Here is a 112,299-nt window from a genome sequence, read left to right as displayed (position 1 = left end):
AGGCCGCAGCAGGAACTCTGCTGGCGGCCTTTTGATGCAGCTTAAAACGGGCTCTACTTCTTGGGCTCCGTTGCCGGCAGCTTCGTGTCGTCGGTCGACGATTCGGGCTTGTCGGTAGCGCTGGTCTTCTCCTCGTCCTTTTTCTCGGCGGGGCGCTCGGTCTTGGTCTGGCTGACCTTCACCGGCTCACCCTTGAGCTGGTGCAGTGCCTGCTGCAGCTGGAAGTCCTTGTCCGAGCCGAACTCGGGCGGGCGGCGCTCGGAGGCGGGCTTCTTGCTCTCTTCGTCCAGGCGCTTCAACGCCGCTTCACGGGCTTTCTCGCGGGCTTCGTCCTTGACTTCAGGGCCCTGGCCGCTGGACAGGTGCTTTTCCAGATCTGCTTCGCGGGTGCGCAGCGCGGCAAACAGGTCGCCTTCTGCCGACTCGTCGACCATGATGTCCGGCACGATGCCCTTGGCCTGGATCGACTTGCCACTCGGGGTGTAGTAGCGCGCCGTCGTCAGCTTGATGCCGGTGTCCGGGCCCAGGGGACGCACGGTCTGCACCGAGCCCTTGCCAAAGGTCTGCGCGCCCATGATCGTGGCGCGCTTGTGGTCCTGCAGCGCGCCCGAGACGATCTCGGAGGCCGATGCCGAGCCTTCATTGACCAGCACCACCAGCGGAATGTTCTTGATCGCCGCAGGCAGCGACTTGATCGGATCGCTGCCACGGCGCGCATAGAACTCGGGCGAGGCGCGGAAGATCGCCTTGCTCTCGGCCAGCTGGCCGTCGGTGGTCACCACGGTCACATTCGGCTGCAGGAAGGCTGCCGAGATCGCCACGGCGGCGTCCAGCAGGCCACCGGGGTCATTGCGCAGGTCCAGCACCAGGCCCTTGAGGTTCGGGTCCTGCTTGTACAGGTCTTCGACCTTGCGTACAAAGTCATCGACGGTGCGTTCCTGGAACTGGGAGACGCGCACCCAGCCGTAGCCCGGCTCGATCATCTTGGCCTTGACGGACTGGGTCTTGATCTCGGTGCGGGTGATCGTCACCGGGAAGCTGCGGCTCTCGTCCTTGCGCAGAATCGTCAGCACCACCTTGGTGTTGGGCTCGCCACGCATGCGTTTGACCGCATCGTTGAGCGACAGTCCCTTGACTGCCGTGTCGTCGATCTTGGTGATCAGGTCGTTGGTCTTGAGGCCGGCCAGGTCAGCAGGCGAGCCTTCGATCGGGGAGACGATGCGGATCAGGCCGTCTTCCTGGGTGATCTCGATGCCGACACCGACGAACTTGCCGCTGGTGCCTTCCTGAAATTCACGGAACGACTTCTTGTCGAAGTACTGCGAGTGGGGATCGAGCCCGGACACCATGCCGGAGATGGCATCGGTGATGAGTTTCTTGTCATCGGCCGGCTCGACATAGTCGGTCTTGATCAGGCCGAAAACGGCCGACAGCTGCTGGATCTCTTCCAGCGGCATCGGCGACATCACGCCCCTTGCGACCGTCTGCAAGGAGACGGTCGTGAGCGCGCCAGCCACCACGCCCAGTGAAACCCAGCCGGCAATCTTCAATTTTTGGCCCATATGCTCACAACTTTCTATAGCGTGCCAATATACACCCAAGCGCCTGCGCCGGTGCGGCGCAGCAGCGCTTTTCGGGTGTTAAGACAAGTATTTACTTTCGCTAGCCGCCTACTGGCACCGGCAAGCGGCTGGCGCTGACACCGCCAGTAGCGGTACGCCTTCGGGCGGTTCAACGCTGCCCAAGAGCCTGTAGGGATATGGCGCAGCGGCCTTGCCATGGGGCAGGCCGCTGTCATCGCCAGTGCGCAGCCGCCTGACTCGGATTACCGCTTGCAGCGCAGAGTTCCCCGCAGCCCGGCAGGCCCGCAGGTGGGCGGCGGGCCGCCCGGCGTTCAGGCCTTGCCTTGGGAGGCGACCGCAGCGGCGGCCTTGGCAGCGGCTTCGGCGTCACCCAGGTAGTAATGGCGCAGCGGCTTCAGGTTGGCATCCAGCTCATAGACCAGCGGAATGCCGTTGGGGATGTTCAGGTTCACGATGTCGCTGTCGGAGACGCCATCGAGGTACTTGACCAGCGCGCGGATGGAGTTGCCGTGGGCGGCAATCACCACACGCTCGCCCCGCTGGATGGCCGGTGCAATCGCTTCGTTCCAGAAAGGCACGACGCGCTCGACGGTGTCCTTGAGGCATTCAGTCAGTGGCACCTGGTCGGCAGCGCCGGCATAGCGGCGGTCGGCCTTTTCGCTGCGCGGATCGGCGGATTCCAGTGCCGGCGGGGGCGTGTCATAGCTGCGGCGCCAGACCAGCACTTGCTCGTCGCCAAACTTCTTCGCGGTTTCCGCCTTGTTCAAGCCCTGCAGCGCGCCGTAGTGGCGCTCATTGAGCTGCCAGCACTTTTGCACGGGCAGCCAGGTGCGGTCCATCTCGTCGAGGGTGTGCCACAAGGTGCGGATCGCGCGTTTGAGCACGCTGGTGTAGGCCACATCGAAGTCATAGCCTTCTGCCTTGAGCAGCTGGCCGGCTTGCTTGGCTTGCGCCACGCCGGTGTCGGTCAGGTCCACATCGGTCCAGCCGGTGAAGCGGTTTTCCAGGTTCCAGGTCGATTCACCATGGCGAATCAGGACAAGCTTGTACATGCAATCCTCGTGCAATAGTCAAAAAAGCGGTACGTGTCGCGGGCCGGTGGCGCTACAGGGCCTGGGGATCCCGCTGCATTCACAATGGCGCCGATTGTAGAGGCAGGCCTAAATCCCACGGCGCCTGCACAGCTTGGCGGCCCCGCATGGCCAGAAGCCGCATTCAGCGCGGCCAGAAATCTGCGCAGGCCTTCGGCGGTGACATTCCAGGGCATCAAAGGCTTTTATCGCGCAGCGGCATGGCCGCGCTTTTAGAATGCGAGGCTGTTTGAGCATTTTTGACAAGGGACTTGTGTGAACTTTCTGATCGACAACTGGTATCTGATCGTGCTGGTACTGGGCTCGGGCGCGATGCTGATGATGCCCGCCATGAAGAACATGGGCGGCGGCACGCTCAGCCCTGCCAACGCGGTGGCGCTGATCAACCGTGAGAAGGCCATCGTGGTCGACGTGTCGGATGCGCAGGAATTCAGCGCCGGCCACATCAGCAATGCCAAGAATGTACCGCTGGACCAGCTCGAAGCCCAGCTGCCCGCCGTCGTCAAGAACAAGGCCTTGCCGCTGATCCTGGTCTGCGCACAGGGCCAACGTTCGCAGCGGGCCGTGGCCGTGGCCAAGAAGCTGGGCTACACCAATGTGCAGGCGCTGGCCGGTGGCATGAAAGGCTGGCGCGCCGCCAGCATGCCGCTGAAGAAGGCTTGATTTCGCACATTTTGGCCCCATCTACGGTCTTTAGACACCATTGACGGGTCAGCGTCCTCCAGGGCGCGGGCTCCAGGACACTCTCATGCAAGCTGTAAAGATGTACACCACCGCCTACTGCCCTTATTGCACGCGTGCCAAGCAGGTGCTGCAAGCCAAGGGGGTCGCGCAGATTGAAGAGATCCGGATCGACAGCGATCCAGCGCAGCGTGCGGTGATGATGGAGACCACCGGCCGGCGCACCGTGCCGCAAATCTTCATTGGCGACACCCACGTGGGCGGCTGTGACGACCTGATAGCACTGGACCAGCGTGGTGGTCTCTTGCCACTGCTGCAATCCTGAGACCTTTCACTGCCTCGTGCATGCCCCTCCAAGCCGGAGCGGGCGCTTGCCGGCACTGTCAATTTGCCATTGCATAATGGCAGGCTGCATGCGAGGGGCGCACACAACGGGCGGCATCGCAGCTGCACTCCATTCCTTTTTCTAGCGAAAGACAGACAACCATGGCGGATCAAGAAAATCCCGTGTTCCAAATTCAACGCGTGTACCTGAAGGACGCGTCGCTGGAGCAGCCCAACTCGCCAGCCATTCTGCTGGAGCAGACCCAGCCCAGCGTGGACATCCAGCTGGGTGTGGAAGCCACCCCTGTGGCCGATGGCATTTTCGAAGTGGCCGTGACCGCCACCGTGCAGACCAAGATCGAAGACAAGACCGTATTCCTGGTGGAAGCCAAGCAAGCCGGTATCTTCGAGATCCGTGGCATTCCTGACGACCAGATGGGTGCTGTGATCGGTGTGGCCTGCCCGCAGATCGTCTACCCTTACCTGCGCGGCAACGTCGCAGACATCGTGACCCGCGCCGGCTTCCCGCCTGTGCATCTGGCGGAAATCAACTTCCAGGCCATGTACGAGCAGCAACAAGCCCAGGCCAATGGCGCTGGCGCAGGTGCCGCACTGGCCCAGTAATTGCCGCTGTGTTGACAACGCAAGGCCTTGCAGTCTAGGTTGCAAGGCCTTTGTTGTATCTGCCGGGGAGCCGGCCGCAGGCAGCGCCAGCATTTGAGTTGATGTAAGAGGGGGGTGGCTATGAAGATCTTGGTGATGGGCGCGGGTGCCTGGGGAACGGCGTTGGCCATGCATGCGGCCGCACGCCACAGCGTGCAGTTGTGGGCCCGCGACACTCAGCAGGCCCGCCAGCTGCAAACCAGCCGCGAGAACCAGCGCTATTTGCCAGGCATCCGCTTGCCCGATGCGCTGCATGTAACCAGCGGCGATCTGCAGCCTCTGGTCGCCCAGGCCGAGCTGATTGTGCTGGGCACGCCGATGGCGGCGTTGCGCGGCGGCCTGACGATGCTGCGCGATTGCCAGGTGCCGGTGGCCTGGCTCAGCAAGGGTTTTGAAGCCGTGCCCCCGGGCGCGCCCGCCGGCAGCCATGGCTTGCTGGGCAATGAGGTCTGCGCCCAGGTGGCACCCGCGCTGCATGCCGGCGTGCTGAGCGGCCCCAGCTTTGCGCAGGAGGTGGCCCAGCACCAGCCCACGGCCTTGGTGGCAGCCAGCCGCCATGCCGATGTGCGCGATGCGCTGGTCGCGGCCTTCCATGGCGACAACCTGCGCGTCTATGCCAATGAGGACATCAGCGGGGTCGAAGTCGGCGGCGCCGTCAAGAACGTGCTGGCGATTGCCACCGGCCTCTGTGATGGCCTGAATTTGGGTCTGAATGCCCGCGCCGCCCTGGTGACGCGCGGTTTGGCCGAGATGACGCGCCTGGGCGTGGCGCTGGGCGCGCACACCGATACCTTCATGGGTCTGTCGGGCCTGGGCGATCTGGTGCTGACGGCCACAGGGGATCTGTCGCGCAACCGCAAGATCGGCCTGTTGCTGGCCCAGGGCCAGAGCCTGGAGCAGGCGGTGCAGTCGCTCGGCCATGTGGCCGAAGGGGTATACAGCGCCCGCACAGTGCTGCAGCGCGCCCAGAAGCTGGGCGTGGAGATGCCGATCACGGCCGCCGTCGTCGCCTTGCTCGATGGCAGCCTGTCGGCCCCCGATGTGGTGCAGGCGCTGATGGGGCGCGAGCCCCGCGCCGAATAAAAACTCCCGGACTGCTCTTCAGGACTTGGCCAACAGTCCGATCAGCGCCGGCAGCATCGCATCGCCATGCCGGGCCTCGACCTGGTTCTGCAATGTCGTGGCGGCCGCATCGGCAATCAGGCTCGCGGCTTCTGCATCGTGGGCCATCGTCGCGTAGTAGCTCAAATCCTTGGCCGCGTTGGCGATCGAGAACGCAATGCCCGAGGGGTCGTCCGCCAGGATATAGGACTGCAGACGGTCCAACGCCACACCGGCGCCGCCCCCTGCGGCCAGCACGCTGTGGAAGGCCTGCATGTCCATGCCCTGCTTGCGCGCGCAGGCGGTGGCCTCGGCCAGCAGGCTCATCTGGCCCACCGAGACAAAGTTGTGCAGCAGCTTCATGCGGTGGCCGTCGCCCAGCGCACCCACATGGGTGACCTGGCTGGTGAAGGTGGCCAGCACCGGCTGCACCTGGGCCAGCACGGCGGCATCGCCGCCGACCAGCAGATTGAGCTGGCCGTCGTGCGCCTGCTTGGAGGTCTTGGTCATCGGCGCATCGATGAACTGGCCGCCCGCAGCCTGCACCGCCTGCGCCATGCGCACCGTCGATGCGGGCACGGCGGTCGAGCAATCGATCACGACGGTGCCGGGGCGCAAGGCCGACAGCAGGCCCTGCGCGCCGGTCAGCACGGCTTCGACCTGGGGCGAGCCGGTCACGCAGAGGATGACGACGTCGCAGTGGCCGGCCAGCTCGGCCGGAGTCTGGCAGGTGCGGGTGCCCAGGCTCAGCAGCTCCGTCAGCGGCTGGTTGCCGGGGTGCTCCAGCACATAGAGTTGAAAGCCTTTGGCCGCGACGTTGCGGGCAATGCCGTGGCCCATCAGGCCGACCCCAATCAGGCCGACGACCGGCTGGGCAGTTTGCGATGGCATGGAAATCTCCTGGCGATGTGCACAAGTAAGCGATGTCCCGAGCGTACCGCAAGGCCTTTGGGCCATGGCGGCCGCATGCGTGGCCGCAGTCAACTTGGCGACCGGCTGCCGCGTCCCTCTGTGCCAGACCAGACAGACACAAGCCTCGTACCACCTGCGGGGCAGTACGAGGCCTGGCGGCGGCGGGGTGGCCCGCTATCAGCGTTGTGGGCGGCCCCGCTGGCGCCTGCGGGCCTGGGTCCACACCAGCGCGATCGTCAGCGCCGACAGGATTGCCATCGCCCAGTTGCCAAGGGTGGGCACCTTTTCCGGGGTGGGCTGGGGCTCTGGATCCAGCGGGATGACTTCGGTGGTGATCTCGGCCTCTGCCGTGGCCGTGCAGCCCGTGCTGGCGTCGCAGATCGCACCCGGGCCGGGCTCGATGGTGGCGACGCTCGCCAGGCTGCCCGATGCGGCCACCGTGCCGGAGAGGCCAAATACCAACTCGCCGCCTGGAGGCAGGTCAAAGCTGAAAGGCGCATTGCCCAGATCGCCGGGGCAGACCGCACCGTTGGCGGCGCTGCAGGACCAGGCTGCTTCGCTCAGGGCCGTGGGCATCTCGTTGCTGAGCGTCACCAGGCTGGCATCGGAGGGGCCCGGGTTGCGCACGGTGATCGTGTAGTTCGCCGTCTGTCCTGGGGTGTAGCTGGGCTTGTCGATGGTCTTCTGAATGGTCAATGAGGTTTCGCACATCAGGCTGTCTGACTTCAGGTGCGCCAGCAAGCCCGATCCCCAGCCACCATCGACCACGGAGAAGATCAGCGTGTTGAGACCGGTGACCCACTGGCCGTTGAGCGGGGCCGTCCCGCCGGTGCCAGGGCATAGCTCCCGATGGGCAGCGGTTGAAAAACACCGTTGATGGACACACCGAGCATGCCGTCATCTGCGTAGTAGTCCATGCTCAGCTTCAGCGCGCTCGGCGGAATGCCGGCAGGCAAGTTGAACTGCATGCGGTAGTAGTTGGTGACCAGCGGGTTGAACGGATAGGGGCGAGGGCGGGTCGTGGCGTTGGCCAGCGGCGAGATCCAGTTGGTCTGGCCGCCCAGGGCGCTGCCCGACACCCAGTCGGCAGGTATCGCCGCAGTGTTGGGGACAGTGGTGGGTTTCCAAACCGCCGTGGGGCTGGGGCCGAGGGCACCCGTCGGATCCGACTGGCTGGATGACACCCACCACTGCAGGTCCTCGCCGCCGTTGGGGACCAGCGCCCCCGCTTCAAAGTCATAACCGGTGTTCAGAATGGCATTGCTCGATTGGCAGCTGAACGTCGGAATATAGGGAACAGGCTGCGCGCTCACCCATTGGCAGGCCAACAGCGTGGCGGCCGTAGCCATCCATCTTGCAAACATATGAACTCTTTCTATAGTCGAAGGGAGGGTTTGAGTTTATTTGTATTGCAAAAATGGATTCAATAAAAAATACCAATAATATTAAGAACTGTATTTGTATGTAAATCACCGCTCAGCTACGCAAGATGTTTACAACGTTGCTAGCCGATTGTTGTGGAATACAAGTGAATACCCGCTGATCCCTGCCCGCACGCCGGCAGGCACTGTGTCTGCATGCGAAGCCGTTTGTCTCCCCCGCTTCACCGCAGCGGCTTAACTTGCATCAAGCTGTATGTATTTCCGCACTATTTAGATGTGTGCATGGAAAGCGACTGTGTATTGCGGCGCGGAGCAAGCGGTGCCCCGCGGTCCACCGTCTCAGCGCTGGCGCAACTCGGCCAGCACTTCCAGCGCACGGTCGGTGCGCACATCGTGCTCGGCGGCGAGGCGCTTGGCGACCTGGTCAACCTCCTCACCGACAGCCCCTGCCACCAGCGCGATATTGCGCGCATGCAAAGCCATGTGGCCGCGCTGGATGCCTTCGGTGGCCAGCGCGCGCAAGGCGCCCAGATTCTGCGCCAGGCCCACGGCGGCAGCGATCTCGCCCAGCTCCTGGGCAGATTTGACGTCCATGATCCTCAGCGCCAGGCGGGCCAGCGGATGCGTCTTGGTGGCGCCACCGACCAGGCCCACCGGCATCGGCAGCTCAATGGTGCCGACCAGCGCGCCGGTTCCGTCTTTCTCCCAGGTGGTGAGCGAGGTGTAGCGCCCGTGGCGGCTGGCATAGGCATGGGCGCCGGCCTCCACCGCACGCCAGTCGTTGCCGGTGGCAACGATGACCGGGTCGATGCCGTTCATGATGCCCTTGTTGTGGGTCGCGGCGCGGTAGGGGTCGATGGCGGCAAAGGTATAGGCATCGAGCACGCCTTCGATGATTTCCTCGCCGCTGCGCTCGGCGGTCTTCAGGGTCTGGGGCGTCAGGCGCACGCGGGCGCGGGCCAGGCGCAGATCGGCCAGGTTGGACAGAATGCGCAGCCGCACCGAGCCGCCGGTGATCTGCTCGACCAGCGGCGAGACCGACTCGGCCATGGTGTTGACGGTGTTGGCGCCCATCGCATCGCGCACATCGACGATCAGGTGCATGACCACCATGGGGCCACGGGGTGAATCGGGGAACACATGGACCTCGATGTCCTTGCAGCCGCCGCCCAGGCCGATCAGCACCTTGTCGCGGCTGTTGGCCAGCTCCAGGATCCGGGCACGCGCCTGGTACAGCGCCAGCCGCACGCCATAGGGGTCCTGGATGCCGACGATCTGCACCTGGGCGCGCATCAGCGGCTGGGTGCTGGAGGTCTGAAACCCCCCGTCCTCGCGCGCCAGCTTGGCCATGTACGAGGCTGCGGCGATGATCGAGGGCTCTTCGACGGCCAGCGGCACCAGCACATCGCGGCCATTGACCTGGAAGTTGCCGGCCACGCCCAGCGGCAGCTCAAAGGTGCCGATCACGTTTTCGATCATGCCGTCGGCCACGCTGGAGGGCAGGGCACCGGGCTGGGTCAGCAGTGCGCGGTCTTCGTCGCTCAGCTGGCAGGCCTTGGCGATGACATCCCAGCGCTGGGCGGGGCTGAGGGCGCGGAACTGCGGCAGGCGTGAATCGGTGGCCATGGTGTCTCCTGGTAATTTTTGAGGGGGATGCGATAGGTCCAGCCCGCAATCTATCTAAACTGTACCGCTATAGACAGGTACAGTTTGCCGGGACAGTGCTGCTGCAATGCAGCATCGGGACCGGTTCTTCCGTTGGAGCACCTATGCCCACCCCCTCTGGCCGCAAGGCCTCAATTGCGGAAAACCTGGCCGCCATGCTAGGCCGGCAGATTGCGGGCGGCGTGCTGCGCGCCGGTGACAAGCTGCCCTCCTTGCGCGCGCTGGCGCAGCTGCATGGCTATGCGAAGAACACCGTGGTGGCGGCCTTTGAGTTGCTGGTATCGCGCGGCCTGGTTGAGGCGCGGCGCGGCTCGGGCTTTTATGTGCTGGACCAGCGGCCGGTGGTGGCCGTGCCTGCAAGCGATGACAGCGCGCCACTGCAGCGCGCGATGGATGTGGTCTGGCTGATGCGCGAGCAACTCAAGACCCAGCCCGACGCGCTGGCGCTGGGCGATGGTTTTCCGCCAATCGGCTGGCTGGCCGATATGCGCCTGGACCGCTACCACCAGAAGGTGGTGCGCACAGGGCTGGGTGCGCTGTTCCGCTACGGCAGCCGCATGGGCTATGCGCCCTTGCGCGACAGCCTGGTGCGCAAGCTGGGCATGTTCGGCCTGAGCGTGACCTCCCAGCAGCTGCTGCTGACCCAGGGCGCCAATGACGCGCTCGACCTGGTCATCCGCCACTGGGTGACACCCGGCACCACCGTGCTGGTGGACGACCCCGGCTACTACCTGCTGTTTGGCAAGCTCAAGCTCGCTGGCGCGCGGGTGCTGGGCGTGCCGCGCCAGCCCGATGGCCCCGATGTGCAGGCGCTCGAGCGCCTGCTGCAGACCGAGCGCCCGCGGCTGTTCTTCACCCAATCGCTGGCGCACAACCCGACGGGCTCGGACCTGAGTGCCGCCAAGGCCTACCGCATCCTGCAACTGGCGGGCCAGCAGCAGATGCTGATCGTTGAAAACGACCCGCTGGCCGATTTCAAACCGACCACGGCCACGCGCCTGTCGGTGCTGGACCAGCTGGCGCGCACGATCTACATCGGGAGCTTTTCCAAGTCATTCTCTGCGGCGCTGCGGGTGGGCTTCATCGCCTGCCACCCCGATCTGGCCAGCGACCTGGCCGATCTGCGCAGCCTCATCCATGTGAGCGGCTCGGAGTACTGCGAGCGCATGGTCGATGTGATGCTGCGCGAGGGCCAGTATGAGCGGCACCTGGTGCGCCTGCGCGGGCGCCTGGGCCAGGCCACGGCGCAGGCGCTGGACTGGATGGACCGCCAGGGTTGCGAGGTGTTTGCGCGCAGCGCGCAGTCGCTCTACCTGTGGGCGGCCTTCCCCGGTTGCGAGGATTCGGCCCAACTGGCCAGCGAGTTGCTGGCCCGGCAGGTGACGATGGCACCAGGCCGCGTGTTCAGCCTTGACAGCAGCCTGGTATCGCGCTGGTCACGCTGCAATGTTGGCGCCATGCAATCGCCGCGCCTGGACGCGGCGGTGGCGCAATGGCGGGCGGCGCCGCGCTGATCAGAGGCCGAGCTCCAGCGCCAGCAGTTCTTCGACGGTCTGGCGGCGGCGGATGAGACGCGCCTTGCCGTCTTCGACCAGCACCTCGGCGGCCAGCGGGCGGCTGTTGTAGTTGCTGGACATCGAGGCGCCGTAGGCACCGGTGTCGTGGATCACCAGCAGATCGCCCACCTGCGCATCACCGAGCGGACGGGGCAGCACCACGCCGGACTCGCCCTGGGTGAAGACATCACCGGATTCGCACAGCGGACCGGCGACGACGGCTTCGCCCTGCGCAGGCAGCACACCGACGCCACGGCGCTGCACATGCATGCCGTGGTAGCTGCCGTACATCGACGGGCGCATCAGCTCGTTGAAGCCGGTATCGACCAGCACAAAGTGGTTGCTGCCGGCATCCTTGGTGGCGCGCACCGTGCCCAGCAGTACGCCCGATTCGGCCACCAGGTAGCGGCCCGGCTCCAGCTCCAGCCCCAGGTGGTGGCCCACCAGCGCCTCGGCCTGCTTGCGCGCCGCATCCCAGAGGCCAAAGTAGTGCTGGGTGTCGATGGTGGCATCGCCCTCCTTGTAGGGGATGGACAGGCCGCCGCCGGCCGAGATGGCCTGCAGGCGGTGGCCGGCCGTGTGGGTGCGCTGCACCAGCTGCACCATCGCGCCGCAGACTTCCTGCAGGTGGCCGTAGTCCACGCCCGAGCCGATGTGCATGTGCAGACCCACCAGCTGCAGGCCGCGCTCGGCAATGACTGCCAGCGCCATCGTCAGGTCGCTGTGCCAGATGCCGTGCTTGCTGTGCTCGCCGCCGGTATTGGTCTTGTTGCTATGGCCATGGCCAAAACCGGGGTTGATGCGCAGCCAGACCGCATGGCCGGGCGATGCCTGGCCCAGCTGGTGCAGCATGTCGATGGAGCCGGCATTGACGGGGATTTTGTGCTCGACCACGGTGGCCAACGTGGCCTCGTCCATCACATCAGCGGTGAACACGATGTCGGACGGCTCGCCAAAACCGCCCTGGTAGCCGGCCGCCAGCGCGCGCAGCACTTCGCCGCGCGAGACCGCATCGACCTTGACGCCTTGCGCACGCATCAGCTGCAGCACATGGATGTTGGAGCAGGCCTTTTGGGCAAAGCGCACCGTATCAAAAGCCTGCAGCTGTGCGATGCGCTGGCGGATGGTGTGCGCGTCATACACCCACAGCGGGGTGTTGAAGTCATCGGCCAGCTGCCACAGCAGATCGGGGGTAAAGGGGTTGCTCATAGTCGGTGTGCCGGACGGCGTGGAATCAGGGAAACGGGGAATCAGGGGGATGGGAGAAATCAGCTGCCCAGTGTGCCCGGGGCGAGGTATTTGGTCTAATGCTTATTTATCGGCATGTCATTCATAATGGATATGTCTTTGTCGTCGTGCCGCCTCGCCATGCCCCGTTCGCCCAGCCCCGCTCCGTCCGCTTCCGATCCCTCCCAGGAGCCCAGCCCATCAGCGACCCGGCTGCAGCACCGCCATATCGAGGTGTTCCGCGCCGTCATGCTGGCGGGCGGGGTGACCGGCGCGGCAGGCCTGCTGTTCAGCTCCCAGCCCACGGTGAGCCGCGATCTGGCGCGCATGGAGCAGCTGCTCGGCTACCCGCTGTTTGAGAGGGTGCAAGGCAGGCTGCGGCCCAATGCACGCGCGTTGGCGCTGTGGGAAGAGGTGCAGCGCAGTTGGCAGGGGCTGGACCGGGTCATCGACCGGGCAGTAGCACTGTCGCGCCCGCAGGCGGCGCGCATCAGCGTGCTGAGCATGCCGGCACTCAGCCACGCGCTGCTGCCGGCGGCGCTGGCGCAGATGCAGCAGGCGCAGGGGCCGGTCGCAGTCAGCGTCGCCACGCAGGAGGCCCCGCTGTTGCAGCAGTGGATGGCCGCCCAGCGCTATGACCTGGGCCTGACCGAGCACGGCGAGGCACCGGCTGGCACGCGGGCCGTGGCCTTGCCGGCGCTGGACGAAGTCGCAGTCCTGCCCGCCGGCCACCCGCTGGCGCGCAAGCGCGCGTTGCAGCCCGCTGACTTTGCGGGCCAGGCCTTTATCAGCCTGGCCGAGGGTGACCCCTACCGCACCCAGATCGACCAGGTGTTTGCCGATGCCGGCGTGGGCCGGCAGATGCTGCTGGAGACGCACAGCGCCGTGGCGGTCTGCGCGATGGTGCAAAACGGGCTGGGCCTGGCCATCGTGAACCCGTTCACCGCGAAGGCCTGCATGGGCCAGGGCCTGGTGCAGCGGCCGCTGGCCTTTTCGATTCCATTCCGCACCCAGGTGCTGCTGCCGCTGCACCGGGCGGCGGTCCCGGAGGTCGATGCCTTGGTGACAGCGCTGGGCCAGGCGGCGGCCCAGCTGCCGACCTACAATGCGCAGCACGCCGGATCGCGCTGAGATACCGGTGGTCTGACCAGGAGAAATACCCCATGTCCCGTGCCCCGATCCGCTCTCTCGCCCGGCCGCTGTGCGCCAGCGCGCTGTTGCTGGCGCTGCTGTCCGGTTGTGCCAGCACCGGCAGTCAGCCGCCCAAGACGGCCGACGTGGCCCAGGCTGCGCCTCCGGTCCAGGTCAAGGTGTTTGTTGCGGCCATGTTCGAGATCGGTGCCAATACCGGCGACCGGGCCGGCGAGTTCCAGCACTGGTATGAGCGCTATTTCCGCGATGCCCAACCGATCCAGGTGCCGGGCGCGCTGGGGCCGGTGTTCTGCAACGCCGATGGCGTGTGCGGCAGCGTGCTGGGCATGGGCAAGGTCAATGCCTCGGCCTCGATCCAGGCCATCGTGCTGAACCCGCAGTTCAATTTTGACCAGGCCTACTATGTGATCAGCGGCGTAGCCGGCACCCCGCCATCGCGCGGCACCATTGGCGATGTGACCTGGGGCAGCTGGCTGGTCGATTACGACCTGGGCCACCGCTGGGCGCCGGAAGAGGGCCAGGCCGGCGCGCCGGTGTTCATGCCGCGCAAGGGCTATGAGGACTACCGCCGCTTTGCGCTGAATCCGGCCTTGACCCAGGCCGCCTATGCGATGACCCGCGCCGTGCCGCTGCAGGACAGCGAATCGGCCCAGCGCTACCGCATGCGCTACCCCGATGCCGCCGCCCGCCAGGCGCCCAGCGTGCATGTGGGCACGCATATGACCGGCGATACCTTCTTCCACGGCCCGGGCCTGTCCAGGGAGGCGCAGTACATCGCCAAGCTCTACGGCGCGGACGACTATGTCGCCACCGAGATGGAGGCCGCCGCCATTGCGCTGGTGCTCCAGCGCAGCCATGGGACGGACCGGATTCTGAGCCTGCGCGGCTCGGTCAATTTTGACCAGGGCAACCCGCAGGAAACGACCCAGGCCCACCTGGACCCCAAGCCCGGCGAAACCGCAGGCGGCTTTGCCGAAACGGTGGCCAATGTGGCAGCCGTGGGCGGCGTCTTTGTCGACACGGTCGTCAAGAACTGGCCGCAGTGGAAGGATGGCGTGCCGGCACAGCGCTGAGCTGAACCGCTACGCACAGCAGGCCCCCCATGCGATTGGGACCCTCTGCAAAACTCCCTGCCGTGGTCTGAACGCGGTCTCGGGCGATCCGCTGCGTTGTCTTCCTTGTCAATAGCTACGGCTCGACTGCAAAAGACGCCTTGCGTCTCATCCCGATCCGCGTCCATCCCGCTTGGCGAGGGTTTTGCAGAGGTTCCCTTGGGGCCTTTTTTGGGGCTTATTTCCAGGGCTGGCTCAGGATGGATGCCAGGCTCTTGACGCCATCGAAGTAGTTGCCCAGGCGCATGTTCTCGTTCTTGCTGTGCTGGTTGTTGTCGGCATTGACCATCGGCACGATCACAAACGGCACCTTCAGCGCCTGCACCGCAGCGCCGGTGGGCACTGTGCCGCCCATCATGCGGATCTGCACGGGTGCCTGGCCCCAGGCCTGCTGCATGCCCTGGCGCAGCCAGTCGCCAATGGGGGCGTTCAGGTCGGTGCGCACGGCGCTGGACGAGGCCGACACGCCGCCCATCTTGAGGCTCGCCATCTTGGGGTACTGGGCGCGCTGCTCGGCGCTGGGCTCGCCGTCAATCAGCGTGAAACCCTGGCCTTCGATATGGGTCTTGAGCAGCTGCAGCAGGCGCTCGGGCGGGGTCTCGGGGACGGTGCGCAGGTCCAGCTCGGCGATCGCCTGGGCGGGCACCACGGTGCGGGCCTTGGCGCCGACGTCCGCACTTTGCAGCCCGCGCACATTGAGCGAGGGGTACTGCATCGATTCCTGGTAGTTGTTGCCCACCTTCTCGGTCTGGGCAATGCCCAGGCGCTTGCGCAGCGCGGTCTCGTCGTCGGGCACGGCCTTCATCACCGCCTGGGTCTGCGCATCAAAGCGGATGCCGTCGTAGTAGCCCTTGACGAGCACGCGGCCATCGGGCGCCTTCATCGAGGCGAGCAGCTGCGCCATCGTGAACGCGGGGTTGGCGGCGTAGTTGCCATAGTGGCCGCTGTGCAGATCCTGGCTGGGGCCGTACACGGTCAGGGTGGCCTGGGCCACGCCCCGGTTGCCAAACACCAGGGTGGGGCGGTTGCTGGCATGCATCGGGCCATCGAGCACCAGCAGTGCATCGGCCTTCAGGGCCTCGAGGTTGGCGTCGATGACGCCGCCCAGCGATGGGGAGCCCTTTTCCTCTTCGGAGTCGAGCAGGATCTTGATATTGGTGCTGGGCGCCAGGCCCTGCTGCTGGAGCGCATCGATGGCGGCCATCAGCATGATGATAGGGGCCTTGTCATCGGACGAGGAGCGGCCAAACACGCGCCACTCGGGGTTGGGCTGGGCGCCGTAGAGCTGATCCAGTGCAATCTCTTTCCAGGTGCCATCGGCCAGGCGTTCCTTCAGCACCGGCTTCCAGGGGCTTTCCTGCTGCCATTCCGACGGGGTCACCGCCTGGCCATCCATATGGGCGTAGAACAGCACCGTCTTGGTGGCGCCGGGCACCGGGGGCAGGGTGGCCAGCACCATCGGCTTGCCCTGGTTGGGCAGCAGCTGGGTCTGGAAGCCGCGCTTGTCCAGCGCCGCCTTGAACCACTGCGCATTCTTCTCGATGTCGGCTGCCACGTTCGAGTCATTGGGCAAGGCCAGCACCTCGATCCATTCACGCAGGCTGGCGCTGCTGGCTTGTTGCACGGCGGCATCGGAGGGGGCGGCGGCCTGGGCCAGGCCGGCGGCGCACAGCGCGGCGCTGAGCAGGGTGAGGGTCGAGAACTTCATGCAAGGGCTCCGTCAGTCAAAGGAAAACAGGTTCAAGGCAATGGCCTGGAGTATCCCCGAGTGCGCGCTCACCCCCGGGCGCGCAGGCGGGCGCATTGTCGCCAGGGCGCCAATCGCTCAGTGGGCGCTGCGCAGGCGTTCGTACTGCGCGATCAGCCCGTCAAAGGACTGCTGCAGCGCCTGCAGCGGCGGCGCGCCATCGGGCCAGGCCTCCAGCTGTTGCAGTGCCAGCGCAGCCGCCTCCAGGGTCGAGAGCTGGCCTGCGCGGGGTGCCTTGCGGATGCGGTAGCCGGCTGGCGCGGTGTCCGTCAGCGCCAGGCGGGGCAACCGGGCCAGCAGCGGGTTGGCATAGAGCATCTTGCGGCTTTTGCGCCAGGTGCCGTCGATCAGCACCAGGCGCCGGACGGGTACTGGCGTGTCGCGGTCCGTCAGCGCCGCCAAGGCGGCGGGCTGGTCGGGTGTCTGGGGGTAGAGCAACAGCGTTTGCTGGGGGGCTTCTGCGCCGGGCCAGGCGCCATACAGCCATTGCTCCAGCTGTGCCGGGTCAAAGGCTTCGCCTACCTCCAGCCGGCTGCCCGGCAGGCACAGGTGCAGCAGGCGCGCGGTGCCCTTGGCTTCCTGCAGCTCCAGCGGGTGCTGCAGGACCAGGACCTGGGTAGCAGCCTGCAGCGGCTGCGCCAGCGCACAGATGCAGGCAGTTTGCGGACGGAGGCAGCGGGGGCATTGGGCGCGGCGCGGGGCAGAGGACACGGGAGCTGTAAGGGAGCAGACAGAGGGCTATTGTGCTGCAAGGACAAGGCGCCGCCGCTATGCTGGCGCCCCTATGACAGCGCACATGTCCTTTTCTGCCCGCATCGATATGGGCCAGCCTCTGGCCGGTGAGCAGCAGCGCCTGCGCCTGGCACTGTCCGGCCCGGACCGGGTGCTGGAGGCGCAGGACGCGCCATCCTTGCGCGCCTTGCTGGATGCCGTGGAGCAGGCCGCGCGCGCCGGGGCCTTCTGCGTGGGCGGCCTGCGCTATGAAGCCGCCTCGGCGCTGAACCCCTATTTGCCGACCCAGGCAGCGCCCAGCGGCGAGCCCCTGGCCTGGTTTGCGGTGTGGGATGCGCCACCGGCTGACATGGCGCAGCTGCCCGAGGCCGAAGCGCCTGCCGTGCAACTGCAGTGGCGCAGCACGCTGAGCCGCCCCCAGTTCGATGCGCAGATGGCGCGCATCCATGCCGATATCCGCAACGGCGCCTACTACCAGATCAACTACACCCAACAGCTGCAGGGCCACAGCGCCTTGCCCGGCGGCGGGGTGGACGGCGCCGCGCTGTTTGCCGCGTTGCAGCAGGCCCAGCCCGGCGGCTATGCACTGCATATCGACCGGGGCGATGAGCAGCTGCTGTCGGTATCGCCCGAGCTGTTTTTTGACTGGCACCAACCGGCCAGCGGCGCGGGCGATATCTTGACCCGCCCGATGAAGGGCACGGCCGCACGGGGGAGCAGCCCCGCGCAGGACGAGGCCCAGGCCCAGGCCTTGCGCGCATCGGCCAAGGAGCGGGCCGAAAACGTGATGGTCGTCGACCTGCTGCGCAATGACCTGGCGCGCATTGCGCAACTGGGCAGCGTGCAGGTGCCGCAGCTGTTTGCGCTGCAGGCGCTGCCAACGGTATGGCAGATGACCTCGGACGTGCGGGCCAAGCTGCCCCAGGGCACCGGCCTGGCCGACGTGATGCAGGCCTTGTTTCCCTGCGGCTCGGTCACCGGCGCGCCCAAGCGGGCGGCGATGCAGGCGATTGCCGAGTTGGAGCTTGGGCCGCGCGGCTGGTACTGCGGCGCCTTGGGCGTTGTGCGCTCCGATGGCGCAGGCGGCATACGCGCGACCTTCAACGTCCCCATCCGCACCGTGGCCTTGCGCGGCGCGCAGCTGCAATGCGGCATTGGCAGCGGCATCACCGCCGATGCCACCGCTGATGGCGAGTGGCGCGAGTGGCTGCACAAGCGTGCCTTTCTGGAGCGGGCCAGCATGCCCTTTGCGCTGATCGAAACCCTGGCGCTGGACGATGGCCAGCTGCGCCATGCTGCGCTGCACCTGGAGCGCATGGCCGCTGCGGCCGCGCATTTTGGCTTCCGCTGGGATGGCGTGGCCGCGCAAGCGGCATTGGACGCGGTGGCCCAGGCCCAGCCCCATGGCCTGTGGCGCCTGCGCCTGTTGCTCCATGCCCAGGGCACTTTCCAGGCTGAGGCCTTTGCCTGTCCGCCATCGCCTGCGCAGGTCCGGCTGCAATGGGCGGCCGCGCCGCTGGCCGAGGCCCACGGCGAGTTTGTGCGCTTCAAGACCAGCCGCCGCGCGCACTACGAGCGCTGGGCGCCGCAGGACAGCAGCGTGTTTGACACCCTGCTGTGGAACGAGGCCGGCGAGATCACCGAGACCACCCGGGGCAATATCGCCATGCAGCTCGATGGCCGCTGGATCACGCCGGCGCTGCACTGCGGCCTGCTGCCCGGCGTGGGGCGCCGCCTGGCGCTGGAGGCGGGTCAGCTGGAGGAAGGCGTGGTGACGTTGAGCGATGTACCGCGTGTGCAAGCCTGGGCTTTTGTCAACAGCCTGCGCGGCTGGATACCGGCGCAGGTGCAGGGTGCGGTGCCGGTCCGGCCGCAGCCAGCGATGGAGCGCTGAGTCTGCCGGGGACCGTGCTTGCCGCGTGGCGGCATGCGGCTACCGCGACGAATGGGCCAGAGGCCAGGGGTTTTTGTGCTGCACGTTAGGATGGAGGCTGTTTAGCAACCCTTCGGAATGTATGCCCGACAACCCGGACCCTGAGCCTCTTCCGTGTGCGACCACGCTGTCGCTGTCCTTCAGTTCTTGCCCCAGTACACCGCTGACGGTGTCTCTGCCCGTTGAAGGGAGCGCCGCATGATCGAGCTGCTCTCGGACCCGCAGATCTGGATTGGTCTCATTACCCTGGTGGTGCTCGAGATCGTTCTGGGCATAGACAATCTCATCTTTATCGCGATCCTTGCCGACAAGTTGCCGCCGCACCAGCGGGACAAGGCACGTGTCATCGGCCTGTCCCTGGCCCTGGTGATGCGCCTGGGTCTGCTCACCGCCATCTCCTGGCTGGTGACCCTCACGCAACCGCTGTTTTCTGTCGGGCCGCTCAGTTTCTCCGGGCGCGATCTGATCTTGCTGCTGGGCGGTCTGTTCCTGCTGTTCAAGGCCACGACCGAGCTGCATGAGCGCATGGAAGGCGTGAGCCTGAGCAAGTCGAGCAGCACGGTCTACGCCAGCTTCTCGGCCGTGGTCGCGCAGATCGTGGTGCTCGATGCGGTTTTCTCGCTCGATGCGGTGATCACCGCCGTCGGCATGGTCAACAACCTGGGCGTGATGATGGCGGCGGTCGTCATCTCGATCGGTGTGATGCTGTTTGCCTCCAAGCCGCTGACCCGCTTTGTCAATGCGCACCCGACCATTGTCATTCTCTGCCTGAGCTTCCTGCTGATGATCGGCTTCAGCCTGGTGGCCGAAGGCCTGGGCTTCCATGTGCCCAAGGGTTATCTGTATGCCGCCATTGGATTCTCGATCCTGATCGAGACCTTCAACCAGGTGTCCTCGCGCAACGCGATCCGCCATGAGCAGCGCGTGCCGCTGCGCGAGCGCACGGCGCTGAAAGTGCTGTCGCTGATGGCAGGCCGCAGCGGCCAGGGCCAGACCGAGCATGCGCAGAACGACCCGGGCGCTGCCGAGGCCGAGCTGACCTTTGCGCCGGAAGAGCGCATCATGGTCAGCGGCGTGCTGTCGCTGGGTGATCGCAAGGTGCGCTCGATCATGACCCCCGTCTCGGATGTGGACTGGGTGGACCTGAGCGACGATGCCGAGGCCATCCAGCGTTCGCTCAACGACAACCCGCACAGCCACTTGCCGGTGTGCATGGGCCATGTGGACCAGCTCCAGGGTGTTGCCCGTGCCAAGGACATGCTGATGGACCTGATGCAGCATGGCGCCATCCAGCCGGCCACCATCCGCAAGCCGCTGATGGTGCCCGAAGGCGCCGGCGTAATCGCGCTGATCAACGACCTGCGCCAGTCCAAGGGCCATATGGTGATCGTGATCAACGAGTTCCATGTGATGAGCGGCGTCGTGACGCCGGTCGATGTGCTCGAAGCGATTGCCGGCGAGTTCCCCGACGAGGACGAGAGCTTCACGATCCAGGCGGTGGAGGGCGAGCCCGACACCTGGATGGCCAGCGGCGCCGCCGATGTGCACATGGTGCAGCAACTGCTGGGCTCCAATGAGCTGGTCTCGTCTGCCGATGCCTTCACCACCTTGGGCGGTCTGCTCACCGAGTTCAACGGGGCGCTGCCCCGGCAGGGCGATGTGGTGGTGATCGACGGCTGGCAGTTTGCCGTCACCGAGGCCACCGATGGCGTGATGCGCAAGATCCGCATCGAGAGGGAGAACAAGGGCCAGATGCCTGTGGAGCACTGAGCGCCGCATCTTCGCCTCGGCCCGCAATGAAAAAGGCCTGCCCTCTCGCAAGAGTCGGCAGGCCTTGTATGTGGGGCCGCGAATGCGGCGGCCGCTGAACGCTGCTTACAGCGAGCCCTTGTAGTAAGCGCCCCGGTCCATGTCGACAATGTCCACGCTCAGCTGCACCAGCATGCCCTCGGGGTGGGGCGTGAACTCGCGCAGCACGGCGGCGATGCGGTCGGACAGGTCGCGCTTGGCCTCGGGCGTGCGGCCGGCCAGCAGGCGCAGCTCGGCATGCACAAAGCCGCGCAGCGCGGTGGGGTCGGCGCCAATGACGAACTGCTCGGTGCGCACAACGCGGCTCTTGAGGTCCTGCTCGTTTTGCACCTGGCCGCTGGCGATCACCGCAGCGTTGAGGGCATCGAGCAGATGGGCTTCGGGGAAGTTCTCGAGGTTGTTGGTGTATTCGATGACGAGATGCGGCATGGTGGTCTCCGTTGGAATAAAGGCAGGGTAATAAGGGGGCTTGGGCGGTAGCAGGGTCAGGCCTGGAGCGGCTCAGACGGGTGTGTACGACAGCCGCACATAGATGGGCGCAAAGGCTTCGGCCTGGGTGATCTCAATCAAGGTTTCCTTGGCCAGCTCCAGCAGCGCGATAAAGGTCACCACCAGCACGGTGCTGCCTTTCTCGGGCTCGAAGATGTCCTCGAACTCGACAAAGCGCCGGCCTTGCAGGCGCTTGAGGATGGCGCTCATGTACTCCCGCACCGAGAGCTCTTCGCGGGTGATCTTGTGGGTCTGCACCAGCTTGGCGCGCTTGAGGATGTCGCGCCAGGCCTCCTGCAGCTCGGACATCTCCACATCCGGAAAGCGCGGCTGCAGCGCCTGCTCGATGAAGACCTGGGCCTTGATGAAATCGCGCCCGTACTGCGGCACGGCGCCCAGCCCCTGGGCGGCCAGCTTCATCTGTTCATACTCCAGCAGGCGGCGCACCAGCTCGGCGCGGGGGTCTTCGGCTTCTTCACCCTCGGCCTGCTTCTTGGGCGGCAGCAGCATGCGCGACTTGATCTCGATCAGCATCGCGGCCATCAGCAGGTATTCGGCGGCCAGCTCCAGGTTGCGGCTGCGGATCTCGTCCACATAGCTCAGGTACTGGCGGGTGACGCTCAGCATCGGAATGTCGAGGATGTTGAAGTTCTGCTTGCGGATCAGGTAGAGCAGCAAGTCCAGCGGGCCTTCAAAAGCCTCCAGAAACACCTCCAGCGCATCGGGCGGGATGTACAGGTCGGTGGGCATCGCGAACAGCGGCTCGCCGTACAGGCGGGCGAGCGCCACCTGGTCCACCACTTCGGGCATGGCAGCGGCACCTGCGGCGGGGCGTGCGTCGTCCTCAGCCGTGGTCAGGTTGCCGGGGGTTGCCATGCGCGGGGGCTATGCGGGATCGAAAGCCGCTGCGGAGCCAAGCGGCCGGCAGCGGACAGGGCGATCAATCGTGGTTGGTTTGGTATACGTAAGGCTTTTGCGCCACACGTGCGGTCTGGTACTCGGCTTGCTGCTGGCGGTCCAGATCCTTGTCCCACAGCAGGGCGCGGCCTTCGCGCTGGCCTTGTTCCAGCTCGGGCTTGTCGGCCTTGAGCTTCAGCAGGAACTGGGTGGTGTCGGATTGGTAGTCGGGGCGGCGGAAGAAAGACATAGCGTATATTTACCTCTTGTGCCTGGATTCTACCGAACCTGACCATGTCCTTCCTGACCAAATTTGCAATCGCCGCTTCCGCGCTGGCCGTTTCCGTGTTTTTGGCGGGCTGCGACCAGCAGCGCATCAAGGAACTGGAAGAGCACGTCTCGACCGAGCAGGACGTGCGCGACCGTTTTGGCGAGCCCAACCAGATCTGGGACGAGACCGATGGCTCGCACACCTTGGAGTACACGCGCCAGCCCGCCGGTGCGCAGAACTACATGATCACCATTGGCACCGACGGCAAGATGAGCGCGCTGCGCCAGGTACTGGCCCCGGCTTACTTTGCGAAGGTGCAGCCGGGCATGGACCAGCAGGAGATCCGCCGGCTGCTGGGCCAGCCGGCCAAGCGCACCAGCTACCCGCTGAAGAACGAGGCGGAATGGGACTGGGGCTGGATCGATCCGCCCAACACCAAGATGCTGTTCACCGTGGTGTTCGACGCCCAGGGCAAGGTGCTGCGCAGCAACAGCACCCAGGTGCTGCCCAGCCGCTGAGCGCGGCCTCCATCCGCCGTGATGGGCCCCCAACTGTTGCGGATATGCCTCAGGACCTTCTGCAAAACTCCCTGCCGTGGTCTGAACGCGGGCTCGGGCGATCCGCTGCGTTGTCTTCCTTGTCAATAGCTACCGCTATTGACCGCGAAAGACGCCTTGCGTCTCATCCCGATCCGCGCCCATCCCGCTTGGCGAGGGTCTTGCAGAAAATCCTTTACCGTAACGGGCTGAAACTCTTTAAAATTCGGGTTTATACCTAGCATTACCCTTGCCAGGCTGCCCCGCGCACCACCCTTGCGCGGGCATGAAACTTGCTGTCCACCCGACATGTCCTCACCGCTATCCCGCCCCACCGCGCCCACAGTCCTGCCCGGCACCGTGGCCGTTGCCCCTGCTGCGCTGCCGGGGCCTGCCATGCGCCATGGCCGCTTTGAAGATGCCCAGGCGCTGTTCACCGGCTCGCTGTTTGTCTCGATCACCTTGGGCCTGTTTGCGCAGGCGGGTTTGCTGACGGGCAGCACCGCTGGGCTGGCGTTTTTGCTGCACTACGCCACGGGGCTGCCGTTTGGTGCGATTTTCTTCGCGATCAATCTGCCCTTTTACTGGTTTGCCTGGACGCGCATGGGGCCGGAGTTCACCGTCAAGACCTTTATCTCGGTGGCCATGCTGGCGCTGCTGGTCGATATCGGCCCGCGTTTCATCCATATCGACTACCTGAATCCGCTGTATGCCGCCATCGCCGGTGGCCTGCTGATGGGCACCGGCTGCCTCTTTTTGGCGCGCCACCGCTCCAGCCTGGGCGGCGCCACCATCGTGTCGCTCTACCTGCAGGACCGCTATGGCATCCGCGCCGGCAAAGTGCAGATGGTCATCGACTGCACGGTGGTGCTGCTGGCGCTGTGGGTCGTGCCATTCGAGCGCGTGGCCTACTCAGTGCTGGCTGCCGTCGTGATGAGCGTGTTCCTGTGGATCAGCCACCGGCCCGGTCGCTACGCGGGTAACTGAGCGCTCTCAAAACCGGCTGATTCAGGGCCCGTTGGGGATGGTGGTCTCTGCTCCCGCAGCAGGCCTGGCTGGCGGCATTGGAGGGGTAGGTGCGGGCGTTTGCGTTGCTAGCGGCTCGGTGGGCTGCTGCGGCGGGAAGGTTTCGCCCGGTCTGCGCTCCCGGTAGCGCACGCTTATGCCGCTGTTGTCCTGCTCCTCGCCGGTCGCCATGTCGTAGGCCTTGCCTACTCCCTTACCTACGACCTTGACAGTGCCCACCGCCGCATCGGCGGCCAGCCCCACTGCCGAGGCGGTCACGCTGACGGCCGCAGCGCCGACTGCCACGACGCTGCAGCCGCCCAGCAGCATGGCCAAGGCGCAGTAAAAAGCCCCTGCGGCCAGGGAGCGCAGGGGCTTGGGGAGGCGGCGGTCAGCGGCCATCGAGATCAATGGATGCGCATGCCTGGCTGCGCGCCAGGGAAGGGCTCCAGCACATAGATGCCAGGGTGGGCCTTTTCGTCGGCATGGCTGGCGGCCAGCACCATGCCTTCGGAGATGCCGAACTTCATCTTGCGGGGCGCCAGGTTGGCGACCAGCACGGTGAGCTTGCCTTGCAGCTGCTCCGGCGTGTACATGCTGCTGATGCCGCTGAACACATTGCGGGTCTTGGGCTTGCCGTCTTCACCCTTTTCACCAACGTCCAGGGTCAGCTGCAGCAGCTTGGTCGAGCCTTCCACGGCCTTGCATTCGACAATCCTGGCAATGCGCAGGTCGATGCGGGCAAAGTCGTCGATGCCGATGGTCTCGGCCAGCGGCTCGCCGCCGGGGGCGTTCGGGTCCACCACGGCTTCGGCTTTCTTCTCGGCCTTCTTGGCCTTGGCAGGCGCTGCAGCGGCCGCCGCCTTTTCCTGGCTGGCAGGGGTTTCGAACAGCGCTTCGAGCTGCAGCGGGTCCACCCGTTGCATCAGATGCTGGTAGACGCCAATCTGGTGGCCAGCGCCCAGCGGCTTGTCCACGTCGGCAAATTGCTCGGGCGGCACGATCAGGAAGTTCGCCACTTCGGCAGCCACACCCGGCAGGATCGGCTTGAGGTAGATGGTCAAGATGCGGAACGCTTCGATGCAGACCGTGCAGACATCGTGCAGACGCTGCTCCATGCCGTCCTTCTTGGCCAGCTCCCAGGGCTTGTTGGCATCGACATAGCTGTTGACCTTGTCGCACAGCTGCATGATCTCGCGGGCGGCGCGGGCGGTGTCGCGTGCCTCGTAGGCGGCCACAATCGCCTCCTTTTGCGCGCGCAGCAGGGCCAGCAGTTCCTGGCCGTCGGCGCTCACCTCGCCCAGGCGGCCTTCAAAGCGCTTGCTGAGAAAGCCGGCGGCGCGCGAGGCGATGTTCACGTACTTGCCGATCAGGTCGGAGTTGACGCGCAGCATGAAGTCTTCGGCGGTGAAGTCGACGTCTTCGTTCTTGCCGTTGAGCTTGGCGCCCAGGTAGTAGCGCAGCCACTCGGGGTTCATCTTGAGGGCCAGGTACTTGAGCGGATCGAGGCCGGTGCCACGGCTCTTGCTCATCTTCTCGCCGTTGTTCACGGTCAGGAAGCCATGCACGCAGATCTTGGTGGGGGTCTTGCGGCCGCTGAACTTCAGCATCGCCGGCCAGAACAGGGTGTGGAAGGTGATGATGTCCTTGCCGATGAAGTGGTACTGCTCCAGCGCCGGATCGGCCATGTAGGCGTCGTAGTCCTCGCCACGCTGGGCCAGCAGGTTCTTCAGCGAGGCCAGGTAGCCCACCGGCGCATCCAGCCAGACATAGAAGTACTTGCCTGGTGCATCCGGGATCTCGATGCCAAAGTAGGGCGCATCGCGCGAGATGTCCCAGTCGTCCAGGCCTTCGCTGGTCGAGCCATCGGGGTTGGTGCGCACGCCGAACCATTCCTTGATCTTGGCGGCCACCTCGGGCTGCACATGCTGGCCGTCCTGGGTCCACTGGGTCAGGAACTCGACCGCGCGCGGGTCGGACAGCTTGAAGAAGAAATGCTCCGAGCTCTTCATCACCGGCTTGGCGCCGGACAGCGCCGAGTAGGGGTTGACCAGATCGGTGGGCGCATAGACGGAGCTGCAGACTTCGCAGTTGTCGCCGTACTGGTCCTTGGCGTGGCAGCGGGGGCATTCGCCCTTGATGAAACGGTCGGGCAGGAACATGTTCTTCTCAGGGTCGAAGAACTGCTCGATGGTGCGCGTCTCGATAAAGCCGGCGGCCTTCAGGTCCAGGTAGATCTGCTTGGACAGCTCGTGGTTCTCGGGGCTGTCGGTATTGCTCCAGTTGTCAAAACCGATATGGAAGCCGTCGAGGTACTGCTTGCGGCCGGCGGCGATGTCGGCGACAAACTGCTGTGGCGTCTTGCCGGCTTTTTCGGCGGCAATCATGATCGGCGCGCCATGGGCGTCATCGGCGCCGACAAAGTTGACCGCATTGCCCTGCATTCGCTGCGCACGCACCCAGGTATCGGCCTGGATGTATTCCATGATGTGACCGATGTGGAAGTTGCCGTTGGCATACGGCAGGGCGGTGGTGACGAAAATCTTTCGTTGAGACATAGGGTTGCGGAACTTTCTAATCACAGAGAGGACGCAGGCCGGTGGCCGTTGCGGATTCTGGTCACAGGGAGGGCGGCATGGCCAGCCCTCGCGCCCGCGGGCGCTCCAGAACCGGCCAATTCTAGGCGCTTACCGGGCCAGATGGCGCGACCAGGGGATTGGCAGGGCCTGCCGGCCGGCTGCCCCAGCCGAAAAAGGTGCAGACCTCGTCGCGCCGCGCCATCGTGTCGGCCCGGCCCAGCGCCATCAGCGCCCGGGTGTAGCCCGGCTCGAACAGCAGGTAGCTGGCCAGCGCAGCGCTGCCAACATTCTGGCTGTGCACCGACACGCCCATTGCACCCAGCAGCGCCCGCACCGGCGTGGGCAGCTCCTGCAGGTGCGCCAGCGCCAGCGCATCCAGCGACTGCGACGGCGTGATCACCAGCAGATCGAGCGGCCGCAGTGCGCTGCGGGCACGCTCGGCCTCGGGGATCAGGCTCAAGGTGTGGTTGATGCGCTGGGCCCGCTCCACATCGACCGACAGTGCATCGAGAAAGATCGTGGACAGTGCATGGCCGGCCACCTGGGCCAGCGACGGGAACGGCGGGTGCTCACCCTGGGGCAGGTTCAGCACCTCGTGCGAGCGGCCCACACCGACCACCACAATGCGCTGGGCGCCCAGATGCACCGCAGGGGCGAGCGGCGCGGTCTGGCGCATCGCGCCGTCGCCCAGGTAGTTGTACTGGCCGCGCAGCATCAGCTCGGCGGGCGGGAAGATGAAGGGGATCGACGACGAGGCCATCAGGTGCTGGTGGCTGATGCGGTCCTGGATGGCGCGGCGCTGCGTGCGCGACCAGCTGGGGACATGGGGGCCGGCTTCGTAGAAGGTGATGTGCTCGCCGGTGGTGTAGCTCGATGCGGTGATGGCCAACGCCGACAGCGTGCCTTTGCGCAGCAAATGGGGGATTTTCTCCAGGGGCAGCTCGGCCTGCAGCAGCTCCAGCAGCGGGGCGTTGTCCAGCAGCGAGCGGGGTTTGCTGTGGTGCCAGCGGGTCAGCGCCCAGCCCAGGGTCAGCAGGCTGAGCCAGCGCGCCCCGCTGCGCATGACCCCAAAGGCATCGGCACGGTAGACCTGGCTGGTGGAGAAGTTACGCCACACCCGCGAGAGGCGCTGCACCGCCAGGTCGAAATGCTCAGCGCCACAGGCCAGGCCGGCCGCATTGATCGCGCCTGCCGAGGTGCCTACTGCTATCGGGAAAGGCGTGGGCGCATGGTCGGCCCCGGCGTTCTGGCGCAGGCGCGACAGCGCCTGCAACACCCCTACCTGGTAGGCGGCGCGCGCGCCGCCCCCCGACAGCACGATGGCGGTGGCAGCGGAATGGGGGCTGTAGTGCAGAGCGGGAGACATGGGCAGCACCATAGCCGAAACGGGGGTGCTGCGCCAAGTGGCGCTGTCGCTGCGCTATCCGCAATGCCCCATCGTCAGGCTTTCGCCGCCGCCTTTTTCAGCAAGGTCGCCAGTTCCAGGTTCTGCAGCAGCACGATTTTCTGGTCACGGGCAAACGTGCGCGCGTTGTCACTGAGCTCGCCTTGCAGCAGCACATAGACGCTGGCGGCGCCCGCCTGGCTGGCGGTCTCATGCAGCGCGCGCAGGGGCTCGATGCCATGTACGCCGGCCTTGCTGCGCTTGGTTTGCACCAGGGTGGTCTGGCCGTTGCGCGCCAGCTGCAGATCGGCGGCGCCTTGCTGCACCGGGGTGACGGTATAGCCTTCGGCCTGCCAGGCGCGGCTCAGCCAGGCCTGCATGTCGCGGCTGGACAGGGCGCTGGCCTGCGCCAGCAGCGCCTGGCTGGCCGCCGCGCTGGGCTGGTTCCACTGGCGCTTGGCGGCCAAGGCGCCGATCACGAAGAATGGCAGGCTGCCGGCTGCGCCGACAAAGCGGATGTCCTTGGGCAGCAGCGCCAGGCACAGCACCACGATGATGGCTCCGACCACCACACTGATCCACCACGACGAGCGCAGCAAGATCGCAAACACGGAGTTCTCGGCCATTTTCAGTTTCACGGGTGCAGGTCTTTCAAGAGGTGCAGGGGAAAAGCCCAGATTGTCGCTGGTTCGCAAGGGCAAGCGCGGTTCGCTAGACTTATTGCTGTCTCAGGAATAGAAAACACGATGACAGTGACCGAAACCGCGCTACTGGCCGCGCTGGCCAGCGTTCAAGACCCGCATACGGGCAAAGATTTTGTCAGCACGCGTGCCGTGCGCAACCTCCAGATCCATGGCGGCGATGTCGCCTTTGATGTGGAGATGGGCTACCCCGCCAAAAGTCTGGTGCCGCAGTTGCGCAGCCAGTTCGTGGCGGCTGCCAAGGCGGTGCCGGGCGTCGAAAACGTCTCGGTGACCATCAGCAACAAGGTGATCACGCATGCCGTGCAGCGCGGTGTGCCGCTGATCCCCGGTGTGAAGAACATCATTGCCGTCGCATCGGGCAAGGGCGGCGTGGGCAAGAGCACCACCACCGCCAACCTGGCGCTGGCGCTGGCGGCCGAGGGCGCAAGCGTCGGCGTGCTGGATGCCGATATCTACGGCCCCAGCCAGACGATGATGATGGGCGTGGACGGCAAGCCCGAGAGCAGCGATGGCAAGACCATGGAGCCCAAGCTCAACCATGGCGTGCAGGTGATGTCGATCGGCCTGCTGGTCGACCAGGACCAGGCGATGATCTGGCGCGGCCCGATGGCCGTGCAGGCGCTGGAGCAGATGCTGCGCCAGACCAACTGGGCCGGCCTCGACTACCTGCTGATCGACATGCCACCGGGCACCGGCGACATCCAGCTGACCCTGAGCCAGCGCGTGCCGCTGACCGGTGCGGTGATCGTCACCACGCCGCAGGACATCGCGTTGCTCGATGCGCGCAAGGGCATCAAGATGTTCGAGAAGGTGGGTGTGCCGCTCCTGGGCGTGATCGAGAACATGGCGATGCATGTCTGCACCAACTGCGGCCATGTGGAACATATCTTTGGCGCCGATGGCGGCAAGCATATGGCGGCCGACTACCAGCTCGACTACCTCGGTGCGCTGCCGCTGTCGATGCAGATCCGCGAGCAGGCGGACAGCGGTACCCCCACCGTGGTGGCGGCGCCTGACAGCGAAGTGGCGGCCATCTACAAGCAGGTGGCCCGCAGCATCGCGGTCAAGATCGCGCAGCAGGCCAAGGACTTCTCGTCGAAGTTCCCGACCATCTCCGTCAGCAGCAACACCTGATGAACCTGCTCGCTGCCATGCGTTATCTGGCCGCGCTCCATGCGCATGGCCATTTCGCAAGGGCAGCCCAGGCCTGCCATATCACCCAGCCGGCACTGTCCAATGCGCTGCGTGCGCTGGAGGCCGAGTTTGGCGTGGCCATCGTGCGCCGGGGCCGGGTGTTTGCCGGCTTCACGCCCGAGGGCGAGCAGGTGCTGCAGACCGGTCTGGAGATGCTGCAGAGTGAGGCGCGCCTGCGCCAGCGCCTGAGCGCCCAGGCAGGGCAGTTGCAAGGGCAGCTGCGCATGGCGGCCGTGCCCACGGCCATGCCGATGCTGCTGCGCTTTGCCAGCCTGCTGCGCCGCCAGCACCCGGGCCTGGTGCCGGCGCTGCATGCGATGAGTTCCCCCGATATTGAACGCGGCCTCGAAGAATTGAGCCTGGACCTGGCGCTGGGCTACAGCGACCGCATCCGCCGCCCGCGCACCCATTGCGCGCCCCAGTACCAGGAACACTACTACCTGTTGCAAGCGGCGCCGCACCATGCCTGCGTGGGCGATACCCTGCATGCCGCCGAGCCGCTGCGCTGGGCTCAGGCCGCGCAGCAGCCGCTGTGCCTGCTGACGCCCGACATGCACAACCGCCAGATCGTCGAGCGCAGCTTTTTGGCCGTCGGCGTGCTGGTGCAGCCTGCCATGGAGACCAATTCTGTCCAGGCCCTGCTACAGGCGGTGGGCGAGGGCCAGGTGGCCAGCATCGTTCCGGGCGCCGTGTTGGCCACCGTGCGGCACACACCTGGCCTGCGCGCCTGGCCGCTGGTGGAGCCGGTGGTCGAGAGCGAGGTCGCCTTTCTCTACCAGCAATCGCAGCAGGGCATGCCCGCGATGGAGGCGGCGCGCGCGCTGATGGCGCAGGACGAATGGCAGCAGCAGTGCCTGCAGCATGCCGGCGCCTTGGCAGCGGCCCCGCCAGACCAAGCATAGTTTTGCGAATGCCGGCATTGCGGCATTGAATTTGACGCGGGGCGGGCAGCGGGTTGAAATGCAGGGCTACACCGAGCCTCTGCCATGCAAGAACAAAAAATCGCCTTCTACAAAGGCCCAGCCGGTGGCTGGGGTGCTTTGAACAGTGTCAAGAACACGCTGCTGCACCACGATATCGCCGTCAAGGGGGCCAAGACGCTGCTGTCGGCCAACCAGCCCGACGGCTTTGACTGCCCGGGCTGCGCCTGGCCCGACCGCAACCATGCCTCGACCTTCGAGTTCTGCGAGAACGGCGTCAAGGCCGTTGCCGCCGAGGCCACGGCCCGCCGTGCAGGCCCCGAGCTGTTTGCCCGCTACAGCGTGCGCGAGCTCGCCGAGCACAGCGATTTCTGGCTGGAGGACCAGGGCCGGCTGACGCACCCGATGGTCTACGATCCGGCCAGCGACCACTACCTGCCGATCGCCTGGGACGATGCCTTTGCGCTGATTGCCCGGCATCTGAACGCGCTGCCCAGCCCGGACCAGGCGGTGTTCTACACCTCGGGGCGGGCCAGCAACGAGGCGGCCTTCCTCTACCAGCTGTTTGTGCGCGAATACGGCACCAACAATTTCCCCGATTGCTCCAACATGTGCCACGAGCCCAGCGGCACGGCGATGCGCGAGCAGATCGGTGTGGGCAAGGGCACGGTGACCCTGGCGGATTTTGAAGAGGCCGATGCGATCTTCATCTTTGGCCAGAACCCGGGCACCAACCACCCGCGCATGCTCGGCGAGCTGCGCGAGGCGCACAAGCGCGGCGCGCGCATCGTCAGCTTCAATCCGTTGCGCGAACGCGGACTGGAGCGCTTTGCCGACCCGCAGGACAAGCTGGAGATGGCGACCCTGGGCTCCACACCCATCAGCACGCATTATTTTCAGCTGCGCGTGGGTGGCGACCTGGCGGCGCTGCGGGGCATGCTCAAGCATGTGCTGGAGCAGGAGGCGGCCCGGGGCGGTGTGCTGGACCATGGCTTTATCGCCGCACACACCACCGGCTTCGACGCGCTGGCGCAGAGCCTGCGCCAGGAAGACTGGTCACTGCTGGCGCAGGAATCGGGCCTGAGCGAGGCGCAGATGCGGGCGGCGGCCGATGTCTACCTGGGCGCGGACAAGGTGATTGCCTGCTGGGGCATGGGCATCACCCAGCATGCGCATTCAGTTGCCACGATCCAGATGATTCTGAACCTGCTGCTGCTGCGCGGCCATATCGGGCGGCCCGGGGCAGGGCCTTGTCCGGTGCGCGGCCACAGCAATGTGCAGGGCGACCGCAGCATGGGCATCTGGGAAAAGCCGCCTGCGGCGCTGCTGGACCGGCTGCAGGAGGTCTATGGCTTTGCGCCGCCCCGCGCGCACGGCATGGATACGGTGGAGGCCATTGCCAGCATGCGCGATGGCCAGGCCCAGGTGTTTTTTGCGCTGGGAGGCAATTTTGCCGCTGCCACGCCCGATACCTATGAGACCTGGAAAGGCCTGCAGCGCTGCGCGCTGACGGTGCAGGTCACCACCAAGCTCAACCGCAGCCATGTGGTGCATGGCCGCGAGGCGCTGCTGCTGCCCTGCCTGGGCCGCACCGAGATCGATCTGCAAAACGGCCAGCCCCAGGGCGTGACGGTCGAGGACTCGATGAGCATGGTGCACCTGTCGATGGGCATGAACTCACCGGCCTCGGCCCATCTGCTGTCGGAGCCGGCGATCGTGGCACGCCTGGCCCATGCCACCCTGGGCGCGCGCAGCCGGGTGGACTGGCTGGCGCTGGCCGCCGATTACGCGCTGATCCGCGACGAGATCGCCAAGGTCTTTCCTGACTTTGCCGACTTCAACCAGCGTGTGGCCGTGCCCGGTGGCTTTCGGCTTCGCAACACCGCCAGCGAGCGCATCTGGGCCACGGCCAGTGGCAAGGCCAGCTTCCACGCCCATGCGGTGCCGGTGGCCACCCCCACACACCGGGCGCGCGCACGCCTGCATGACCAGCGCGTGTTCACGTTGCTGACCACCCGCTCGCACGACCAGTACAACACCACGATCTATGGCATGGACGACCGCTACCGGGGCGTGTTTGGCCAGCGCAGGGTGGTCTTCATCCATGCCGATGACATCCGCGATCTGGGCCTGGCCGATGGCGACTGGGTCAATATCCGCACCGTCTGGGACGATGGCCAGCAGCGCTGCGTGGAAGGCTTCAAGCTGGTGGCCTATGACATTCCGCGCGGCAACCTGGCGGCCTACTACCCGGAGACCAACCCGCTGGTGCCGCTGTCGGCAGTGGCGGCACATGCGGGCACGCCGACGTCCAAATCCATTCCGGTGGTGCTGGAGCGTGGCCACGCGCCGCAGTGATGGAGTGGCGCACCGCTCTGCCGGAGCTCTCGCCGCTGGCGCAGCGCATGGTGCAGGCCTTGGCGCAGGAGCAGCAGGCCCGCGCCGGGCAGGCGGTGGCGCTGGTGCGCATCGCCAAATGTCTGGATGCCCCTGCCAGCAGCGTGTTGCGCGAGCTGGCCATGCTCAACGGGCGCCTGCAGCAAGCCCAGCAACCCGCTTGGGTGGTGGCTGACGCATCGGAAGGGCGCTGGATGCTGGCCTTGACGGCCGCTGGCGCCGTGGCCGCGGCGCAGATCGCCGAGGCTTGAGCAGCGTCTCGCTATGTCCGCTGGCCTGGGCGCCGTCTCAGCACTCAGGCAACGACCGCATTGCGCGCTTTGCGGGCCTGCTTAGTCTGGTACATCGCCAGGTCGGCTTGCTGTAGCGCACTGTCCGCATCGGTGTCCGGCGTCACCGCCACCAGGCCCACACTGGCACCCTGGTAGTTCAGGCTCACGCCCTGGCCCAGGCACAGGGCCTCGGCGCGGGTGCTGGCAAACAGGCGCGCCTGCGTTTCGTTGAGGGCCGGTGCGACGGGCTCGCTCAGAAACGGGCCCAGACCGGCAAAGGCGAATTCATCGCCGCCCTGGCGCGCAACCAGGTCCGAGCCGCGCATCGCTTCGCGCATCTGGTCGGCCAGCAGTTGCAAGAAGCGGTCACCCGCCTCATGGCCGTAGCCGTCGTTGATGGCCTTGAAGCCATCCATGTCGATCATGCCGACGAGCACATAGCGCTCCTGGCGGCGGGCTATGGCCTGCAGCTGGCCGAGCTGCTCGATCAATGCGCGGCGGTTGGGCAGGCCGGTCAACGCATCGGTGCGGGCCAGCCGTTGCAGCTCTTCGTTCTGCACCTGGATCTGGACCAGCAGCTGCTCGCGCTCGACCTGCTGGCCCAGGAACTGGGCAAACAGGCGCATGACGTCCTGGGTGTCGCGCTGCAGCGGTTGGCGCTTCGCACTGGCACCGCACAGCGTGCCGTACAGCGCACCGTCCGACAGGTGCACGGGGGTGTTGGCATAGGTCTGGATTCCCAGTGCCCGCGCGGCCTGCGAGTCGCCCCAGATCGTGCCCACATCATCGGTGTAGAGGCGGTTCTCGTCGATGGCACGTTTGCACAGGGTGTCTTCCCAGGGCACGCTCAGGTTCTCGGGAATCTGCAGGCTCTGGGTATTGCGCGCGAACAGCACCTGCTGGACGCGCTGGCCCAGATCAATGCGGGTGAGGTAGGTGGATTCCAGACTGGTGACTTTTTGCAGCATCTCCAGCAGGGGGCGCGTCAGCTCCTCCAAACTGCGAGCTTTGGCAAAGGTCTGGCCCAATTGTGAAATCAAGGCTTGCATAGGGTTGGCTCGTTGAGAGAACGTTGTTTCATATCGTAACTCGCAATCGCCGTGTTGGGGATCATCTCTTTCAATGGAGCCATTGGAGGCCGTCTACGAAATCTCCGTTGCCCGGGGGCGGCTGGCTGCCAGCGCGCGTTTCCGCGCGCAATTCCGGCCAGGGCTGGGGGTAAACGCGCATCAGTTATGTTTGCTGCATGAAACACAACTTTTTTGCGCTGGGCTGGCGCCAATTGCTGCGCGACTGGCGCGCCGGTGAGCTGCGCCTGCTGTTGGTGGCGGTGGCGTTGGCCGTGGCGGCGCTGACGTCCGTGAGCTTTTTCTCCGACCGCCTGCAGGCAGGGCTGCAGCGCGATGCCAGCCAGCTGCTGGGCGGCGATGTCGTGGTGGTCAGCGACAACCGCACACCAGCGGCTTTCAGCGACAAGGCCCAGGCGCTGGGGCTGCAGGGCGTCACGACGGTGACCTTTCCGACGATGGCCCGCGCGGACGATGCCGATGGCGGTGAATCCCGCCTCGTTGGCCTCAAGGCGGTGCAGGCCGGCTACCCGTTGCGCGGCAGCCTGCGCACCGCAGCGGCTGCCGGCCAGCCCGATAGCGCCACCCGCGACCTTCCGGCGCCGGGCGAAGTCTGGGTGGACCCGAGCTTGCTGGAGGCGCTGGCGCTCAAGACCGGTTCGGTGCTGTGGCTTGGAGACAAGCGCTTCACGATTGGCCGGGTGCTGACGATCGAGCCGGACCGGGGGGCGGGATTTCTGGGCTTTTCTCCGCGCGTGATGCTGGACTGGAGCGACCTGGCTGCGACCGGTCTGGTACAACCCGCCAGCCGTTTGCTGTACCGCTTTGCGGTGGCCGGTGAGCCCGCAGCAGCAGCGCAGTTTCTGCAATGGGCCGAGACCGAAGTGGCCCAGCCGCATACGCATGGCGTGCGCATCGAGTCGCTGCAAAGCGGCCGGCCCGAGATGGAGCAGACCCTGGAGCGGGCGCAGAAATTCCTGAACCTGGTGGCCTTGCTGGCCGCGCTGCTGTCGGCCGTGGCCGTGGCGCTGGCGGCGCGCACCTTTGCCAGTGCCCACCTCAACGGCGCGGCACTCCTGCGGGTGCTGGGCCTGGGCCAGCGCGCCATTGCCGGCGCCTATGTGGTCGAGTTCGTCATTGTCGGCCTGGCGGCCAGCCTGCTGGGCGTCGCGCTGGGCTATGCGATGCACTACCTGTTTGTCTGGCTGATGGCGGGCTTGCTGGCCGTGACCTTGCCCGCTGCCAGCGGCTGGCCCCTGGTGATGGGTGTGGGCATGGGCATGACCTTGCTGCTGGCCTTTGGCCTGCCACCGGTGCTGCAGCTGGCCCAGGTGCCACCGCTGCGCGTGCTGCGGCGTGACCTGGGTGCCCTGCGCCCGGCGTCGGCCTCGGTGCTGCTGCTGGGGGTGCTGGGTTTTGCGGCCCTGCTGCTGCTGGTCAGTGGCGATGCCAAGCTCGGCGGCATTGCGGTCGGTGGTTTTGCGATGGCCATCGTCCTGTTTGGCCTGCTCAGCGCGGCGGCGATTGCGCTGCTGCGCCGTGGGGTGAACGAGCGCACGGCGCCACGCTGGCTGTTGCTGGCCACCCGCCAGGTGGCCGCCCGGCCCTGGTTTGCCGTGGTCCAGGTCAGCAGCCTGGCTGTCGGCCTGATGGCCTTGGTGCTGCTGGTGCTGCTGCGCACCGACCTGATCCAGACCTGGCGGCAGACGACGCCGCCCGATGCAATGAACCGCTTTGTCATCAACATCCTGCCGGACCAGGCCGACGCCTTCCAGCAGCGGCTGCGCCAGGCCGGCATCGACAAATGGGACTGGTACCCGATGGTGCGCGGCCGCCTCATCCAGATCAATGGCAGGGACGTGGGCCCGGGCGACTACAGCGAAGACCGCGCCAAGCGCCTGGTCGACCGCGAGTTCAACATCTCCCACAGCGATGTGCTGCAGGAGCACAACCAGATCGTGCAGGGCCGGTGGACGCCGGGCGAGGCGGGGGGCGTCAGTGTCGAAGAAGGTATTGCCGAAACGCTGGGCCTGAAAATCGGCGACCGCCTGCTGTTTGACATGGGCGGCGTGCAGCACGAGAGCAGGATCACCAGCCTGCGCAAGGTGGACTGGGGATCGATGCGCGCGAACTTCTTCGTGATGTACCCGGTCGCGAAGATGGATGATGTCGCCGTGACCTACCTGGCCGCCTACCGCGCGCCAGACGTCCCGGGCTTTGACAATGCGCTGGTGCGCGAGTTTCCCAACATCACCAACGTCGACCTGCGCGCCACCGTGGCCCAGCTCCAGCAGGTGCTGGGCCAGGTCATCCGCGCGGTGGAGTTCCTGTTCGGATTCACGCTGGCCGCAGGCCTGGTGGTGCTGTTTGCCGCAATCACCGCGACGCGCGAGGAGCGCGCCCGTGAGTACGCGATCATGCGGGCCGTGGGCGCACGCAGCCAGTTGCTGCAGCAGGTGCAACGGGCCGAGCTGGCCGGCGTCGGGCTGCTGGCCGGTGTGCTGGCCAGCGTGGTGGCCATGGCCATCGGCTGGGCGCTGGCCCGGTTCGTGTTCGACTTTGTCTGGGTGCCACGCTGGTGGGTGCCGCTGGCCGGCGGTGTCAGCGGTGCGTTGCTGGCGCTGGTGGCCGGCTGGTGGGGCCTGCGCGAGGTGCTGCGCCGCCCGGTCGTCGTGACCTTGCGCGAGGCCGTGTGACGCCGTCCAAAAGCGGTAATATCGCGGGCCCGGTAGCACGGGCGCTGTGCTGGCACAGCGCCCGCTCCCCCGGATGGTCTGCCCCCGTGTACCCTGAGAGCCCGTTATGCAAATCGAAGAAAAACCCCCCTTTGACACCCCGTTCGAATGGATCGGTGGCGAGGAAAAAGTGCGGGCGCTGGTGGACCGCTTCTATGACCTGATGGACCTGGAGCCCGGCTACCAGGAACTGCGCCAGGCCCATGGCAGCAGCCTGCAGGATGCGCGCGACAAGCTGTTCTGGTTTCTCTGCGGCTGGCTGGGCGGCCCTGACCACTACCAGCAGCGCTTTGGCCACCCGCGCCTGCGCATGCGCCATATGCCGTTCTCGATCGGCATCCTGGAGCGCGACCAGTGGCTGGCCTGCATGGACCAGGCCATGGGCGATGTCGGGGTGGACGAGAAACTGCGCAGCCGCCTGGGCCAGAGCTTTTTCCAGACCGCCGACTGGATGCGCAACCGCTGACAAGGCCCGCTCCCCCGCGATGCCTGCGCGGGTGGGTGCTGATCCCCGCGCTGTGGCGGCGAGCCCGCAGCCCAATACCTGATTTCTTGACATCTGTCATGCAGAAGGTTCACAAAATGCAACGGCCACCCTGGTTTGCATTCCCTATTGGGGCCCGGCGACGCTTTGGCCCATAATCAGGCCACTAAAAACAATGAGGGTGGATGAGGGTTATGAATACCAATTTGATGGTGGTCTCGGCGCTGGCCGCCGCCGTGCTGGTCTGGGGCGTGCTGGTCTACAACCGCTTGATGACCTTGCGCAACCGCACCAGCAATGCGCTGGCGCAGATCGATGTGCAGCTCAAGCGGCGCTATGACCTGGTGCCCAACCTGGTTGCGGTGGCCAAGAAATACCTGGAGCACGAGTCCCAGACCTTGGAGGCGGTGATCCGCGCGCGCGGCCAGGCCCAGGCAGCGGCCAGTGCGCTGCGTGCCGCGCCCGGCAAGCCCGAGGTGGCCGAGGCGATGGTGGCTGCGGAGGGCGCGCTGGGGGGCGCGCTGGGCCGGCTGATGGTGCTGACCGAGAGCTATCCCGATCTGAAGGCCGATGACACGATGCGCTCGCTGAGCGAAGAGCTGGGCAGCACCGAAAACCGCATCGGCTATGCGCGCCAGGCCTATAACGACCAGGTGCTGGAATTCAACAACGCCTCCCGCGCCTTCCCGGCGATTGTCGTGGCCTCGATCCTCGGCTTCCATGCGATGCCGATGCTGCAGTCGACGCAAAGCGCCCAGGAACGCGAAGCCGTTCGTGTGCAGTTCTAAGGGCCATGGCCCGGTGCGCTGCCAAGCCGTAGCCGCCACCGCATGAAATTCTGGGATTTCCAAACCAGCGCAAGGCGCCGCACCTGGGGCCTGCTGGCCGCCTTTGCGCTGCTGGTGCTGGGCATTGCCGTGGGTGTGCACCTGGTGCTGGCGCTGGTGTTCTGGACGCCTGCGCTGGTGGCGGTGGCTTTCAGCCCACTGCGGCTGGAGCAGGTGGCGGTGCACTACCCGGCCGGTTTTCTGGCCACCAATATCGGCATTGTCACGTTGATGGTGCTGGGCGGCGCCTGGATCAAGCGCAGCAACCTGCGCCAGGGCGGGCTGCACCTGGCCAGGCAACTGGGCGCGCGGGCGCTGCGCCCCTCGGTATCGCATGCCGAGCAGCAGTACCAGAACATCGTTGACGAGCTTTGCATTGCCGCCGGCGCCCGGCGTCCCCAGGCCATGGTGCTGCCGCGTGACCTGTCACTGAACGCCTTTGCCGCCGCCTGGGAGGCCGAGGATGCGGTGATCGTCGTGTCGATGGGCGCGCTGGAGTACCTCAGCCGCGATGAGCTTCAGGCGGTAGTGGCGCATGAGCTGTCCCATCTGCACGAGGGCGATACCCGGCTCAACATGGAGTTGGCCGGCTATGTGTTCGGGCTGGAGATGCTGTTCAACTACGGGCGCGATTGGGTCGAGCGCGGCGTGTCGCTGTTTGGCAGGCCGTTGATGGCCGTAGGCTGGCTGGGCTGGTTGGCGGCGCAGGCGCTCAAGGCGGCGGTATCGCGCCAGCGCGAGTACCTGGCCGATGCCCGGGCCGTGCAGTGGACGCGCAACCCCGATGGCCTGGGCCGCGTACTGCGCAAGGCGCTGTGGCAGCAGGACTACCCGATGCAGGCCGGTGCGCTGCAATCCCGGGGCGGGGCAGTCGGCGCCTATGCGCCGCTGGTGGAGCACATGCTGCTCGTGGAGGTGCACAGCACCGAAGAGATGCACGACTTCTGGCACCTGGGCGGCGCGCGCTGGCTGGCCAGCCATCCCCGCCTGGAAGAGCGCATCGCCCGCATCTATGGCGAAGAGGATGCGCGCGACGCGCTGCCGCTGCAGGACCCGGACAAGCGCTGGGTCAACCCCTTCACGGCCCCTTTGCCGCTGGGCAAGCCCGAGGCATCCTGAAAACGCGCGGTCAGCGCTTGGGCTTGGCGCTGCGGTACTGCGCCGCCCAGGATGCCACCTGCTGGGCCACCGGGTCAGGGGCGGGCACGGCGGCGGCCTGCCCGGCCAGTGCCTGCATCTCCAGCAGCGCATCGGCCACGTTGACGGCACTGGCCGTCATCGTGGCGGCACGCAGCAGGACCACCAGTGCGCCGGCGCCGCCTTCGGCCGGGCGCGCCTGCACAAAGGCCAGCACCTCGTTTTTCTGCACCAGCCAGCTGTGCACCCGGCCTTTGAGCACCGGCATGCGCCCGGGCGAGCCCAGGCCCTTGCCATGCACCACGCGCACGCAGCGCAGCCCCTGGCGTTGGGACTGGCGGATAAACGTACCCAGCGCCTGGCGCGCCTCATCGGTGCGCAGACCATGCAGATCGATCTGGCGCTGGATGGTCCAGTGCCCGGCACGCAGCTTGTGGACCACATCGCGGCCAATGCCTTTGCGTCTGAAGCTCAACTGGTCATCGGTATCGAGCAGGGTGCTGGCGTCGAACTCGTCGCTCATCGCTTCGAGCAGCACGCGTTTTTCATCAGCCCAATGCTGCAGCGGCAGCGGATCGGGCAGCGCCATCTCGGCGTGGATCTGGCCGCTGCTGGGCAGCGGGCGCACGGCGCCCACAGTCTGCCGGAACAGCTGGCGGTCGCGCTCGGTCTGGCGCAGCGCCTGCTGGCGGGCGGCCTCCTGCAGCTGGCGCTGGGCTGCCTGCTCGGCCTGCAAGGCCGTCAGCGCCTTGCGCAGCTGCTTGAGCTCGCGCAACGATGAAGCGCCTCGGGCTTTGTCCTGTTTACTCACATCTCACCTTCCTCGGCCATCGACAGTGCAGCCCCGGGGCCCACAATGATATGGTCCAGCACACGCACATCGACCAGGGACAGGGCGGCCCGCAGGCTCTGCGTCAGTTGCCTGTCCGCCTGGCTGGGCGTGACCTGGCCGCTGGGGTGATTGTGCGCCAATATGACGGCGCCAGCGTGGTGGTGCAGCGCCCGTATGACCACTTCGCGGGGGTAGACGCAGGCCTGGCCCAAGGTGCCCCGGAACAATTCCTCCAGCGCAATCAGCTGGTGCTGGCTGTCGAGAAACAGCACGGCAAACACCTCATGCTGCTTGTGGGCCAGGTGCAGCTGCACATAGGCTTTGACGGTGGCGGCACTGTCCAGCAGCCGGCGTTGTTGCAACTGCTGGGCCATCGCGCGGCGGGCCAGCTCCAGCACCGCGATCAGTTCGGCGCGCTTGGCAGGTCCCAGGCCCTTGACCTGGGAGAGCTCGGCGCTGCTGGCCTGCAGCAGGCCATTGATGCTGCCAAAGCTGCCTGTGGCATCGGGCTGGCGTGGTGCCAGCAGCTCGGCCGCCCATTGCAGCACGCTTTTGCCGGCCATGCCGGTGCGCAGCAGGATGGCCAGCAGCTCGGCATCGGTGAGCGTGCCGGCACCTTTGGCGAGCAGTTTCTCGCGCGGCTGGCAGTCGGCGGGGAGGTCTTTGAGGGGCATGCAGTCCTTTCAATCGGGCTGGCCTGGCCCCGGGGGCGTGCCAGACGGGCGGGGCAGGGGTGGGGCATGCCATGCGCAGGCAGGGGCAAGGCAGCAACGATGGGTGTTCACGGGCACTCCTGGCGGTTCGCTGTCGGCCGGTGGCCTTTTGTCCGGGCAAAACTCCCCATTTGGTCGGGTTCTGCCGGGCATCTTTTGATATAGGTTGCATGCAGGGGTTTCACCCTACAACCTACAATACACCCCAGTTTATAGGGATTTGCATGACTACTCCGATGGCCCCCGTGACGCCGCTGCCTGTTGATGCGCCAGTGGTACAACCCGGATCGTTTCTGACCTTGCACTACCGCCTGGCTGGCCCGGCGGGCGATGTGATCAACACCTTTGAAGGCAAGCCCGCGACCCTGTCGCTGGGCATGGGCGAGCTCTCGCCTGCGGTCGAAAACCTGCTGCTGGGTCTGCCCGAGGGCACGCATGCGACCTTCCACGTGCCCGCTGGCGAGGCCTTTGGCGAGCGCAACCCCGAGATGGTGCAATGGGTGGCACGGCGCCTGCTCAATGAGCTGGGCGATCCGATGGAGCAGTACACGCTGGGCGATGTGGTGCAGTTCCCCACGCCTGATGGTGCCAGCACCTACGCCGGTGTGGCGATGCAGGTGCGTGACGATGGCGCCGTGCAATTCGACTTCAACCACCCGCTGGCCAGCCAGCCGGTGACCTTTGAAGTCCAGCTGATCGGAGTGCTCTGAGCATGTTGCGGCCCCAGGAAATCGTATTGGCTGAGCCGCGCGGCTTTTGCGCCGGTGTGGACCGGGCGATCGAGATCGTCGAGCGCGCGATCGAAAAGTTTGGCGCGCCCATCTATGTGCGCCACGAGATCGTGCACAACACCTATGTGGTCAACGACCTCAAGTCCAAGGGTGCGATCTTCATCGAAGAGCTCGATGACGTGCCCCCGGGCGCGACCTTGATCTTCTCGGCCCATGGCGTGAGCAAGGCCGTGCAGCTGGAGGCCGAGCGCCGCGGTTTCAGCATCTTCGATGCCACCTGCCCGCTGGTGACCAAGGTCCATGTGGAAGTGGCCAAGCTGGCCAAGGAGGGTTATGAGTTCATCATGATCGGCCACAAGGGGCATCCCGAGGTCGAGGGTACGATGGGCCAGCTGTCCGAAGGTATCCACCTGGTCGAAGAAGTGGGCGATGTGGCCCATGTCAACCCCGGCCAGACCGACAAACTGGCGGTGGTGACGCAGACCACGCTGAGCGTGGACGATGCCGCCGAGATCACTGCGGCCGTCAAGCGGCGCTTTCCGCAGATCCGCGAGCCCAAGCAGCAGGACATTTGCTACGCGACGCAGAACCGCCAGGATGCCGTCAAGGTGATGAGCAGCCAGGTGGATCTCGTCATCGTCGTGGGCAGCCCCACCAGCTCCAACAGCAACCGCCTGCGCGAGCTGGCCGTCAAGCTGGGCACGCCGGGCTATATGGTGGACAACGCCGACGAGCTCAAGCCCGAATGGTTTGACGGCATCGCCCGCGTGGGCCTGACCGCGGGCGCCTCGGCCCCCGAGGTGCTGGTCAAGCAGGTGATCGAGCGCATCAAGGTGCTGGGTGCCACATCAGTGCGCAAGATGGATGGCATCGAGGAGACGGTGAAGTTTCCGCTGCCCAAGGGCCTGAAAATCGATGTCGGCGGGCTGGAGATTTCTGCACGATCTCCGGAGACGGGTCGCTGAACAAGGCCTGGTGGCCTGGCGGCTCGTCCACTTCCCTTTGATCGCGGTGGGCGGCGCCCACCTCACCCCCTTTCATGGGCAGGCCTCGGCGCTGCCCCACCCCAAGAGGTTATTCATGCTTGATATTTTGTTGCTTCGCAAAGACCTGGACTCGGTCATCGCCCGCTTGCAGACCCGCAAGAGCCCCCAGCAGTTTCTGAATGTCGAGGCCTTCAAGGCGCTGGAAGCTGAGCGCAAGACCATCCAGACCCGCACCGAAGAGCTGCAGGCCAAGCGCAACCAGCTGTCCAAGCAAATCGGCATGCTGATGGGCAAGGGCGAGAAGGACGCTGCCGAAGCCGCCAAGGCCGATGTGGCCGCGATGAAGACCGAGCTGGAGCAGTCGGCCACGCGCCTGGATGAACTGCAGGCCGAGCTGCAGGCGATGCTGGTGGCCGTGCCCAACCTGCCGCACGAGAGCGTGCCGGTGGGTGAGGACGAATCGGCCAATGTTGAAGTGCGCCGCTGGGGCACGCCCCGCAGCTTTGATTTCGAGATCAAGGACCATGTCGATGTGGGCATGCCACTGGGTCTGGACTTTGAGGCCGGTGTCAAGCTGACCGGCTCGCGCTTCACGGTGATGAAGGGCCCGATCGCCCGCCTGCACCGCGCGCTGGCGCAGTTCATGATCGACCTGCAGACCGAGCAGCATGGCTACACCGAGTGCTATGTGCCCTACATCGTCAATAGCGACTCGCTCAAGGGCACGGGCCAGCTGCCCAAGTTTGAGCAGGACCTGTTCGCCGCCAACAAGGGCGGCCAGGATGCCGAGCCGGTGCCCGACACCGCAGCGCTCTACCTGATCCCGACCTCGGAAGTGCCGCTCACCAACCTGGTGCGCGATGAAGTGCTGAGCGAAGACCAGCTGCCGATCAAGCTGACGGCGCACAGCCCCTGCTTCCGCTCGGAAGCGGGCTCGGCCGGCCGCGACACGCGCGGTCTGATCCGCCAGCACCAGTTCGACAAGGTCGAGATGGTGCAGGTGGTGCACCCGGACAAGAGCTACGAGGCGCTGGAAGAGATGACGCGCCATGCCGAAGATGTGCTGCAGCGCCTGGGCCTGCCATACCGCGTGCTGGCACTGTCGACCGGTGACATGGGCTTTGGCGCTGCCAAGACCTATGACCTCGAAGTCTGGCTGCCCGCGCAGAACACCTACCGCGAAATCAGCTCGGTCAGCAACTGCGAAGCCTTCCAGGCCCGGCGCATGCAGGCCCGCTTCAAGAACGCGCAAGGCAAAAACGAGCTGGTCCACACCTTGAACGGCTCGGGCCTGGCCGTGGGCCGCACCTTGGTGGCCGTGCTGGAGAACTACCAGAATGCCGACGGCTCGGTGACCGTGCCCGAAGCGCTGCAGCCCTACCTGGGCGGCGTGGCCGTGCTGAAGGTCTAAGCGTTCAGACCCTGCGTTCTACCAAGCCGGTGCAGCGATGCACCGGCTTTTTTGATGGGACCGGCTCATGCCAGCGCCAGGCGCGCCTCTCCCCAGACGGGCATGTAGAACAGGCGCGGGCGCGGCAGCTGGGCCGTCCAGGCGCTGTAGGTGCGCGCGGCGATCTGGTGCAACTGGCGGATATGCCTGGGCAATTGCGCCAGGATCTGCGCCCGGCTTTGCACGGCAGGGCCTGCAGCGCTGCGCAGCTCGGGCGCGCCTTCGTCGCACCAGTCGCGCACGCTCTGAGCGGTGACCTCCAGATGGCCTTGGAAAGCCCAGTGCGGCCCATGCACGAAGCCCTTGTTCAGGCAGTGGCGGCCGTACATGCTGCGGCGGGCGCCGTGCGGAATCTCAAAGCTGTCGTAGTGCCAGTTGAAGAGGGTGGCCTCGGCGGGCAGGTCCATGCAGGCCTGCGCGTCGGGGGTGATCCAGACACGGCTCCAGCCGATGTTGGCGCAGGGGTTGCGCCATACGCGGGCCCCCATCGCGCGGGCCAGCATCTGCGCGCCAAAGCAGTGGCCGAGCACGGGCACCTCCGCCGCCAGGGCGCTTTGCAGCAGGCAGCGTTCCTGCTCGATCCAGCGCAACTGCTCATTGGCACAGTGGTTGCTGCCGAGCACGACGATGCCCCGGTAGTCGCGCGCCCGCATGGCCGCGATGCCCTTGTCGCAGGGCGTGATCAATGCATAGGGGATGCCTTGCTGCTGCAGGTGCGCGAGCAGCACGCCCGGGCCCTGCGAGGTTTCATGCTGGAGGATGGCGACAGGTTTCATGGAGGGTGGCTTGCGCTTCAAGCCCTGGGTGGAGAGGCCCCCACTGTAGAAAGCCCGGCATTGAGCGCATGTCTAGACTGTGCGGCCCGCCATCAAGATGGCATCAAGCTGCTGCCAACCTGCGTTGTGGTCTTTCACGGCGCCGCTGCAGTGCGCCGGGCTCCTCTCTATGATCGGCAGCAGGTGGCCCCCAGCACGCGCCAGCACCCTGCCGGGCCGCAGCGATGGGCCCCAGCCATGTACAGAAAGCTGAGGTAAAGCATGTCGGATCAACCGTACCAACCGCCCAAGGTCTGGACCTGGGACAAAGGCAATGGGGGCGCCTTCGCCCATATCAACCGCCCCGAAGCGGGCGCCACGCACGACAAGGTACTGCCGGTGGGTGAGCACCCCTTGCAGCTGTATTCGCTGGGAACGCCCAATGGCGTCAAGGTGACGATCATGCTCGAAGAGCTGCTGGAGCTGGGCATTGCCGAGGCCGAGTACGACGCCTGGCTGATCAATATCGGCGAGGGTGACCAGTTTGGCAGCGGCTTTGTCGAGGTCAACCCGAACTCCAAGATCCCCGCGCTGCTGGACCGCAGTGGCAGCACGCCGGTGCGGGTGTTCGAGTCGGGCTCCATCCTGCTGCACCTGGCCGAGAAGTTTGGCCAGTTCCTGCCCAAGGAGGCAGCGGCCCGCACCGAGGTGCTGAACTGGCTGTTCTGGCAGGTGGGCAGCGCGGCATTTCTGGGCGGCGGCTTTGGCCACTTCTATGCCTATGCGCCCGAGAAGATGGCCTACCCGATCAACCGCTATGCGATGGAAGTCAAGCGCCAGCTCGATGTGCTCGACCGCCAGCTCGCCAAGCACCGCTTTATCGCTGGACAGGACTACAGCATTGCCGACATGGCTGCCTGGCCCTGGTATGGCGCGCTGCTGAACAACGAGGTCTACAACGCGGCCGAGTTCCTGGATGTCCAGTCCTACCAGCATGTGCGCCGCTGGACCGATGAGATCGCGCAGCGCCCTGCGGTGCAACGCGGCAAGCGGGTCAACCGCATCCGGGGCGATGCACCGCTGCCCGAGCGGCACAGTGCAGCAGACTTTGAGCGCTGACGCTTAGGCGGCCGGACTGCCGCGCGCTGACGCGCAGCGCAGCCCGGCGGTCTGCCGATCAGGCGCGCCAGAAGTACCAGCCCGCCAGCAGCAGAACCAGTACCACGGCGAAAACCGCCGTCCAGGCGCCCGAGCTGCGCACCCGGCCCGGCTCATGGTCCGGTGCCATCCACGCTGCAGCAGCGGGTGCGGCCGGCGTGCTGCCGGGGCTCGTGGCGGCGTTGGGCTCCGGCAACCACTGCTGGGGGTCGCCGGATTCGATGCGGTCCTTGGCTTCTTTCAAGCCGATGCCGGTGGCATCCTTGAGCAGCTTGATGGCGACGATCTTGTCGCCCCGCGCCAGCGCCGCTTCAATCGCGGGGCGCAATGCCTCTGCACCGCCGGGCAGCTCCCGTCCATCGTCACCATCGAGCTGCGTCTCCAATGCGCTCTTGGCCTCCGCCAGGCCCATGCCGGTAGCTTCGCGCAGCCGCTTGATCGCGGCGATCTTGTCGTTATTGCGCCAGAGAGTGGCGATAGGGGCAGGGATAGGCGTGGACATGGCGGGTCTCGGCAGAGGGTGGAACAGCAGTCTTTGTACCCATTTTGCGCTGCGGCGGGCATAGGACAAGGGCTGACATCGCAGCCTCCGGGATCAGCCCCTCAACCGGGTGTCCAGCCCTTGGGCACGCGCGGCTTGTCGATGCCTGCCAGGCCGCAGAGCACATCGGCCATGCCGGAGAAATCGAGGCCGCCGTGCTGGCTGGCGCGGGCGAGGCTGTACGACTCATGCACCGCAGCGGCCACCGGCATCGGCACCTTGCTCGCATGGGCGGCGGCGATGACCAGCGACATGTCCTTGTGGGCCAGGTCGATCGTGAAGCCCGGCGTGGTGTCGCCCAGCAGCACCTTGTTGGCAAAGTTCATGCGCAGCTGGCCATTGGTGGCCGAGGTGCCCAGCAGCACCTGCAAGGTCTTGCCGATGTCCAGGCCAAAGCGCTGCGACAGCGCCAGCGCCTCGGCATTCACCTGGGTAAGGGTGACGGCCAGGTAGTTGTTGACCAGCTTGGTGCGCCCGCCCGTGCCCACAGGGCCGCAGTGGTGGGTGGTGGTGCCCATCGCGTTCAGCAGGGGTTGCACGCGGGCCAGGTCGGCATCGCTGGCGCCGACCATGAAGAGCGATTCGCCCCGGTCGGCATGTTCGGCCAGCCGGCCCACCGGCGCATCCACCATCGACAGGCCCTTGGCAGCGGCCTGCTGCGCCAGCCGGTCGGTGGCCAGCGGATCGATGGTGCTCATGTCCATCAGGATGCTGCCGGGCTGGGCATGTGCAAAGATGCCGCCCTCGCCCAGCGCCGTTTGCTCCACCTCCACCGAGGACGGCAGCATCGTGACGATGATGCTGCAGTCACGGGCCAGTTCGGGCACCTCGGCACTTTGCGCGCCCATCGCGACCAGGTCCTTGACGGCCGTCTGGTTCAGGTCATGGACGACCAGTGCGAAACCCTTCTTGACGAGGTTGGCAGCCATGGGCTTGCCCATGCGGCCCAGGCCGATAAAACCGATCTTGTCTGCCATGCATGTCTCCTTGTTGGTATCCATCCATGATGGCAGGCGCGGGGCCCTGGCCCCTGTCAAACACAGGACATCAGCCCGGCAGCGCAAAGGCGGCCAGCACCGCCAGCACCGCAGCGGCTGCCGGGTTGTGGCTGCCATCGCGGCGGTGGGCCACGGCCATCGGGCGCATCAGGCGGGGCCAGAGATGGCGCACCTGCACGCCGGGCAGCTGCAGCTGGTCTTCGACCTCTTCGAGCGGCAGGATGACCGCGCTCTGGCTGGCAGCGGCCAGGCTTTTGAGGGCGCCGGGGTAGCTCAGGGTCAGAAAGGGCCGGGGGTGGTGGCCGGCCTGCCCGAACCAGCCGGCGATCAGCCCATGCATTTGTGTGGCTGGTGCAAACGAGGCCCAGCGCTTGCCGGCCAGCCAGTCCGGCGTTACCCGCTTGGGCGCCTTCCAGGCGGCGGGCAGCAGCACCACCATTGGGTCATTGCGCCAGGGTGTCAGCACGATCTCGGCGCTGCTGGGCTGGGGGCTGGCCACAATGGCCACATCCAGCGAGCCGGTGCGCAGGCGCTGCATCGCATCGGCCGAACCCACCGCTTCGAGCTTGACCTCCACCCCCCGGGCTGCGGCTGCTCAGCTGTTCGAGCATCATCGGCAGCAAGCGGGTGCTGACCCCTGCCGACACGCCCACCTTGACCAGTCCTTCGCGGCCGCTGGCACGGCGCTGCACCAGGTCGATCAGCTCATCGCTGGCGTCGAGCAGCTTGCGGCCATGGGCCACCAGCAGCTCGCCCGCCGCCGTGAGCACCGCCTGGCGCCGGCCGCGCACCAGCAAGGCCGTGTCCATGCGCGTTTCCAGCTCCTTGATATGCAGGCTGATGGCCGGTGGCGACAGGTGCAGCGCCTGCGCGGCCGCCGCAAAGGTGCCCAGGTCGGCAATGGCGACCAGGGTCTGCACCTGGTCGAGGTTGAGGTTGCGCATCAGTTTTTCTGAAGTGAATGCATAGGAAATTCAACTTTACAGAAGTCTGGCCGGCGCCGAGCATCGGTGGCCATGCAAAACCCTCGACCACTGCCTGAACCCTTGCCCCATCCGCCACCGCCAGCGGCCCCGCTGCCGCGCAGCTGGCTGGCCCGGCGCTGGCATGGCTGGCTGAATCTATGCCAGCGCGCCGAGCGCCGCATCAGCGAGAACTTCCGGGTACCACCAGGCGGAGGCTAGGACTGCGTACCGCTTCTCCATGGCGCCAACTCCCAGCGTTCACCGTCGAATGCCAGCCGGTGCGTCAAGGCCAGCGCATCGAGCAGCGCCTCATCGTGCGAGACGACGACCAGGCAGCCAGGGTAGCTGCGCAGCATCTGCTCCAGCGCTTGCAGCGCCGGCAGGTCCAGGTGGTTGTCGGGCTCGTCCAGCAGCAGCAGCTGCGCGGGCGCATCGCGGTACAGCGCGCAGGCCATGGCGGCTTTGAGCCGTTCGCCGCCGCTCAGCTCGCCGCTGGGCTGCAGAATGCAGCGCGCATCCAGCCCCAGCTGCGCCAGGCGCATGCGCAGTACGCCTTCCGGCGTCTGCTGGTTGCCTTGCTGCAGCTGGGCCAGCAGGCTGCGCGCGGGGTCGAGCAGGCTTTGCTGCTGGTCCAGCATGGCCCAGGGCACATGCAGCTGGCGCTGGCCTGCATTTGGCGCCAGCTGGCCGGCGAGGATCTGCAGCAGGCTGCTTTTGCCGCAGCCGTTGGGCCCGGTGATAGCCAGGCGCTGGCCTGCACGCAGCTGCAGGTTCAGCGGCTGCCTGCCCGCCAGGCGGGGGGACTGCAGGTCCTGCAGCTCGGCGACGAGGGCATCGCTGCTGCGGCCTTGCTCAAAGGCCTCGGGCGGCAGCTGCCAGTGGATGGGGCCGGCCTGCCAGTCGATGGCCTGGGCGGCTTCGCTGACGCGGGCGTTCAAGGCCTCACGGACGGCGGCATGCTGGGCCACCAGCTTGCCCGAGGTGGCCTCGGCACGCTGCTTGGCGCGGCCCAGCAGGATCTTGGCCTGGTTGGCTTGCTTGCCCTGTTGGTCGCCCCGCGCCTGTTTGCGTTGCTGGCGCTCCTGCTGGCCCTGCAGCGCTTGTTCGCTGCGTTTGCGCTCCTGCTTGCTGCGGGCCAGCGTATCCAGCGCATGCTGCGCGCGCTGCTGCTGCGCCTGCTGGTAGCCGCCGAAGGAGCCGCTGTACATGCTCAGCCCCTGGCTGCTCAGCTCGGCGATCACTTCCATTTGGGCGAGCAGGCGCCGATCATGGCTGATCAGCAGCAGGCCGCCGGGCCAGTGTTGCAGGCGCTGCGCCAGTGCGGCGCGGCCGGCGGCATCCAGGTGGTTGCTGGGCTCGTCCAGAATCAGAAAATCGGCCTGGGCCAGTTGCGCGCCCAACAGCGCCACGCGCATCGCCTGGCCGCCGCTCAAGGTGTGGGCCGGGGTCTCGGCGGGTAGCGCGGGCAAGCCGCTGTCCTGCAGCAGGGTCTGGAACTGCTGGCGCAGATCCCAGCGCTCTGCCAGCAGCGCAAAGTCCTGCGGGTCGCTGCTGCCTTGCTCGATGCGCTGCAACGCTGCCAGCGCAGGTGCCAGGCCAGCCAGCTCGGCAATGCTTTGCGCGGGGTGCTGCACCAGCAGGTTCTGCGCCAGGTAATGGATGCGGCCTGCACGGCTGATGCGGCCGCTGGTGGGCTCCAGCGCGCCGGCCAGCAGCTGGGCCAATACCGTTTTGCCCACGCCATTGCGGCCGACCAGCGCGGTGTGCTGGCGGTCAAAGCGGGCGTGGAGATCGGAGAAAAGCTGCCGGCCTTGCGGCAGCGAATAGGAGACGCCATGCAGCGTCAAATGCGTGTCTGTCATACCACCCGTGAGATTCATCGATGCCGAACATCCCCGAGCCATGGCTGGTGAGCCTGCAGCTTTGGCCATCGTGAGAGATAGGGCAGCCGCTGCGATCAAGGGGCGGGACGTGGGGCCGTCAGCAAGACGGCAGCATCAATAGCGCATGGGTAGAAGACCTCGCACAGGTAAGAAAGCGGCCCATTGTAGGCCGCATGGCGCAGCGGTCAAGGGCCGCCGCTGCCCGACCCTCAGCCCATCATGGATGCAAAAGCCTGCCGGTACTGCTGCAGCTTGTGCGGGAAATGGGCCGCGCCGGTGTCGAACACCCAGTGCTCGATGGCGGGCGCGGCTGCCAGCCCCAGGCTGTGGAGCTGGTGCAGGGCATCGAGCTGGGTTTTGAAGCCATGCAGCATGGGGCCGTTGACGTCCTCATCGGAGTGGATGCCGGTGTCCAGAATGCTGGGCGCGATCGCCACGCTGCGCGCACCGCGCAGGTGACCGACCCGCAATGCGCAGGCCACCGCAGCGGCGCTGGTCGCGGGGCTCCAGTCCTCGGGGTGGCCCATGCCGATCACCACAATGGCGGGGGCTTGCGCGGCGCCTGCGGGCGGTGTGATCAGCAGCGTCTCCAACGGTTGGGCGCGGAACGCGCCATCGCGCCGGGCCTGGGCCAGCTGGCCGCCCAGGGCGGCATCCAGGTGGGCCAGGCCGCCTGCCATGGGCTGGTGGTCCACTTCATGCGTGAACATGCAGGCGCAGGACAGATCGACCTGCGCGCCGGTGGCATCGACCGTCACCAGCTCCAGCCGCACCCCACGGTACTGCCCGATATCGCTACGTTCTACTGCTGCTGCTGCTGCTGCTGCCATTGGGGGTATCTCCTGTCAGAGGGGGTTGCGCGGCGGCTGGATGCCGCCCAGGGTGTTGGCCCATCCTAACAAGCGCATCAACCGGCTGCTGCCGGAGGGCCTCCGGCTTTGGCGTCTTGCTGCGCCAGCTGCTCTTGCAGCAGCTCGACAAAGGCGCGCACCTTCACCGGGCGAAAGCGCGCGGCGGGAAACACGGCATGGATGCCACCCGAGGGCAGTTTCCAATCCGGCAGCACCTGCAGCAGCCGGCCGCTGTGCAGGTCATCGGCGACGGCATAGTCGGGCAGCACCGACAGGCCTGCGCCGTGGCGCACCGCCTCGCGCACGGCCATCGTGGCGTTGAGCGACAGCACCGACGGCATGCTGACGTTCTGGCGCTCCAGAGCCGTGCGCGAAAAGCTCCAGTGCAGCGGATCGCGCAGCGCCGTATTGGCCACAAAGGGCAGGGCGGCCAGTTGCTGCGGCTCCTCCATGCTGGCCAGCTGTGGCTTCCACGCAGGCGAAGCCACCAGCAACTGGCGAAAGCTGCCGATCTGGCGCGCCTGCAGGTGCAGCTCGGTCAGCCAGCCTACGCGGATGGCCAGCTCCACCTGCCCGTCCATCAGGTCCAGCGACTGGTCGCTGAGCGAGGCGTCGACCTTGCACTGCGGGTAGCGGCGGCAGAAGGCGGTGATGGCCGGCACGATGGCCGCAATGCCGTAATCGAGCGGTGCCGTCAGCCGCAAGGTGCCCGTGGGCGCCTCGGCCCCCTGGGCCAGCTCGTCAAAGGCGTCGGCCGCTTCCTTGAGGATCAGCGCGCAGCGCTGGTAGAAGGCCTGGCCCGCATCGGTGGGCACCACCTTGCGGGTGCTGCGCGTCAGCAGGCTGGTGCGGAAGTCGGCCTCCAGCCGCGCTACCTGCTGGCTGACCACCGCCTTGGTGATGCCCAGGCGCGCGGCGGCGGCGGTGAAGCTGCCGGTTTCCACCACGGCACTGAAATAGGCCAGGCGCTTGACGTTGGAGAAGTGGCCCATCGCCGCATCATCAAGATTGTTTGCTTTTTGCATACGAGTTATCTATTTGATTACGGTTTATTTGTCAATCCAAATTGACTACTATGGCGCCATCGCATTCGATAAGCAATGGATATGAAACGCCTCTATTACCTCTTTGATCCTCTTTGCGGCTGGTGCTATGGCGCAGGACCGGTGCTGGAAAGCCTGGCGCAGCAAGGCGGCAAGCAGCTGCAATTGCTGCCCAGCGGACTTTTCTCGGGCGAAGGCGCCCGCCCGATGGACGAGGCCTTTGCCGCCTATGCCTGGAGCAATGACCAGCGCATCGAGCGCCTGACCGGCCAGCCTTTCAGCCAGCGCTACCGCAGCGAGGTGCTCGAGAAGCCGCAACAGATGTTTGACAGCGGCCCCGCCACGGTGGCGCTGACGGCCGTGCACCTGACGGCACCAGAGCGCGAGGCCGAGGCGCTCAAGGCCATCCAGCATGCGCGCTATGTGGATGGGCTGGACAACACGGCCATTCCCGTGCTGTTCGATCTGCTGCGCTGCCTGGGCCTGAACGACGCTGCCGCCCGGCTGGCGCAACCCGATGCCGCGCTGATGGACGCCAACTACGCCCGAATGGCCCAGGCCCGGCAGCTGATGCGTGCGCTGGGTGCGCAAGGTGTGCCCAGCTTTGTGCTGGAGCGCGATGGCCAGCGCCAGCTGCTGAACGCCAGCGCCGCTTTCTCCAACCCCCAGGCCTTTGTGGCGCAGTGCCTGGCTGCCTGAATCTGTACGGAGACTCTCAATGACCACCCGCAACCTGGACACCATTCGTGCCACCTATGAAGGCAGCCCCGAGGACAACGCCCGCCATTTGATGGCGGCGCTGGCGCCCGATGTGCGCTGGATAGAGGCGGCCGGATCGCCCTATGCCGGCGAGTATGTGGGCGCCGCGCAGATAGTGGAGGGTGTGTTTGCGCGGCTGGGCAGCGACTGGGCGGACTTCCGCGTCCACGTGCACAGCTACTTGGCCGATGGCGACCGGGTGGCCGCCTTTGGCCGCTACACCGGCACCCACCGCGCCAGCGGCCGGGCGATGGAGGCGGGCTTTTCGCACCTGTACCAGCTGCGCGGTGGCCAGATCATCCGCATGGAGCAGGTGGTGGACAGCGCTGCGATGCGCCAGGCGATGCAGCCATGACGGCCATGCAGACGCCGGACGAACTGCACCAGTTGCAGGGGCTGGCGGCCCAGTTGCAAGCGGGTGACTGGCATGCCGCCCACGATGGCGTGCAGCGCATTCCCGGCCTGCTGGCCGCCTGGTTGCACGGCATCGTGCATTTGCAGGAAGGCGATCTGGAAGACGCCGAGAACTGGTACGAGCGCGCCGGCAAGCGTTTTCGCCAGCGCGAAAGCCTGGCGCAGGAACTGGCCCAGTTCCACGCAGCCCTGGCGCAAGCGATGGCAGACGGCGCTGCTGCCGGAGCCTGAATCACCGGGTTGCAGCCTGGCCTGCGCCTACCTTTGTTGAATCCCTTTTTGAAAGCAAACCAGACCATGAAACAACGCTACTACACCCTGTCCGCCTGTGCGATGGCCGCTGCCCTGTTGGTGGGCTGTGAGCGCAGCAGCACCCAGCCGGCGCCCGCTGCGCCGGCCGCCAGCGCGCCTGTGGCCCCCGCGCCGGCCGATACCCAACAGGCGACCCTGACCACCGAGGTCTTCAATCCTGGCGAACAAGCGATCTTTGCCGTCTCCTCGGTGCTGGTGCAGGGCAAGACCGAGGCGGTGCTGATCGATGCGCAGTTCTCGGCCGAGCAGGCGCGCAAGCTGGCCGACAAGATCAAGGCCAGCGGCAAGCGCCTGACGACCATCTACATCAGCCATGGCGACCCGGACTTCTACTTTGGTCTGGACACCTTGCAAGCCGCGTTCCCGGAAGCCAGGATTGTGGCGACCCCGCAGACCATTGCTCATATCGAGGCCACGAAGGACGAGAAGCTCAAGGTCTGGGGCCCGAAGCTGGGCGAGAACGCGCCCAAGCAGCTGGTGGTGCCGCAGCCGCTGCAGGGCGACAGCCTGCAGGTGGATGGCCAGGCCTTGCAGCTGATTGGCCTGGACGGCCCGACGCCGGACCGCACGGTGGTCTGGATTCCGTCGATCAAGACGGTGGCCGGTGGCATCCCGGTGATGGCCGGTGAGCATGTCTGGATGGCCGATACCCAGACGCCGCAGTCGCACAGCGACTGGCTGGCGACGCTGGCGCGCATCAAGGCGCTGGGCCCCGATGTGGTGATCCCCGGCCACTTTGCCGGCACGATGCCCGCGGGCACGGCGGCCGTGGACTTTACCGCCGATTACATCCGCGCCTTTGACGAAGAAACGGCCAAGGCCAAGGACGGCACTGCGCTGGAAGCGGCGATGAAGCAGCGCTTTCCCAACCTGGGCGGTCTGGAAGGCCTGGCACTGAGCGCCAAGGTGGCCAAGGGCGAGATGCAGTGGCATTGATGAGGGGCTGATACGGCCCACAGCACCGCACCCCGGCGGGATCGGCTATCCCCGCTGGGGTGCATTGCTTTTTGCCTACAATGCGTGTTTTGGCTGGAATCTCCAGCCCCCTTTGGCGTGCGCGCCCGATTCCAGGCCTTTTTCCGTTGTTTGTTAATGCAGCACATTCGTAATTTTTCCATCATTGCCCATATTGACCATGGCAAGTCGACCTTGGCGGACCGCCTGATCCAATATTGCGGAGGCCTGGCCGAGCGCGACATGGAGGCACAGGTGCTGGACTCGATGGACATCGAGAAAGAGCGCGGTATCACCATCAAGGCGCAGACGGCGGCCCTGCACTACAAGGCCAAGGACGGCCAGGTCTACAACCTGAACCTGATCGACACCCCCGGCCACGTGGACTTCTCCTATGAAGTCTCGCGTTCGCTGTCGGCCTGCGAAGGCGCGCTGCTGGTAGTCGATGCGTCGCAAGGCGTGGAAGCCCAGACGGTGGCCAATTGCTACACCGCGCTGGACCTGGGCGTGGAAGTGTTCGCGGTGCTCAACAAGATGGATCTGCCCAATGCAGACCCGGACAATGCCAAGGCCGAGATCGAAGATGTGATCGGCATTGATGCCAGCGACGCGATTCCCTGCTCGGCCAAGACCGGCATGGGCATTGAAGAAATTCTGGAAGCCGTGGTGGCCAAGGTGCCGCCACCCAAGGGCGAGCCCGAAGCGCCCCTGCGCGCGATGATCGTGGACAGCTGGTTTGACCCCTATGTGGGCGTCGTGATGCTGGTGCGCGTGGTCGATGGCCAGCTCAAGAAGAACGAGCGCTTCAAGATGATGGCCACCGGCGCGGCCTATGAAGCCAACAGCCTGGGCGTGTTCACGCCCGCCAATGAGCCGCGCGATGTGCTCAAGGCCGGAGAGGTGGGCTACATCATTGCCGGCATCAAGGAGCTGAAGGCCGCCAAGGTGGGTGACACCATCACGTTGGAAAAGAAGCTGCCCAACAACCTGGGCCCCGCCAGCGCGCCGCTGCCGGGTTTCAAGGAAGTCAAATCCCAGGTGTTCGCAGGTCTCTACCCGACCGAGGCCTCCGAATACGACCAGCTGCGTGACGCGCTGGAAAAACTGCAGCTCAACGATGCAGCACTGCATTACGAGCCCGAGGTGTCGCAGGCGCTGGGCTTTGGCTTCCGCTGCGGCTTCCTGGGCCTGCTGCACATGGAAATCGTGCAGGAGCGCCTGGAGCGCGAGTTCGACCAGGACCTGATCACCACCGCGCCCAGCGTGGTCTACCAGGTGCTCAAGGCCGATGGCGAACTCATCGATGTGGAAAACCCCTCGAAGATGCCCGATGCCGGCCGTCTGGAAGAGGTGCGGGAACCGATTGTGACCGTGCACCTCTATATGCCCCAGGACTATGTAGGCCCGGTGATGACCCTGGCCAACCAGAAGCGCGGTGTACAGATGGACATGGCCTACCACGGCCGCCAGGTGATGCTCACCTACGAAATGCCGCTGGGCGAAATCGTGCTGGACTTCTTTGACAAGCTCAAATCGGTCTCGCGCGGCTATGCCTCGATGGACTACGAGTTCAAGGAATACCGGGCCTCCGACGTGGTCAAGGTCGACATTCTGCTCAACGGCGAGAAGGTGGACGCGCTGTCCATCATCGTGCACCGTTCGCAGTCGGTCTACCGGGGCCGTGCGGTGGTGGCCAAGATGCGCGAAATCATCAGCCGCCAGATGTTCGACGTGGCGATCCAGGCGGCCATTGGTGCCAACATCATCGCCCGCGAAACCGTCAAGGCGATGCGCAAGAACGTGCTGGCCAAGTGCTATGGTGGCGACATCACGCGTAAGCGCAAGCTGCTGGAAAAGCAGAAGGCCGGCAAGAAGCGCATGAAACAGATCGGCTCGGTCGAAGTGCCCCAAGAGGCGTTCCTGGCGATTCTGCAAGTGGACGATTAAGAAGAGAAGAAGCCAAAAGCAAAGCTATGCAACTCCTGACAACACTGATTCTGGCCGCCTTTGTGGCCTATATGGGCGCCTGGTACAGCGGCGCCATCGAAGGCAATTTTGCACTGCTGCTGTTTTTGGCCACGGTGATCACCGGCGCCTACTGGCTGGCGGAGCGCTTTTACTTCTTCCCCCGGCGCCAGGCGGCTGCCGCGCAGCTGGAAGTGTCGGCGGCCGAGCGGCGCCGGCAGCTCGATGCCCAGGGGATCGACAAGGTCGATGGCATCGACGTGCAAGAGGGTAAGACGCGCCTGCTGATGCAGCCCTGGTGGCTGGACTGGACCGCAGGCCTGTTCCCGGTGATCGCCGTGGTCTTCATCCTGCGCTCCTTCCTGTTCGAGCCGTTCAAGATCCCGTCGGGCTCGATGATCCCGACCTTGCAGGTGGGCGACCTGATCCTGGTCAACAAGTTCACCTATGGCGTGCGCCTGCCGGTGATCAACAAGAAGATCACCGAGGGCACGGCGCCCAAGCGCGGTGATGTGATGGTGTTCCGCTACCCGCCGCAGCCCAGCATGGACTACATCAAGCGTGTGGTGGGCGTGCCCGGTGACGAGGTGGCCTACATCAACAAGCGCCTGACGATCAATGGCAAGGTGGTGCCGACGACCAACCAGCCCGATTATTTCGAGCAGGATGCGATGCGCTACTTCAAGCAGATCGAGGAGCAGCTGGGTGACAAGACGCACCGCGCCATCATCAACCCGGATGTGCCCAATTTTGTCCAGGGCGTGACGGATTTCAAGTACAAGGACAACTGCCGCTACAGCGTCGAAGGCGTGACCTGCAAGGTGCCTGAAGGCCATTACTTCATGATGGGCGACAACCGCGACAACTCGCTCGATTCCCGTTACTGGGGCTTTGTGCCGGATGCCAACATTGTGGGCCGGGCCTTCTTTGTCTGGATGAATTTCGGTAACATCAAGCGTATCGGACCGTTTAACTAAAAAAGTTTTCTAAGAGGGATTGGCTATGCAGACTATGAAACAAGCACCAAGGCACCGCCAGCGCGGCATGTCGTTCATCGGTGTGGTGCTCTGGGGTTTCATCATCGTGGCCTTGGCCATTGTGGGCAGCAAGGCCGTCCCGATCGTGATCGAGAACATGAACATCAAGAAGGCCGCGGTCAAGGCCGCGCGCCAGGGCACTACGGTGCAGGAAGTGCGTGCCATCTATGAGCGCTCGCAGGCCATTGATGACATGACCTCGGTCAATGCCAATGATCTGGAAGTGACCAAGGACACGGACGGCAAGATTGTGGTGTCGTACAGCTACGAGCGCGATATCCCGCTGTACGGGCCGGCCTATCTGGTCTTCCGTTTTAACGATAGTGTGAAGTAGGTGGAATCAGAACTCAGCCGATTGCAGGAACGCCTGCAGTATTCCTTTGCGAACGGTGCGTTGCTGCAGCGAGCGGTAACGCACCGTAGTTTTTGTGCGGATCACAATGAGCGCCTGGAGTTTCTGGGTGACTCGGTGCTGGGCCTGGCGGTATCGACGATGCTGTTCCAGAAGCTCAAGGGCACCCCGGAAGGCGAGCTCTCGCGCATGCGGGCCAACCTGGTCAAGCAGGACACCTTGCACCAGATTGCGCTGCGCCTGCAGCTGGCCAAGGTGCTGCGTCTGGGGGAGGGCGAGTCCAAATCGGGCGGACGCGAGCGTCCTTCGATTCTGGCCGATGCGGTCGAGGCGATTATTGGAGCGGTTTACTTGGATGCCGGCTATACGCAGGCCGAGGCGATCGTGCATCATCTCTATGAGCGTGTCGAGATCTCGCAGCACATGCCCGCCGCGTCCAAGGATGCCAAGACGGCGTTGCAGGAGTGGCTGCAGGCACGCAAGAAATCGGTGCCGGAGTATGTGGTGACCGGCACCACCGGTGCTGCGCATGCGCAGACTTTCCATGTCGACTGTGTGGTGCCGGCCTTCCAGGCCCGCAGCGGAGGCGCTGGCGCATCGCGCCGCGCGGCCGAGCAGGCGGCAGCCGCCATCATGTTGCAACAACTGCAGACCCAGCATCGCTAAGCTTTTATGACCTCGAAAAAATCTCCTTCTCCAAGCGCTGCTGGCCAAGCCCCTGCAGAGCTGCTGCCTTCGGGCCAGACCCTCTCCGACCTGGACGCGATGCTGGCCGCCGCCAAGCCCGGTGCGACCGTGGCGCGCGTCAGCGCCCCCGATGCCGGCCAGGCCGAGGCGCCTGCCGCGCCAACCGGCCCCCAGCGCTGCGGCCTGATCGCCATCGTTGGCAAGCCCAATGTGGGCAAGTCCACGTTGATGAATGCGCTGGTCGGCCAGAAGATCTCGATCACCTCGCGCAAGGCGCAGACCACACGCCACCGCATCACCGGTATCCGCACGCAGGACAACACCCAGTTCGTGTTTGTCGATACGCCCGGCTTCCAGACCCGCCATTCGCGCGCGTTGAACAAGTCGCTCAACAAGACGGTGATGGGTGCCATCGGTGATGTGGACCTGATCCTGTTCGTCGTCGAAGCGGGCAGCTTTACGCTGGCCGATGCCAAGGTGCTGTCGCTGTTCAAGCCCGGCATTCCGACCTTGCTGATCGCCAACAAGCTCGACACCGTGCACCGCCGCCACGAGATTGCGCCCTGGCTGCGTGACATGCAGGAGCGCCACCCCTTTGCCGAGTTCGTACCGATGTCGGCCAAGAACAAGGGCGATATCGAGCGCCTGTTCGGCATCTGCGAAAAATACCTGCCCGAGCAGGCTTGGTTCTACGGTCCCGAAGAGCTGACCGACCGCAGCGAGAAGTTCCTGGCGTCCGAGACGGTGCGCGAAAAGCTCTTCCGCTTTACCGGCGATGAGCTGCCCTACACCTCGACCGTTGTCATCGACAAGTTCGACGAAGAGCCCAGCAAGACACATGGCCGCTTCATGCGCATTGCCGCGACCATCGTCGTCGAGCGCGATGGCCACAAGGCGATGGTGATTGGCGAGAAGGGTGAAAAGCTCAAGCGCATCAGCACCGAAGCGCGCCAGGAGCTGGAAAAGCTGCTGGACGCCAAGGTGTTCCTGGAGGTCTGGGTCAAGGTCAAGTCCGGCTGGGCCGATGACGAGGCCCGGGTCAAGTCCTTCGGCTACGAATAAGCACAACCCTGGCGCACCGTCTGCTATGCACGGGTTGCGCGCCCCGTGCGTGATACCGACCTCTTCTGTGGCCCCGCGCGGGCCACGCAATGCAACCCCCTGAGCCATGGCTGTCAAGCGCGTCAACGAGGAACCGGCCTATATCCTGCACCGGTATGACTGGAGTGAATCCAGCCTGGTGCTGGAGTGCTTTACCCGCCACCGGGGGCGCGTGGCGCTGGTTGCCAAGGGCGTCAAGAAACCCACTTCCAACTTTCGTCCGGTGCTGCTGGCCTTGCAGCCGCTGCGCCTGTCCTGGGGCATCGCGGGCGAGGGCGGCTCGGACATCCACACGCTCAAAAGTGCTGAATGGGTGGGCGGCCACACGATGCCGGTGGGCGGTGGCCTGCTGTCGGGCCTCTACCTCAATGAGCTGCTGATGCGGCTGCTGGCGCGCGAGGACCCTTTTGCCAACCTGTTCGACATCTATGCCGGTGTGGTGCGCGTGCTGGCCACCGACCATGGCGATGTGCTCGAACCCGTGCTGCGCGCCTTCGAGCTGCTGCTGCTGCGCGAGCTGGGGCTGCTGCCCTCGCTGGCGGCGCAGACGCTGTCGCTGCAGCCGCTCCAACCCGCCACGCGCTATGTGCTGGTGCCCGATGCCGGCCTGCGCGAGGCCCATGGACAGGACAGGGCAGGCCTGACCGGTGCACAATGGGAAGCCCTGGAGGAAGCGCTGTCGGCGGCAAATCCCTATCCGGCTGTTCTGAGGGCTTGCGTGTTGTGTGCCGGCGAGTTAAAAGTTCAGTTGCGTACGCTGCTGCAACACCACTGTGGTCAGCCGGTATTGCGTACGCGCCAGTTGATGATGGATATCCAATCGCTATGACTACCCCCGTGAAAACTGCCCTGTCTATCAACCTCAACAAGGTGGCACTGGTACGTAACACCCGCCACCTGGAGATTCCCAGCGTGACGCGTGCGGCACGGCTGTGCCTGGAAGCGGGCGCGCAGGGGATCACCGTGCACCCCCGGCCGGACGAGCGCCACATCCGCCCCGGCGATGTGGAAAAGCTCGCGGGCGTGATCGCCACCTGGCCGGTCAAGCGCGAGTACAACATCGAAGGCAATCCCTTCCAGAATCTGATGGACTATGTGCGCAAGTACCGTCCGCACCAGGCCACCTTTGTGCCCGATGGCGAGGACCAGTTCACCAGCGACCATGGCTGGAGCTTTCCGCAGGATGCCGAGCGCCTCAAGCCGCTGATTGACGAGTGCAAGGCCTTGGGTGTGCGCGTGAGCCTGTTCATGGACCCGATCCCGGAGCAGATGGCCGCTGCCAAGGCTGTGGGCGCCGACCGGGTCGAGCTGTACACCGAGCCGTATGCGGCCGCCTTTGGCACGCCCGAGCAAAGCACGCAGCTGGCGCGCTACGTGGCAGCCGCCAAGGCCGCGCAGGCGGTGGGCCTGGGCGTCAATGCCGGCCATGACCTGAGCCTGCGCAACCTGACCCCCTTTGTGACCCATGTGCCCCAGGTGCTGGAAGTGTCGATCGGCCACGCCTTTGTGACCGATGCGCTGGAGATGGGTTACGCCGAGGCTGTGCGTGCCTACCGCCGCTCGCTCGACGCCCGCGCCGATGGCGTGCTGCTGTAACCGCCCGCCCAGGTCTGTGACAGCATGATTTACGGTATTGGCACCGACATCTGTGATATCCGCCGCATCCGTGCGACCCTGGAGCGCCAGGGCGAGCGCTTTGCCCACAAGGTGCTGGCCGAGGGGGAGCTGGCTGTCTGGCGCCGCCGCAGCGAGCGCTGGCCCGACCGGGGCGTGCGCTACATGGCGACGCGCTTTTCGGCCAAGGAGGCCTTCAGCAAGGCCGTGGGCCTGGGCATGCGCATGCCGATGACCTGGCGCCACTGCGAGGTCATCAACCTGCCCAGCGGCAAGCCCGGCATCCGGCTGCATGGCGAGCTGGCCGCCTGGTTCGAGGCGCAAGGCCTGACGGCGCATATCACCGTGACCGACGAGGTCGACTACGCCGCCAGCTTTTGCGTGGTCGAGAAGCTCTGATTTCCGATCCTCCGGGCCCTGCCAGGGCCCGTTTCTGACTCTTTCGCATCCATCCATGCACGCTCCTCTGATCATTGATATCGCCGGCACGGCCCTGACCGATGCCGACCGCGCCCGTCTCGCACACCCGCTGGTGGGCGGCATCATCTTGTTTGCCCGCAACTGGGAGAGCCGCTCGGCGCTGGTGCAGCTGTGCGCGCAGATCAAGGCCATCAAGCCCGACCTGCTGATCTGTGTGGACCACGAGGGCGGGCGCGTGCAGCGTTTTCGCACCGATGGCTTCACACACCTGCCATCGATGCGGCATTTCGGCCAGATGTGGATGGACGACGGCCAGGGCAACCGCCAACGTGAGGGCAGTGGTGCGATGCGGGCGATGAATGCCGCCACCGCTGCCGGCTATGTGCTGGGCGCCGAGCTGCGGGCCTGCGCGGTGGATTTCAGCTTCACGCCGGTGCTGGATCTGGACTACGGCGAAAGCTCGGTCATCGGTGACCGCAGCTTTCACCGCGACCCGCGCGTGGTGGCGATGCTGGCCAAGAGCCTGATGCATGGCCTGCTGCAGGCCGGCATGGGCAACTGCGGCAAGCATTTCCCCGGCCATGGCTTTGTCAAGGCCGATTCGCATGTTGCCATCCCCATCGATGGGCGCAGCTTGAGCGCCATCCTCGCCGAGGATGCCGCGCCTTACCCCTGGCTGAGCAGCGTGCTGACGGCGGTGATGCCCGCCCATGTCATCTACCCCAAGGTGGACAAGCGCCCGGCCGGCTTCAGCGAGAAATGGCTCAAGGACGTATTGCGCACGCGCCTGCGCTATGACGGTGCGATCTTCAGCGATGACCTGAGCATGGAAGGCGCGCGCCGCATCAATGGCAGCGTGATCAGCTATACCGAGGCCGCGCTGGCCGCGTTGTCTGCCGGCTGCGACATGGTGCTGCTGTGCAACCAGAGCCTGGGCCTGGGCGCCCATGTGGACGAGTTGCTCGACGGCATGGACGATGCGCTGCGCAGCGGCCGCTGGCAGCCGGACGAAGATTCGGAATCGCGCCGCCTGGCGCTGTTGCCCGAGACGGTGCCCCAGCCCTGGGATGAGCTGATGCGCCAGCCGGCCTACCAGGACGCGCTGGACCTGCTGGGCTGAACCTGCTGGGCTGAACCGCTTGTTGACAGAGGCGAGGGTTTAAGCCTCGCCTCAGCCCCGTCCTCTAGATTGCTCTCGTCCCCCCTAGCTGGCAGAGAGCGATGCCCCTTCACCACCCTTTGCGCCGTGTGGCGCTTGCCGGCCGCGAGGCCCTGGCGCTGACCCGGCCGTATTTTGTTTCCGAGGACAAGGTCCGCGCCTGGGGCCTGCTGGCAGCCATCGTCGCGCTTAACCTGGCGGCCGTGTTCATGCTGGTGCAGATCAACAGCTGGAACCGGGTGTTCTACGATGCGCTGCAGAACAAGCAGGCCGATGTGTTCTGGCACCAGCTCTGGCGCTTTCTGTGGCTGGCGCTGGTCTACATCGTCATTGCAGTCTACAAGTTCTACCTCACCCAGCTGCTGCAGTGGCACTGGCGCCGCTGGCTGACCGAGCACCTGCAAGGCCGCTGGCTGGCCCACAAGGCCTTCTACCGCATGGAGCTGGGCCGCTACAGCGGCAGCCAGCAGATGCCGGACAACCCCGACCAGCGCATCCAGGAAGACATCAACCTGTTCAGCAGCTACACCGTGGCGCTCAGCATGGGGCTGCTCAACGCCCTGGTCACCTTTGTCAGCTTTGTCGGCATCCTCTGGGGGCTGAGCGCGGCGATGGACCTGGATCTGCCTGCCATGCTGGGCGGCGGCAGCCTGCATATTCCCGGCTTTATGGTCTGGATGGCCGTCGTGTACTGCCTGGTGGGCAGTGCGGTATCGCTGTGGCTGGGCAAGCCGCAGGTGGGCCTGAATATCCAGCAACAGCGCCTGGAGGCCAACTACCGCCACCACATGATCCGCGTGCGCGAGCATGCCGAAGCCATTGCGATGGACGGCGGCGAGCGGGTGGAGGGCGAGCAACTGCGCCTGCGCTTTGGCGATGTGCTGGGCAACTACCTGCTGCTGATCCGCCAGCAAAAGAAGCTCGCCTGGTTCACCAATTTCTTTGGCCAGGCCGCCGTGGTGTTTCCCTTCATCATTGCCGCGCCGCGCTTTTTCAGCGGCGCCATCCAGCTGGGCCAGCTGATGCAGATTGCCTCGGCATTCAACCAGGTGCAGGATTCGCTCAGCTGGATCGTCAACAACTACAGCGATATTGCGGCCTGGCGGGCCACCACGCGGCGTCTGGCGAGCTTTGACGCCGGTCTGCGCGCCCAGGCCCAAGCCCAGGGCCCGACGCTGGAGGCCGCTGACCATCTGCAAACCCAGGGGCTGCAGGTGGCGCTGCCCGATGGCCGGGTGGTGATCGACAATGCGGCCTTGCAGCTGGCGGCCGGCGAGGACGTGCTGATCAGCGGACGCTCGGGCAGCGGCAAATCCACGTTGCTGCGCAGCCTCGCCGGCATCTGGCCGTTTGCGCATGGACGGGTGCAGCGGCCGATGGACAGCATGTTCATTGCGCAGCGCCCTTATTTCCCCGATGGCAGCCTGCGCCAGGCCCTGGCCTACCCGCAGCCCGCTGCGGACTATGACGATGCCCAGCTGCAGGCAGCCTTGCGCGCCGCGCAACTGGCCCCGTTGGTGGAGCGGCTGGATGAGACTGCCGCCTGGAACGCCGTGCTCTCGGGCGGGGAGCAGCAGCGCCTGGCGATTGCGCGGGTGCTGCTCCAACGCCCGGCCTGGGTGTTTGCCGACGAGGCCACCAGCGCGCTGGACCAGGCGACCGAGGCCGAGGTCTATGCGGCGCTGGTAGCGCTGGTGCGTGCGCGCGGCGGATCGCTGGTGTCCGTCGCCCACCGGGACAGCGTGCAGGCCTTCCACACCGGGCGCTGGCAGCTCGATGCGGCGCAGCGTGCGGTGCGGCCCGGGACGGTCAGGCGCTAGCCGGTGCCCTGGGCCGCCGCAAGGCGACTCGGCTGCGGCGGACCAAAAAAATGCCTGCACGGGGCAGGCATTCGTCAGCGATGGCTGGTAAATGCGGAGGTCAGGCGACGGCGCCGACACCCAGCAGGGCAATCACCAGGAAAATCACCGTGATGGCGATGAAGATGAAGAAAAGGATCTTCGCGATTCCGGCGGCGCCAGAGGCTACACCGGTAAAGCCGAACACACCGGCCAGCAACGAGATCACCGCAAAAATAATGGCCCACTTAAGCATCGAACACCTCCTGTTGTCATGTGATGGTTGATCTTAAGCAGGGGGGCGAATCAGCGCCGTGGGCCGAAGAGGCAAGTACCGGTAGGCTGGCGCTGACAGCCGCCTGGAATGCACGGTGTCATGGCACGGCGGGCGTATCGGCTGGCGCAGCCGGGCTGGCCTCTGGCGGCTGCTGGGGCGGGGGATCATCGGTCCAGCGGCGCACCACCTTCTGGAAGATGTGGGTGTTGGGGATTTGCAGCACCACGCTTTGGCTGCGGTCCGCCACAAAGTCTTCGAGTGTCGTGTAGAGCATGTTGATATCGACCACCCGGCCCTTGGCACCGGGCTTGTCCAGGCCGTCCAGCACCTCGATGTAGTCGCCCAGCCGGTAGGGCCGCACGGTGAAGATCAGCACCGCGCAGAAGAAGTTGGACAGCACGCTCCAGGCAGCGAAGAAGGCCACGGCGCCGACCGCGGCAAAGCCGGAGAACGCCGTCCACAGCACCGTGGCGCTGACCCCCAGGCGCTCCAGAATCAACAGGCAGGTGCCGCCAATGATGAGCCAGCGCACCAAGCCCTTGACGGGCACGGCCAGCTCCAGCGGCCAGTGGTAGTGCTGGGCCACGCGGGTGATGAGCTTGCGGGTGACGTAGTTGAGTGTGATGGCCAGCAGCAGGATCAAGGTGATCTGTATCGCAGGCACGATGATGTCCACCCATTCGGTGGCCCATTCTGGAATCAGGAGTTTGAGTCGGTTCATGGCGGGAGCAGGGCGCGCAACGGGCGCCAGATGGGCCCGTGGTGGGGGATGCGCTGATTATCGATGACGATGGAACGGGCTTCAGGCCAGCGGCAGCTGGCTTTGCTGGGCGCGGCAGGCTTCGTCATGCCAGTCGACCAGGGCCTGGATGTCCATGCCCATGCGGGACTGGCCCAGCTGCGCAATGAACTGGCAGGCGCTGTACCGCGCTGCCTGCTGGTCGTAGACATGCGTCCATTCAGCGCGTGCTGCCAGTTGGCTGGCAGCCACCGGCCAGCGCCGCACCTGCGGGCTGGGGCCGGACAGGCCCATGCGCCAGGGCTTGCCGGTCACGCGGGCGCGAAAGCACTGCTGCTGCAGGCACAGGCGCTGGTAGACCGGATCAACCTGCAACGCAGAGAACAGATCCTGCACCGCGCTGTCGCCGGGCCGCAGGGCCTCGTGGGTGACGATGATGCGCAGCCCCTTGGGCGTGCTGTAGACGCGCAGACCCCAGTCGGGGTGCTGCTGGCTGAAGGCGGTGACCCGCTCCAGCGCCAACTGCCGGGGATCGGCGCTGCCGGCCTGTTTTTGGCGCAGGTTCAACCAGCGCCGCAGCCACAGCACCAGGACCACGGCCCCGCCCGCCAGCACCGCCATCGCGGGCAGCACGCCACCCTGTGCAAAGACGACGAAGCCCACCGCCAGCGCCAAGACAGCTGCGGCCAGCAGCGGTGCCGCACTGGGTGGCTGGGGTTGCGGCGGGAAGTCCATGTCGGCGATGGCGACATCGGGGGTGTTGAGGCAGTGCGCGCCGTAGCTGTTGCGCGTCATCACGGTCTGGCCGCGCTGGCCCAGGATCTCTTCCCGGATGGGGGTCTGGCCATTCAGGCCATATTCACCGAGCCGTTCCATGCGCTGAAAGCTGGCATCCAGATGGCGCAGTTGCGGGGCGCTGAGCACCTGGTCGAGCGCAGCCTGGGCGCGCTGTTGGGCATGGGCTTGTGCGGCTTCGGGGCTGTGGTCGGACCAGCCCCAGCGCTGCACGGTGGCGCCATGGCGCGGGCTGGTTTCATGGCGCAGGCGTGCTTGCGCCCAGTAACGGGGTATCTGCATGCAGGCCAGTATATCGGCGGCGGCAGGCCAAGAAAAAAGCGGCACAGGCTCTGGGCAGAGCCTGTGCCGCTGGGCGCTGTGGGCAGGCCAGGGGGCCTGCCGGGCGCATTATTGTTCCCGGCGCAGCGCGGGGAACAGGATGATGTCGCGGATGCTGGCGCTGTCGGTCAGCAGCATCATGAAGCGGTCGATACCGATGCCGCAGCCGCCGGTGGGTGGCATGCCGTACTCAAGCGCGCGCACAAAGTCGTGGTCGTAGTACATGGCTTCGTCATCGCCGCCATCCTTGGCAGCGACCTGGGCGTTGAAGCGCGCGGCCTGGTCTTCGGCATCGTTCAGCTCGGAGAAGCCGTTGCCGAACTCGCGGCCGGTGATGTAGAGCTCAAAGCGCTCGGTCACTTCGGGGCGGTCATCGTTGGCGCGGGCCAGCGGGCTGATCTCGGTCGGGTGCTCCATGATGAAGGTGGGGTTCCAGAGCTTGTCCTCGACCACTTCCTCAAAGTACAGCACCTGCAGGCTGGCCAGGGTGCGGCCTGCCAGCTTGTCCTTCTCTTCCTTCATGCCCAGCTTCTTCAAGGCATTGGTGAGCCATTCGCGGTTGCCCACGTTCTCGCCGGCATCGGTGTACTTGACGATGGCTTCGGTGATGGTCAGGCGCTCGAAGGGCTGGGTCAGGTCCACCGGCTTGCCGCCATAGGTCAACTCCAAGGTGCCCACGGCCTTCATCGCGGCGTCGCGGATCAGCGCTTCGGTGTAGTCCATCACATCGCGGTAGTTCCAGTAGGCCGCGTAGAACTCCATCATCGTGAACTCAGGGTTGTGGCGTACCGACACCCCTTCGTTGCGGAAGTTGCGGTTGATCTCGAACACGCGCTCGAAGCCACCGACGATCAGGCGCTTGAGGTAGAGCTCCGGAGCGATGCGCAGGTACATCTCCTGGTCCAGCGCATTGTGGTGGGTGATGAAGGGCTTGGCATTGGCGCCACCGGGGATCGGGTGCAGCATCGGGGTTTCGACTTCGAGGAAGCCGTGCTCGACCATGAACTCGCGGATGCCGGAGACCGCCTTGGAGCGGGCCACAAAGCGCTTGCGTGCGTCTTCGTCGGTCATCAGGTCGACATAGCGCTGGCGCACCTTCTGCTCCAGATCGGCCATGCCGTGGAACTTGTCGGGCATGGGGCGCAGGCTCTTGGTGAGCATGCGGATCTTGGTCACCTTGATCGACAGTTCGCCGGTCTTGGTCTTCATCAGCTGGCCTTCGGCACCGATGATGTCGCCCAGATCCCATTTCTTGAAATCGGCGTACAGCTCCTCGCCCACCGCATCGCGGGTGACGTAGAGCTGGATGCGGCCGGTGGCATCCTGCACGGTGGCAAAGCTGGCCTTGCCCATCACGCGCTTGAGCATCATGCGGCCGCCGACGCTGACCGTCAGCGCGGCAGCGTCCAGGTCGGCGGCGTCCTGCTCGGCGTGGGCCGCAATCAGGTCGTCTGCGCGGTCGGCGGGCTTGAAGTCGTTGGGGAAAGCCACACCTTTGCCTTGGCGCTGTGCTTCGCGCAGGGCTTTGAGTTTTTCGCGGCGCTCGGCAATCAGTTGGTTTTCGTCGTGCGCAACCGGCGCGGTCTCGGGAGTGGTGTGGTTTTCAGACATGAAGAGGCCAGCATTGCGCTGGTAAACGGCCAAAACCTGTCATTTTAAGATTTTTAGCGTGCCCTGTGCCGGCAAAAGCCGTAGTGTCCGACTGCTGCACCGCTTTTCGTCCCTGGCGCGCTGGGGGATTTGGTGACACGGGACCTGGCAGCGGCCCTAGAATAATAGCTTGAAGCCCTTTGTCATTGGTCTGTCAGCTTCGTTTTTAATAGCAAATTTCGCATTCTCGGGATCGCTCCCGACTGGAAACACCGATGCTTTTTCAAATCCTGTCCCTGCTGCTCAATATTGCAGGTGGTCTGCTGACCGGTGCCTGCCTGCTGCGCTGGTACATGCAGTACCAGCGCGTCTCCTTCAACAACCCGCTGGGGCAGCTGGTGCTGGCGCTGACCAGCTGGCTGGTGCTGCCGTTGCGCAGGATCACCAAGGGCTTGCCCGGCGGCGACTGGGCCAGCATCATGGGCGCCTGGTTGGTGCAGGTGGTCCAGTTTGTGCTGCTGTGGCTGGCGGCAGGGGGCCTGTCATCGCTGCTGTCGGTGCTGGTGGTCGCCACCATTGGCGTGGCCAATATCGGCATCTCCACGATGGTGGTGGTCACGCTGGTGCATGTCGTGCTGTCCTGGCTGTCGCCGGGCAACGCGGTGATGAATGCCGTGTTCTACCAGCTCACGGCGCCGCTGCTGCGCCCGCTGCGCAAGATCATCCCGCTGGTTGGCGGTGTGGACCTGTCGCCCATCGTGCTGCTGGTGGGGTTGCAGATCATCTCCATCATGCTAGCCCACCTGCAGTCGCGGCTGCTGCTGGCGGTGTGATGTGATGCTGGGGGCGCAAGCCCGGACGCGAAAAAACCGCCTAGGGCGGTTTTTTTGTGGGGGTAGCGGCCCTGAGTAGGCCGCTGGTGTATCGGGGCCGATCAGGCCACCGCATCCGCTGGCAGGCGCTGCAGCATGGCCAGGCTGCTGGCGATGCGGTCACGCAGCTCGCGGCGGTCGACGATCATGTCCACGCCACCTTTTTGCTGCAGGAACTCGGCGCGCTGGAAGCCTTCGGGCAGCTTCACGCGCACGGTGTTCTCGATCACGCGCGGGCCGGCAAAGCCGATCAGCGCCTTGGGTTCGGCCATGACGATATCGCCCATGAAGGCAAAACCGGCAGACACGCCGCCCATCGTGGGGTCGGTCAGCACGCTGATGTAGGGCAGGCCCTTCTTGGCAAAGCGGGTCAGCGCGGCATTGGTCTTGGCCATCTGCATCAGGCTGAGCAGGCCTTCCTGCATGCGCGCGCCACCGGTGGCGGTGAAGCACACAAACGGCACCTTTTGCTCGATGGCGGTTTCGACGCCGCGCACAAAGCGCTCGCCGACGACCGAACCCATCGAGCCGCCCATGAATTCAAACTCGAAGCAGGCGACCACCAGGTTGACGCTCTTGACCGAGCCCCCCATCACCACCAGCGCATCGGTCTCGCCGGTGTTTTCCAGCGCTTCCTTGAGGCGCTCTGGGTACTTGCGGCTGTCCTTGAACTTCAGCGCATCGACGGGCAGCACTTCCTGGCCAATCTCGTAGCGGCCTTCGGCGTCCAGAAACTGGTTCAGACGCGCGCGCGCCGACATGCGGTGGTGGTGGCTGCACTTGGGGCAGACATTGAAGTTGTGCTCCAGGTCGGCCTTGTACAGCACGGCTTCGCATGCAGGGCACTTGATCCACAGACCTTCGGGCATCTGGCGACGCTCGGCCGGGTCGGTGTGCTGGATCTTGGCGGGTAACAGTTTCTCTAGCCAGGACATGGTTGTTTTCCTTTGCTCTCGCACTCGTCGGGCTGCGCACGGCGCAGCCCAGGAGGCGCATTATGCGTCAAGCGCCTTGCGGATGCCACGCAAAAAATCGGAGACCAGCGCCACGACTTTCTCATGCGGCTGGTTTTCGATCAGCTGGATGATGCGGGTGCCGATCACCACGGCATCGGCCACCTTGCCGATGGCCTGGGCCGTCTGCGCATCGCGAATGCCAAAGCCTACGCCCACAGGGATGTGCACATGCTGGCGGATTTGCGGCAGCATCGCTTCGACGGCGCCGGTATTGAGCGTGCCCGCACCGGTAACGCCCTTGAGCGAGACGTAGTACACATAGCCGCTGGCCACGCGCGCCACTTGCTGCATGCGCTCCGGCGTCGAGGTGGGCGCCAGCAGGAAGATCAGGTCCATGCCATGCGCACGCAGATCGGCCGCAAAGGCTTCGCATTCTTCGGGCGGGTAGTCTACCACCAGCAGGCCATCGACTCCGGCGGCAGCGGCATCGCGCACAAAAGCGCCTTTGCCGTGTACCTGTTCGTAGCGCTCGACCGGGTTGGCATAACCCATCAGCACCACCGGCGTGGTGTTGTCCTTCACGCGGAACTCGGCCACCATCGCCAGCACCTGCTTCATGCCGATGCCTAGTGACAGGGCCTTCTCCCCGGCCTTCTGGATGACGATGCCGTCGGCCATTGGGTCCGAGAAGGGCACGCCCAGCTCGATCACATTGGCGCCTGCATCGACCATGCCATGCATCAGCGCCGGCGTGATGTCGGCAAAGGGGAAGCCGGCGGTGACATAAGGAATCAAGGCCTTGCGGCCAGCCAGCTTCAACTGGTCAAAGGTTGCGGCGATGCGGCTCATTTGGTATAGCTCCCCTTGACGGCCACGCCGCGGCTGGAGGGTTGGGCATAAAAGTCGACGCCCGAGAGATCGGCCACCGTGCCAATGTCCTTGTCGCCCCGGCCCGACAGGCTCACGAGGATGGACTGGTCCTGGCGCATGGTCTTGGCCAGCTTCATCGCATAGGCCACGGCGTGGCTGGATTCCAGCGCCGGGATGATGCCTTCGGTGTGGCACAGGTAGTGGAAGGCATCGAGCGCCTCCTGGTCGGTGATGCCGACATACTGGGCGCGGCCGATTTCCTGCAACCAGGCATGCTCGGGGCCGACGCCGGGGTAGTCCAGGCCGGCGCTGATGGAATGGGTCTCGGTGATCTGGCCGTTGTCGTCCTGCAGGATATAGGTGCGGTTGCCATGCAGCACACCGGAAGAGCCGCGCTGCAGCGATGCGGAGTGCTTGCCGCTGTCCAGGCCTTCGCCAGCCGCTTCGACGCCGATCAGGCGCGTGTTCTCATAGGGGATATAGGGGTAGAAGATACCCATGGCATTGCTGCCGCCCCCGACGCAGGCAATCACTGCATCGGGTTGCTCAGCGGCCATGTTCTGCTCCTTGAACAGCGCCGGCATCTGGGACAGGCACTCGTTGCCGATCACGCTCTGGAAATCGCGCACCATCATCGGGTAGGGGTGGGGGCCGGCCACGGTGCCGATGATGTAAAAGGTGTTGTCCACATTCGCCACCCAGTCGCGCATGGCCTCGTTGAGCGCGTCCTTCAAGGTCTTGCTGCCCGACTCGACCGGCACCACGGTGGCGCCCAGCAGCTTCATGCGGTAGACGTTGGGGCTTTGGCGGCGCACGTCTTCGCTGCCCATGTAGACCACGCATTCGAGGCCATAGCGGGCGCAGATGGTGGCAGTGGCCACACCGTGCTGGCCGGCGCCGGTCTCGGCAATGATGCGCGGCTTGCCCATGCGCTTGGCCAGCATGGCCTGGCCGATCACATTGTTGATCTTGTGGGCACCGGTGTGGTTGAGGTCCTCGCGCTTGAGGTAGATCTGCGCGCCACCCATCTCGCGCGACATGCGCGCTGCGTGGTAGACGGGCGAGGGGCGGCCGACATAGTGGGCCAGCTCGTACTGGAATTCGCGCAGGAACTCCGGATCGTTCTGGTACTTGTCATAGGCCTCGCGCAGCTCGACCAGGGCGTGGGTCAGGGTTTCGCTGGCAAAGCTGCCGCCATAGGGGCCGAAATGGCCCGCAGTATCGGGTTGCTGGTATTCAAACATGGAAGGGATTCTTGGCAAGTAGTGTGTCAGCGGCACGCACGGCTGCGACAAACTGTTGGATTTTTTCGGCGTCCTTGGTGCCCTTGATGGCCTTGCCATCGGCACCGGTCCTCTCAACGCCGGAGCTCACATCCACCGCGAGCGAGAGGCAGCGCGGTCTGACTTGCACAATGCCATCGGTCACGTTTGCAGGCGTGAGTCCACCAGACAAAACGAGATGAGAGGCTACGTTTGTTGGAAGCAGTGACCAATTGAATGCTTTGCCGCCACCGCCGAACCCCTCGACATGGGCGTCGAGCAGGATGGCCTTGGCGTGTGAATATCGATGGGCATATTCTACGAGGTCGAACTGCACCGCAGCGTCGCCAAGGGGTATGCGTGCGGCACGCAAAAAGCTGCGCTCGCCGCCGCCGGTCGATGCCAGGCATTGCTCTGGGGTTTCATCGCCATGGAACTGCGCGATCGCGCCGGGCACCTTGCCACAGGCCGCCATCACCTGGGCAGGCGTTTCATTGACAAACAGCAGCACCGGCGTCACAAAGGCCGGCAGGCGGCGCGCCAGCTCGGCGGCGCGCTCGGCGGTCACGGCCCGGGGGCTGGCGGGGTAGAGCACAAAGCCAATGGCATCCACCCCGGCGGCCACGGCCGCGTCCACGTCCTGTTCACGCGTCAGGCCACAGATCTTGATGCGGGTGCGGCCCGCAGTTGCTTGCATCGCAGTCAATGGAACTCCTTGTTCAGGCAAACCAGTCAAAAGAAATGGCCTCGGTGGGCAGGCCCCAGTGCGCATCGTACTGGGGGCCCAGAAAGTACAGGCCGTCGGGCGAGAAGGTGGGGGCGGCGGTCTCGCGGCTGCGGGCCTGCAGCACCTCCTGCATCCATTGCGGCGGCTTGGTGCCCTGGCCAATCACGACCAGACAGCCCATGATGTTGCGGATCATGTGGTGCAGAAAGGCGCTGCCCTGGAAGTCAAAGCGCCAGTAGCACGAAGGCACGCCGTCGCGGGAGGCACTGGGGCGTTGGGCGCTGCGGCCAATGTGGATCGCGTACAAGGTCTTGACCGGCGACTTGGCCTGGCAGCCGGCAGCGCGAAACGACGAGAAATCATGCTCGCCCAGCAGGTACTGCACCGCGCGCTCCATGGCCTGCAGGTCGAGCGGCTGGAACACCCAGCCGACCCGGCCAGCCTCGACACTCGGGCGCACCGGCGACTGCAGCAGCGCATAGCCATAGCGACGCGATGTGGCGCAGGCCCGGCTGTGAAACGCGTCCGGCACGGTCCGCGCCCACTGGACGGCGATGTCCTTGGGCAGAAAGGTGTTGGTGCCGCGCACCCAGGAGGCCTCGGTGCGCTCCACAGGGGCATCGAAATGCACCACCTGCATGAGGCCGTGCACACCGGCATCGGTGCGGCCTGCGCAAATGGTGGAGATGGGGGAGGCGGCAAAGCGGCTCAGCGCCGCTTCGAGATGGTCTTGGACAGTGTTGCCGCTGGGCTGGCTTTGCCAGCCCTGGTAGGCCTGTCCGTTATAGGTGATGCCCAGGGCGATTCGCATGGCGCCATCATAAAGCGGCTGGCGCACCCGGCCATGAAAAAGCCCCGCAGAGCGGGGCTTGCCGGAGAGGGCCTGCCGCTCAGCGGCTTTGGTCAAGCAGGCGCTGGGCCTGGGCCTTGACCGTGGCGCTGGACGATTCAGCCATGACTTCCTCGGCCAGCGAACGGGCGCCTTCCTTGTCACCGATGGCCAGGAATTCCTGGGCCAGGGTCAGCTTGGTGGCCAGCGGGTCGCTGTCATCGATCTCCAGACCGGCCATGTCATCGGCCAAGGTGACCGGATGCGTATGGTCTGGCTCGCCGGAGCCGGGCAAATCCAGCGACAGCGAGGTCATGTCGAAGTCCATCGTCGGCATGCTCTTGTCGCTGATGGGCATCTGCGCGGTGCTCTGGCTGTCGAAATCGCTCAGCTGGAAGTCCAGTGCGCCGGGCTGGGTCTCCAGACTCTGGGCGGCGCTGTGGCTGGCGCTGGGCGACAGCTCCGACGGAATGCTCAGCGCTTCGGCCAGCTGGCGGTCAAAGTCTTCCATCGACAGCGCGGGCTTGCCAGCGGCAGGCGCCAATGCCTCGAAGGCCAGACCGGCATCGGCTGCAGGCGCTGCAACCGGGGCTGCAGGTGCCGCCGCTTGGAACTGAGAGGCCGCATCCGGGGTCTCGGTCAACTGGCTGCTCATCGCGAAATCCAGACCGGTGGACGGGCTGAATGCGCTGGCAGGGCTGCTGGACGGTGCGATCGCAGTGGGTGGCAGCGTGTTCTCGAACGGGATCGGTTCGGCGCGCGCAGCAGCGGCAGCGGCGGCCAGCGCGGCAGGCGTGGCGATCTCGGTAGCAGACGGCACCGCAGCGGTGTTGTTCTGGTAGACCGGGTTGGCGGCGTCCAGCTCCTGGCCGAGCGCGGCAATGCGCAGCCAGTCAGGGCCGGCGCCACCCGTGATCTGGCGGGCATCCTTGGCAATGCTCTCCAGCGCCAGGCGGTCCTTGCGCTTGGCATAGATCTCGGCCAGCTTTGCATGCAGGGCGCTGCGGGTCGGGCTGGTGCGCAGCGCTTCCTTGAGGATTTCCTCGGCCTGCAGATCACGGCCATAGGCCAGATAGACATCGGCCTCGGCCACCGGGTCCACATCGCCAGCGTCGAGCTGGCTGGGCGTGTAGGCGAGCGAGGAGTTGCCGGTGGTCATCGCGCTTACCGAGGTGTCGATGTGCTGGCCGCCGCTGGCGCCAAAGAACGAGTCCTGGGCCAGGCTGCTCTCGAGCACGGAATCGGTGGCCGCGTGGACCCCTTCCTTGCGCTTTTTGTTGCGGTACCACAGGCCGCCCAGCAGCGCCAGGATGGCCAGGCCGCCCGCTGCTGGCAGCAGCGGGTTGTCCAGCAGCTCATCGACAAAGCTGGGCTCTTCGACGGGCGCAGGTGCTGGTGCAGGCGCGGGCTTGGGGGCAGGGGCAGGAGCCGGTGCAGGCGCTGCAGAGTCGCTGGCAGCCGCAGCAGGCGCGGGCGCGGTGGCTGCTGGGGTGGCAGGTGCTGCCGGTGCTCCCGGTGCAGGCGCGGATGCAGCAGGGGCCGGAGCCGCAGGCGTGGCAGCAGGCGCTGCAGCCGCAGCGGTCGTGCCCGCAGCAGGGACAGTCGCCGTACCGGCGGGCTTGCTGTCTGCGGGCGCAGCAGCGGATGCCCCGGCGGCGGCAGAGCCTGCAGCGGCTTGCTTGAGCTTGTTGAGCTCCTCGATATTCTTGTTCAGCTCGGAGGTGCGCTCCTGGGCGGCATTGGCCTGCTGGGCACTGGCAACGCTCGCTTCTGCGGACTTGGTGCCCTTGGCAGCTTCCTTGCTGAGCTTGAGCTGGTCCGGTGCTACGCTCTGGGGCTTCTTGTCGTCGACCGAGGCTTCCACCTTGCCGCTGGCGGCACGGGTATCGGTGGCGACCTGGGCCGGTGCTGCCTTGGCGGCGAGCTGGCTGCGGTAGCTGTTGAAATCGCGGCTTTGTGCGGCCACCATCTGGCGTGCCTGGCGTGGCGAGACGGCGCGGGCCTGTTCGGCCGATGGCATCGTCAGGGTTACGCCGGCCTTCATGCGGTTGACGTTGCCGCCAACAAAGGCATGAGGGTTGCTTTGGACCACCGCAATCAGCATCTGGTCCAGCGAGATATCGGCGGGCTTGTTCTGGGCCGCAATGCGGCCTAGCGTGTCACCCCGCTGGGTGCGCACGGAGTCGCCGGCGGCATTGTTGCTGGCGGTGGCAGGAACATTGGCGCGCGCCGGGGCCGCAGGGCGCGGTGCGGCGGCGGAGCGGGCGGCCGGCGCAGTTGCTGGCGTCGCAGAGGCCAGCGGCTCCTCGATCACCCGCACGGGAGGCGCGGGCGGACGGGCGGCTGGCGCGGCGGCAGCGCTGAGCTGCGGGGCCACGGTGACGGCTGGTTCAGACTTGCGCAGGTTGGGTGGATCGAACAGCATCGTGTAGCTGCGCACCACCTGGCCGGAGTTCCAGTTGGCGTCGATCACATAGTCGACAAAGGGGTCATTGACGGGGCGTTGGGTAGTCAGCACGATGACGGCCGTGCCATTGGCGCGGCGCTGCAGCTGGGCGCGCACGGCGCTGGCGGTGCCGGAGTAGTCCATGCCCTGGGTGCGGAACACGGCCGACGAGGCCGTCTTGACCTGCAAGGTGTCGGCCTCGGCGTCCGTGATCTGCGGCACTTCGATTTCCGCGCGCAGCGGTTCGCCCAGTGCAGATTTCACATTGATCTTGCCCAGCGCGAGTGCTGATGCTTCCCCTGTGTACAGGCCAAAGGCTGCCATGGCGGCGGCAAGCGCAGTGATTTTCCAGCGATGCATAGTGCTATTTGATTGAATAGTAGAAGCGTGCGGGGTTGTTTTTGTACCCATGAGAAAGCCCTCCCCCTAAGACGCGAAATCGGTAATTATCAGTAAAAAGAACCTTAACAGTAATGCCTTGGGGTGACAAGTTAAGGAGCGGGCTTGCCCTTTGATAGGCAGCCTGGGCTGGCCCCGGCCTGCATGAATGTTGTGCTGGAGCAACTTTTCAGAGAGCGGCGCCTGCACACCCCGATCCCTCGGCCCTGGGCCCGATCACCAGAAAAAACACCTTCCGGCTGCATCGGGCAGGTCCGGAAGGTGTGGTGTGGGTTGGCGGGGAATCAGCTGGCCATCAAGCGGCGAGCAGGATGCGCAGCATGCGGCGCAGGGGCTCGGCGGCGCCCCAGAGCAGCTGGTCGCCGATCACGAAGGCCGACAGGTACTCGGGGCCCATGTTCAGCTTGCGCACACGGCCGACAGCGACTTCCAGGCCGCCGGTCACGGCTGCGGGGGTCAGCTCCTTGACCGTCACGGCACGCTCGTTGGGCACCCACTTGACCCAGTCGTTGCCGCCCTTGATCAGCGCTTCGATCTCGGCGAGCGGCAGGTCCTTGTTCAGCTTCAGGGTCAGCGCCAGGCTGTGGCAGCGCATCGCGCCAATGCGCACGCACAGGCCATCGACGGGGATCGTGGCGTCGGTGCCCAGGATCTTGTTGACCTCGGCCTGGCCCTTCCACTCTTCCTTGGACTGGCCGTTGTCGAGCTGGGCGTCGATCCAGGGAATCAGGCCGCCGGCCAGGGGTGCGCCGAAGAATTCGGTGGGCACATCGCTGCGGATGGTCTGCGCGACCTTGCGGTCGATGTCCAGAATGGCCGAAGCGGGCGTGGCCAGCTCATCGGCCACGGCGGCATGCACGACGCCCATGCCCTTGAGCAGTTCACGCATGTGGTTGGCACCGCCGCCGGATGCAGCCTGGTAGGTCATCGAGGAGACCCATTCGACCAGACCGGCGTTGAACAGGCCCGACAGGCCCATCAGCAAGATGGAGTTGGTGCAGTTGCCGCCGATCCAGTTCTTGCCGCCTGCGGCCAGCTTGCGCTGGATCAGTGCGTCATTGACAGGGTCCAGCACGATGACGGCGTCGTCTTGCATGCGCAGCGACGAGGCGGCATCGATCCAGTGGCCGTTCCAGCCGGCAGCGCGGATCTTGGGGAAGACTTCCTTGGTGTAGTCGCCGCCTTGGCAGGTGATGATGATGTCGCACTTGGACAGCTCGGCGATGTCATTGGCATCCTTGAGCTGGGTATGCACGGTGGCCATCGCAGGGGCCTTGCCGCCGGCGTTGGAGGTCGAGAAAAACACCGGCTCGATCAGCGCGAAGTCACCCTCGGCCTGCATGCGGTCCATCAACACCGAGCCGACCATGCCGCGCCAGCCCACCAAACCTACCAATTGCTTGCTCATAAAACGCCCTTGTCTACCTAAACGAAAGGAAATGCCACGGGGGCTGAGGGCCTGGCTCGTCGGCCAGTTGGAGGCGCACGACGAACCAGGCTGGATCAGCCGGTAATCTTCGTGGTGGTTGTGAATGTGTATGCGCGCGCAGCCATACCCGCCTCAATGGGGGTGATGGTGTTCAGCCAAGAAATAGGGCGGTGCGCAGACATAGGAGGCTATTCTAGCGCCAATTTTTAAAACCTGTGCAAGAAATTTTATAAATTTCGAGTGCTGGCGCATCGAAGCGCATGCATATATGACGTTAAAAACTATTTTTCGACCATTTATGGTTTTTTAATTCGTCGAAATGACCAAAGTCGAAAGCGAGCCGTGCTTCTGTCGTCGTTTTGGTGCTGAATCGGGGCCGGGGTTTGCGCGGTGGATGGGGATCGTTCTTGCGCCGGCGCAAAAAAGCGACCCGCAGGTCGCTGTCAGAGATGCAAGCTGAAGACCGCTGCTTATAGCGCGGCCACCACGGCATCGCCCATCTGCTGGGTGCCGACCTTGGTCGTGCCTTCGCTGTAGATGTCGGGCGTGCGCAGGCCCTGGGCCAGCACCTTTTGCACAGCGGCCTCGATCTTCTGGGCAGCGGCTTCCTGGCCCAGGCTGAAGCGCAGCATCATCGCGGCCGACAGGATGGTGGCCAGCGGGTTGGCGACGCCCTTGCCGGCGATGTCCGGTGCCGAGCCGTGGCTGGGCTCATACAGGCCTTGCTTCTTGTCGTTCAGGCTGGCCGAGGGCAGCATGCCGATCGAGCCGGTCAGCATCGAGGCTTCGTCGCTCAGGATGTCGCCAAACATATTGCCGGTGACGACGACGTCGAAACGCTTGGGTTCCTTGACCAGCTGCATCGCGGCGTTGTCGACATACATGTGGTCCAGCTGCACATCGGGGTACTGCTTGCCCACTTCGGTCATCACGTCCTTCCACAGCTGGAAGGTCTCCAGCACATTGGCCTTGTCGACGCTGGTCACGCGCTTGCTGCGCTTTTGCGCCGCCTGGAAGGCCACATGGCCGATGCGCTCGATCTCGGGGCGGGTGTAGCGCATCGTGTCGAACGCTTCTTCGGCGCCGGGGAAGTGGCCGTCCGGTGCGCTGCGGCGGCCGCGTGGCTGGCCGAAGTAGATGTCGCCCGTCAGCTCGCGGATGATCAGGATATCGAGACCGGACACCAGCTCAGGCTTGAGGCTGGAGGCGTGGGTCAGCTCCTTGTAGCAGATCGCGGGGCGGAAGTTGGCAAACAGGCCCAGCGCCTTGCGCAGGCCCAGAATCGCTTGCTCGGGGCGCTGTGCGCGCTCGAGCGTGTCGTACTTCCAGTCGCCCACGGCGCCAAACAGGATCGCGTCCGATGCCTGGGCCAGCTCCAGCGTGGCGGGTGGCAGCGGGTGGCCGGAGGCTTCATAGGCGGCGCCACCGACGGGTGCGCTTTGCAGGTGCAGGTCCAGCTTCAGGGCGTCGAGCACCTTGACGGCTTCTGCAACGATTTCTGGACCAATGCCGTCTCCGGGCAATACAGCGATTTTCATGGTTTTTTCTCAGTCAGGATGGCAGGGCCGCGCCCGGTGGGGCGCAGCGGGGATGGCGGTGAGCCGCCTCTCGCGGCACTCAGGCCTTGGCTTGCACCAGGCTGTGCGCCAGCCAGGGCTTGGTCGCCAGGCGGTTGGCTTCATAGGCCTGGATCTTGTCCTTGTGGCGCAGGGTCAGGCCAATGTCGTCAAAGCCGTTGAGCAGGCAGTACTTGCGGAAGGCGATCACATCGAAGGGGATGGTTTCGCCGCCGGGACGCAGGATGACCTGCTGGTCCAGGTCGATGGTCAGGCTGTAGCCGGGGTGCACCGCGACTTCGTTGAACAGCATGTCGATCGTGGCCTCGGGCAGCACGATGGGCAGCAGGCCGTTCTTGAAGCAGTTGTTGAAGAAGATGTCGGCAAAGCTGGGTGCCAGGATCGCGCGGAAGCCAAACTGGTCCAGCGCCCAGGGGGCGTGCTCACGGCTGGAGCCGCAGCCAAAGTTCTTGCGGGCGATCAGGATGCTGGCACCCTGGTAGCGCTGCTGGTTGAGCACGAAGTCCGGGTTGGGCTTGCGCGCCGACTCGGGCACGCCGGGCTGGCCGGGCTGGTCCAGATAGCGCCATTCGTCAAACGCATTGACGCCAAAGCCGGTCTTCTTGATCGACTTGAGAAACTGCTTGGAATGATGGCGTCGGTGTCGACGTTCTCGCGGTCCATGGGTGCCACGAGGCCGGTGTGGATGGTGAATTTCTGCATGTTCTAGCCTTTGGGCTGCCCGCATTCATGGACTGAGCGGGGGCAGCGGTATGAGTGATGGTTTAGCGTGCTGCGCGAGAGATGGCGTTGCCCGCCCCCTGCACATCCTGGCCAATGCCGTGGACGGTGTTGCAGCCCGACAGCAGCGCGGCGAGCACGATGGTGATGAAGGCAAAACGGGTTTTCATCGCAGGGCTCCTGGGGTCATGCAAAACGGCGGATATCCACAAAGTGGCCGTGCACCGCAGCGGCTGCAGCCATCGCGGGGCTGACCAGGTGGGTGCGGCCACCGGCGCCCTGGCGGCCTTCGAAGTTGCGGTTGCTGGTCGATGCACAGCGCTCGCCGGGCTCCAGGCGGTCGGCGTTCATCGCCAGGCACATCGAGCAACCGGGCTCGCGCCACTCAAAACCGGCGGCGGTGAAGATCTGGTCCAGGCCTTCGGCCTCGGCCTGGGCCTTGACCAGGCCCGATCCGGGCACCACCATCGCGAGCTTCACATTCTTGGCCACTTTCTGGCCCAGCTTCTTGATGACGGCTGCGGCTTCGCGCATGTCCTCGATGCGGCTGTTGGTGCAGCTGCCGATGAACACCTTGTCGACGAAGATGTCGTTGATCGGCTTGCCTGGCTCCAGGTTCATGTAGGTCAGTGCCCGCTCGATGGCGCCGCGCTTGTTCGGGTCCTTTTCCTTGTCTGGATCGGGTACGGTCGCATCGACGCCCAGCACCATCTCGGGGCTGGTGCCCCAGGTGACCTGCGGAACAATGTCTTCGGCGCGCAAGGTGACCACGGTGTCGAACTTGGCATCGACATCGGAGTGCAAGGTCTTCCAGTAGCTGACGGCCTGGTCCCATTCCACGCCGGTGGGCGCCAGCGGGCGGCCCTTGACATAGTCGATGGTCTTGCTGTCCACGGCCACGAGGCCGGCGCGGGCACCAGCTTCAATCGCCATGTTGCAGACCGTCATGCGGCCTTCGATGGACAGGTCACGGATGGCCGAGCCGGCGAACTCGATCGTGTAGCCGGTGCCGCCTGCGGTGCCGATGCGGCCGATGATGGCCAGCACAATGTCCTTGGCGGTCACGCCGGGGGCCACCTTGCCATCGACCTTGATCAGCATGTTCTTGGCCTTTTTGGCCAGCAGGGTCTGGGTGGCCATCACGTGCTCGACCTCGGAGGTGCCGATGCCGTGGGCCAGCGCGCCGAAGGCGCCATGGGTGCTGGTGTGGCTGTCGCCGCAGACGACGGTCATGCCGGGCAGGGTGGCGCCTTGCTCAGGCCCCATCACGTGGACGATGCCCTGGCCCTTGTCCATGAACGGGAAGAAGGCGGCTGCGCCGAATTCGCCGATGTTGTCGTTCAAGGTGACGATCTGCTCCTTGCTGATCGGGTCCTCGATGCCGTCATAGCCGCGCTCCCAGCCGGTGGTGGGCGTGTTGTGGTCGGCGGTGGCGACCACGGAGCTGACACGCCAGAGCTTGCGGCCCGCCATGCGCAGCCCTTCGAACGCCTGGGGGCTGGTGACTTCGTGCACCAGATGGCGGTCGATATACAGCACGGCGGTGCCATCCTCTTCGGTGTGGATGGTGTGCTCGTCAAAAATCTTGTCGTAGAGGGTGCGTCCGGTCATCGTGGTTCTCTTTGGGTCAAGGGTCTCATCAAGGGGCTAATACGAAATATCAGAGATGGGCAAAGGTCTGCAGGTGTGCGGCCATGTCGGCGTCCTGCTGCTCTGCGGCCTGGGCCTCATCGGCGGGCCGGGGGCTCAGGTGCTCGACCAGCAGGCGGGCGGTCACCGGCAGCGCCTCAAAATCGCGGGCCATCAGGCGCAGCTCGCGGTGCGCCCAGGCGTCGGCCAGGCGGATGCCGCGCAGGTTGCCCACGCCGTGCATCAATGCAAAGGCGCGGTCCGGCAGCAGGCCTATGCCCAGACCGTTGTCGATCATGCGGCACATGGCATCCAAGCTGGTGACCTGGATGCGCTGGCGCAGTGGCCGGCGCAGCTGGGCCGATGCCGTGCGCATCGCCTGGCTGATGCTGCTGCCCGATTGCAGGCCGACGATGTCCCACTCCAGCGCTTCTTCAAAGCTGATCGTGTTGCGCTGGGCCAGCGCATGGTCCAGCGGTACGACCAGCATCAGGTGGTCGCTGCGGTAGGGGCGCGACTGCAGATCAAGCTCGGCGGTGTTGGCGACGGCATCGGGGTTGCAGATGCCCAGATCGGCCGTGCCTTCGTGCACGGCCTGGATCACCTGCGCGCTCAGGTGCTCCTGCAGGTCGATCTTGATCTGGCTGTGTGCGCGCGCAAAGCGGCCCAGGTCCTCTGGCAGAAACTGCACAATCGCGGAAATATTGGCATGGATGCGCACATGGCCGCGCACGCCATCGGCGTACTCACTCAGCTCGCCTTGCATGCGCTCCAGCCCGAACAGCACATTGCGTGCATGGTGCAGCAGGCTCTCTCCGGCCGGCGTCAAGGTGACGCCCCGGCTGTGGCGGTACAGCAGCTGGGTGTCGACGGCCGTTTCCAGGTCCGACAGCCGCTTGCTGACAGCCGACGCTGCAATGAACTCCCGCTCCGCCGCCCGGCCAATGCTGCCCAGCTCGCACACCGCCACAAACAGCTGGAGCGAGGTCAGGTCAATGCGGCGCGCAAAACTGCGCTCTGAGCTTTTCATGGCGGGGAGGTATCGTGTTTTTAGAAATCAGCAGCCATTTTATAGGCAAATAGCGCAACTGGTATCGCGAATGACGATGGCTGATGTGTCATTTGCATGAAAACGTAGCTAGGCCCCCAACCAGGATTTTTCGCCCGCTGGCGCGGAAGATGTTCGTTTTTGTAAAGGTTTGACCCCATTCGGCAGGCCCACAGCGATTGAGCAGACATCGCAAGCAGCGATGCTCTAGAAACGGAATGACCGATGTTTTCTCGCTCCCCTTCTTCTGGCCTGTTCAATGCGCTTTCGGGTGGCCTGGCGGCCATTGCCATCGCGGTGGCCGCGTTGCTGGCCGGCTGCTCGCCAGATGCCGGGCAGAGCGCGCCGCCCGCTGAAGTGCAACTGGCGGCCCCGGCTGCACCTGCACCGGCAGCGCCGATGGCGGCGCGCTCCGCGGGCAAGATGGCCAGCATGGAGATGGCGCCCGCCGCCGATATGGCCATGGGGCAGGGCGGTGCGGCCGCGCCCAGCGCGCGCTTTTTGGCGATCAGCCACCGCATCCAGGTGGAGACGCCTGCTGCCGATTTGGCGGGGCTGTGGGAAGAGGTCAAGGCGCGCTGCGAGCGGCTGGACTGCTATGTCGAGGGCTCGCAGCTGCGGCGCGAAACCCCGCAGTCGGCTGCCGAGGCCATGCTGGCGATGCGGGTCAGCCCCCAGGACTTTGCTGCGCTGACCTCGTCGCTGGGCGCCGGCGCCCGGGTGCTCAACCACCAGACCACGACCGAGGACAAGACCTATGAGGTGGTGGACGTGGAGGCGCAAATCAAGAACCGGACCGAATACCGCGACAGCCTGCGCGCGCTGATGCTGGAGAAGAATGTCAAACGCAGCCTGCAGGATCTGATGGCCATCCGCGATACGCTCTCGCAGGTGCAGGCCGAGATCGATGCGGCCAACACCCACCGTGCGCTGCTGCAGCGCGATACTGCCAAGCAGTTCGTGCAGATGCGGTTCCAGCCCGCACGCGCGATCGTCAGTGGCACCTACAGCCCCTGGCAGCAAACCTGGCAACGCAGCTGGGATGGCCTGACGCGCAGCGTGCAGTCACTGATTCTGACTGCCGCGCAAGCGCTGCCCTGGTTGCTGGCGCTGGCCCTGGTGGTGCTACTGCCGCTGCGCTTCGCCATCCGGCGCTGGATGCGCCGCAGCGCTGCCCGGGCGCAGGCTGCAAACCAGGCAGCAACCCAGGACTGAGGCGCGCAACGGCCATGAAAAAAGCACCAGCGAGGCTGGTGCTTGGCACAAGAGACGCCGCATCGGAGGGATGCGGCGCTTTGCTTGATCAGGTGAACAGGTTCTTGAGGCGGTCGGCCCAGGACTGGTTATTGGGCGTGTGCTTGGCGCCGCCCTTTTTCAGCGACTCATCGAGCTCCTTGAGCAGCTTGCGCTGGTGCTCGGTGAGCTTGACGGGCGTCTCGACGACGATGTGCACATACAAGTCACCGGGGTAGCTGGCGCGCACGCCCTTGATGCCCTTGCCGCGCAGGCGGAACTGCTTGCCGGTCTGGGTGCCCTCGGGGATGTCGATCGCAGCCTTGCCGCTCAAGGTGGGCACTTCAATCTCGCCGCCCAAGGCGGCAGTGACCATGCTGACGGGCACCTCGCAGTGCAGGTCATCACCATCGCGCTCGAACACCTCGTGCTTGCGCACGCGGATCTCGATGTACAGGTCGCCGGGCGGGCCGCCATTCTGGCCGGGTTCGCCATCGCCGGTCGAGCGAATGCGCATGCCGTCGTCGATACCGGCGGGGATGCTCACTTCCAAGGTCTTTTGCGACTTGGTGCGGCCCTGGCCGTGGCAGCTGGTGCAAGGCTCAGGAATGATCTTGCCGGTGCCTCGGCAGTGCGGGCAGGTTTGCTGCACCGCGAAAAAGCCCTGGCGCATCTGGACCTGGCCGCTGCCGTGGCAGGTGCTGCAGGTCTTGACCTGGGTGCCGGGCTTGGCGCCGCTGCCGTGGCAGGTGTCGCACTCGTCCCAGGAGGGAATCTTGATTTGCGCGTTCTTGCCCGCAGCCGCCTCTTCGAGGCTGATGTCCATCGCGTAGGACAGGTCGTTGCCCCGGTAGACCTGGGGGCCACCACCACCACGGCGCCCGCCGCCGAACATTTCGCCAAAGATGTCGCCAAACGATTCGGCAAAACCACCAAAGCCCTCGCCGCCCATGCCCGACCGCATGTTGGGGTCGACGCCGGCGTGCCCGTACTGGTCGTAGGCACTGCGCTTCTGGCTGTCGGAGAGCATTTCGTAGGCTTCTTTGCACTCCTTGAACTTTTCCTCCGCTTCCTTGGCCTTGTCGCCCTGGTTGCGGTCGGGGTGGTATTTCATGGCCATCTTGCGGTAGGCCGTCTTGATGTCGACTTCCGTGGCGGATTTGCTCACGCCGAGGACTTCGTAGTAATCGCGTTTGGACATGGTGTTCTTCAATTCTGTGGGTAATTAACCAGCGGCGTTCAGGTACGCCCGGGCATGTGTGCCCACAAAGCTGCGGCCGGGATTGTCGCCGTCAATCCATTGCTGCGGTGGAAATAGCTCAAACAACCCCACCTTGAACAGCGTGGGGATCGCCATCTTCAGCTCTGCTTCGACGGCACCGCGCTCGCCGGCATTGTAGAGAGCGATGTTGTAGAGCATCGTGGCCACGGTGCCGGTCTGCACCCGGCTGCCGTCCTTGAGCGTGACGGCGGGCAGGTCTGCCGCGCCATCGGTGATCTTCTGGTTGACACGGCTGAGCTCTGCAACATGCAGTGCGTCGGTCGCAGGTGCTGTGGTAGATGTCATCGTGTGCCTTTGGATGCTTGCATGAATGAGAGACGGGGTCTGCGTTGACCCGGCCGCGGTTGCGGGCGGCCGGGGAAAGAGCGATGCTGCAGAAAAGCCATGCCGGAGTGCGGCGATGCGAACTCCGGCATGGGTGCTTGGCAGCGGCTGGCTCCAGGCCCGTCGGAAGGCGTTTAGTCCTTCTTCACTTCCTTGACTTCGGCATCGACGACGTTGTCATCGGCTGCCGCTGCACCGGCTGCGCCACCCGCTGCTGCACCGGCGGCGCCCGCCTGTGCGGCCTGGGCGTCGGCATACACCTTCTCGCCCAGCTTCTGGCTGGCGGTCATCAAGGCCGTGGTCTTGGCTTCGATGGCGTCCTTGTCCTCGGTCTTCAGCGCTTCTTCCAGCGCCTGCACTGCGGTGTCGATGGCCGACTTCTCAGCGGCATCGAGCTTGTCGCCATGCTCACCCAGGCTCTTCTTGACGCTGTGCACGGCGGCTTCGCCCTGGTTGCGCGCCTGCACCAGCTCCAGCTTCTTCTTGTCGTCGGCCGCGTTCAGCTCGGCGTCCTTGACCATCTTCTGGATCTCGTCCTCGGACAGACCGGAGCTGGCCTTGATGGTGATCTTGTTTTCCTTGCCGGTGCCCTTGTCCTTGGCAGAAACGTTCAAGATACCGTTGGCATCGATGTCGAAGGTCACCTCGATCTGTGGCGTGCCACGGGGTGCAGCAGGGATGCCTTCGAGGTTGAACTCACCCAGCAGCTTGTTGGCGCTGGCGATTTCACGCTCACCCTGGAACACCTTGATGGTCACCGCAGGCTGGTTGTCCTCGGCGGTCGAGTAGGTCTGCGCGAACTTGGTCGGGATCGTCGTGTTCTTCGTGATCATCTTGGTCATCACGCCGCCCAGGGTTTCGATACCCAGGGACAGTGGCGTCACGTCCAGCAGCAGCACGTCGGAGCGGTCACCGCCCAGCACCTGGCCCTGCACGGCAGCGCCCACGGCCACGGCTTCGTCAGGGTTCACGTCCTTGCGGGGATCCTTGCCGAAGAATTCCTTGACCTTCTCCTGCACCTTGGGCATACGGCTCATGCCGCCCACCAGGATCACGTCGTCGATATCGGACACAGCGATGCCAGCGTCCTTGATCGCGGTGCGGCAAGGGGCGATGGTGCGCTCGATCAGTTCGTCCACCAGGCTTTCGAGCTTGGCGCGGGTGAGCTTGATGTTCAGGTGCTTGGGACCCGACGCGTCAGCGGTGATGTAGGGCAGGTTGATGTCGGTCGCCGCCGAGCTGGACAGCTCGATCTTGGCCTTTTCAGCCGCTTCCTTCAGGCGCTGCAGGGCCAGCACGTCCTTGGACAGGTCTACGCCTTGCTCTTTCTTGAACTCGGCAATGATGTATTCGATCACGCGTTGGTCGAAGTCTTCGCCGCCCAGGAAGGTGTCGCCATTGGTCGACAGCACTTCGAACTGCTTTTCGCCGTCCACATCGGCAATTTCGATGATGGACACGTCAAAGGTACCGCCGCCCAGGTCATACACGGCGATCTTGCGGTCACCCTTGCCGCCCTTGTCCAGGCCGAAGGCCAGGGCTGCAGCGGTAGGCTCGTTGATGATGCGCTTGACTTCCAGACCGGCGATGCGGCCAGCGTCCTTGGTGGCCTGGCGCTGTGCGTCGTTGAAGTACGCAGGCACGGTGATCACGGCTTCGGTGACGGGCTCGCCCAGGAAGTCCTCGGCGGTCTTCTTCATCTTGCGCAGCACTTCTGCGGAGATCTGTGGCGGGGCCAGCTTCTGGTCACGCACTTGCACCCAGGCGTCGCCGTTGTCGGCCTTGACGATCTGGAACGGCATCAGGTCGATGTCCTTTTGCACTTCCTTCTCGTCGAACTTGCGGCCGATCAGACGCTTGGCAGCGTAAATCGTGTTCTTGGGGTTGGTGACGGCCTGGCGCTTGGCAGAAGCGCCCACCAGGATTTCACCGTCTTCCTGGTATGCAACGATCGACGGCGTGGTGCGTGCACCTTCGCTGTTTTCGATCACACGGGTGGTGTTGCCTTCCATCACGGCCACGCAGCTGTTGGTCGTGCCCAAATCAATACCGATAATCTTTCCCATTTCTCTACTCCTGTATTCTTGAGGCGGCGTTGCGCCCTAATTGACTGTTATTTGTGGCTTTTTTGGTGTTGTTCAAGTGCGCAACGCAAAAAAGCCGGGAGGTGCGTTTTATTGTGGTGCGGCAACGGTCACCAGGGCCGGACGCAGCACGCGCTCGGCAATGGCATACCCCTTTTGCAGCACCGCCACCACGGTGTTGGGATCCTGGGCCGCGGGGACGGCAGAGATCGCCTGGTGGTGGTGGGGATCGAACTTGTCGCCGGCCGCCGGGTTGATGGCAACCACCTTGTTGCGTTCCAGCGCGGAGACGAGCTGGCGCAAGGTGGCATCCGAGCCTTCGCGCAGTTGCTCGGGGCTGGCATTCTGGATCGCCAATGCGGCGTCCAGGCTGTCGATCACCGGCAACAGGCTTTCGGCAAAGCTTTCAACGCCGAACTTGCGGGCCTTGGCCACTTCATCATCGGCGCGGCGGCGGGCGTTCTCGACTTCGGCCTTGGCGCGCAGGTACTGGTCGGCCAGTTCGGCATTCTTGGCCTTCAACTCCGCCAGCTCTGCTTCCAGTTGCGACTGGTTGGCAGCGGCAGCGGCTTCCAGCTCTTCGGCGGACATGGGATTTTGGCCTTCGGGGTGGAGCTTGTCTGACATGGTGCTGTTCGTATTTCGTTAACAAAAAGGACTCTTGTGGCCGCACCTGGGGGCATTTCCTTGCTTTTCAAGGGGCTTATTTGCGGTTCGGGCCGGAGCCCTCGCTCCCCGGTGCCTTGGTGGCTGCCGGGGCCCGTGTTTATAAACCATGTTTGACGGTTTTTGAATTGGTTTGTATAATCTCTGGTTTCCCTTGCCACACCGTGCTGCGTTCTTTGCGAAAAGGTGCACTAGCGGGTGGCGCAATCCACAAGGAGTTTGCATGCGTCACTATGAGATCGTGCTGCTGATCCACCCCGATCAGAGCGAACAAGTTCCAGCTATGCTGGAGCGTTACAAAGGCATGATTACCGCCGGCGGCGGTAAGATCCACCGCGTTGAAGACTGGGGCCGCCGTCAACTGGCCTACATGATCAACAAGCTGGCCAAGGCCCACTATCTGTGCCTGAATATCGAAGCCGACCAGGCTGTGATGGCTGAACTGGAACACGCGTTCAAGTTCAACGACGCTGTGCTGCGCCAACTGACTGTGCAGAAGAAGAAGGCTGAAACCGCTCCTTCCGCCATGATGAAGACCGTGGAACGCGAAGAAGCGCGCAAGGCCAACCAGGCTGAGCACGCCGCTGCAGAGCGTTAATCACACAGGAGGTGGAGAACCGCGTACTTGTCACCGCCGTCATCGCTGAAATCAAGATTTTGCGATACACGCCGGCCGGGCTACCTGCTGTAGATGTTGTGCTGGAGCACCGCTCCATCCAGACCGAAGCAGCCCAACCCCGACAAGTCAATGCCGTGCTCAAGGCGGTTGCCTTTGGTGCACTGGCAGAGCGAATCGCTCGGCAGGCTGTAGGGAGCACCTGGACATTCCAGGGTTTTCTGGCCACACCGCGCAACAGCAAATCGCTGGTTCTGCACATCCAGGATATTCAACAAGATACTTATTGAGAGGTCCGAAAATGGCCACGTTCAAGAAATTCAACAAAGACAAGCGCCCAAAGCGCAACACCCAGTCGCTGCTGTTCAAGCGCAAGCGTTTCTGCCGCTTCACCGTGGCTGGCGTCGAAGAAATCGACTACAAGGATGTCGACACCCTGCGTGACTTCGTTGCTGAAAACGGCAAGATCATCCCAGCACGTCTGACCGGCACCCGTGCCATCTACCAACGTCAGTTGAACACTGCCATCAAGCGCGCTCGCTTCCTGGCCATGGTTCCTTACTCTGACCAACACAAGATCTAAGGAGCACGAACATGCAAATCATTCTGCTCGACAAGGTCGTGAACCTGGGCAACCTGGGTGAAATCGTCAAGGTCAAGGACGGCTACGCACGTAACTTCCTGATCCCTTCGGGCCGCGCACGCCGCGCTACCGAAGCTGCGAAGGCTGAGTTCGAAGCCAAGCGCGCTGAGCTGGAAAAGGCTGCTGCTGAGAAGCTGGCTGCTGCACAAGCCCAAGGCGAGAAGCTGGCCGGCCAGACCGTGAAGCTGACCCAAAAGGCAGGTGTCGATGGCCGTCTGTTCGGCTCCGTCACCAACCACGACATCGCTGATGAACTGGGCAAGATGGGCTTCCAAGTGGTCAAGTCGCAAGTGCGTCTGCCTAACGGTCCTATCAAGACCGTGAGCGAGACCGCTGTGGAAGTGGCTCTGCACACCGACGTGGTGGTGGAAGTGACCGTGTCCGTCTACGGCGAACACGTGTAATTTCTCACGCTTTGCGTTGGAAGCCGCCTTCGGGCGGCTTTTTCGTTCCCGGCCGCAGCGTCTCGCCGGGATGCGGGTTTTGCGCACCGCTGCCAGCCTTGCGCGGCATCTGCGCTATTCTTGTGGATTGCTGGCTGCCAAGCTGGCGTTTGCTCATTTGGATTCCCCATGTCAGAGACCTTTCCTCCCCTGGATGACGCTGCCTTCATCACCCCCGACAAGCAGGTGGCACAGCTGCGCATACCGCCGCATTCGATCGAATCGGAGTCCAGCGTGCTCGGTGGCCTGCTGCTGGACAACAATGCCTGGGACCGCGTCGGCGATGTGCTGGCCGAGGACAACTTCTACCGCCATGAGCACAAGCTGATCTTTGCGGCGATGGCCAGCATGATCAATGCCGGCAAGCCCGCCGATGTGATCACGGTCTATGAGCACCTGCAAAGCATCGGCAAGGCCGAGGAAGTGGGCGGGCTGGCCTACCTGAACCAGCTGGCCCAGTATGTGCCCAGCGCCACCAATATCCGCCGCTATGGCGAGATCGTGCGCGAGCGCTCGATTCTGCGCAAGCTGGTCACTGCCAGCGACGAGATCGCCACCAATGCCTTCAACCAGCAGGGCAAGACGGTGGACCGCATTCTGGACGAAGCCGAGCAGAAGATCTTTGCCATCGGCGAAGAAGGCTCGCGCATGAAGCAGGGCTTCCAGTCGCTGGACAACCTGGTCGTGGACTTGCTCGACCGGGTGCAGGAGATGGCGGACAACCCGGTCGACGTGACGGGTGTGCCCACCGGCTTTGCCGACCTGGACCGCATGACCAGTGGCCTGCAGGCCGGTGACCTGGTGGTGCTGGCCGCGCGCCCTTCGATGGGCAAGACCTCGTTTGCGGTGAACATTGCCGAGCATGTGGCGCTCAACGAAGGCCTGCCGGTGGCCATCTTCTCGATGGAAATGGGCGCCGCCCAATTGGCGGTGCGTATCGTGGGCTCGATTGGCCGGGTGAACCAGGGCAATCTGCGTACCGGCAAGCTGACCGATGAGGAGTGGCCGCGTCTGTCCGAGGCGATCGAGCGGCTGCGTACGGTCTCGCTGCACATCGACGAGACGCCGGGCTTGACACCATCGGAGCTGCGCGCCAACTCGCGCCGCCTGGCCCGCCAGTGCGGCAAGCTCGGCCTGATCGTCGTCGACTACCTGCAGCTGATGAGTGGCTCGGGCTCCGCGGCCAGCTCGGACAACCGGGCGACCGAGCTGGGTGAGATCTCGCGGGGTTTGAAGATGCTGGCCAAGGAGCTGCAATGCCCGGTGATTGCGCTGTCACAGCTCAACCGCTCGGTGGAGCAGCGCACCGACAAGCGCCCGATGATGTCCGACTTGCGGGAATCGGGCGCCATCGAACAGGACGCGGACATCATCATGTTCATCTACCGCGATGACTACTACAACAAAGAGAGCAACGAGCCCAATGTGGCCGAGGTCATCATCGGCAAGCAGCGTAACGGCCCGACCGGCACGGTCAAGCTGTTCTTCCAGAAGAACCAGACCCGCTTTGAAAACCTGGCGGTGGGCGGCGACGACTATTGATGCCGGGCAGGGCCGGGCAGGCTGGCGCAGCGCTCAGTCCTGCTGCCCCTGGCTTTGCTGGATCACCCACTGCTCGAAGGCCTGCAGCGCCGGCGAAGGCTCGCGGTACGTAGGGTAGCTGAACCAGTAGCTCTGCGTGCCCGGCAAGGTCTGGGTATGGGCGGGAATCACCTGGCCGGCTTCCAGCGCGGTTTGCACCAGCACCTCAGGCACCAGGCCCACGCCCAGGCCAGCGGCAGCGGCCATGATGACCATCGAGAACAGCTCATAGCGCGGACCGCGCGAGGCCTGTACCGAGTAATCCCAGCCCAGGCCGCTGTACCAGTCGCGCCAGGCGGCGGGGCGGCTTTCCAGGCCGATGTGCACCAGCTGCTGCCAGTCCTCCTGTGTGGCCAGCGCATGCTGCGCCGCAAAGGCGGGGCTGCAGATGGGGATGCAGGCACCATCGCGTGCAATGCGCTGGCCCTGGGTCTTGGACCAGAGGCCGTCGCCCGAGTAGATGGCGCCGTCAAAGCCGCTTTCCTCGAACGCAAACGGCTCTGAGCGCACCGACAGGTGGACGTGGATGTCCGGGTGCTGCTGCGCAAAGGCCGGCAGGCGCGGCACCAGCCACTGCGTGGCAAAGCTGGAGACGACGGCCAGGTGGATCGCATAACCCTGCGCGCGGCTGTTGGCGATCTCTTGCGTATCGCGCTCCAGGCCATTGAGGTGCACGCGCACGCGCTGCGCATATCGTTTACCCGCATCCGTCAGCATGACGCGGCGTTTGTGGCGCACAAAAAGCGGCACGCCCAGCCGGTCCTCCAGCGCCGCCACATGGCGGCTGACGGCACTGGCCGTCAACGCTAACTCATTGGCAGCGCGGGAGAAATTGCCGTGCCGGGCCGAGGCTTCAAAAGCCATCAACAGGCCGATATTGGGAATCGCGTTGCGCATGGATGGAGACTTTGTTCAAAAAACGCACTATGTCTCACCATTTTCTCATTTTGTTGTTCCTGATAGTTCACATAGTATTTTTAAGTTCGGCACTTCAGCCCGCGCGCCGTGCCTGCTGACCGCCGCATGTCCCGATGTGCAGCCCTGTCACCGGCGGGGTGTACCAAGGGCTGTGCCTGCGTTTGTGCCTGCCGCGCCTTAAGCTGCAGGGCAGCGCCCCCATCATGGTCCGGGCCCGCCGAGTGGACCGGACAGTTTCTGTTGTGATAGTGAATAGGAAAGACGAGCGATGACGCAATCCACCCAACGTTTGAACGATATCCTGAAGGCGCTTGCGCTCGACTTGAAGCCATTGGCAGGCCAGGACATCACCAGCCGCTCGCCTGCCGATGGCGCCACCCTGGCCGTGTTGAAGGCCCACAGCGCGCAGCAGGCGCAGGACGCCATTGCCGCAGCCCACCAGGCCTACCTGCAGTGGCGCACCGTGCCCGCACCGGTGCGTGGTGAGCTGGTGCGCCGCTTTGGCCAGACCCTGCGCCAGCACAAGGCCGCGTTGGGCGCGCTGGTGTCGATCGAGGCGGGCAAGATCACCTCCGAGGGCCTGGGCGAAGTCCAGGAAATGATCGATATCTGCGACTTTGCCGTTGGCCTGTCGCGCCAGCTCCATGGCCTGACGATTGCCAGCGAGCGCCCTGGCCACCGCATGATGGAAACCTGGCACCCGATGGGCGTCGTGGGCATCATCTCGGCCTTCAACTTCCCGGTGGCCGTCTGGTGCTGGAACAGCGCGCTGGCGCTGGTCTGCGGCGACGCGGTGGTCTGGAAGCCTTCCGAGAAGACCCCGCTGACCGCCGTGGCCTGCCAGCACCTGCTGGAGCAGACCATTGCCGCCTTCAACCAGGAGCAGCCCGGCGCCGTGCCGGCCGGCCTGGCCCAGCTGCTGATTGGTGCCCGTGAAGTGGGCGAGGTGCTGGTGGACAGCCCCCTGGTGCCCGTGGTCAGCGCCACCGGTTCGACCCGCATGGGCCGCCAGGTCGGCGTCAAGGTCGCCGAGCGCTTTGGCCGTTCCATCCTGGAGCTGGGTGGCAACAACGCGATGATCGTCACACCGTCGGCCGACCTGGAACTGGCCGCCCGCGCCATCACCTTTGCCGCGGTCGGTACCGCTGGCCAGCGTTGCACCACATTGCGCCGCCTGATCGTGCACAAATCGGTGGCCGACCAGCTGGTGGCCCGCCTGGAAAAGATCTATGGCAGCGTCACCGTCGGTGACCCGCTGACCGACGGCACCCTGGTGGGTCCGCTGATCGACAAGGCCTCGTTCGACGGCATGCAGGCCGCACTGGCCCAGGCCAAGGAAGAGGGCGGCACCGTCATCGGCGGCCAGCGCGAGCGCGAAGACCTGGGCCAGGACGCCTACTATGTGCGTCCCGCGCTGGTGAAGATGCCTGCGCAGACCAAGGTGATGGAGCACGAAACCTTCGCCCCGATCCTGTACATCGTCACCTACGAAGGCAGCGCCGACGATGCGATCGCCGTGCAGAACGCCGTGCCCCAGGGCCTGTCGTCGGCCATCTTTACCAGCGACCTGCGCGACGCCGAGCGCTTCATGTCGCCGGCCGGCAGTGACTGCGGCATTGCCAACGTCAATATCGGCACCTCGGGTGCGGAAATCGGTGGCGCCTTCGGCGGCGAGAAGGAAACCGGCGGTGGCCGCGAATCCGGCTCGGACGCCTGGAAGGGCTATATGCGCCGTGCCACCAACACCATCAACTACAGTGGCGCGCTGCCACTGGCGCAAGGCGTACGCTTTGACGTGTGATGGGCGGGCAGCTGCCGTCTGGCACAGTGGGCATGCAGCCCGCTGCCCGGGCTGGCAGCGCTCCCAACCGGGGCGGCCGCTGCGCCGCCGGGTATGTGCTGCCAGCGCAGGCCACTGATATGCCTGTGCCCGGTGCGGCCTCCCGCCCAGACAGGGGCTCGGCGCTCCTGCCTCCTACCACTCCAGCATCCGCCAAGGGCTGGCCTGCCACTGCTGCAGGCCAGCCCTTGGTGCATCAGATGCTGCCGTTTTTTGCGGCGCTGCGCAGCCTTTTGCTGCGCTGGCGCAATGTGTACCCTGGCCAGATGCGGTCCAATCCCTCGCTTCTGGCGCATCGATGACAAGACCAAGGAGACAAGACATGGCAGACAAGCAACAAGCACGCACCGGTGGCCAGCTGGTGGTGGACCAGCTGCTGATCCACGGCGTGCAGCAGATTTTCACGGTGCCGGGCGAGAGCTTTCTGGCGGTGCTCGATGCGCTTTATGACGCGCCCATCGAAACGACGATCTGCCGCCAGGAGGGCGGCGCCGCGATGATGGCCGAAGCGCAAGGCAAGCTCACCGGCCAGCCCGGGATCTGCATGGTCACGCGGGGGCCTGGCGCGACGAACGCCTCGGCCGGGCTCCATATCGCGATGCAGGACTCGACCCCAATGGTCCTCTTCGTTGGACAGATCGAGCGCTCGGCGCGCGGGCGCGAGGCCTTCCAGGAGCTGGACTACCGCGCCGTGTTTGGCAGCATGGTCAAGTGGGCAACCGAGATCGATGATGCGGCGCGCATCCCCGAGACCATTGCGCGCGCGTTTGCGGTGGCCACCAGCGGCCGCCCCGGCCCGGTGGTGATCGCGCTGCCTGAGGACATGCTGCGCGATGCCGTCATGGTGCCCGATGCCCGCCGCTACCAGCCCGCGCCCGCGCACGCCGCCGATGCCGATGTGGCTGCCGTGGTGGCCCAGCTGGCCGCTGCGCACAACCCCATCATCATTGCCGGTGGCTCGCGCTGGAGTGCGCAGGCCCATGCGGATATCGCCGCCTTTGCCGCGGCCCATGCGGTGCCGGTGGCCTGCTCGTTCCGCCGCCAGATGCTGTTTCCCGCGCTGCACGGCAACTATGCCGGCGATGTGGGCCTGGGCGTCAATCCCAAGCTGATCGAGCGCATCAAGCAGGCGGATCTGGTAGTGCTGCTGGGCGGCCGCATGTCCGAGGTGCCATCGCAGGGCTACAGCCTGCTGGGCATTCCGGCCAGCAGCGGCCAGCGGCTCATCCATGTGCATCCGGATCCGGACGAGCTGGGCCGGGTCTACCAGGCCGACCAGGCGGTCGTGGCCGCGCCCGACTCCTTCTGCGCGGCGCTGGCCCGCCAGCCCGCCGCTGCGCCGCGCGCCGAGCGCCAAGCGCTGGTGCAGCAGGCCCATGCCGACTACCTGGCCTGGAGCAACCCCGCGCCGATCCAGGTGCCCGGCGCGCTGCAGATGGGCCAGCTGATGGCCCATCTGCGCGAGGTGCTGCCGGCCGATACGGTCTGGTGCAATGGCGCTGGCAACTTTGCCACCTGGGTGCACCGCTTCTGGCCGTTTACCCACTACGGCAGCCAGCTGGCCCCCACCAGCGGCAGCATGGGCTATGGTCTGCCGGCCGCTGTGGGCGCCAAACGGCTGAACAAGCAGCGCAGTGTCGTCTGCATTGCCGGCGATGGCGACTTTCTGATGCATGGCCAGGAGTTTGCAACCGCCGTGCAGTACCAGCTACCCGTCATCGTGCTGCTGATCGACAACGGCATGTACGGCACCATCCGCATGCACCAGGAGCGCGACTATCCGAACCGGGTCAGCGCGACCGAGCTGCGCAACCCCGACTTTGTCGCCTATGCCAAGGCCTTTGGCGGCAATGCGGCCCTGGTCGAGAAGACTGAAGACTTTGCACCTGCGCTGGCTGCCATGCGCAGCTGGGCTGAACAGCACCAGCTGCCGGTGATCCTGCACTGCAAGCTCGATCCGCAGGCCATCACTCCGGCCCGCAGCCTGAACCAGATCCGCGGCACCGGCGTTTAAGCGCCGGCCGAACGCACAAAAAAAGGCACCGAGCTAAAACTCGGTGCCTTTTTGTTGGGCTTTTGGCCTGGGCGTTGGCGGAGACTGTGACGCCTCCGCTGCAGCTTAGATAGGCTTACAGCACATCGCTGGCAAAGTCGGCCAGGCGCGAGCGCTCGCCCCGTGCCAAGGTGATGTGGCCGCTGTGGGGCCAGCCCTTGAAGCGGTCCACCACATAGGTGAGGCCCGAGGAGCCTTCGGTCAGGTAGGGCGTATCGATCTGCGCCAGATTGCCCATGCAGATGATCTTGGTGCCGGGGCCGGCGCGGGTGATCAAGGTCTTCATCTGCTTGGGTGTCAGGTTCTGTGCCTCGTCAATGATCACGTACTTGTTCAGGAACGTGCGGCCGCGCATGAAGTTCATGCTCTTGATCTTGATGCGGCTGCGGATCAGGTCATTGGTGGCAGAGCGCCCCCACTCACCCGGGTTGCCGCCGTCGCCCTTGGCCAGGAACTCCAGGTTGTCGTCCAGCGCGCCCATCCAGGGGCCCATCTTCTCTTCTTCGGTGCCTGGCAGAAAGCCGATGTCCTCGCCCACGCTGACGGTGGCACGGGTCATGATGATCTCGGTGTAGCGGCGCTCGTCCAGTACCTGGTTCAGACCTGCGGCCAAGGCCATCAAGGTCTTGCCGGTACCCGCCGTACCGGCCAGCGTGACAAAGTCCACATCCGGGTCCATCAGCAGGTTCATCGCGAAGTTCTGCTCGCGGTTCCGTGTGGTCACGCCCCACACATTGTTCTTCTGGTGGCCGTAATCCTTCAAGGTCTCCAGCACGGCGGTCTTGTCGCGGATCTCGATCACACGGGCGAACAGGCTGTTCTCGCCGGGTGCCTCGTAGTAGACGAACTGGTTGATGTGCAACTGCTGGGTGATGGCGCCGCTGATGCGGTAGCAGGTGGAAGCGCCCGATTGCCAGCTCTCGACCTTCTTGCCGACCTTGGCCCAGAAATCCAGCGGCAGCTGCAGCATGCCGGTGTAGAGCAGGTCGCCGTCTTCCAAGGTCTTGTCGTTCTGGTAGTCCTCTGCCTCCAGGCCCAGCGCACGCGCCTTGACGCGCATGTTGATGTCCTTGGAGACGAGCACCACAGGGCGGTCCGGATGGCGCTGGCGCAGTGCCTCCACGACGCCGAGGATCTGGTTGTCTGCCTTGCCCTGGGGCAGGCTCTCGGGCAGTTGGTAAGTCAGCGGCTCGGTCTGGAAGAACAGGCAGCCGCTGGCGCCCTTCTGGCCGGTGGCATCGAGGCGAATGCCCTGGGCCAGATGGGCCTCCTGGCTGGCGACCAGCGCATCGAGCGTGCGGCTGGCCTGGCGGCCATTGCGGGCCACTTCGGTCATGCCCTTCTTGTGGCCATCGAGCTCTTCGAGCACGATCATCGGCAGGTAGATGTCGTGCTCTTCAAAGCGGAACAGGCTGCTGGGGTCATGCAGCAGCACATTGGTGTCGAGCACGAAAAGCTTGGCCTTGTCGCTGCGCGGCTTGGCGGCCTTGGCAGGCTTGCTGGCCGGCACCGGGCTGGTTTCCGCCACGGCAGGGTTGCGCGCAGCTCGCGCAGGCTTGGCGGCAGCTGGCACCTTGGCGTTTGCGGCCACCGGCGCAGGGGCGTGCACCGGGGCAGCGGCGGCCGCCCCTTTCTTGCTGCGGCTGCCGGCCTTGGGCGCGGCAGCGGCTTGTGCGCGGCGGGGTGCGGGCGCAGCGGCCACGGCGGCGGGCGCCGGGTCCAGGTCAAAAAGATCGTCGTCTTGTTCATCGCGCGCAGCGGCGGCGGATGCACGGGATTTGGCGTTGGTCTTGGCGGAAAAGTCACCAGCGGCAAGCTGGCTGCCACGGCGGGTAGGTGCGGGAGGCAAGGGCATGGAGCTCGGGGCCTTTATCTAAACACTCGCCTAATGGGCGAACTCACTCCGAACGCCTGCCACCCGGATGCAAAAAAGGCCATCTCGCAAGCAAGACAGCCTTTTTCATGGGGGATGACAGAACAATCCGGACTCACATACATATGGAGCCCATTATGCACATTCTGGACGTCTCGGAACCGGCAATCGCCGTCAGCGATAGCGGCACCTGGCCAGAAAGACGGAAACAGCAACGGCGCGCATCCGCAGATCGCGCGCCGCCGCACTGGTTCTGCCTGGCAGAAGGACTTAGGCAGCCTTCTTTTGCGCAGCCTTCATCGATTTGACGGCCTTGAGCACTTCTTCGACGTGGCCCAGTACCTTCAGACCGCGCCATTCCTGCACCAGCAGGCCATCAGGGCCGACCAGGAAGGTCGAGCGTTCGATGCCCTTGACCTTCTTGCCGTACATGATCTTGTTCTTGACGACGCCGAACATGTGGCACAGCTTTTCTTCGGTATCAGCGATCAGCTCGAACGGCAGCTCGAGCTTCTCCTTGAAGTCGTCGTGCGACTTCATGTTGTCGCGCGACACGCCGAAGACGGCTGCACCGGCCTTGACGAAGTCCGCGTACTTGTCGCGGAATTGCATGGCTTCGGTGGTGCAACCGGGGGTGTTATCCTTGGGGTAGAAGTACAGCACCAGAATTTGCCCCTGATGCGACGTGTTGGAGACCTTCAGGCCTCCGGTCGCTTGTGCTTCAAATTCTGGCAAGGGTTTGTTGACAACAACAGCCATAGCTCTCTATTTTCTCCGGAGTAATCGCAAAAAGGCCGCAGGAATCAAAGTATTCATCTAGTTGTTATTCAGGCCCGCGGCCGCAAGCGAGTATTTTAACCCGAATCGAAATATTTATCGAGCCCCCCTGATAAACACAGGCTATCGATTGTGGTTATAGCGCAGGTGCCTCTACGAGGGCGGCCAGTAACACCTTGCGTCCTTCACCCGCCAATACGTTGTAGGTACGGCACGCAGCGGGCGTATCCATCGTCTCGAAGCCGATACGTTTTGCAATCAGCGGAGCCAGCCAAGCCGGCGAAGGAAAACGTAACCGATTGCCACTGCCGAAAATGATCGTTTCCACATCGGCTTCTGCGAGCTGGGCGAAATGGGCAGGCCCCAGGTCTTCGAAGCGTGTGCAGTCCCAGGCTTGCAGGCTCCCGCTGGAGCTGACGACGAGGCTGTGCGTGTAGGACTGCTTGTCCACCGCCAGCCAGCCCGGGCCGTAGCCTGTGATGGTCAAGGTGTCGGATTTGTCGGGCTGGAACTTCATGGCGCGGGCTTTCGGCAAACAGGGGGCAAACACGGGCAGGGCGCGCTGCGGCAGGCACAGGGAGCCACTACAGGGCGATCAACGCAAGGATCTGTGGTCAAATTATAGTTTTCACCTAGTTGGATTGTGGGTTCGAGGTGTTGGCATGGTTGCCCACCGGCTGCAATCCCTTGTTTTCAGAGGTAGTGGTTTCTGTCATGAAGACGATTCAAAAATCCGCCAAGCTGGCCAATGTGTGTTACGACATTCGAGGGCCGATCATGGACGCGGCGAAGCGGATGGAGGACGAAGGACAGAAGATCACCAAGCTCAACATCGGCAACCTGGCGGTGTTCGGCTTCGATGCCCCTGAAGAGGTGCAGCAGGACATGATCCGCAACCTGCCCAATTCGGCAGGCTACTCGGACAGCAAGGGCATCTTTGCGGCGCGCAAGGCGGTGATGCACGAAACCCAGCGCCTGGGCATCAAGGGTGTGGGTCTGGATGACATCTACCTGGGCAATGGCGCATCCGAGCTGATCAGCCTGGCCACCAATGCCTTGCTCGATACCGGCGACGAGATGCTGCTGCCGGCCCCTGATTACCCGCTGTGGACCGCGGCCACCAGCCTGTCCGGCGGCACGCCGGTGCACTACATGTGCGACGAAGAAAACGGCTGGATGCCCAACCTGGCCGACATCCGCGCCAAGATCACGCCCCGCACCAAGGGCATCGTCGTCATCAACCCCAACAACCCCACGGGCGCGCTGTACTCCGATGCACTGCTGCGCGACATCGTGCAGATCGCGCGTGAGCATGGCCTGGTCATCTTTGCCGATGAGGTCTATGACAAGGTGCTGTACGAAGATGCCAAGCACACACCGATGGCCTCGCTGTCGCAGGATGTGCTGACCATCACCTTCAATTCGCTGTCCAAGGCCTACCGCAGCTGCGGCTACCGCGCCGGCTGGATGGTGATCTCCGGCGACAAGAGTGGCGCTGCCGACTATATCGAGGGCCTGAACATGCTCTCGAACATGCGCCTGTGCGCCAATGTGCCGGGCCAGTGGGCCGTGCAGACCGCGCTGGGCGGGCACCAGAGCATCGACGAGCTGGTGCAAGAGGGCGGCCGCCTGCGCAAGCAGCGCGACCTGGCCTGGGAGCTGATCAATGCCATCCCCGGTGTCAGCTGTGTCAAGCCCCAGGGCGCGCTGTACATGTTCCCCAAGCTCGACCCTGCGATCTACCCGATCGAGGACGACCAGGAGTTTTTCCTGCAGGTGCTCAAGGAGACCCGCGTGATGCTGGTCCAGGGCACCGGCTTCAACTGGCCACGGCCTGACCACTTCCGCATCGTGTTCCTGCCCCATGAGGCGGACCTGCGCGAAGCGATCAACCGCCTGGCCGCGTTCCTGGCCAAGTACCGCCTTCGCCATGGAACCGATCAGCTGGCGCAGGCCCATAAGGCCGATATCAAGCTGGTCAAGACCAAGGCAGAAAAATCCGCCGCCTGAGTCGCCCCTTCCCTGTCTGACAACAACGGGCGTCCTGCTGGGCGCCTTGTTGGTTATTCAACGTATCCAAGAGAATTTATGAAACCGATCCAAGTAGGCTTGTTGGGCATCGGCACCGTCGGTAGCGGTGTGTTCAACGTGTTGCAACGTAACCATGACGAAATTCGCCGCCGCGCGGGCCGCGATATTGCCGTGACCATGGTGGCCGACCTGGACGAAACCCGTGCCCGTGCCGTGGTGGGTGACCAGGTGGCCGTGGTCAAGGACGCCCGCGAGGTCATCGCCCATCCCGATATCGATGTGGTCATCGAGTTGATCGGCGGCTACGGCGTGGCCAAGACGCTGGTGCTGGAGGCGATTGCCGCTGGCAAGCATGTGGTGACGGCCAACAAGGCCTTGCTGGCGGTGCATGGCTCCGAGATTTTCAAGGCTGCTGCCGACAAGGGCGTGATGGTCGCCTACGAAGCGGCCGTGGCAGGCGGCATCCCGATCATCAAAGCGCTGCGCGAAGGCCTGACCGCCAACCAGATCCAGTGGATCGCCGGCATCATCAACGGCACCACCAACTTCATCCTGTCCGAGATGCGCGACAAGGGCCTGGACTTTGACGTGGTGCTGAAAGAAGCGCAACGCCTGGGCTATGCCGAGGCCGACCCGACCTTCGATATCGAAGGCGTCGATGCGGCCCACAAGGCCACGTTGATGAGCGCCATCGCCTTTGGTGTGCCCGTGCAATTCGACAAGGCCTACGTCGAGGGCATCACCAAGCTGTCGTCGATCGATATCCGCTACGCCGAGCAGCTGGGCTACCGCATCAAGCTTCTGGGCATCACCAAGCGCACCGACAAGGGTATCGAGCTGCGCGTGCATCCGTCGCTGGTGCCCGCCAAGCGCCTGATCGCCAACGTGGAAGGCGCGATGAATGCGGTGGTGGTGCATGGCGATGCCGTGGGCACGACCCTGTACTACGGCAAGGGCGCGGGCTCCGAGCCCACCGCCTCGGCCGTGATTGCCGACCTGGTCGATATCGCCCGCCTGGAAGGCGCCGATGTGGCCCACCGCGTGCCGCCGCTGGCCTTCCAGAGCAGCACCCTGCGCGAAGCGGGCCAGGAGCTGCCGGTGCTGCCGATGGCCGACATCACCACCAGCTACTACCTGCGCATGCGGGTTGCCGATGAGGCGGGCGTGCTGGCCAAGGTCACCGGCCTGCTGGCGGGTGCGGGCATCAGCATCGATGCCGTGCTGCAGCGCGAAGCCGATGAAATCGGGGGTGAGGGCTCGACCCAGACCGACCTGATCATCCTGACGCACGAGACGCGCGAAGGCGACATGGACAAGGCGCTGGCGCAAATCCAGGGCCTGCCGACCGTGCTGGCGCCGATCACCCGTATCCGCAAGGAAGAGTTGAACTAGACCTGCAGTGCGACGCTGCGGCCGCAAGGCCTGGCGTCTGCCGCTCCCTGAACCGCCTGTGGCCTCTCCGGCCCTGGCGGTTCTCTTTTTTCTGCCTCCCGCTGCCGTAGCGGGACGCGCATCATTCTGTTACTTGTCGGTTTGTTTACATCATTATTTTTATAAATAATTGCCGCTCACAAATGCAGTGCTTCGGGTCCGGTCCCGCAGACGCTGTCCATCGATAACAAAAGGAAGTTGCACTATGTCGGAGACCGACAAGAAATGGATGGCGCTGGCCAAGCGCTGGGGGGTGTTGTTCGGGATTCCGTTGCTGATGCTGGCCATCGGCGTCTGGCAGTGGTCGCGGGCGGATACGCCGGTCTCCGATGTGGGCGCGCAGATCGCCGAGTACCAGCAGGTGGTGCGCCAACTCGAGGCGATCGAGGCTGAAAAACCGGGGCGCCGCGCAACGGTGCGGGACAGTGAGGGCAAGGAGCACCCGGTCTGGAAGGTGAAGAACGACTACCTGATGGCCATCAAGGACCTGCAAAACCAGGGTTTGAATGTCACTACCCGTAACTTGCAGCCGGTGCTGGCCGGCTGCACCATCGCGTTCAGCGTGTTGGCGCTGCTGTGGTCGGCACTGGGCATGGTCTACCAGCGGGGCATGGGCGCCAAGGCGATGCAGTCGCGCGAGCAGCTGCTTGCCACGTTCCAGAAGGGTCGCAAGCTCCTGCCCACCTATATGGTGGTCATGGTGCTGCTGCTGTTTGGTGCAGCCATCCCGCTGCTGGTCTACGAGATGATGCCTATCCTGCGCCACCGCAACTACAGCAAGGGTGACATGAAGCTGATGTTCATCCTCGGCGGCCTGGCGCTGTTCCTGCTGTACTCGGGCTGCAAGGTGCTCGTCGATGTCTGGAAAGCTTCGCGCAAGCCGCTGGAGAACGAGCCCATCGACGTGATGGGCCAGACCGTCAGCCGCCAGCAGGCGCCCGAGCTGTGGGCCTTTGTCGACAGCGTGGCGGCCAAGACCGGCGCAGGCCTGCCCGATACCTTGGTGGTGGGTTTGAACGAGGGCTTTTTTGTGACCGAGCATCCGGTGCAGCTGGCCAGCGGCGCCTTGCTGCCCCAGGGGCGGGTGTTGTATTTGCCGTTGCCGTACCTGGCCTTTCTCAATGCCGGCGAAGTTGCGGCGGTGATCGGCCACGAACTGGGCCACTTCATCGGCGAAGACACGCTCTACAGCCAGCGCTTCTCGCCGATCTACAGCGCCACCATCCACCACCTGGTGGCCATCAGTGGCGGCGAGCGTTATGAGGAGTCCTGGATGGACATCCTGCGCCGGCCTGCCACCTTGTTTGGCGAGATGTTTCTGGACAGCTTCCACGAAGCGGTGCGCTACTGGAGCCGCAAGCGCGAGCTGGCCGCCGATGCCGTGGGGGCGCAGGTGGTCAGCCCGCAGGCCGTTGCCTCATCGCTGCTGCGCATCAGCGCACTGGCTCCGCTGGTGGAGGAGGCGTTGCAGGCCAATTGGGACCGGGGTGAGACGGTCGAAGGCGGTGTGCTGGGCCATGTGCGCCAGCTGGTCGCCACCAAGGGTATGACCGACCCCAGCGAGCACCTGGACCAGCGCCAGGCCCACCCCACCGACACCCATCCCGAGTTGGCCGAGCGCCTGGCGGCGCTGGGAGTGCCCGTCAGTCCCGAACTGCTGGCCCGCGCGATGGATGCCCAGGGCAGCCCGCTGCTGCAGGAGTTTGGGCTGGAGCAGGGCGCGCCTGCGGCTGGCAGCCGCACCTTGGCCGGCGCGGTGGCGCCCGCTGCCGTGGTTGATATGAATGCCGCGTTGCAAAACGAGCTCAGCAGTGCGGCAGCGGCCAACCGCAGCGCCAAGCTGGTGGAGCTGCGCGAGATCGCGGCCCTGGCGACGCCCGAGACGGTGATCCATGAGCGCTCGGTCTTCATGATGGGTTTGTTCTGCTTTCTGGCCCTGGCCTGCTTTGGCGGGGCGGTGGCCTTGTTCATCGCGGGCCTGCATGCCGCCATTGGTGCCGGGGTGCTGGCCGGTGGTGTTGTCTGCCTGTGGGTCGCGCGGCTGTTCTGGCGCGATGGCCAGAGCCCGGCGATGGTGCTGCAGCCCGCAGGTGTGCGCCTTTTCAACGCGCAGCAGTTGCTGCCCTGGTCGGCGATCGATGACTTTCAGTTCAACCAGGCCAACCATATGCTCACCGTCATCATGGCCCTGGAGCCCGGTGTGCAGCCGCCTGCCATGGGCGTGGGCAAGCGCCGCGCCCAGTTCCAGAAGAAAAAGCAGCGGGTCGTGGTGATGCTCAAGGGCGTCAAGAAGATGAAGAACCAGGCTTTTGCCGAGCTGCTGGTGAACCAGTGGCGCGCCTACTACGCCCGCCAGGAGCTGGCGCGCATGGGCGAGCGGGTCTAGGAACCATCTGCAAGACGCCCCGCCGTGGTCAGAAAACGGACTCGGTCGATCCGCGTCCATCCCATTGGGCGAGGGTTGTGCAGCGGATCGCTGACGGCTGCACCACCACCGAGCCAGGCCCTCGACCTTGTCCGGGGTTTTTTTATGCCGGCGGCTGCCATCAGGATCGCAGCCTGGCCGCTGCTCCGCGCTGCAGTGGCCCACATTCCTGCGCAAGCTGTGCCGGTACTGGCGTCTGCAGGATAATAGGTGGTTGCTCCTTGCCCGCGAGCGGGCTGTGTCCACTTATTTCGCACCCTCCATGCTGTATCTCTCCACGCGCGGCCATGCCGAACAAAAACGTTTTTGCGACATTTTGCTCGAGGGCCTGGCGCCCGATGGCGGTCTGTACATGCCGGTGCAGTACCCGCAGATTGACGATGCCAAGCTGACCGCGTTGCGCGAGACGCTCCGCAACCAGGGCTATGCCGCGCTGGCGTTCGAGATCCTGTCGCTGTACATCGACGACATCCCGGCCGAGGACCTGCGCGCGCTGTGCAACAAGACCTATACCGAGGCGGTGTTCGGCACGGCGGCGATTGTGCCGGTGCGCCAGCTCGAAGGCCAGCTGATGATCGAGGCGCTCTCCAATGGGCCCACCTTGGCCTTCAAGGACATGGCCATGCAGCTGCTGGGCAACCTGTTCGAGTACGAACTGGCGCGCCGTGGCGAAGAGCTCAATATTCTGGGTGCCACCAGTGGCGACACCGGCAGCGCGGCGGAATACGCGATGCGCGGCACAAAGGGCGTGCGCGTGTTCATGACCAGCCCGCACGGCCGCATGAGCCCCTTCCAGCAGGCACAGATGTTCAGCCTGCAGGACGAGAACATCCACAACATCGCCATCGAAGGCGTGTTTGACGACTGCCAGGACATCGTCAAGGCGGTCAGCAATGACCACGCCTTCAAGGCGCAGTACAAGATCGGCACCGTCAACTCGATCAACTGGGCGCGCCTGCTGGCCCAGGTGGTCTACTACTTTGCCGGCTACCTGCAGGTCACCACTCAGAACAGCGAAAAGGTGAGCTTCACGGTGCCGAGCGGCAATTTCGGCAATGTCTGCGCCGGCCATGTGGCGCGCCAGATGGGCCTGCCCATTGCCAAGCTGGTGGTGGCCACCAACGAAAACGACGTTTTGGACGAATTCTTCCGCACCGGTGTCTACCAGGTGCGGGGCGCTGCCCACACCTTCGAGACCTCCAGTCCGTCGATGGACATCTCCAAGGCCAGCAACTTCGAGCGCTTTGTGTTCGACCTGGTCGGCCGCGATGGCGCCCGCCTGCAGCAGCTATTCTCGCAGGGCGTGGCCCAAGAGGGCCGCTTTGACCTGCAGGCCGATCCGGCCTTCAAGGATGCGGCGGGCCGCTATGGCTTTGTCAGCGGCAAGAGCAGCCATGCCGACCGCCTGGCCACCATCCAGGACACCTACCAGCGCCTGGGCCAGATGATTGACACCCACACCGCCGACGGCGTGAAGGTGGCGCGTGAGCACCTGGGGGCCGAGCCGATGATCGTGCTGGAAACTGCGTTGCCGATCAAGTTCGCCGCCACCATCGAAGAGGCGCTGGGCCGCCTGCCCGAACGCCCCGCCAAGTTCGACGGCATCGAAGCGCTGCCCAAGCGCGTGGTGGTGATGCCTGCCGATGTGGACCAGGTCAAGACCTATATCCAGGACCACTGCCGCTGAGCAGGCTGCGCTTTTGCTGCCGCCGCGTGCCTGGGTGCCGGGCGGGCCGTGGGATCATCAAGGAGGGTCGGTATGCAGGTGGTGTGTTTTGCGGGCTATTCCGGCAGTGGCAAGACGACCTTGATCGAGCAGGTCATCCCGGTGCTGACCGCGCAGGGACAGCGGGTGTCGGTCATCAAGCATGCCCACCATCGCTTTGACATCGACACGCCCGGCAAGGACACCTGGCGCCACCGCCAGGCGGGCGCCTACGAGGTGCTGGCCGCCTCCGACCAGCGCGTGGTGCTGATGCGCGAGCTGCCCCGGACACAGGAGCCTGATGTGCATGCGCTGATCGCCCAGCTCGACCGCCAGGTGGACTGGGTGCTGGTGGAAGGCTTCAAGGACTGTGACCTGCCCAAGCTGGAAGTGCTGGCCAATGCGCCGGAAGCCAGTGGCAAGGCGCCGCTTTACCCGCAGGATGCGGCCGTGCAGGCCGTGGTGCTGTCGGCGGCCCGGCAACTGCTGCCCGCCACGGCCTTGCCGCAGCTGCCCCGCGATGCGCCCGGCGCCGTGGCACAGTGGCTGCTGGCACACAGCGCCCGCTTTGCCTATACGCCGCCCTGTGTCTTTGCGATCAATAGCGCCGGCTGAGCGGGCCGTATCGATGTTCGGCCTGCCTGAAGGCGGCCGCCAACCCAAGGAATGATTGAGATGAACAGCCAGCCCCGTCCCCCGTTGAAATCGCTCGATGCCGCGCTGGCCGAGCTGCTGGCGCATGCCCAGCCGCTGGAAGGCCATGAGCTGCTGAATACCTTTGATGCCGACGGCCGCGTGCTGGCGCAGGACCTGGTCGCTGCGCTGCAGGTGCCGCCTTTCGACAACAGCGCGATGGATGGCTATGCGCTGCGCGCCGCCGACCTGAGCGGGCCAGAACAGGCCTTGCCGGTCAGCCAGCGCATCGCGGCAGGCAGCCTCGGCCAGCCGCTGGCTGCCGGCACCGCCGCCCGTATCTTTACCGGGGCGGCCGTGCCAGAGGGCGCCGATGCGGTGGTGATGCAGGAAGAGTGCAGCGTGCTGGACGATGGCCGGGTGCAGATCCATGCGTCGGTCAAAGCAGGGCAGAACATCCGCAAAAGCGGCGAGGACATGCAACTGGGCAGCACGGTGCTGACTGCCGGCACGCGCCTGGGCCCTGCCGAGCTGGGCCTGGCCGCCAGCATGGGCTGTGCCCGCTTGCCGCTGGCGCGCCGCCCGCGCGTGACCCTGTTCTCCACCGGTGATGAGCTCGTCATGCCCGGCGATGTGGAACCCCAGGACCTGCCCGCCGGCAGCATCTACAACAGCAACCGCTTCTTCTTGCGTGCCATGCTGCAGCGCCTGGGCTGCGAAGTGCGAGACATGGGCATCGTGCCCGACAGCTACGAGGCGACGGTGGCAGCGCTGCAGGATGCGGCGCAGCACAGCGACCTGGTGCTGACCAGCGGGGGCGTGTCCGTTGGTGAGGAAGACCATGTCAAGCCGGCCGTGCAAGCGCTGGGCAGCCTCGATCTGTGGGCGATCGCGATCAAGCCGGGCAAACCCTTTGCGTATGGACGCGTGGGCCAAACCCATATCATCGGCCTGCCGGGCAACCCGGTCTCCAGCTTGGTGACCTTTGCGCTCCTGGTGCGGCCTTTTCTGCTGCGCTTGCAGGGTGTGCAGGCGCTGGCGCCGCAGGCGATCGATATGCGCGCCGACTTTGACTGGCCACGTGCCGACAAGCGCCGCGAGTTCTTGCGGGTGCGCATCAATGTGCAAGGGGGGCTGGACCGGTTTGCCAACCAGGGCTCGGGCGTGCTGACCTCGGCCGTCTGGGCCGATGGCCTGGTCGACAACCCGCCCGGCCAGACGATTGCGCAGGGCGACACGGTGCGCTTTGTGCCCTTTGCCCAGCTGCTGGGCTGATCCCAGGCCTGCCCACGGGGAGAACGCGATGACCATGAAAACCGTACAGCTGCGCTATTTTGCAAGCATCCGCGAGGCCATTGGCAGCGGCAGCGAGGCCTTTGTCACCGGCGCCAGCACCGTCGCCGAGCTGCGCGAGGCCCTGCTGGCGCGGGGCGAGCCCTATGCCAGCTGCCTGGCCCGGGGGCGCGCCGTGCGCACCGCCGTCAACCAGGTGCTCAGCGACGAAAGCGCGGTACTGGAAGCGGGCGCCGAGGTGGCGTTTTTTCCGCCGGTGACGGGCGGTTAAGAAACCTTAAGCAGCGCCATCTTCTGCGGGGCTGGGCAGCAGCAACTCGGGCGCTTTCCATTCCAGCAGTTCGGACAGGCGCAGCACCACCCAGCGGGCTTCCTCGGCGCTGATGCCGGCGTCCGGTGTCTGCAGACCGCTGTAGATGGTCTGCAAAATGGCGCTCTCCGACGGCGCGCTTTGGTGGTAGAGGATCTGCGCCTGCTCGACCAGCATCTGCGCCAGGTCTTCGCAGAGCTCATAGCGCTGGGCGATCTCGTCGAGCGGCTGGCGCAGGCGCTGGTTGCGGCCCTGGAACAGGGCGATGAAGGAATCAGGGACAAAGATCTGGCTGCCGTCTTGCATGGGTGTCCGTGTGGTGGGTGGTGGGCGCGCCGGCGCGTTCTCAGGGCGTGAAACGCTTTTCAAAGCGGGCCACGTCCTCCAGCAGTTCGAAGGTCACGACCTGGCCCATCTTCTGATCGCTCTCTCGGCAGGCGGCATAGACGCTGGTCTTGCCGACCAGGTCCATCGCGGGAATGTCGATGATCGCGTAAGGGTAGGGCACGAACACATGGTGCTCGAACACGATGCGGTGCTGGTTGCGTGGATTGGGGTAGAGCAGGAAGCCGTGGGCCTGCAGGGTCTGACTGGGCATGGAAACCATCCAAATAAAAAACGGGCCTTGCACCATGGCGGGCCGGGAGCGGACCAGGGAATCCGTCCAAGCCTTGCCGGGTGCAAAAGCACTAGTGTGCCGCAATCGCAAAGCGGCCGTCGCCTGCGCTGGTTTGTGCAAGGCGCCGGATGGCCGTGCTAGGCTTGGGTCCTGTTGCCTTTTTTGCCGAGACGCTGCCATGCTGCACACCCATATCGCCGTACAGACCGCTGACTTTGATGTGAGCGAGGAGCTGCGGCTGCTGCGCGCCGACGATGGCCGCATCGGCGCGGTCTGCAGCTTTGTCGGCACCGTGCGCGACCGCAATGCCGGCAGCCAGGTGGCGGCTATGGAGCTGGAGCACTACCCCGGCATGACGGAAAAATCGATTGCCCGGATGGTCGAGGCCGCCAGCCAGCGCTTTGACATCTTTGGCGCCCGCGTCATCCACCGCGTGGGGCTGCTGGCGCCAGGTGACCAGATTGTGCTGGTTGCCGTCTCCTCCGCGCACCGGGGCGAGAGCTTCCAGGCCTGCGAGTTCTTGATGGACTACCTCAAGACCGAGGCGCCGTTCTGGAAGAAGGAAGACACGCCCGAGGGCGCACGCTGGGTCGATGCCCGCGTCAGCGATGAGGCCGCGATGGCGCGCTGGGGGTGGCCCCAGCGCTGACAGCGACCGGCCTGTTTGCGCCGGTCTTGACCGGGCGCAAGCAATTGGGGGCACATTGCTGCTGCAATGGATGCGGGGAGCAGGGCCGCCATGGGCACCGTTGCAGCCGTAGGAGCAGGCGTACAGCATCTGGCGATGCGCGCCGGCACGACCTATATGTGCGGCGAGGTTCTTGAAAATTCGAGGTCCAGCGCAAAATATTCCCCAGTAACAATTGTTGAGTGGGAACATTCATGCGAATCGACAAACTGACAACCAAATTTCAAGAAGCGCTGGCCGACGCCCAATCGTTGGCCCTGGGCAATGACAATGCCTATATCGAACCGGTCCATGTGCTGGCGGCCATGCTGCGCCAGCCCGATGGTCCCAAATCGCTGCTGGCGCGCGCAGGCGCCAATGCCACGGCGATGAGCACGGCGGCAGAAAACGCGATCAAGCGCCTGCCGCAGGTGCAAGGCCAGGACCAGGTCACCGTGGGTCCCGATCTGCAGCGCGTGCTGCAGGCCACCGAGAAGGAGGCCATCAAGCGTGGCGACCAGTTCTATGCCAGCGAGCTGTTTTTGCTCGCGCTCACCGATGACAAGGGGGAGGCGGGCCGCATCGTCAAGGAAGGCGGCCTGAGCCGCAAGGCGCTGGAAGCGGCGATCGACGCCGTGCGCGGCGGCCAGGCCATGGACAGCGCCGATGGCGAGAGCCAGCGCGAAGCCCTGAAGAAATACACCTTGGACCTGACCGAGCGCGCCAAGCTGGGCAAGCTTGACCCGGTCATTGGCCGCGATGACGAGATCCGCCGCACCATCCAGGTGCTGCAGCGCCGCAGCAAGAACAATCCGGTGCTGATCGGTGAGCCCGGCGTGGGCAAGACGGCTATCGTCGAAGGCCTGGCCCAGCGCATTGTGGCCGGTGAAGTGCCGGACACCTTGCGCGACAAGAAGGTGCTGGTGCTGGATATGGCCGGCCTGCTGGCCGGTGCCAAGTACCGGGGCGATTTCGAAGAGCGCCTCAAATCCGTGCTCAAGGAAGTCGCGCAGGAAGAGGGCCGGGTGATTCTCTTCATCGACGAGATCCACACGATGGTGGGCGCCGGCAAGGCCGATGGCGCGATGGATGCGGGCAATATGCTCAAGCCTGCGCTGTCGCGTGGCGAGCTGCACTGCATTGGCGCCACCACCCTGGACGAGTACCGCAAATACATCGAGAAGGATGCGGCGCTGGAGCGGCGCTTCCAGAAGGTGCTGGTCAACGAGCCCTCGGTGGAAGACACCATTGCGATTCTGCGCGGCCTGCAGGAAAAGTAC

Annotated in this window: 105 protein-coding genes and 4 pseudogenes (1 of these 109 cut by a window edge); 56 read left to right on the top strand and 53 right to left on the bottom strand. The window is 65.1% G+C overall.

What is annotated here, in order from left to right; all coding sequences use genetic code 11:
- Positions 1–53: 53 nt before the first annotated feature.
- Both MJ205_RS15270 and gpmA read right to left on the bottom strand, forming a co-directional pair.
- Positions 54–1,562, bottom strand: coding sequence for a S41 family peptidase (locus MJ205_RS15270; protein WP_239809242.1), 1,509 nt, complete (start codon positions 1,560–1,562; stop codon positions 54–56).
- Positions 1,563–1,894: 332 nt separating this feature from the next.
- The gene (gpmA, locus tag MJ205_RS15265) at positions 1,895–2,635 is read right to left on the bottom strand and encodes a 2,3-diphosphoglycerate-dependent phosphoglycerate mutase (RefSeq protein ID WP_239809241.1); all 741 of its coding nucleotides are present in this window, start codon (positions 2,633–2,635) and stop codon (positions 1,895–1,897) included.
- A 294-nt stretch (positions 2,636–2,929) separates the two neighbouring features.
- On the opposite strand from gpmA, the gene MJ205_RS15260 reads away from it, so the two are divergent.
- From MJ205_RS15260 to MJ205_RS15245, 4 genes are all read left to right on the top strand, one after another.
- Complete coding sequence (locus tag MJ205_RS15260; protein WP_239809240.1) at positions 2,930–3,337, top strand: rhodanese-like domain-containing protein; 408 nt, start codon at positions 2,930–2,932, stop codon at positions 3,335–3,337.
- An 85-nt stretch (positions 3,338–3,422) separates the two neighbouring features.
- Complete coding sequence (grxC, locus tag MJ205_RS15255; RefSeq protein WP_239809239.1) at positions 3,423–3,680, top strand: glutaredoxin 3; 258 nt, start codon at positions 3,423–3,425, stop codon at positions 3,678–3,680.
- 161 nt (positions 3,681–3,841) lie between these two features.
- Positions 3,842–4,303 (top strand): protein-export chaperone SecB, encoded by a 462-nt coding sequence (gene secB, locus MJ205_RS15250; RefSeq protein WP_116924716.1) that lies wholly within the window; start codon positions 3,842–3,844, stop codon positions 4,301–4,303.
- Between the two features lie 120 nt (positions 4,304–4,423).
- The gene (locus MJ205_RS15245) at positions 4,424–5,425 is read left to right on the top strand and encodes an NAD(P)H-dependent glycerol-3-phosphate dehydrogenase (protein ID WP_239809238.1); all 1,002 of its coding nucleotides are present in this window, start codon (positions 4,424–4,426) and stop codon (positions 5,423–5,425) included.
- Positions 5,426–5,443: 18 nt separating this feature from the next.
- On the opposite strand, the gene MJ205_RS15240 is transcribed toward MJ205_RS15245, so the two are convergent.
- The 4 genes from MJ205_RS15240 to MJ205_RS15225 form a co-directional block, all read right to left on the bottom strand.
- Positions 5,444–6,334 carry an NAD(P)-dependent oxidoreductase gene (locus MJ205_RS15240; RefSeq protein ID WP_239809237.1) on the bottom strand — a complete coding sequence of 297 codons (891 nt, stop codon included), beginning with the start codon at positions 6,332–6,334 and terminating at the stop codon, positions 5,444–5,446.
- A 198-nt stretch (positions 6,335–6,532) separates the two neighbouring features.
- Positions 6,533–7,123, bottom strand: coding sequence for a DUF11 domain-containing protein (locus tag MJ205_RS15235; protein ID WP_239809236.1), 591 nt, complete (start codon positions 7,121–7,123; stop codon positions 6,533–6,535).
- An 8-nt stretch (positions 7,124–7,131) separates the two neighbouring features.
- Entirely contained in the window at positions 7,132–7,719 is a 588-nt protein-coding gene (locus MJ205_RS15230) for a hypothetical protein (protein ID WP_239809235.1), read from the bottom strand.
- Between the two features lie 357 nt (positions 7,720–8,076).
- Positions 8,077–9,363: a hydroxymethylglutaryl-CoA reductase, degradative gene (locus MJ205_RS15225; RefSeq protein ID WP_239809234.1), complete on the bottom strand. Its 1,287-nt coding sequence runs from the start codon at positions 9,361–9,363 to the stop codon at positions 8,077–8,079.
- A gap of 143 nt (positions 9,364–9,506) precedes the next feature.
- Here MJ205_RS15225 and MJ205_RS15220 point away from each other — a divergent pair, with 143 nt between their 5' ends.
- Positions 9,507–10,916, top strand: a complete 1,410-nt coding sequence (locus MJ205_RS15220) for an aminotransferase-like domain-containing protein (RefSeq protein ID WP_239809233.1) — start codon at positions 9,507–9,509, stop codon at positions 10,914–10,916.
- Here the strand turns inward: MJ205_RS15220 and lysA are convergent, their stop codons facing one another.
- Positions 10,917–12,167, bottom strand: a complete 1,251-nt coding sequence (gene lysA / locus MJ205_RS15215) for a diaminopimelate decarboxylase (protein ID WP_239809232.1) — start codon at positions 12,165–12,167, stop codon at positions 10,917–10,919.
- Positions 12,168–12,326: 159 nt separating this feature from the next.
- On the opposite strand from lysA, the gene MJ205_RS15210 reads away from it, so the two are divergent.
- Entirely contained in the window at positions 12,327–13,316 is a 990-nt protein-coding gene (locus tag MJ205_RS15210) for a LysR family transcriptional regulator (RefSeq protein ID WP_239809231.1), read from the top strand.
- A gap of 32 nt (positions 13,317–13,348) precedes the next feature.
- On the top strand, positions 13,349–14,410 hold the full coding sequence (locus tag MJ205_RS15205) for a purine-nucleoside phosphorylase (RefSeq protein ID WP_239809230.1): 1,062 nt from the start codon (positions 13,349–13,351) through the stop codon (positions 14,408–14,410).
- 217 nt (positions 14,411–14,627) lie between these two features.
- Here MJ205_RS15205 and MJ205_RS15200 read toward each other — a convergent pair whose 3' ends face one another.
- Both MJ205_RS15200 and MJ205_RS15195 read right to left on the bottom strand, forming a co-directional pair.
- Positions 14,628–16,157: a M20/M25/M40 family metallo-hydrolase gene (locus tag MJ205_RS15200; RefSeq protein ID WP_239809229.1), complete on the bottom strand. Its 1,530-nt coding sequence runs from the start codon at positions 16,155–16,157 to the stop codon at positions 14,628–14,630.
- Between the two features lie 117 nt (positions 16,158–16,274).
- Positions 16,275–16,907 carry a tRNA-uridine aminocarboxypropyltransferase gene (locus MJ205_RS15195; protein ID WP_239809228.1) on the bottom strand — a complete coding sequence of 211 codons (633 nt, stop codon included), beginning with the start codon at positions 16,905–16,907 and terminating at the stop codon, positions 16,275–16,277.
- 85 nt (positions 16,908–16,992) lie between these two features.
- Here MJ205_RS15195 and MJ205_RS15190 point away from each other — a divergent pair, with 85 nt between their 5' ends.
- Positions 16,993–18,822, top strand: coding sequence for a chorismate-binding protein (locus MJ205_RS15190; protein WP_239809227.1), 1,830 nt, complete (start codon positions 16,993–16,995; stop codon positions 18,820–18,822).
- Between the two features lie 240 nt (positions 18,823–19,062).
- Entirely contained in the window at positions 19,063–20,631 is a 1,569-nt protein-coding gene (locus MJ205_RS15185) for a TerC family protein (protein ID WP_239812761.1), read from the top strand.
- 105 nt (positions 20,632–20,736) lie between these two features.
- Here the strand turns inward: MJ205_RS15185 and MJ205_RS15180 are convergent, their stop codons facing one another.
- From MJ205_RS15180 to MJ205_RS15170, 3 genes are all read right to left on the bottom strand, one after another.
- The gene (locus MJ205_RS15180; RefSeq protein WP_239809226.1) at positions 20,737–21,099 is read right to left on the bottom strand and encodes a 5-carboxymethyl-2-hydroxymuconate Delta-isomerase; all 363 of its coding nucleotides are present in this window, start codon (positions 21,097–21,099) and stop codon (positions 20,737–20,739) included.
- 72 nt (positions 21,100–21,171) lie between these two features.
- On the bottom strand, positions 21,172–21,969 hold the full coding sequence (locus MJ205_RS15175; protein WP_230775496.1) for a segregation and condensation protein A: 798 nt from the start codon (positions 21,967–21,969) through the stop codon (positions 21,172–21,174).
- A 130-nt stretch (positions 21,970–22,099) separates the two neighbouring features.
- Positions 22,100–22,306, bottom strand: coding sequence for a DUF3460 family protein (locus tag MJ205_RS15170; protein WP_021026491.1), 207 nt, complete (start codon positions 22,304–22,306; stop codon positions 22,100–22,102).
- A 44-nt stretch (positions 22,307–22,350) separates the two neighbouring features.
- Here MJ205_RS15170 and MJ205_RS15165 point away from each other — a divergent pair, with 44 nt between their 5' ends.
- Positions 22,351–22,845 (top strand): outer membrane protein assembly factor BamE, encoded by a 495-nt coding sequence (locus MJ205_RS15165; protein ID WP_239809225.1) that lies wholly within the window; start codon positions 22,351–22,353, stop codon positions 22,843–22,845.
- A 414-nt stretch (positions 22,846–23,259) separates the two neighbouring features.
- Complete coding sequence (locus MJ205_RS15160; RefSeq protein WP_407928837.1) at positions 23,260–23,850, top strand: YitT family protein; 591 nt, start codon at positions 23,260–23,262, stop codon at positions 23,848–23,850.
- Between the two features lie 21 nt (positions 23,851–23,871).
- Here MJ205_RS15160 and MJ205_RS15155 read toward each other — a convergent pair whose 3' ends face one another.
- The 4 genes from MJ205_RS15155 to MJ205_RS15140 all read right to left on the bottom strand — a co-directional run bounded on the left by MJ205_RS15155 (position 23,872) and on the right by MJ205_RS15140 (position 28,469).
- Positions 23,872–24,270 carry a hypothetical protein gene (locus MJ205_RS15155; protein ID WP_239809223.1) on the bottom strand — a complete coding sequence of 133 codons (399 nt, stop codon included), beginning with the start codon at positions 24,268–24,270 and terminating at the stop codon, positions 23,872–23,874.
- Between the two features lie 5 nt (positions 24,271–24,275).
- Entirely contained in the window at positions 24,276–26,426 is a 2,151-nt protein-coding gene (gene metG / locus MJ205_RS15150; protein WP_239809222.1) for a methionine--tRNA ligase, read from the bottom strand.
- 121 nt (positions 26,427–26,547) lie between these two features.
- Positions 26,548–27,813, bottom strand: a complete 1,266-nt coding sequence (locus tag MJ205_RS15145) for a patatin-like phospholipase family protein (protein WP_239809221.1) — start codon at positions 27,811–27,813, stop codon at positions 26,548–26,550.
- A gap of 74 nt (positions 27,814–27,887) precedes the next feature.
- Entirely contained in the window at positions 27,888–28,469 is a 582-nt protein-coding gene (locus MJ205_RS15140) for a restriction endonuclease (RefSeq protein WP_239809220.1), read from the bottom strand.
- Between the two features lie 108 nt (positions 28,470–28,577).
- On the opposite strand from MJ205_RS15140, the gene apbC reads away from it, so the two are divergent.
- From apbC to MJ205_RS15120, 4 genes are all read left to right on the top strand, one after another.
- Positions 28,578–29,669, top strand: coding sequence for an iron-sulfur cluster carrier protein ApbC (apbC, locus tag MJ205_RS15135; RefSeq protein ID WP_239809219.1), 1,092 nt, complete (start codon positions 28,578–28,580; stop codon positions 29,667–29,669).
- Entirely contained in the window at positions 29,669–30,631 is a 963-nt protein-coding gene (locus MJ205_RS15130; RefSeq protein WP_239809218.1) for a LysR family transcriptional regulator, read from the top strand. Before apbC ends, MJ205_RS15130 begins: the two co-directional genes overlap by 1 nt.
- 84 nt (positions 30,632–30,715) lie before the next feature.
- Complete coding sequence (locus MJ205_RS15125) at positions 30,716–33,007, top strand: FdhF/YdeP family oxidoreductase (protein ID WP_239809217.1); 2,292 nt, start codon at positions 30,716–30,718, stop codon at positions 33,005–33,007.
- On the top strand, positions 33,007–33,297 hold the full coding sequence (locus tag MJ205_RS15120; protein ID WP_239809216.1) for a hypothetical protein: 291 nt from the start codon (positions 33,007–33,009) through the stop codon (positions 33,295–33,297). Before MJ205_RS15125 ends, MJ205_RS15120 begins: the two co-directional genes overlap by 1 nt.
- A gap of 44 nt (positions 33,298–33,341) precedes the next feature.
- On the opposite strand, the gene MJ205_RS15115 is transcribed toward MJ205_RS15120, so the two are convergent.
- Entirely contained in the window at positions 33,342–34,367 is a 1,026-nt protein-coding gene (locus MJ205_RS15115; protein ID WP_239809215.1) for a sensor domain-containing diguanylate cyclase, read from the bottom strand.
- Positions 34,368–34,564: 197 nt separating this feature from the next.
- Between MJ205_RS15115 and MJ205_RS15110 the strand changes: the two genes are divergently transcribed.
- The 4 genes from MJ205_RS15110 (at position 34,565) to MJ205_RS15090 (ending at position 39,550) form a co-directional block, all read left to right on the top strand.
- The gene (locus tag MJ205_RS15110; protein WP_239809214.1) at positions 34,565–37,081 is read left to right on the top strand and encodes an ABC transporter permease; all 2,517 of its coding nucleotides are present in this window, start codon (positions 34,565–34,567) and stop codon (positions 37,079–37,081) included.
- A gap of 106 nt (positions 37,082–37,187) precedes the next feature.
- Positions 37,188–37,586, top strand: coding sequence for a group II truncated hemoglobin (locus tag MJ205_RS15105; RefSeq protein ID WP_239809213.1), 399 nt, complete (start codon positions 37,188–37,190; stop codon positions 37,584–37,586).
- Positions 37,587–37,798: 212 nt separating this feature from the next.
- Positions 37,799–38,392 (top strand): LemA family protein, encoded by a 594-nt coding sequence (locus tag MJ205_RS15100; RefSeq protein WP_239809212.1) that lies wholly within the window; start codon positions 37,799–37,801, stop codon positions 38,390–38,392.
- A 42-nt stretch (positions 38,393–38,434) separates the two neighbouring features.
- Positions 38,435–39,550, top strand: coding sequence for a M48 family metalloprotease (locus MJ205_RS15090; RefSeq protein ID WP_305852687.1), 1,116 nt, complete (start codon positions 38,435–38,437; stop codon positions 39,548–39,550).
- 169 nt (positions 39,551–39,719) lie between these two features.
- Here the strand turns inward: MJ205_RS15090 and MJ205_RS15085 are convergent.
- Both MJ205_RS15085 and radC read right to left on the bottom strand, forming a co-directional pair.
- Positions 39,720–40,379 (bottom strand): annotated as a pseudogene (locus MJ205_RS15085) (Smr/MutS family protein); the annotation flags it as partial.
- Positions 40,376–41,074: a RadC family protein gene (gene radC / locus MJ205_RS15080; RefSeq protein ID WP_239809211.1), complete on the bottom strand. Its 699-nt coding sequence runs from the start codon at positions 41,072–41,074 to the stop codon at positions 40,376–40,378. The pseudogene MJ205_RS15085 and the gene radC, both read right to left, overlap by 4 nt.
- Positions 41,075–41,337: 263 nt before the next feature.
- Here radC and MJ205_RS15075 point away from each other — a divergent pair, with 263 nt between their 5' ends.
- The 3 genes from MJ205_RS15075 (at position 41,338) to serS (ending at position 44,241) form a co-directional block, all read left to right on the top strand.
- A complete protein-coding gene (locus tag MJ205_RS15075; RefSeq protein WP_230775199.1) occupies positions 41,338–41,823 on the top strand; it encodes an FKBP-type peptidyl-prolyl cis-trans isomerase in 486 nt (161 codons plus the stop codon).
- A gap of 2 nt (positions 41,824–41,825) precedes the next feature.
- Positions 41,826–42,809 (top strand): 4-hydroxy-3-methylbut-2-enyl diphosphate reductase, encoded by a 984-nt coding sequence (ispH, locus tag MJ205_RS15070; RefSeq protein WP_239809210.1) that lies wholly within the window; start codon positions 41,826–41,828, stop codon positions 42,807–42,809.
- Positions 42,810–42,924: 115 nt separating this feature from the next.
- Positions 42,925–44,241, top strand: coding sequence for a serine--tRNA ligase (serS, locus tag MJ205_RS15065; RefSeq protein WP_239809209.1), 1,317 nt, complete (start codon positions 42,925–42,927; stop codon positions 44,239–44,241).
- A gap of 65 nt (positions 44,242–44,306) precedes the next feature.
- On the opposite strand, the gene MJ205_RS15060 is transcribed toward serS, so the two are convergent.
- Positions 44,307–45,056: a type 1 glutamine amidotransferase gene (locus MJ205_RS15060; protein ID WP_239809208.1), complete on the bottom strand. Its 750-nt coding sequence runs from the start codon at positions 45,054–45,056 to the stop codon at positions 44,307–44,309.
- A 261-nt stretch (positions 45,057–45,317) separates the two neighbouring features.
- On the opposite strand from MJ205_RS15060, the gene yghU reads away from it, so the two are divergent.
- On the top strand, positions 45,318–46,154 hold the full coding sequence (gene yghU, locus MJ205_RS15055) for a glutathione-dependent disulfide-bond oxidoreductase (protein ID WP_239809207.1): 837 nt from the start codon (positions 45,318–45,320) through the stop codon (positions 46,152–46,154).
- Positions 46,155–46,212: 58 nt separating this feature from the next.
- On the opposite strand, the gene MJ205_RS15050 is transcribed toward yghU, so the two are convergent.
- The 3 genes and pseudogenes from MJ205_RS15050 to MJ205_RS23790 form a co-directional block, all read right to left on the bottom strand.
- Positions 46,213–46,695: a ribosomal protein L7/L12 gene (locus MJ205_RS15050; protein WP_239809206.1), complete on the bottom strand. Its 483-nt coding sequence runs from the start codon at positions 46,693–46,695 to the stop codon at positions 46,213–46,215.
- Between the two features lie 101 nt (positions 46,696–46,796).
- Positions 46,797–47,711, bottom strand: coding sequence for an NAD(P)-dependent oxidoreductase (locus tag MJ205_RS15045; protein WP_239809205.1), 915 nt, complete (start codon positions 47,709–47,711; stop codon positions 46,797–46,799).
- A 70-nt stretch (positions 47,712–47,781) separates the two neighbouring features.
- A pseudogene (locus tag MJ205_RS23790) lies at positions 47,782–48,676 on the bottom strand (LysR family transcriptional regulator).
- A gap of 72 nt (positions 48,677–48,748) precedes the next feature.
- On the opposite strand from MJ205_RS23790, the gene MJ205_RS15030 reads away from it, so the two are divergent.
- Entirely contained in the window at positions 48,749–48,916 is a 168-nt protein-coding gene (locus MJ205_RS15030) for a hypothetical protein (RefSeq protein WP_239809203.1), read from the top strand.
- On the opposite strand, the gene MJ205_RS15025 is transcribed toward MJ205_RS15030, so the two are convergent.
- The 3 genes from MJ205_RS15025 to MJ205_RS15015 form a co-directional block, all read right to left on the bottom strand.
- Complete coding sequence (locus MJ205_RS15025; protein ID WP_239809202.1) at positions 48,913–50,559, bottom strand: ABC-F family ATP-binding cassette domain-containing protein; 1,647 nt, start codon at positions 50,557–50,559, stop codon at positions 48,913–48,915. The two genes, MJ205_RS15030 and MJ205_RS15025, sit on opposite strands and share 4 nt — an antisense overlap.
- Before the next feature lie 230 nt (positions 50,560–50,789).
- Positions 50,790–51,410: a M17 family peptidase N-terminal domain-containing protein gene (locus MJ205_RS15020; protein WP_239809201.1), complete on the bottom strand. Its 621-nt coding sequence runs from the start codon at positions 51,408–51,410 to the stop codon at positions 50,790–50,792.
- 77 nt (positions 51,411–51,487) lie between these two features.
- Positions 51,488–52,456, bottom strand: coding sequence for a LysR family transcriptional regulator (locus MJ205_RS15015; RefSeq protein ID WP_239809200.1), 969 nt, complete (start codon positions 52,454–52,456; stop codon positions 51,488–51,490).
- A 75-nt stretch (positions 52,457–52,531) separates the two neighbouring features.
- On the opposite strand from MJ205_RS15015, the gene MJ205_RS15010 reads away from it, so the two are divergent.
- The 14 genes from MJ205_RS15010 (at position 52,532) to MJ205_RS14945 (ending at position 65,068) form a co-directional block, all read left to right on the top strand.
- Positions 52,532–53,173, top strand: coding sequence for a DsbA family protein (locus MJ205_RS15010; protein ID WP_239809199.1), 642 nt, complete (start codon positions 52,532–52,534; stop codon positions 53,171–53,173).
- 19 nt (positions 53,174–53,192) lie between these two features.
- Entirely contained in the window at positions 53,193–53,588 is a 396-nt protein-coding gene (locus MJ205_RS15005; RefSeq protein ID WP_239809198.1) for a nuclear transport factor 2 family protein, read from the top strand.
- Positions 53,589–53,593: 5 nt separating this feature from the next.
- Positions 53,594–53,878 carry a hypothetical protein gene (locus tag MJ205_RS15000; protein ID WP_446715086.1) on the top strand — a complete coding sequence of 95 codons (285 nt, stop codon included), beginning with the start codon at positions 53,594–53,596 and terminating at the stop codon, positions 53,876–53,878.
- Positions 53,879–53,944: 66 nt separating this feature from the next.
- Positions 53,945–54,895, top strand: a complete 951-nt coding sequence (locus tag MJ205_RS14995; RefSeq protein WP_239809196.1) for an MBL fold metallo-hydrolase — start codon at positions 53,945–53,947, stop codon at positions 54,893–54,895.
- Between the two features lie 156 nt (positions 54,896–55,051).
- The gene (gene lepA / locus MJ205_RS14990) at positions 55,052–56,860 is read left to right on the top strand and encodes a translation elongation factor 4 (RefSeq protein ID WP_239809195.1); all 1,809 of its coding nucleotides are present in this window, start codon (positions 55,052–55,054) and stop codon (positions 56,858–56,860) included.
- A 26-nt stretch (positions 56,861–56,886) separates the two neighbouring features.
- Entirely contained in the window at positions 56,887–57,855 is a 969-nt protein-coding gene (gene lepB, locus MJ205_RS14985) for a signal peptidase I (protein ID WP_239809194.1), read from the top strand.
- 25 nt (positions 57,856–57,880) lie between these two features.
- The gene (locus tag MJ205_RS14980; protein ID WP_373449979.1) at positions 57,881–58,249 is read left to right on the top strand and encodes a DUF4845 domain-containing protein; all 369 of its coding nucleotides are present in this window, start codon (positions 57,881–57,883) and stop codon (positions 58,247–58,249) included.
- The gene (rnc, locus tag MJ205_RS14975; RefSeq protein WP_239809193.1) at positions 58,250–58,933 is read left to right on the top strand and encodes a ribonuclease III; all 684 of its coding nucleotides are present in this window, start codon (positions 58,250–58,252) and stop codon (positions 58,931–58,933) included.
- Positions 58,934–58,939: 6 nt separating this feature from the next.
- The gene (gene era, locus MJ205_RS14970; RefSeq protein WP_394680463.1) at positions 58,940–60,016 is read left to right on the top strand and encodes a GTPase Era; all 1,077 of its coding nucleotides are present in this window, start codon (positions 58,940–58,942) and stop codon (positions 60,014–60,016) included.
- A gap of 106 nt (positions 60,017–60,122) precedes the next feature.
- Complete coding sequence (gene recO, locus MJ205_RS14965) at positions 60,123–60,884, top strand: DNA repair protein RecO (RefSeq protein ID WP_230775147.1); 762 nt, start codon at positions 60,123–60,125, stop codon at positions 60,882–60,884.
- Positions 60,881–61,651 (top strand): pyridoxine 5'-phosphate synthase, encoded by a 771-nt coding sequence (locus MJ205_RS14960; protein WP_239809192.1) that lies wholly within the window; start codon positions 60,881–60,883, stop codon positions 61,649–61,651. Before recO ends, MJ205_RS14960 begins: the two co-directional genes overlap by 4 nt.
- Before the next feature lie 24 nt (positions 61,652–61,675).
- Positions 61,676–62,068 (top strand): holo-ACP synthase, encoded by a 393-nt coding sequence (gene acpS, locus MJ205_RS14955; protein ID WP_239809191.1) that lies wholly within the window; start codon positions 61,676–61,678, stop codon positions 62,066–62,068.
- 55 nt (positions 62,069–62,123) lie between these two features.
- A complete protein-coding gene (gene nagZ, locus MJ205_RS14950) occupies positions 62,124–63,209 on the top strand; it encodes a beta-N-acetylhexosaminidase (protein ID WP_239809190.1) in 1,086 nt (361 codons plus the stop codon).
- 101 nt (positions 63,210–63,310) lie between these two features.
- A complete protein-coding gene (locus MJ205_RS14945) occupies positions 63,311–65,068 on the top strand; it encodes an ABC transporter ATP-binding protein/permease (protein ID WP_239809189.1) in 1,758 nt (585 codons plus the stop codon).
- A 100-nt stretch (positions 65,069–65,168) separates the two neighbouring features.
- On the opposite strand, the gene MJ205_RS14940 is transcribed toward MJ205_RS14945, so the two are convergent.
- The 4 genes from MJ205_RS14940 to lysS all read right to left on the bottom strand — a co-directional run bounded on the left by MJ205_RS14940 (position 65,169) and on the right by lysS (position 68,829).
- Positions 65,169–65,342 (bottom strand): DUF1328 domain-containing protein, encoded by a 174-nt coding sequence (locus MJ205_RS14940; protein ID WP_021026435.1) that lies wholly within the window; start codon positions 65,340–65,342, stop codon positions 65,169–65,171.
- 118 nt (positions 65,343–65,460) lie between these two features.
- Entirely contained in the window at positions 65,461–66,084 is a 624-nt protein-coding gene (locus MJ205_RS14935) for a mechanosensitive ion channel family protein (protein WP_239809188.1), read from the bottom strand.
- An 81-nt stretch (positions 66,085–66,165) separates the two neighbouring features.
- Positions 66,166–67,179 (bottom strand): hypothetical protein, encoded by a 1,014-nt coding sequence (locus tag MJ205_RS14930; RefSeq protein WP_239809187.1) that lies wholly within the window; start codon positions 67,177–67,179, stop codon positions 66,166–66,168.
- A 108-nt stretch (positions 67,180–67,287) separates the two neighbouring features.
- A complete protein-coding gene (gene lysS, locus MJ205_RS14925; RefSeq protein WP_239809186.1) occupies positions 67,288–68,829 on the bottom strand; it encodes a lysine--tRNA ligase in 1,542 nt (513 codons plus the stop codon).
- A gap of 254 nt (positions 68,830–69,083) precedes the next feature.
- Here lysS and MJ205_RS14920 point away from each other — a divergent pair, with 254 nt between their 5' ends.
- A complete protein-coding gene (locus tag MJ205_RS14920) occupies positions 69,084–69,641 on the top strand; it encodes a YggT family protein (RefSeq protein ID WP_239809185.1) in 558 nt (185 codons plus the stop codon).
- Between the two features lie 101 nt (positions 69,642–69,742).
- Here the strand turns inward: MJ205_RS14920 and accD are convergent, their stop codons facing one another.
- The 12 genes and pseudogenes from accD to MJ205_RS14860 form a co-directional block, all read right to left on the bottom strand.
- The gene (accD, locus tag MJ205_RS14915) at positions 69,743–70,615 is read right to left on the bottom strand and encodes an acetyl-CoA carboxylase, carboxyltransferase subunit beta (protein WP_133855407.1); all 873 of its coding nucleotides are present in this window, start codon (positions 70,613–70,615) and stop codon (positions 69,743–69,745) included.
- A gap of 60 nt (positions 70,616–70,675) precedes the next feature.
- On the bottom strand, positions 70,676–71,485 hold the full coding sequence (gene trpA / locus MJ205_RS14910) for a tryptophan synthase subunit alpha (protein ID WP_239809184.1): 810 nt from the start codon (positions 71,483–71,485) through the stop codon (positions 70,676–70,678).
- On the bottom strand, positions 71,482–72,750 hold the full coding sequence (gene trpB, locus MJ205_RS14905; protein WP_239809183.1) for a tryptophan synthase subunit beta: 1,269 nt from the start codon (positions 72,748–72,750) through the stop codon (positions 71,482–71,484). The genes trpA and trpB overlap by 4 nt, the downstream gene beginning before the upstream one ends.
- On the bottom strand, positions 72,743–73,465 hold the full coding sequence (locus tag MJ205_RS14900; RefSeq protein WP_239812756.1) for a phosphoribosylanthranilate isomerase: 723 nt from the start codon (positions 73,463–73,465) through the stop codon (positions 72,743–72,745). Before MJ205_RS14900 ends, trpB begins: the two co-directional genes overlap by 8 nt.
- Before the next feature lie 22 nt (positions 73,466–73,487).
- Positions 73,488–74,306 carry a tRNA pseudouridine(38-40) synthase TruA gene (gene truA / locus MJ205_RS14895; protein ID WP_239809182.1) on the bottom strand — a complete coding sequence of 273 codons (819 nt, stop codon included), beginning with the start codon at positions 74,304–74,306 and terminating at the stop codon, positions 73,488–73,490.
- A gap of 79 nt (positions 74,307–74,385) precedes the next feature.
- On the bottom strand, positions 74,386–77,130 hold the full coding sequence (locus MJ205_RS14890) for a FimV/HubP family polar landmark protein (RefSeq protein ID WP_239809181.1): 2,745 nt from the start codon (positions 77,128–77,130) through the stop codon (positions 74,386–74,388).
- A 334-nt stretch (positions 77,131–77,464) separates the two neighbouring features.
- Positions 77,465–78,577: an aspartate-semialdehyde dehydrogenase gene (asd, locus tag MJ205_RS14885; RefSeq protein ID WP_239809180.1), complete on the bottom strand. Its 1,113-nt coding sequence runs from the start codon at positions 78,575–78,577 to the stop codon at positions 77,465–77,467.
- Between the two features lie 491 nt (positions 78,578–79,068).
- Entirely contained in the window at positions 79,069–80,136 is a 1,068-nt protein-coding gene (gene leuB / locus MJ205_RS14880; protein WP_239809179.1) for a 3-isopropylmalate dehydrogenase, read from the bottom strand.
- Positions 80,137–80,215: 79 nt separating this feature from the next.
- Positions 80,216–80,877 (bottom strand): annotated as a pseudogene (gene leuD / locus MJ205_RS14875) (3-isopropylmalate dehydratase small subunit).
- A 62-nt stretch (positions 80,878–80,939) separates the two neighbouring features.
- The gene (locus MJ205_RS14870; RefSeq protein ID WP_239809178.1) at positions 80,940–81,065 is read right to left on the bottom strand and encodes an entericidin A/B family lipoprotein; all 126 of its coding nucleotides are present in this window, start codon (positions 81,063–81,065) and stop codon (positions 80,940–80,942) included.
- A gap of 16 nt (positions 81,066–81,081) precedes the next feature.
- Positions 81,082–82,506, bottom strand: a complete 1,425-nt coding sequence (gene leuC / locus MJ205_RS14865) for a 3-isopropylmalate dehydratase large subunit (protein ID WP_239809177.1) — start codon at positions 82,504–82,506, stop codon at positions 81,082–81,084.
- Between the two features lie 49 nt (positions 82,507–82,555).
- Entirely contained in the window at positions 82,556–83,554 is a 999-nt protein-coding gene (locus tag MJ205_RS14860) for a LysR family transcriptional regulator (protein ID WP_239809176.1), read from the bottom strand.
- 243 nt (positions 83,555–83,797) lie between these two features.
- Between MJ205_RS14860 and MJ205_RS14855 the strand changes: the two genes are divergently transcribed.
- The gene (locus MJ205_RS14855; RefSeq protein WP_239809175.1) at positions 83,798–84,787 is read left to right on the top strand and encodes a DUF4349 domain-containing protein; all 990 of its coding nucleotides are present in this window, start codon (positions 83,798–83,800) and stop codon (positions 84,785–84,787) included.
- 88 nt (positions 84,788–84,875) lie between these two features.
- Here the strand turns inward: MJ205_RS14855 and dnaJ are convergent, their stop codons facing one another.
- The 4 genes and pseudogenes from dnaJ to grpE form a co-directional block, all read right to left on the bottom strand.
- Complete coding sequence (dnaJ, locus tag MJ205_RS14850; protein WP_239809174.1) at positions 84,876–86,006, bottom strand: molecular chaperone DnaJ; 1,131 nt, start codon at positions 86,004–86,006, stop codon at positions 84,876–84,878.
- Positions 86,007–86,030: 24 nt separating this feature from the next.
- The gene (locus MJ205_RS14845; protein ID WP_239809173.1) at positions 86,031–86,372 is read right to left on the bottom strand and encodes a DUF7709 family protein; all 342 of its coding nucleotides are present in this window, start codon (positions 86,370–86,372) and stop codon (positions 86,031–86,033) included.
- A gap of 173 nt (positions 86,373–86,545) precedes the next feature.
- A pseudogene (gene dnaK, locus MJ205_RS14840) lies at positions 86,546–88,483 on the bottom strand (molecular chaperone DnaK); the annotation flags it as partial.
- 102 nt (positions 88,484–88,585) lie between these two features.
- Positions 88,586–89,122 carry a nucleotide exchange factor GrpE gene (grpE, locus tag MJ205_RS14835; RefSeq protein ID WP_239809171.1) on the bottom strand — a complete coding sequence of 179 codons (537 nt, stop codon included), beginning with the start codon at positions 89,120–89,122 and terminating at the stop codon, positions 88,586–88,588.
- A gap of 262 nt (positions 89,123–89,384) precedes the next feature.
- Between grpE and rpsF the strand changes: the two genes are divergently transcribed.
- Genes rpsF through rplI form a run of 4 tightly spaced genes read left to right on the top strand, consistent with a single transcriptional unit; the run spans position 89,385 to position 90,824 of the window.
- Positions 89,385–89,759 carry a 30S ribosomal protein S6 gene (rpsF, locus tag MJ205_RS14830; protein WP_230775490.1) on the top strand — a complete coding sequence of 125 codons (375 nt, stop codon included), beginning with the start codon at positions 89,385–89,387 and terminating at the stop codon, positions 89,757–89,759.
- An 11-nt stretch (positions 89,760–89,770) separates the two neighbouring features.
- Entirely contained in the window at positions 89,771–90,067 is a 297-nt protein-coding gene (gene priB, locus MJ205_RS14825; RefSeq protein WP_239809170.1) for a primosomal replication protein N, read from the top strand.
- A gap of 11 nt (positions 90,068–90,078) precedes the next feature.
- Positions 90,079–90,360, top strand: a complete 282-nt coding sequence (gene rpsR, locus MJ205_RS14820) for a 30S ribosomal protein S18 (protein ID WP_021028346.1) — start codon at positions 90,079–90,081, stop codon at positions 90,358–90,360.
- Between the two features lie 11 nt (positions 90,361–90,371).
- Entirely contained in the window at positions 90,372–90,824 is a 453-nt protein-coding gene (rplI, locus tag MJ205_RS14815) for a 50S ribosomal protein L9 (protein WP_239809169.1), read from the top strand.
- 4 nt (positions 90,825–90,828) lie between these two features.
- Here rplI and MJ205_RS14810 read toward each other — a convergent pair whose 3' ends face one another.
- A complete protein-coding gene (locus MJ205_RS14810) occupies positions 90,829–90,981 on the bottom strand; it encodes a hypothetical protein (protein ID WP_239809168.1) in 153 nt (50 codons plus the stop codon).
- Between the two features lie 11 nt (positions 90,982–90,992).
- Between MJ205_RS14810 and dnaB the strand changes: the two genes are divergently transcribed.
- Positions 90,993–92,405: a replicative DNA helicase gene (dnaB, locus tag MJ205_RS14805; protein WP_133855424.1), complete on the top strand. Its 1,413-nt coding sequence runs from the start codon at positions 90,993–90,995 to the stop codon at positions 92,403–92,405.
- A 33-nt stretch (positions 92,406–92,438) separates the two neighbouring features.
- Here dnaB and MJ205_RS14800 read toward each other — a convergent pair whose 3' ends face one another.
- Positions 92,439–93,341, bottom strand: a complete 903-nt coding sequence (locus MJ205_RS14800) for a LysR substrate-binding domain-containing protein (protein WP_239809167.1) — start codon at positions 93,339–93,341, stop codon at positions 92,439–92,441.
- Positions 93,342–93,630: 289 nt separating this feature from the next.
- Here MJ205_RS14800 and amaB point away from each other — a divergent pair, with 289 nt between their 5' ends.
- Both amaB and MJ205_RS14790 read left to right on the top strand, forming a co-directional pair.
- Entirely contained in the window at positions 93,631–95,163 is a 1,533-nt protein-coding gene (gene amaB / locus MJ205_RS14795) for an L-piperidine-6-carboxylate dehydrogenase (protein ID WP_239809166.1), read from the top strand.
- A 361-nt stretch (positions 95,164–95,524) separates the two neighbouring features.
- On the top strand, positions 95,525–97,216 hold the full coding sequence (locus MJ205_RS14790) for a thiamine pyrophosphate-binding protein (RefSeq protein ID WP_239809165.1): 1,692 nt from the start codon (positions 95,525–95,527) through the stop codon (positions 97,214–97,216).
- A 115-nt stretch (positions 97,217–97,331) separates the two neighbouring features.
- Here the strand turns inward: MJ205_RS14790 and MJ205_RS14785 are convergent, their stop codons facing one another.
- The 3 genes from MJ205_RS14785 to MJ205_RS14775 all read right to left on the bottom strand — a co-directional run bounded on the left by MJ205_RS14785 (position 97,332) and on the right by MJ205_RS14775 (position 100,422).
- The gene (locus MJ205_RS14785) at positions 97,332–99,110 is read right to left on the bottom strand and encodes a PhoH family protein (protein ID WP_239809164.1); all 1,779 of its coding nucleotides are present in this window, start codon (positions 99,108–99,110) and stop codon (positions 97,332–97,334) included.
- Between the two features lie 288 nt (positions 99,111–99,398).
- Complete coding sequence (locus MJ205_RS14780) at positions 99,399–99,887, bottom strand: peroxiredoxin (RefSeq protein ID WP_239809163.1); 489 nt, start codon at positions 99,885–99,887, stop codon at positions 99,399–99,401.
- Positions 99,888–100,041: 154 nt separating this feature from the next.
- Complete coding sequence (locus MJ205_RS14775) at positions 100,042–100,422, bottom strand: Mth938-like domain-containing protein (RefSeq protein WP_239809162.1); 381 nt, start codon at positions 100,420–100,422, stop codon at positions 100,042–100,044.
- A 197-nt stretch (positions 100,423–100,619) separates the two neighbouring features.
- Here MJ205_RS14775 and MJ205_RS14770 point away from each other — a divergent pair, with 197 nt between their 5' ends.
- From MJ205_RS14770 to MJ205_RS14740, 7 genes are all read left to right on the top strand, one after another.
- Entirely contained in the window at positions 100,620–101,915 is a 1,296-nt protein-coding gene (locus MJ205_RS14770) for a pyridoxal phosphate-dependent aminotransferase (protein ID WP_239809161.1), read from the top strand.
- 78 nt (positions 101,916–101,993) lie between these two features.
- Positions 101,994–103,328 (top strand): homoserine dehydrogenase, encoded by a 1,335-nt coding sequence (locus MJ205_RS14765; protein WP_239809160.1) that lies wholly within the window; start codon positions 101,994–101,996, stop codon positions 103,326–103,328.
- 244 nt (positions 103,329–103,572) lie between these two features.
- Entirely contained in the window at positions 103,573–105,753 is a 2,181-nt protein-coding gene (locus MJ205_RS14760; RefSeq protein WP_239809159.1) for a M48 family metallopeptidase, read from the top strand.
- Between the two features lie 301 nt (positions 105,754–106,054).
- Entirely contained in the window at positions 106,055–107,479 is a 1,425-nt protein-coding gene (gene thrC, locus MJ205_RS14755) for a threonine synthase (RefSeq protein WP_239809158.1), read from the top strand.
- Positions 107,480–107,551: 72 nt separating this feature from the next.
- The gene (mobB, locus tag MJ205_RS14750) at positions 107,552–108,112 is read left to right on the top strand and encodes a molybdopterin-guanine dinucleotide biosynthesis protein B (RefSeq protein ID WP_239809157.1); all 561 of its coding nucleotides are present in this window, start codon (positions 107,552–107,554) and stop codon (positions 108,110–108,112) included.
- A gap of 60 nt (positions 108,113–108,172) precedes the next feature.
- A complete protein-coding gene (locus tag MJ205_RS14745) occupies positions 108,173–109,405 on the top strand; it encodes a molybdopterin molybdotransferase MoeA (protein WP_239809156.1) in 1,233 nt (410 codons plus the stop codon).
- Between the two features lie 28 nt (positions 109,406–109,433).
- Positions 109,434–109,694 carry a MoaD/ThiS family protein gene (locus MJ205_RS14740; RefSeq protein ID WP_373449965.1) on the top strand — a complete coding sequence of 87 codons (261 nt, stop codon included), beginning with the start codon at positions 109,434–109,436 and terminating at the stop codon, positions 109,692–109,694.
- Positions 109,695–109,700: 6 nt separating this feature from the next.
- Here MJ205_RS14740 and MJ205_RS14735 read toward each other — a convergent pair whose 3' ends face one another.
- Complete coding sequence (locus tag MJ205_RS14735; RefSeq protein WP_239809155.1) at positions 109,701–110,039, bottom strand: hypothetical protein; 339 nt, start codon at positions 110,037–110,039, stop codon at positions 109,701–109,703.
- 40 nt (positions 110,040–110,079) lie between these two features.
- Complete coding sequence (locus tag MJ205_RS14730) at positions 110,080–110,331, bottom strand: hypothetical protein (RefSeq protein WP_239809154.1); 252 nt, start codon at positions 110,329–110,331, stop codon at positions 110,080–110,082.
- 199 nt (positions 110,332–110,530) lie between these two features.
- Here MJ205_RS14730 and moaE point away from each other — a divergent pair, with 199 nt between their 5' ends.
- Complete coding sequence (gene moaE / locus MJ205_RS14725; RefSeq protein WP_239809153.1) at positions 110,531–111,001, top strand: molybdopterin synthase catalytic subunit MoaE; 471 nt, start codon at positions 110,531–110,533, stop codon at positions 110,999–111,001.
- 233 nt (positions 111,002–111,234) lie between these two features.
- Positions 111,235–112,299: the start of an ATP-dependent chaperone ClpB gene (clpB, locus tag MJ205_RS14720; RefSeq protein WP_239809152.1), read on the top strand. It continues 1,542 nt past the right edge of the window; the window shows 1,065 of its 2,607 coding nt (coding positions 1–1,065); it begins with the start codon at positions 111,235–111,237; the stop codon falls past the right edge of the window.

The sequence above is a fragment of the Comamonas sp. B21-038 genome (assembly GCF_022387135.1).
In the GTDB taxonomy this organism is placed as follows: Bacteria; Pseudomonadota; Gammaproteobacteria; order Burkholderiales; family Burkholderiaceae_C; genus Comamonas; species Comamonas sediminis.
This window is presented reverse-complemented; position numbering and strand designations above follow the sequence as displayed.

Coding starts and splice junctions, on each gene's coding strand:
- asd (WP_239809180.1), bottom strand. CDS start 78,577: ATGAGCAAGCAATTGGTAGGTTTGGTGGGCTGGCGCGGCATGGTCGGC.
- MJ205_RS15165 (WP_239809225.1), top strand. CDS start 22,351: ATGTCCTTCCTGACCAAATTTGCAATCGCCGCTTCCGCGCTGGCCGTT.
- MJ205_RS15075 (WP_230775199.1), top strand. CDS start 41,338: ATGACTACTCCGATGGCCCCCGTGACGCCGCTGCCTGTTGATGCGCCA.
- rplI (WP_239809169.1), top strand. CDS start 90,372: ATGCAAATCATTCTGCTCGACAAGGTCGTGAACCTGGGCAACCTGGGT.
- MJ205_RS15125 (WP_239809217.1), top strand. CDS start 30,716: ATGCAAGAACAAAAAATCGCCTTCTACAAAGGCCCAGCCGGTGGCTGG.
- MJ205_RS15230 (WP_239809235.1), bottom strand. CDS start 7,719: ATGTTTGCAAGATGGATGGCTACGGCCGCCACGCTGTTGGCCTGCCAA.
- serS (WP_239809209.1), top strand. CDS start 42,925: ATGCTTGATATTTTGTTGCTTCGCAAAGACCTGGACTCGGTCATCGCC.
- MJ205_RS14995 (WP_239809196.1), top strand. CDS start 53,945: ATGAAACAACGCTACTACACCCTGTCCGCCTGTGCGATGGCCGCTGCC.
- MJ205_RS14900 (WP_239812756.1), bottom strand. CDS start 73,465: ATGCAAGCAACTGCGGGCCGCACCCGCATCAAGATCTGTGGCCTGACG.
- MJ205_RS14890 (WP_239809181.1), bottom strand. CDS start 77,130: ATGCATCGCTGGAAAATCACTGCGCTTGCCGCCGCCATGGCAGCCTTT.
- MJ205_RS15010 (WP_239809199.1), top strand. CDS start 52,532: ATGGATATGAAACGCCTCTATTACCTCTTTGATCCTCTTTGCGGCTGG.
- MJ205_RS15205 (WP_239809230.1), top strand. CDS start 13,349: ATGTCCCGTGCCCCGATCCGCTCTCTCGCCCGGCCGCTGTGCGCCAGC.
- MJ205_RS14730 (WP_239809154.1), bottom strand. CDS start 110,331: ATGCCCAGTCAGACCCTGCAGGCCCACGGCTTCCTGCTCTACCCCAAT.
- MJ205_RS14845 (WP_239809173.1), bottom strand. CDS start 86,372: ATGACATCTACCACAGCACCTGCGACCGACGCACTGCATGTTGCAGAG.
- MJ205_RS15105 (WP_239809213.1), top strand. CDS start 37,188: ATGCAAATCGAAGAAAAACCCCCCTTTGACACCCCGTTCGAATGGATC.
- MJ205_RS15000 (WP_446715086.1), top strand. CDS start 53,594: ATGCAGACGCCGGACGAACTGCACCAGTTGCAGGGGCTGGCGGCCCAG.
- dnaB (WP_133855424.1), top strand. CDS start 90,993: ATGTCAGAGACCTTTCCTCCCCTGGATGACGCTGCCTTCATCACCCCC.
- dnaJ (WP_239809174.1), bottom strand. CDS start 86,006: ATGTCCAAACGCGATTACTACGAAGTCCTCGGCGTGAGCAAATCCGCC.
- rpsF (WP_230775490.1), top strand. CDS start 89,385: ATGCGTCACTATGAGATCGTGCTGCTGATCCACCCCGATCAGAGCGAA.
- thrC (WP_239809158.1), top strand. CDS start 106,055: ATGCTGTATCTCTCCACGCGCGGCCATGCCGAACAAAAACGTTTTTGC.
- acpS (WP_239809191.1), top strand. CDS start 61,676: ATGATTTACGGTATTGGCACCGACATCTGTGATATCCGCCGCATCCGT.
- gpmA (WP_239809241.1), bottom strand. CDS start 2,635: ATGTACAAGCTTGTCCTGATTCGCCATGGTGAATCGACCTGGAACCTG.
- MJ205_RS15155 (WP_239809223.1), bottom strand. CDS start 24,270: ATGGCCGCTGACCGCCGCCTCCCCAAGCCCCTGCGCTCCCTGGCCGCA.
- rpsR (WP_021028346.1), top strand. CDS start 90,079: ATGGCCACGTTCAAGAAATTCAACAAAGACAAGCGCCCAAAGCGCAAC.
- MJ205_RS15025 (WP_239809202.1), bottom strand. CDS start 50,559: ATGACAGACACGCATTTGACGCTGCATGGCGTCTCCTATTCGCTGCCG.
- MJ205_RS15030 (WP_239809203.1), top strand. CDS start 48,749: ATGCAAAACCCTCGACCACTGCCTGAACCCTTGCCCCATCCGCCACCG.
- MJ205_RS14870 (WP_239809178.1), bottom strand. CDS start 81,065: ATGAAAACCCGTTTTGCCTTCATCACCATCGTGCTCGCCGCGCTGCTG.
- MJ205_RS15270 (WP_239809242.1), bottom strand. CDS start 1,562: ATGGGCCAAAAATTGAAGATTGCCGGCTGGGTTTCACTGGGCGTGGTG.
- MJ205_RS15170 (WP_021026491.1), bottom strand. CDS start 22,306: ATGTCTTTCTTCCGCCGCCCCGACTACCAATCCGACACCACCCAGTTC.
- truA (WP_239809182.1), bottom strand. CDS start 74,306: ATGCGAATCGCCCTGGGCATCACCTATAACGGACAGGCCTACCAGGGC.
- MJ205_RS15050 (WP_239809206.1), bottom strand. CDS start 46,695: ATGTCCACGCCTATCCCTGCCCCTATCGCCACTCTCTGGCGCAATAAC.
- MJ205_RS15240 (WP_239809237.1), bottom strand. CDS start 6,334: ATGCCATCGCAAACTGCCCAGCCGGTCGTCGGCCTGATTGGGGTCGGC.
- leuB (WP_239809179.1), bottom strand. CDS start 80,136: ATGAAAATCGCTGTATTGCCCGGAGACGGCATTGGTCCAGAAATCGTT.
- MJ205_RS14735 (WP_239809155.1), bottom strand. CDS start 110,039: ATGCAAGACGGCAGCCAGATCTTTGTCCCTGATTCCTTCATCGCCCTG.
- MJ205_RS14790 (WP_239809165.1), top strand. CDS start 95,525: ATGGCAGACAAGCAACAAGCACGCACCGGTGGCCAGCTGGTGGTGGAC.
- MJ205_RS15210 (WP_239809231.1), top strand. CDS start 12,327: ATGCCCCGTTCGCCCAGCCCCGCTCCGTCCGCTTCCGATCCCTCCCAG.
- MJ205_RS14810 (WP_239809168.1), bottom strand. CDS start 90,981: ATGAGCAAACGCCAGCTTGGCAGCCAGCAATCCACAAGAATAGCGCAG.
- nagZ (WP_239809190.1), top strand. CDS start 62,124: ATGCACGCTCCTCTGATCATTGATATCGCCGGCACGGCCCTGACCGAT.
- MJ205_RS14945 (WP_239809189.1), top strand. CDS start 63,311: ATGCCCCTTCACCACCCTTTGCGCCGTGTGGCGCTTGCCGGCCGCGAG.
- MJ205_RS15020 (WP_239809201.1), bottom strand. CDS start 51,410: ATGGCAGCAGCAGCAGCAGCAGCAGTAGAACGTAGCGATATCGGGCAG.
- MJ205_RS14775 (WP_239809162.1), bottom strand. CDS start 100,422: ATGAAGTTCCAGCCCGACAAATCCGACACCTTGACCATCACAGGCTAC.
- MJ205_RS14930 (WP_239809187.1), bottom strand. CDS start 67,179: ATGCAGATACCCCGTTACTGGGCGCAAGCACGCCTGCGCCATGAAACC.
- MJ205_RS14745 (WP_239809156.1), top strand. CDS start 108,173: ATGAACAGCCAGCCCCGTCCCCCGTTGAAATCGCTCGATGCCGCGCTG.
- MJ205_RS15175 (WP_230775496.1), bottom strand. CDS start 21,969: ATGCCCGAAGTGGTGGACCAGGTGGCGCTCGCCCGCCTGTACGGCGAG.
- ispH (WP_239809210.1), top strand. CDS start 41,826: ATGTTGCGGCCCCAGGAAATCGTATTGGCTGAGCCGCGCGGCTTTTGC.
- MJ205_RS15160 (WP_407928837.1), top strand. CDS start 23,260: ATGCGCCATGGCCGCTTTGAAGATGCCCAGGCGCTGTTCACCGGCTCG.
- MJ205_RS14800 (WP_239809167.1), bottom strand. CDS start 93,341: ATGCGCAACGCGATTCCCAATATCGGCCTGTTGATGGCTTTTGAAGCC.
- MJ205_RS15180 (WP_239809226.1), bottom strand. CDS start 21,099: ATGCCGCATCTCGTCATCGAATACACCAACAACCTCGAGAACTTCCCC.
- MJ205_RS15190 (WP_239809227.1), top strand. CDS start 16,993: ATGTCCTTTTCTGCCCGCATCGATATGGGCCAGCCTCTGGCCGGTGAG.
- MJ205_RS15045 (WP_239809205.1), bottom strand. CDS start 47,711: ATGGCAGACAAGATCGGTTTTATCGGCCTGGGCCGCATGGGCAAGCCC.
- MJ205_RS15120 (WP_239809216.1), top strand. CDS start 33,007: ATGGAGTGGCGCACCGCTCTGCCGGAGCTCTCGCCGCTGGCGCAGCGC.
- MJ205_RS14740 (WP_373449965.1), top strand. CDS start 109,434: ATGACCATGAAAACCGTACAGCTGCGCTATTTTGCAAGCATCCGCGAG.
- moaE (WP_239809153.1), top strand. CDS start 110,531: ATGCTGCACACCCATATCGCCGTACAGACCGCTGACTTTGATGTGAGC.
- MJ205_RS15200 (WP_239809229.1), bottom strand. CDS start 16,157: ATGAAGTTCTCGACCCTCACCCTGCTCAGCGCCGCGCTGTGCGCCGCC.
- MJ205_RS14855 (WP_239809175.1), top strand. CDS start 83,798: ATGTTTTCTCGCTCCCCTTCTTCTGGCCTGTTCAATGCGCTTTCGGGT.
- MJ205_RS15110 (WP_239809214.1), top strand. CDS start 34,565: ATGAAACACAACTTTTTTGCGCTGGGCTGGCGCCAATTGCTGCGCGAC.
- MJ205_RS14940 (WP_021026435.1), bottom strand. CDS start 65,342: ATGCTTAAGTGGGCCATTATTTTTGCGGTGATCTCGTTGCTGGCCGGT.
- MJ205_RS14780 (WP_239809163.1), bottom strand. CDS start 99,887: ATGGCTGTTGTTGTCAACAAACCCTTGCCAGAATTTGAAGCACAAGCG.
- MJ205_RS15100 (WP_239809212.1), top strand. CDS start 37,799: ATGAATACCAATTTGATGGTGGTCTCGGCGCTGGCCGCCGCCGTGCTG.
- MJ205_RS15130 (WP_239809218.1), top strand. CDS start 29,669: ATGAACCTGCTCGCTGCCATGCGTTATCTGGCCGCGCTCCATGCGCAT.
- recO (WP_230775147.1), top strand. CDS start 60,123: ATGGCTGTCAAGCGCGTCAACGAGGAACCGGCCTATATCCTGCACCGG.
- amaB (WP_239809166.1), top strand. CDS start 93,631: ATGACGCAATCCACCCAACGTTTGAACGATATCCTGAAGGCGCTTGCG.
- MJ205_RS14980 (WP_373449979.1), top strand. CDS start 57,881: ATGCAGACTATGAAACAAGCACCAAGGCACCGCCAGCGCGGCATGTCG.
- mobB (WP_239809157.1), top strand. CDS start 107,552: ATGCAGGTGGTGTGTTTTGCGGGCTATTCCGGCAGTGGCAAGACGACC.
- MJ205_RS15145 (WP_239809221.1), bottom strand. CDS start 27,813: ATGTCTCCCGCTCTGCACTACAGCCCCCATTCCGCTGCCACCGCCATC.
- lysS (WP_239809186.1), bottom strand. CDS start 68,829: ATGTCTGAAAACCACACCACTCCCGAGACCGCGCCGGTTGCGCACGAC.
- secB (WP_116924716.1), top strand. CDS start 3,842: ATGGCGGATCAAGAAAATCCCGTGTTCCAAATTCAACGCGTGTACCTG.
- MJ205_RS15220 (WP_239809233.1), top strand. CDS start 9,507: ATGCCCACCCCCTCTGGCCGCAAGGCCTCAATTGCGGAAAACCTGGCC.
- yghU (WP_239809207.1), top strand. CDS start 45,318: ATGTCGGATCAACCGTACCAACCGCCCAAGGTCTGGACCTGGGACAAA.
- MJ205_RS15225 (WP_239809234.1), bottom strand. CDS start 9,363: ATGGCCACCGATTCACGCCTGCCGCAGTTCCGCGCCCTCAGCCCCGCC.
- MJ205_RS14765 (WP_239809160.1), top strand. CDS start 101,994: ATGAAACCGATCCAAGTAGGCTTGTTGGGCATCGGCACCGTCGGTAGC.
- MJ205_RS14860 (WP_239809176.1), bottom strand. CDS start 83,554: ATGAAAAGCTCAGAGCGCAGTTTTGCGCGCCGCATTGACCTGACCTCG.
- grpE (WP_239809171.1), bottom strand. CDS start 89,122: ATGTCAGACAAGCTCCACCCCGAAGGCCAAAATCCCATGTCCGCCGAA.
- lepA (WP_239809195.1), top strand. CDS start 55,052: ATGCAGCACATTCGTAATTTTTCCATCATTGCCCATATTGACCATGGC.
- MJ205_RS15245 (WP_239809238.1), top strand. CDS start 4,424: ATGAAGATCTTGGTGATGGGCGCGGGTGCCTGGGGAACGGCGTTGGCC.
- lepB (WP_239809194.1), top strand. CDS start 56,887: ATGCAACTCCTGACAACACTGATTCTGGCCGCCTTTGTGGCCTATATG.
- MJ205_RS14785 (WP_239809164.1), bottom strand. CDS start 99,110: ATGCCCTTGCCTCCCGCACCTACCCGCCGTGGCAGCCAGCTTGCCGCT.
- trpB (WP_239809183.1), bottom strand. CDS start 72,750: ATGTTTGAATACCAGCAACCCGATACTGCGGGCCATTTCGGCCCCTAT.
- era (WP_394680463.1), top strand. CDS start 58,940: ATGACCTCGAAAAAATCTCCTTCTCCAAGCGCTGCTGGCCAAGCCCCT.
- grxC (WP_239809239.1), top strand. CDS start 3,423: ATGCAAGCTGTAAAGATGTACACCACCGCCTACTGCCCTTATTGCACG.
- apbC (WP_239809219.1), top strand. CDS start 28,578: ATGACAGTGACCGAAACCGCGCTACTGGCCGCGCTGGCCAGCGTTCAA.
- radC (WP_239809211.1), bottom strand. CDS start 41,074: ATGCCCCTCAAAGACCTCCCCGCCGACTGCCAGCCGCGCGAGAAACTG.
- MJ205_RS14760 (WP_239809159.1), top strand. CDS start 103,573: ATGTCGGAGACCGACAAGAAATGGATGGCGCTGGCCAAGCGCTGGGGG.
- MJ205_RS15090 (WP_305852687.1), top strand. CDS start 38,435: ATGAAATTCTGGGATTTCCAAACCAGCGCAAGGCGCCGCACCTGGGGC.
- MJ205_RS15060 (WP_239809208.1), bottom strand. CDS start 45,056: ATGAAACCTGTCGCCATCCTCCAGCATGAAACCTCGCAGGGCCCGGGC.
- MJ205_RS14960 (WP_239809192.1), top strand. CDS start 60,881: ATGACTACCCCCGTGAAAACTGCCCTGTCTATCAACCTCAACAAGGTG.
- MJ205_RS14935 (WP_239809188.1), bottom strand. CDS start 66,084: ATGAACCGACTCAAACTCCTGATTCCAGAATGGGCCACCGAATGGGTG.
- metG (WP_239809222.1), bottom strand. CDS start 26,426: ATGTCTCAACGAAAGATTTTCGTCACCACCGCCCTGCCGTATGCCAAC.
- MJ205_RS14770 (WP_239809161.1), top strand. CDS start 100,620: ATGAAGACGATTCAAAAATCCGCCAAGCTGGCCAATGTGTGTTACGAC.
- accD (WP_133855407.1), bottom strand. CDS start 70,615: ATGTCCTGGCTAGAGAAACTGTTACCCGCCAAGATCCAGCACACCGAC.
- lysA (WP_239809232.1), bottom strand. CDS start 12,167: ATGAGCAACCCCTTTACCCCCGATCTGCTGTGGCAGCTGGCCGATGAC.
- leuC (WP_239809177.1), bottom strand. CDS start 82,506: ATGACCGGACGCACCCTCTACGACAAGATTTTTGACGAGCACACCATC.
- trpA (WP_239809184.1), bottom strand. CDS start 71,485: ATGAGCCGCATCGCCGCAACCTTTGACCAGTTGAAGCTGGCTGGCCGC.
- MJ205_RS15015 (WP_239809200.1), bottom strand. CDS start 52,456: ATGCAAAAAGCAAACAATCTTGATGATGCGGCGATGGGCCACTTCTCC.
- MJ205_RS14920 (WP_239809185.1), top strand. CDS start 69,084: ATGCTTTTTCAAATCCTGTCCCTGCTGCTCAATATTGCAGGTGGTCTG.
- MJ205_RS15115 (WP_239809215.1), bottom strand. CDS start 34,367: ATGCAAGCCTTGATTTCACAATTGGGCCAGACCTTTGCCAAAGCTCGC.
- MJ205_RS15005 (WP_239809198.1), top strand. CDS start 53,193: ATGACCACCCGCAACCTGGACACCATTCGTGCCACCTATGAAGGCAGC.